Below are 115,343 nucleotides of genomic sequence, written 5' to 3'. Positions count from 1 at the left end.
GTGTATGTGATGGCTCGCGACCGCGTCGGAAACGAAAGTGAACCGAAGCTCTCTACTGTGTACAGCATGGCGAACATGGCTGCGCCGCTGGGAGCGGAAGCGCTGGACGATGCGGGCAACTCCTCCACCAAGAGCGTGGCGCTGCAGATCGACCCCAACGGCAACCCCGACGGAACGGAATATCTGGTATATACCTCCAATTCCAGCTCCATGACGGATATGACCATCGCCAATGCGGATGTAAACGGCGGCTGGGCGAAGCTGGGCGCCGATAACCGCTTTATCATCACAGGCCTGACGCCCGGCAGATGGTATCACATGCAGGTCGTGGCGAGGAATAGCGATGGGATCGTCAGCCGCATGAGCGATGACGTTTCCAGCCTGATGCTGAGTCCTGCGGCTCCGCCTATGGACAGCTTCTGGTTTGAGGAACAGACCTCTCCCAACTCGCCGGTGATCCTGCATTGGCTGGAGCCCAGCAGCGAGGTAACAGGGATCCAGATCTATCGCGATGGTATGTTCCTGGCAGAGCTGCCCGCAGGCACGCTGTCCTATACCGATGAGAGAAACAGCTTTGCTGCCGACTCCATTTTCAAGTACAGCTATGCCTATGTGAATTCCGCAGGCGCCGGCTCTACTACGACGGCGATCAGCGAAGAATACTATAATGCCCATTATGGTTCCAGCTATGATGAGGCAAAGGTGGAGAAGATGGGCAATTTGATCACCTCCACCGGCTATGACCAGCTGTTCTCTGAAACCATGACGTATCCCTGCTATCCCGATGGCTGTAAGGAGCCTGTCTCCGCCAGCACGCCCGGCGGCACGGATAACAGCGGAACCATTACGGTGCAGATGAATTATAACGCCCTCCTGAGCGGTCGTTATCAGAAATATTTCCTGACATTGAAGGCATTTGAGAAGGAAGTGGACTCTGAAGGCGAGCCTGTTCTGGGCGAAGATGGGAAGCCTATCTACCATGAGGTAGGTATCGAAAAGTGGGATCCCACCGGAACAAACCGCAATGGCGACGGCACGCAGAAGTGGAAAGAGACCAAGGTCACCCAGGTAATGGGCGAAACCGCTGCCAGAGCGACCTGGACGAACCTGAGCACGCTGTATGAGTACAATATCTACGTCGAGGAGATCCGCTCCAATGGCGCAACGAGCGCCGACAACCTTGGCGGACAGAACGGTCAGGGTGTGGAGTATTCTCTTGGCAAGGAGTATGTGGTAAACCGCGAGGGCTACTATTACAGGTATGCCAAGGACACCACGGAGCCTCGCCTGAATACGGGCAGCGGAAGCTGGACAACGGAAGCCCTGTTGGAATACACCAAGAAAAATGATGTGGCTGGCTGGGACAGACCGGTGAACAACAACTACATCACCTTCAACAAGAGCCCCTCTGTGAAGCTGGCAACAGAAGCAGACCGCTACTACGATAACGATTCGGAGAAGGTCAGGACCTCCACTGACGGGAAGCAGTATCTGCTGGTAGACAACAGCATGAGCAGCAAGACCTTCCACATCAACGTGGCAGCCTGGGACCCGGATGGAGCACGGGAAGAAAGCAGCGTAAAGCCCGCCGTTAAGGGTACTATCTCCGGCGTACAGGGCGCAGCGCCAGAATTTGCCGCCGGGGAGAGTATGCCCAAGAGCGAGGAGCTTGCAACGCAGAGAGGAAATCTCTATCCCGTGACCTTTGACGGGGCAACGCTGAACACAGGCGTATACAATACACTGGAAATGCGGGCGTCTGACAGCGATACGACTACCACGCAGACTACAAACGACATTCGTTTGGTCATCAACCGCAACGTGCCCAGCTCTTCCATTGTAGGCAGTGCCTCCAAGCGGATAGAGAACAAGAGAGCCTACAGTATGGACGAACTGGTGCAGGTAAACGCTATGGTGTCTTCCGGCAACGGCAGCATCAGCCTGAGCAAGGTCGCACTGCTGGTCATGCCCAACGAGTATCAGACCGCGCTGGGCTCCAGCGACTACGATACCCTGTATCAGCAGCTGTGTGTGACCGGCGACGCCACCGTTGTGAACAAGGCGAAGGCATTGCTGGGCACTGCGGCGACATCACCGCTGTATGTGAACGGCAGCAAGCTGACTGAGGCAGGCATGAACCTGGCGATCGCCAGAGTAGCCCCGCCTGTCACGAAGTACATCACCATCACGGAAGAACAGTACAACAGTCTGCTGGCGACCGTTCCCGATAAGGTGATGAAGGACGTTGGCAGCAAGACCACCTACTGGCTGGAGCTGAATTACGCCCTGGCGAACAGCTACTGCACCTGGCTGCAAACAGGAGAGGGCGGCAAAGTGGTTCCCAATGTGGAGCTGAAGCCTACCGATAAGGAAAACACCTATATGATGAAGCTGGTCACCCGCTTCGGCGGCAACCCCACTTCTCAGACGGTGGACTTCGTCATCAAGGATGCGCCTTCTACGCAGATCCTGTCCAAGAAGAGCTTCGTTTGGAAGGATACCGCGAAGGAAGAATACGATTACTACCAAAAGGAAGGCTACACGGTACAGCAGATCATCGACAAGTATCACGACTGCTACGTACCGGGAGAAACCACAATGGAAGACCCGCTGGAGGGCTATACCAAGGAAACCAGCCCCGCCTTTACCACCAAGACAGTGAACGGGCAGACCGTGTACCTGGTGTATAAGCTGATAGACTCGGAGGGCAACGTGGGCAACGACTTCATTTCCGGCGAAGTGAGGACCAATCTGGGTGTTCACAAGCAATTCGACGAAGTGGGCGTTGTGCTGGTAACCGATGCAGGATTCGACCCGAATACGACAGCGCTTCCTGCCACCGCCATTGATTCCAAGGTGTACAAGAACGACAATGGGCGGGAGCCTATTGTGGAAAGCGGCGACCTGCGGTTCGGCGTGAACGGTCTGACCCCGGGCGTCACCTACTGGCTGTGGTCTTACTACAAGCTGCCGGGTGAGGAGAGAGTGTACAGCAGAGGTCATGTGGCACTGACCACGGAAGGAAACTTCCCGATGGCACAGTACGGCTTTACCAGAGGAACCTATTCCTACAAGGAAAAGGATTACCCGGACGGCAGATACATGTCCTTCAACATTGGTAAGCTGGGCAGCGTTGACGCCAGCGCGACCGTAAGGGTCACCCCGGTCTATTATGCGGCGGACGAGTACGGCACGATCCTGCGGAACGAGGCTGACGAGCCTATTGAGCTGACAGGCGACCAGCTGGAAGCGGCAAAGAGGACCCTGTTCTTCAGCGATGGCAGCCTGAAGCCCTATGAGACGATCACCTTCGGAACCTCCACCAGCAAGGACGTGAGCATGGTCCTGCTGGATAACGAGGATCAGCAGGGACACATGGTCGTCAGACTGATGCTGACGATCGAAAACTCCGACGCGGGCTACTGCTACCTTACCAACGGCGGCGACCATACCGATATCTTCATTCAGGACGATGAAAGCCCGGTCACAAGCTATATTCTGGGCGTCATCAATGAGGACGCAGATGGCGAACCCTTCATGGAAGAGATATCCTCTAACGGCGCTCTGGATCATTACGAGTACCAGTTCGCCGGCCTGCAGGTGGATTACACCCAGCTTACGAACCTGACCCTGTCCTATGAGAACAGAGGCACCGGCGATCTGGAGGATATCAAGGTCACCGTTTACGATGACAGAGAAGGAAAGACCGTCAGCTCCTACTTTGAGGCTGAGAGACCCAGCGAGACGAACCTGAAGCAGAGCCTGGGCGGGATCGGCACAGTGGATATCCACCCCGTCGCCAATTTGGAAGACGGTGTGTATGAAGGCTGGGTATTCCTGACCGCCGAACACGTGGAGCAGCCTGTCAAGGTCAAGGTTCGCCAGGTAGTTGGACAGAGCACCCTGAAGGGACGTATTTACATTACTCCCGAAATGATGTCGCTCAATGTGCGCACCGGCGTAGCGAAAATATCGATCTATGACGCAAGCACTACCTCACTGCAGCCGGACGGCACGTTTGACCGTCCTCCCGTGTACACCACGGAGAGCAATGAATATGGCGGCGAATTTGAGATACCCAATATCCTGAACAAGGGCAGCTACAGCGAAGGGATCTATTATGTAGTAGTGGAGAGAGACGGCTTCCTGACCTATAACGGACGGAAATACCGCCAGGCTCCCGGCCGCTACACGCTGAAGCTGGGAACGACCAGTGCAACGTACACCATGAACCTGCGCCTGATCGGCGGCGATGTGAACGGAGACCAGAAGGTCAACGATACCGACCTGAATATCCTCATCAGCTACTACAACAGATACTCGGGTATGCCGGATACCGACCCTGCGGAGGAAGCCATCATCAAGCGCTGCGACTTCAACCAGGACGGCGTGGTCAATGCGTTGGACCGCATGTTCCTGCTGGGCAATCTGGGCACGACAGATGCGGATTATCCGTATGAAAGCTTCCTGCCTATTCCGGCGGACGAATAAGGAAAGCACGAAACTGTTTCCCCAGGGGGAGCGTGCCCGCTCCCCCCAAAGGGGGAAGCCCCCTCGAAAGAGAAGGTTCCCCCTTTGGGGAACTGAAAAAAGAGACAAGCTTTAGTCTCGCTCAGCTCTTTCTGTGAAGCTTGCAGAAAGGAGCGGCGATTCCTGAAAAGGGATCGCCTTGAGCAGAAGGAAAAGAAGCCATTGCGTTTTGAGAAGAAGCTTCCGATCTTTTTCTCCTGCTCAGGGCAATCCCAACAGCCCTGACATCGAAAGAAAATACCTTACCAAAATAGAATTTCAGACCTACTTTAGGAACGATCGAAGAAGGAGAGTGGACCACATGAAAAAGAAAATGAAACGAGTGTTATCTTTCCTGCTGGCGGTGACCATGCTTCTGAGCAGCGCACCGTTTGCCTCTGCCCGAAAATTTGAGGACATAGGCGCGCAGGCGGGTATCCGATTGGCGCAGACGAAGTTCGACTCCGGAAACGGCATTCTGGAAATGACCGTATATGCGACCAGTGTGGGCAACACCAGTCTGCATTCCGGGCGGATTCTCTTTTCTGTAGACCCCAAGGTATTGACGCCTTACCTTGCCAGCGGCAAGGGACCCTTGGAGGTGTCCGGCGATAAGGGAAAAACCGGCGGCTACGGCGCAAAGGGCGAAAGCCCTATTGGCAGCTTTTCCGATGCGGTAGGTGGCAGCGTTACCCGACCCACCTCTCCGCTGCGGGTAGATGAAACACAGAGTAAATATGTGGTAGTTTCTCCCGAAACGGGAAGGGACGGGGAAGAACCCCGCACCTATTTAAGCTATGAATTTACGCTGAATACCAGTGCGGACAGCGGCAACGAAATTGAAGTAGGCACACTCTATTTTAAGGTAAGAAATAACGATATTGACAACCTGACCGAAAACAGCTTCCGTTTGGGAACGGCAGAGGATATTGGATACGATAGGGATTCCGTAAGCTACAACGAGGAAGAAGCCATCGTGTCCAGCACGGCTGCGTACACCATCGGCGCAATTGAATATATCACCACGCACAAGGTCGATAATGTGATCAAGCGGGAAGAAGTGGGGTATTACTATGATGTTTTGCCCGCCATTGACGCCAATGTAGGCGTTAACTACATATCTTCCTGGCAGATACGGAACAGAGATGCAGCCAACAACGATACTTCAAATGACCCGGATAAATGGAACATTGGTATTTATTACACCGGCTGGGACGTCCCTGCCATTACCCATCTGTATGTAGGGGCAGTGGGTCCCAAAGTGACGATCCCCACCGAGGGAAAAACGGTCACTACGGAGATCGATTATTCCAAGATAAAGGGCATTGACGTCAACGGCAATGTGAAAACCTTTAATGCCACCGACCTGTATTGGGAATTCTGCGATGCAGCCGGTAACCCCATCGAGGACGAAGCAGAGCTGTCCAAAGGCGTCAGCCTGGGAACAGAGCTGGTGGATAAAATCGGTGTAGACGGCAATCCAGTGAAAGGTGAAGATGACAAACCGATAAAAGAAGAGGTACATAACGGGCAGATCCTCGTCACGCCGGAGGCTTCTCAAAATTCCGGCGAAAAGCTGGACGTGTATCTGCGGGCGTCCAGAAACCTGGTATATATGGAGGATTATGAGCCGGATCCCGTAGGAGACAGGATCGGCTTCCGCGGTGTTCCCGTGATCCACGTTTCACTGATCAAGGAGCCTTCTTCCGCCACTTCCGTTGCTGTGCTGGACGGGGAGGGCAATAACAATGGAGACGTGAATGTGTCCGATCAGGAAAGCGGCAGCTTCCCGGAGAGCGGTCTGGATTTAACCGTAAATGTCAAGGATCAGTACGGCTTCCCCATTGGCAAGGGCACACTGCGTTTGTCCATGAGCGATGTGGAGGGCGGCACAAACAGCACTGCGTTCGTACTGACTCCTCAAGAAGGAGTTACCCAGGACGAGAACGGGTTGATCACCTGGAACGGCACTTCGCCCATCAAGGTAAATTTCAGCTTTGGTGAAGGAAAAAGCGCTGCCGACGTAGAGCGGGGCAAGGTCAAGATCCAGGCGACCTTCCACCCTGAGAACACCGAGGGTACGGATCTGGACAAGGCGGGCGACTACACAGCAAACCTGCTGAAGGACGATCCCAAGTTTGATCGGGTGGAACTGGTTCGTTACCACAACGATGAATACAGCACGTATTACGATAATACGGTTTCCACAGAAAAGGAGCAGTCGGAACAGGCTTCTCTGCCTCCGGCAGTCGATGGCAGAAAGTTCTATCAGAATGTCTACTATGAGGTAAAGCTGTACGACCAGTACAATCAGGAGATGGATCCTGTTACCGACAATAAGGCGTATACCTGGACTCTGGCGGACGCCGACGGAAAACCGCTTGACGCCGATACGGAGCTGATGGAGGAAAGCGAGTACCTGAGCAGCGGTATGCCTTACCGCAACCGTTTGACCTTTTTCAGCACCTGCTCTTCCACTGACCTGAAGGTTTCCGTGCGGGTACAGCCCACCGGCGAGGAAGCGCGGGAAGACACCAAACCGCTGAAGATCATCCGCAGCGCGTCCACCTTTGAAAATGTGCGCGTGAAGAGCGAGATTTTCCCGGACGACACGGAAACAAAGCCCTTCTATCTGCAGTTTGCAACGGTGGACCAGTTCGGCACTGATTACAAGATGATCGACGAAAACTTTGCCAAGCTGTCTGTCAAATGGCAGGAGGACCCTGCCCATGCGGCGGAAAACCAGGGCGATTACGAGGTAAAGGAAAACGGTCAGCTCATCGTTCACGATATCAATGCCGTGGTGTATGTGCAGGCGATCGCCACCTATGACGGTGAGGAAAAGAAGCCGTACGCCAAGGGGACGCTGCGGTTCGGCGGCGTTCGTGCCCTGCATAAAATTGATTTGAGCACGGAGAAAACCACTTATGCCGTGCCGAAGGTACAGGAGTCCGGCGAAAGCGGAATGCTGTCCATTCCTGTGACCGCCAGCTTCTATGACCAGTATGAGGACGCCTGGACCCTGCAGACAGGCGAGACGATCGAGTATAAACCCACCTACGGCACCTATGAAGGGATCGAGCTGCGCCCGGGCGCGCTGAATGAGACCCGTACCCAGCAGGATCTGGCACTGGTGCTGGAATCAAAGGCGGCGGCAAGAGAGATCACCCTCACCGCGGAAACCTCTAACAGCGCGGGCAGCCGCATTACCGGCAGCCGCACCATCAACCTGACTAAGGAAGCAATCAGCGTTGGCAAAGCCGAAGTGGTGAACGAGGCGGTGAGAAGCAACGGCACCACCGTGCTGGAGACCCGGTGTGTGGACCAGTACGGCGCGGTCATTCCCCCTGCCAATTTGAAGATCACATGGAAGGCAGATTCCTTTGACACCGTACCTGCCAACAGATCGGACTATACCTATGCTACCTTTATTCCGGCAACCGGCAGCGTGACCACGTATTCCGGCGCCGAGGAGATCATTGTAGAATTTGAAGCGTCCTATCTGAGCACAGACGAAAACGGGAAGCCGGTAACCTCTGCTCCGTGCAGCAGCGGTCTTGTTCACCTGCCTGTCGTAGATGCCGGGCTCGTGGCGGCGGTGACGGTTACCACCAACGACGATACAGATGTTGTGATTCCTGAAACAAAGGCGGACGGCTCCCTGAATTATGCCAGCGATCTGCAGTTCACGGCAAAGGTCACCGACAGCAGCGGGCTGGATATCGGTGATGATAACATTGTCTGGGATTTCCTGGGCGATCACACCGGTTTGAGCATAGACGCGAAGGGACGCGTTACGGTAGCGAGCAATACCGCCGTGGGCGCCTATACTGTTGTGGCAATTGAAAAAAACTCCGGCGTTTACGGTACGGCGAAGCTGACCACCCGGTATGAGAGCGCTCCCCACCTGGCAAGGGTAGGTCTAACCCCCATCTATGTCTTAGCGGGCGAACGGACGAACCTGACCCCTCTGGAATACGACCAGTACGGCAATTTCTATACCGTGCAGCCCGGAGAAACTGTAGAGAGGGAATACAAGCAGGTTCAGGACGGCGGCAGCACGATATGGAACTTTATTCCGAGCCTTTTGCAGGTGCGCCCCACTGCGGACCACGCGGGAAGCTATACCAAGATCAGCTCGAATGTGAAATCCAATCTGAGCGGCGAGGTTCCCCAGAATATCACGGATATCCATGCTATTGGCAGCGGCGTTGGCACGCCCTCCTATTTGCAGATCGATGGTCCCGACACCATTACGGTGAAGTCCGGCGTGGAGAATTTCCCCACCATATCCCCTGCCGGTACGGGAGATGACGATTATTATAAGGTTACCCTGCGGAACCAGTTTGGACAGGAAGTCTATCTGGACAGCTGCGTGAGGAACATCAAGTGGGATTTCTCCGCTCCCGGCATGAGCGGCATCGAACTGAGGACCAGCAACCCCGCAGGTGTTCCCAGCTCGCTGCGCAAGAATCAGTACGGCAAGGTGGTCCTGAACGAGCTGGTCCCTGAAGGGACGATCCGGCTGACCGTGACCTACACTGACAAGAGCGGGAATATTACCGACCTGGTAGGGATAAAGGACATCAAGGTGGTTCACGACACCGCCGAAAAGAACACGCTGGGTCGTGTGGAAATCGACAATGGCAGGCTGCGCCCGGGAGATACGGTGCAGCTGCGCGCCAGCCTGTTTGATAAATTTGACGATGAGATCGACCCGGAAAGCGCCAGACTGACCTGGGGCATTGTCGCTGCGCCGGAGGGTGTAAAAATTGATAACGGAAACCAGATCTCCGTCCAGCAGGACGTTACGGAGGGCAGTGTGACCGTGAGCCTTACCGCCGATTACAAGGGGTCTACCCTGTCGGTGGAAAAGGAGCTGCCCATCAGCGCGGAGGAGTCGGTTCTGACCAGGCTGGAAGTGAAGAACGTGCTGGGCGGCAACAGAATGTTCATTCCGCCCGTAGGCAGCGACGGCTTAAACGCAGAGCGCCTTTCCGTATACCGCGCCATCGGATACGACCAGTTCGGCGATTCTCTGGGGACCCCGGACGGCGTGGTCTGGTCCATGCAGAATGAGCCTACCGGTCTGACCTATACCCAGACCGGCGTAGTGCGTATCAATTCTGTGACCAATCCCAGCGATTCTACGACGATCCTGGCAAGCGCGCCCACGGCGGACGGCGGCTGGCTGCACGATTCCGCCACATTCTCCGTAGGCTATGAGCCGGACGTTCTTACCTCTCTGCGGGTACTGCAGAAGAAGGTCCGCACGGATCCTGCTACCGGCGGCGAGGCCTACCTGAAGGCGGAATACCTGAACCAGTACGGTCTGCCCATGCAGCCCACCGAGCCTGTAGTCTGGAGCGAGGGCGCCGGCGCCGGCAGTGGCTGGTACGGCGGCGGTACGGTCACGCTGAACTCTAACGGGTATGTGACCTATACGAAGGATACCCAGTGGTTCTATGTCAATGCCCAGGTTGGAAATGTGGCGTGCAGGAACCATCGGATCACAGTCAGCAGCGACGCGCCTTATGTAGACAAGCTCACCCTGACGGTGGAGCCGGCATCCAAGCTGATACTGCCCTTTAACGGGGACGAACCGCAGTCTGACACTTTTGAGATCCGCCCTTATGCCAGGGATCAGTATGGCGAGGAGTTCAAAAACTTTACCGGGCACAATGAGCTGATCTGGAGCGTGGTGGATTCCCCCGACAGCAACATCACCATTGAGAGGAAGACCAGCTCGGCAGATGACCCCAGCGCTGTGCTGCGTGTTTTCAGCACGACCCCCGCGGGCAACGTGACGGTGAAGGCTTCTACCGGGTATACGGATATCACCACAGGGCAGCAGATCGTTTCTGCCATAGGTGTGGCAAAGGTAGAGCGGGAAGAACCCAACCTGATCGGCATTCGCATGAAGACCCCCAATTCCCTGGCGGCTACCGCAAGACCCGTCCAGCTGGAGTATGAATATTTTGACCAGTACCATGACGCTATCACCGTAGACGGCGCAACCGCTACCTGGGAGCTGCTGTCCGCTGTGGAAGAGGACCCCACTGCCAGCGTTGCCACCCTGTCCGCTGACGGTTTATTCGTCATGGGCGATACCACCAAGAGTATCCGCGTCCGCATTACCCCTGTAGGTGACGCGGTACAGGATGTTGCGCCGATCGAAGAGACCATCACCATCGGTCGGGACGCTCCCAAGGCGACCCGTGTGGAGATCGTCAAGTACAACGGCGAAGTTCCTGTTCATGTACCCCAGTATGACAGCTCCGACGCAAAGGTGGAGTATACTGCCCATGTGTACGATCAGTATGGGAAAGAAATGGAAGGCAGGCTGTTCAACTGGAGCTTTGAGAAGACCGTAAGCGGTATCAGCGTGGTTGGCGATACCATCTCAGTGGACGGCAAGACCATGAGCCACGGTACGGTCAGCGTTTCCAGCCAGGCAGCCATTATCCCGGAGAATGAGCGGGAGAACCTGGTCCTGACCGCGGTGGACCGAAGCAGCGGCGCCAAAGGCTCTACCCAGTTCAGCATTCTGGCGGATCAGGCGGAAAGCTCCCTGAAGGACGTGACCACCAAGGAACGCTTCCTGCCCATGGCTCCCGCCGGCAAGGACGATACCTATTTGGACCTGCACCCGGTCTATCTGGACCAGTACGGCAGGGAAATGAATTATACGCCCAGCGAGATAACGTGGGAAGTGACCGGCGTGAAGCCCGCGGATCAGGCGACCGCAAGCTTTGACCATTCCGAATCCGGCGTCCCCAACCGTCTGATCTATTCCAAGACGGCGATGGAGGTGGAAATTCGGATCAAGGTCGATGGAAAGTCCTATGGTCCGATTCCCCTGTACCAGGCAGGCGAAAGAAAACTGACTACCATTCAGGTCACCGGCACCAGCAATACCATCAATGCCGGTTCCAGCCCCACGCTTTTTACCGCCCGCCCCTATGACCAGTATGGCGACCTGATGAGCACGCAGGTGCTGGACGGTCTGGTGTGGAGCCTGGTGGGCGCGCCCGAGGGCGTTACCCTGACCCAGGGCACCGGCAGCCAGAACGCCAACCTTACTGCCAGCCTTTATGCGGCAAAGGCAAAGGACGTTGTGGTCAAGGCAAGAGATTACAAAACCGGGATCGTAGGCAAGACGTTTGTAAATATTACCAGAAACGGCACTGCCTTTGAGACGGATTATACACTGAAGGTATACAACACAAAGTTCCCCTCCTACAACACGGCAGGATATCAGCTGGAAGCTGTGGTGTACGATCGGTACGGCGTGGAAGTCACTACTTATAAAGACGCGAACGGAAGAGAGCATGAGCTTACTCCCGCCGACTTTACCTGGACAAAGGACAGCGGTACAAGCGCGCAGCTGCGCCCCGGTCCCAACGGGACCACCAGGATCTACTTCGCGCGTGGAGAAAACAGCGTCGGCGTTACGGTAAGCACCAGCGTTTTCCAGGGAATGCCCACGCTGACAGCTCACGATATACTGGAAATAAACGGGGAACCCTCCGTGCTGCAAAAGGTCGTCGTCAAGCGCGCCCTGGGCAATGGTCCTGTGGCGATCCCCAGCCGGATAGACGGCAAGGATCGGCAGGTCTCCGTAGGCTATGAGGCATACGGCATCGACCAGTACAAGCTGGATATCCATGACGGCACGCCGCTGACCAATGTGAAGTGGCTGGTCTCCGGCGAGTCCTCCATGGGTCTGGAAATCAACGAGTACGGCGTTCTCACTGTGAGCAGCTCTGCCAGACAGGGCAAAGTAATCATCACGGCGGTGGACGAGGAAACCGGCGTTTTCGGCACGGCAGAGCTGATGCTGACCAAGGAGGAGTCCGTCTTCTCCGCCATCGGCGTGCGCCAGAAGAAGCTGCTGCCCCGCCAGAATATTCAGCTGGAAGCGATCTATTATGACCAGTACGGCAAGGAGACCTTCCCCCGCGGCTATGAGGTGTGGAACAAGATCACCGCTACGCCGGAAGGGACCGACGTCAACGTTTCCCTCAGCGGCTATGTGACCTTCGGCGGCACGGGAGATACCACCTCGCTGACCGTAGAGGTAGGCGCCGCCGGGATCAAGTCCGGCGATGTGCTGATCCCTGTTTCCGCTGACGATAAAATGCCGAACCAGGTAGAAGTAAGCCTGGCGGAGGGCTATCTGCCCATTCGGATCAACGGCAGACAGGAACGCAAGGTGACCTTCGGGGCAAAGGTATTTGACCAGTATACCCAGGAGTACACCGAACAGGAACTGAAAGACGGCAATATTGAAATCGTCTGGAGCGTGCAGAACGCCCCGGTCGGGACTACATGGGACTCCAAAACCGGGCAGATCACCATTCCGCCGGACGCTGAGGCGATCCCCGATGTGCGGGCGACTGCCACCTGCTATGTGAACGGCAAGCCTACGGATATTTCCGGGTACAGGGATTTCTCCGTGGTAAGGGAAACGCCCCGGCTGACCGCTGTGGAGATCGTGGAAAGCGGATTCCCTGCCGACGAGGACCCCGGTGAGCTGACGCTGCGCTATCTGGATCAGTTCGGCGACGAGATGGAGTGCCCTGCCACCGCAGTGGCGACATGGAGCACCACTACTGCCGGCGTCCAGCTGAAGAAGCACAGCACGGACCAGAACGCGGAAATCACCTTCGGCACGGTGACGGAAGCCCATGTGGACGTTGAGGTGAAGCCTGACGCCAAGGCCGATCTTCTGACCGCTTCGGCGGACCTGAACCACGGGACAAAGAGATACCTGTCCAAGATCGTAGTCACACCTCACCCCGGCGGCGGGATCAAGGTGCCGGATATGGAGAACAGCGACGCTCCCGCCAGCAAGGCATTTACCGCTCAGGGCTATGACCAGTACGGCGCCAAGTTCGACACCCACCTGGTTTGGACGCTCAGCGACAAGGAAAACGCCATCAACATTTCTCAGACAGGTGTGTTGACGGTGAGAAGCGGTGCGCCCAATATCCAGATGACGGTATTTGCCACCGACAGCGATACCGGCGTGTACGGTACCTGCACGGTGGATATCGTGCGCGATCCTTCCGAATTTACCTATCTGGAAGTCAAGCAGAAGGCGCTGCCCGGCGACAAGCAGACTATGGTTCTGGAGCCGGTTTGGCTGGATCAGTATAAAAAGGAAATGTCCGCCCAGGGCTCTGTGACATGGCAGATGCTGCGGCAGGACGGCTATCTCACAAAGCTGGTACAGGACGGCGCATACAATGCCCGTCTGGATCCTCTTGACCCCACCACCACGTGGGTCGTGGTGGAAGCCAGCTGCCGCGGCGTGTCCACCGGGGAGGTGCTGCTGCAGCGGACAGGCGATGTGTATGTGGATAAGGTGGAGGTCACCCGGAACGGCACAGGCGCTGTGATGGTTCCTGCCAAAGACAGCGGTGAGAAGGCGACAACCTCCTATCAGGCGCACATCTACAACCAGTACGGCGATGAAATGACCGACCGAAGCGTCACCTGGGAAGTGGAAAGCTCTACAGGCGGTATTTCCATCGACCAGAACGGCGTGCTCAGTGTCAGTTCTGCCGCGTTCAGTGAGAATGTCCGGGTCACCGCCAGAGAGACGGAGTCCGGCAAGTCCGGCACAGTCACGCTGATTATCAAGCGGGCGTCGCCGGTATTTACCAGCGCGGCCATTAAGAACGATTACATTCCCAGAGCGCAGAACCCCTTCACTCTGACCGCTGTGGCACTGGATCAGTACGGTCAGGAAATGGCGGGCTACGACGCTGTGGAATGGACGCTGCCTGACGGCACCACCGCCGATACTTACTTTACAAATACCACCTCCGGTCAGCTGCACTTCGATACCGCGCTGGAAGCGGTGAAGGTGCAGGCAAAGGTCACCGTAGGCACAAACAGCAGCACCCCGGTCAAGAGCATTCCACTCAGTGACGACGCCCCCGAGCTGCGGGAGATCAAAGTGACCCGCACCGACGGCTATGGGATACTGTATATTCCGTATGGGAACCAGTCGTCCGCCCAGGCGGAGTATACCGCTATGGGTATCGACCAGTACCTCCAGCCCGTCGGGGACCTGAAGGTCAACTGGGAGCTGCGCGGCGCGCCGGAAGGCGTTACCTTCCCCGACGCGGACGGCGCCACCACTAACCAGATGTCCGTGGCGGTGAACACCGCCCCCGGCAATGTGCAGGTTGTGGCGACAGAGATTTCTGAAAATGAGAATAAGGAAAACCTGGTAAGCGGCAGATTGATCCAAACTCTGGACCGCAGCCCCAGTGAACTTAAAACCATCACTGTGCGGGAGAACTCCCTGCCTTACGGCACGAAGGTCGCTCAGCTGCACGCGGATTACTATGACCAGTACGGCACCGCCATTGATTATCAGGGCGTCAGCGACTGGTATATCCCCACCACCGATCCGGAGTCTCAGCTCGGCAAGGTAAGCATCACGCCCCATGGCGGTCTGCTGACGCTGAACGACGACCTGAACGCGGTGTATGTCCGTGTGTCCGCTTCCGGCACCATGTCCAGGACCCAGCCCATTCTCATCAGCGGAGACCCCCGCACCACTACGGTGAAGGTCACCAAGGACCCGGACGGCAGAGTAGTTTCCGTTCCGGCGTATGACGATGAGATCGCGCAGAAGAATACCTATCAGTTCACTGCCACCTCCTATGACCAGTACGGCGTGGAAACAACGGGCAAGTTCGGCTGGTATCTGGACAATGCCCCCGAGGGCGTTACCATCAATCAAAACGGTCTGCTTACTGTGACCAGCGCCACCCCGGAAAGGATCAAGGTGCATGTGATCGCCGTTGATCTGCTTTCCGGCGTAGAGGGTGAATACATCGTAGACTTTGTCCACGGTATTTCCCAGGAAAGCAGAGCCAACATCAAGGAAGACCTGATCGAGGGCGGCAAGACGACCCAGCTGACGGCACAGCTGCTGGATCAGTTCGGCGAGCCCATGAGCTATACTGCCCGTCCCGTTTGGGGCTGTGAAGCTGGCGGCGTCATTGACGCGGGCGGCAGGATCACTCCCAATGATGGCGCGAAGACCGTGACCGTCACGCTGTCCATTGGCAGCAGGTCCACGAAGAAGGTGTTGACCGTAGGCGGGAAGGCAGTTATGGACCGTATCGAGGTGTCCGGCAGCGACACTGTGCTGCTGCAGCCCGATATCGCTCCTTTGCCTGTTGCCTATACCGCTACTGTGTACGATCAGTACGGCAAGGTCATGGATACCCCCGTGATCACCTGGTCGCTGGAAGGCGCTCCCGATGGCGTGGAGATTTGGAAATCCGGCAGAATGGCGATCGGTAGAAACGTAGAAGCCACTAAGAATGTAAAGGTCGTGGCAACCTGCGAGGCTACGGAAATTTCCGGCAGCACGCTGGTGGACCTGGTCTATTCGGACAGCATTTTGTCCGGCATCGGCGTACAGGAGACCAGCGTACCCGGTGGAAAGCACAGCTTTACATTGACCCCCGTATTCTACGACCAGTACGGCAGGGAAATGGAATATTCCGGCATGGCGCACTGGTCCCTGCTGGGCAGCCACCCCGAATCCAGCGTGACGCTGGACGATATGGGCGTGTTCACCTTCCTGAGAGATGACGTGAGCGAAATGACAGTGAGCGTCAGCGCGGAGGATGGGCGCATCGACTCCGGCGAGGTCATTTTGCCCGTTGGAGGAGAAGCCAGCAGGGCAACCACCGTTGAGGTCAACCGGAAGGGCTCTGACGGCGACGTGCTGATCCCCGGTATCGGCGACAATGCCTTTGCCGTGTTCCAGGCGCGCGTATTTGACCAGTATCATAAGGAAATGAGCGGCAGCTTCTTCTGGACGGTCACCGACACACCCGCAGGCGTGTCCATCAGCAGCGGCGGCGTTGTCACTGTTGACAGCAGCGCCCAGGAGGGGACCATCGAGATCGTGGCGGTGGATTCTATCAGCGGTATGTCCGGCGTTGCCTATTTGACCCTGCGCAAGGCGGAAAGCAAGCTGACCTTTGTCAACGTGCTGACCGATTCTGTGCCGGTAGATACCAGGACAGCCAAGCTGCGGGCAGAATATTTGGACCAGTACGGCGAGGAGATCCCCTATAGAGGAGCGACCCTGTGGTACCTGGTGGAAAGTTCCAGCGCGGATACCACGCTGGTGGGCGACGAGCTGCATATTGCCGACGCAGACGGCACTGCCGTGGTTTACGCGACGGCGGGCAGCGTGATCTCTCCCAACAAGACGATCACAGTGGGCAGCCTGAACAGCGACGCTATCGTGTCCCTGCAGGTAAACGGTCCCGCAACGATATATGTTCCCCGTCCCAACGAAGTGGATAAGACCGCCGAATACACTGTCAAGGGAATTACGGCAGGCGGCGAGGAAAAAGAAGGCATAGGCGCAGCGTATCAGGTTACAGGTCTGTCGGAAAACGGTATCTCCTTTGACGAGGACACCGGCGTGCTGACTGTGACCGATGACGCCGCCGCGCTTCAGGACCTGCCCCGCCAGGTGGAGATCACCGCGACGCATACCCCGGATTCCGGCGCTCCTGTCAGTACGGAGAAGACGGTGAACGTGGTCAGAGAGCTGCCTGTGCTGACCAGCATTTGGGTACAGCCCAAGGGCGAGGAGGACGCCACCATTGCGTCCGACGCCAAGAATTTGCAGCTGACTGCGGAATTCTACGACCAGTACGACCAGGAAATGTCCTATAACGGCGAGCTGAACTGGATCCTGGATCATTCGGAGCCTGCCGGCGTACAGCTGACCAAGGACGGCAAGGTGACCGTACAGAAGGACGTAACGCTGAGCTTTACGGTTCATGTGGAAGCCCTCTCCGGCACCAATACCATCGTTTCCAAGCCCAAGACCTTCCGTGTGGGTCAGGCGCAGAGCCTGTCCAAGGTCGTGGTGCGGGAAGCTACCGGCAGAAAAGACGGTTTTGAAGAAGAGGTTCCCTCTCATGAGAAGGGTGAGGAGCAGTTCAAGGCGGTACAGTTCGTGGCGACTGCCTATGACCAGTATGGCTTTGAAATGGAGCTGGACGCCCCCTTCATCTGGGAAATTGAAGACGCCATTTCCGGCATTTCCGTGAACCAGGGCGGCAGAGTGCTGATTTCCAGCTCCGCGCCCAAGGGAAAGACCGTGACTGTCAAGGCAAACAGCAACACGGGTATCGTAAACGGCACCGCATGGTTCGTGACCAAATACGCAAGCGATACCGCTTTTGCCAGCGCACGGGTAGACACCCGGGTCGTGCCCGCCTCTGAAGGTACGTTTACGTTACAGGCGTCTGCGCTGGACGAGCATGGGCAGGTGCTGGAGGTTTCCACCGATTCGGAGAGAAAGTATACCTTTATGTGGGACCTGCTGGATTACACTACCTCCACAGGCGTAACTCCCAGACTGGTGGCAGAAACCGGCTTCCTGTCCTGGACCTCTGCCGAAGGGGAGAGCCCGGCTTCCATGCAGCCCGGCGATACCATTCTGGTGCGCGTCAAGGTAAAGCCTGTGGGCGCTGACGACAGCGAATATAAGTATTCCCCCCAGACTGTGATCCGTCTGGGCGGGGAAGCGGCTGTCAGCCGGGTGGAGATCGTTCCCAATACCGGCAGCGACACGGATATCACGCTGAATGAAAACGTGATCTCCGTCACCGTGCCGGAGAATAAGGCAGGCGAGCAGAATAAGAAGGTTTCCATGCAGGTGGTCGCCTATGACCAGTATGGACGCAGCACCATGCCTTCCGGTAAGGCGTGGGCAGACGAATACCAGAAGAACTTTATCTGGAACTGCAGCGACAACAACTCGCAGACGGTTTCTCTGGACGCGTTTACTTCCGACGACCATCGGAACGCCACCGTGCAGGTCAGACCCGGCGCGCCCAGGAAGGATCATATCCGTATCGGTGTGCGGCTGTACGATACAGGCGTGACCAATGTGCCGCCTGCGTACATTGATCTGTCCGTGCGCCATCACGACAGCGAGCTGAAGCAGATTTCTGTCCGTGAAAGCTATCTGCGCCAGATCGTACACCCCGGTCTGGAAGTGACGCCTATCTTCTATGACCAGTACGGCGAGCGTATGCCGTCTCCCGATATCGGCGTAGGCACTTATACATGGGGCATGGTAAGCGCTGACCCCGAAGGCTCTGTCACCATCCGTGACAGCAGCCGCGGTGCCCTGACCCTGAACGGCGCGGAGGAAGAGGCCCATATCAGCGTGCGGTATCAGGACGGCAGCATTGACATCAGCAAGCCGGATCATAAAATTATTTTCGGCGACGATGAAAAGCCGTATAAGATAGATGTAGAACGCACAGGCGGGGACCCCGTCCTTGTGCCGGAGCCCTCCAACGGGCAGAACCAGACCACCATCGTGTCCTTTAAGGCCGCCGTACTGAACCAGTTCGATGAAGAGCTGGGCGATGTGGACGTGGTCTGGCAGATGAGACCTGCGCAGGTGCCCGGTGTTACGCTGAACGCGGCGGGCAAATCCGCTGCTCTGGTGATCACCAGTGAGGCGCTGGACGGGCAGGAGGTCGAGGTAACCGCTCTGGAGCGTATTTCCGGCATTGCCCATCAGGAAACTGTCCATTTGACCCGGAACCCCTCCATTATGAAGAAGGTGCGGGTCAAGGATACCTATGCCCCGCCGGAGAAGGACTTCCAGCTGAGCTACGAGGTGTTGGACCAGTACAATACCGTGTTTGATTATCAGCCCAAGAACCCTGCTGTCTGGACCTTAGTGGACGCCGGGACAGACGCCACGCTTACCACCGATGGCAAGCTCTCCATGAACAACTCCACGGAGGTCAAGGTCAAGGTGGAGGTGGACGGCGAGGTCTCCCCGGAGCAGGTCATCAAGCTGGGCGATGACGCGCATCTGGATCATTTGACCATTACCGGCGCAGAGAAGATCGAGGTCTGGGGCGATCTGGGTATCCTGGTGGAATCTCAGAACCCCTATACCGAGAAAGAATACATCTGCGAGGCGTTCGACCAGTATGACCGCCCCTGGACAGACGTGGGCGAACTGACCTGGGACACCTACAGCAACCGTATTAAGAAACCGCCCTTGAACATTGTGCCTAAGGAAGGCGCCGAGGACCGCGCCATTCTCACAGTTCCTAAGGACTCCAAGGAGGGCACCTTCGTTACGATCCACGTGGAAACCACCGCGGAGTGGGACGGGACCCCCCATGTCATTGCGGAAGAGCTGATCGCGGAGACAGTGTATGAAAAGTCCCGCGCTGTCAGAGTGGAGATCAACGAGACAGGCTTCCCTGCCGGCACGCAGGACGGGCAGCTGACCCTGACCTATTATGACCAGTACAACCAGGTCATCGACGCCCCAGCGAATGCCAGCGTTGTGTGGGGACCTGCCAGCAATGTGAACGCAGACGGTGTGTTCCATTTTGATGAGGACAACCACACCGTTACTGTCACCGCCGATGTGACCTACCCCGTTGTGGACAATCCCGAGAACCCGGAGGTGCATCTGCCGCAGGCTACCGCCCAGATCGAAGCGGGCGATGAAGCCAGACCGGATCACGTGAAGGTGACCCGTCTGAACGGCAAAGTGAGCGTGATTCAGATACCGGCGATCAGCCCCTATTATGAAGCCATGCGCGCGGTGCTGTATGACCAGTATAACCGCCCCTACACCGACCCTGTGTTCGGCACGGAGCAGTATTACTGGAGCATTGAGAACGACACCAAGGATACGGTGAGCATCAACTCCGAAAGCGGTATTGTCACCGTCACGTCCAGAGCGTCTGCGGGCGAAGTGATCGTCAAGGCAGTGGGACAGAACACTACGAAGTCCGGCGTCTTTAAGCTGGAGCTGGATAAGAAGCAGGCAGGCAACGTGGACGTGATACTGGATCATGTAAAGATCACCAGCCACGAAATGCCGCCGGACGACCGCTCCATGACCATGCAGATGGCCTATCTGAACGCGGACGACAAGGAAATTACCAAGCCGGACGGAGCAACCGTCAGCTGGACCATAGACGAAAGCAAGACCCAGCCTGCAACGGCAACTCCCGCCATTGTGGAGTCCACAGGCGTGCTGACCCGCGGCGGTGCGGATTCTGTTACGGTAACGGTCTCTGTGACCGATCCCAGCCAGAAGGACGACAGCGGAAACAGCAGGGTCTTCACCGACACCGTCACCCTCACCGTGGGCGATCCCGCTGCGTTCAGCAAGCTGACGCTGACCCTGCAGGATGCTGCCGGGCAGGAAGTGACCGCAGTCAACGTTCCCAAGAACGGCGAAGCTGCCGCCACTGTCAATGCCGTTGCGCAGCCTTTGGATCAGTACAACAGAGCCTGGACCGAGCCCGTGGCGCTGGTGTACTCCATTCGCCCGCCTGTTTCCGGCGTTTCCGTGGGACAGGACAGCGGCGTGGTATCCGTGGGTTCCCTGACCGACGCCGGCACGGTGACCGTGCAGGTCGCCAGCAAGGACAACTCGGTTGCTCCCGCTACCGCGTCCTTTGAAGCGTCCCGCGAAGACAGCGTTTTGACCTCTGCTGTGATCCTGCTGACCCAGCAGGAGGGAGACTATTATCTGCTGCCCAGAGAGGCGGCTACCACCGGCGTGACCTTAAACGCCAAATATTACGACCAGTACGGCAAGGAAATGACTGCTCCCGCTGCCGCCAGATGGAGCGTCACGGCGGAGAGCGGTTCTACCGCCGAGATCGGCGCGACCACCGGCATATTGAAGGTGAGCCCGGTAAACGGCACCGCAGAGGTCACACTGACCAGCGGCGTTGACGGCATTTCCGACACAAAGAAAGTAAAGGTAACTGCGGAAGCTTCCGTGGCAAGCGCCATTGAGGTGCGCCGGACAGACGGCACGGGCAATATTATCGTGCCTTCCGGCTCCGGTAAGTCCATCGCAGCTTTTGCGGCGACCGTGCTGGATCAGTTCGGCACGATCCTCACCGGCGAGCCTGTGAAGTGGCTGCTGCCCGACAGCTATCCCGGCATTACCGTGAGCGATACCACGGGCACAGTGCTTGTTACCAAGGAGGCCCCCTCCAAGGAAGGCGTTCGGATCATGGCGATGCACCAGAACGGTACGGCAGGTGAAACGACCTTCAATACCGTTCGCGGAGAATCTGTGCTGAGCAGGATCCAGATCGCCCCGATACAGTTTGAGTTTGCTCCCGGCGCGGAGGTCACCACCCAGCTGAGGGCTATCTGCTATGACCAGTACGATGAGGTCATGCCCGCTCCCGGCACGCTGCACTGGGCAAAGATCGACTCCGATCCCCAGAGCCCAGACCCGGAGGCTCCCATTGTAGAGGTCAGCGAAAGCGGTCTGCTGACGCCTCACGTGGATTATCTGAAGACTGTGGACGTGCAGGTAACGGTAAGAGATTTCGACACCAAGGCGGATATCAAGTCCTCCGAGGTCACCAGGCTGCATGTGGGCTCCGCGCCCAGGCTGGCGTCTCTGAAGGTCACGGCGGAAAAGGCGTATGTAGACGTACCTTCCGTTGTGAAGAATGTCAGCTCCAGCTCTGTGGAGATCAAGGACGGCGAGGAGACCCTCCGCCTGACCGTAGAGGCGAAGGACCAGTACGAGAATCCCTACACCTTCTCCGACGGCTATGACTGGGCGGTGAAGACCCCCATCGACGGCGTAACGGTAAAGGGCGACGATACAGCGGCCAATAAGGGCGTTGTCACGGTAACGTCCAAAGCGCCCCAGCAGGAGGATATCGAGATCGAGGTGACGGCAAAGGGCACCAATGTCACGGGGTCTGCGAGCTTTGACACCTACCGCACCGACCCGCAGAAAACATATCTGACCGTCAAGGAAGCCGGCAAGGTCCTGCCGCCTGAAAACGGCAAGCTGACCGCGGTGTACCGCGACCAGTACGGCGATATCTTTGAGGGTGAGCTGCCCACGGGCTGCGCATGGACCATGGTTTCGCTGAATCCTGAAAACTCGGCGACCCTGACTCCCGATGAAGGCAAGAATACCGCCACGCTGACCTATGATGGCGCGAATTCCATGACAGTATATGTGGAGGACAGCGAAAAGGAAATTTCTCCCAACGCCACCATGACCTTCGGCAGCAGCACGGAGAGATATCTGACCTCTCTGGTGCTGGAGAAGGTGCCCTCCGATAAGACTGTTTCCGTACCTGAGCCGGGCATGGCGGATAACCAGTACAGCCATACCATCAAGAAATATCTGGACCAGTACGGAGATGAGTTCCCCATTACGGGAACGCCGGAGATCCTCTGGAAGCTGAACGGCAGCTATCCCGGCGTCACCATTGACGAGTCCACAGGTGTAGTCACCGTGACCAGCGTTACGGCGGACGACCTGACCATCAGCGTGACTGCGACGGAGACAGCATCCGGCGCGTTCGGCACGGCAGAAGCCAGGACCAAACGCCATGAATCTACCTTTGAGACCATCGAAGTGCGCGAGGACGCCATTCCCGGCGGGAACCTGACGCCCACGCTGCACGCGAAATATCTGGATCAGTACGGTTCGGAAATGAACTATGAGGCGGCGTCTCCCAGATGGACGCTGAAGTCCTCCGTGCCGGAGAATACCGCCACCATTGATGAGATGACAGGACAGCTTACCCTGTCCGAAAACACCACCTATGTTACCGTAAATGTTAAGGACAACGGCACCGGGAAGGTTTCCGCGTACAAGACGCTGCCCATCGGCGGCGACAGCTACGTCAAGGAGATCGAGGTCACCAGGATCGACGGCACCGATGATATCATCGTACCGGCGCTGGGGACAGGCGCTTTGGGCAAGACCGCCGTGTTTGAAGCGAAATGCTACGATCAGGCGGGAGACCCCATTGTGCTGAGCCAGGACGATGTTGTCTGGACATTGAACGGCGCAGGCTCCGGCGTGTCCGTTGCGCCCGATAAGACCGATCCCTCCCGCGCGGTCGTCACCGTGGAACCCGGTGCGGAAAACGCCATCGGCATCAAGGTGACTGCCACCGCAAGGGAAAACGGTGTGTCCGGCTTTGATGTGCTGACTGTGCGCAGAGAAGCAAGACAGATCGCGTCCATTGCCATTAAGAATTCCTCTCTTCCCAAGAGCCAGACCAGCGTGACCCTGCTTGCCATCGCACAGGATCAGTACGGCGACGAGATGGAAGGAAGAGACTTTACCTGGAGCTTTGATCCCGATCATGTAGAACCCGAGGGCAGCAATGTTACCCTCAGCGGCAGCACGCTCACTTATGACGGCACGCTGAAGCAGGTGGAAGTCACCGTGACCGATACCGCCTCCGGGAAGACCGCCTCCAAGACCCTGGCGGTCAAGGACCTGGGCGAGCCCAAGCCCGCTGAGATCAATGTCAAGCGTATCTCCGGCAGCGCTGTCATGTCTGTTCCCACACTGGAGCAGAAGACCAACAGCCTGACGTTCAAGGCGACCGTCTATGACCAGTATGGTCAAATGATGGAAGACCAGACGCCTGATTGGAGCATGCAGGATCTGATGATCCCGGACAGCATCACTGTGGCGGACGGCGTTGTGACCATTAAGCCCAACGCCCCTGTGCAGAACGTGATCCGTGTACGTGCCGCCATTGGCGATGTGTATGGTGAAGCTTCCTTCGCTACCAGTAAGGAAAGAAGCGTGCTGACCTCCACAGGTCTGCAGCAGAAGAAGGTGCGCCCCGGCACGACCACCCAGCTGACCGCCCTGTATTATGACCAGTACGGTCAGGAAATGACCTATCTGGGTGCGACCAAGTGGACGAACCCCTACACAAGCTCTGATTTCGTTGACGATATTTCTCTGGACGCCGACACCGGCCTGCTGACTGTAAAAGAGATCGAGCCGGAGCGGCTGGACGGCAGAGAAGCTCTCATCAGGATCAGGATCACCGCGGGCGACGCCACCGGGACAGGCGACCTGACTATCGAAGAGCTGGGAGATCCCGCTCTGGACAATATCATCGTCGAACAGGTGGGCGGCGCGGCAGCCGTGATCGGACCCGCAGTGGCTTCCTATACCGCTGCCGGACAGGACCAGTACGGCAACAGCTTCCCCATTGACGAAACCTGGACGCTGGAGGGCGAGCCCAGTGACACTGCCATCAATCAGAACGGCGTTGTCACGGTAGGCGCTTCCGCTTCCGAAGGCACCTATCAGGTGGCAGCTACCGACCGGGATACCAGAAAGAGCGGCAGAGCCGATCTGAAGATCATCTACGGTATGCCTCATCTGCAGGATATCATTGTGTCCCCCTCGGCGCTGAATCCCACCAAAGATCAGATCACCCTGACCGCCACCGCGGTAGACCAGTACAACAGACCCATGCAGGGCATGGGCACACCGATCTTTAATGTGTTCACCTTTGTGGGCGGTACAGCCGACGAGGTGTACATGGAAGGCGATGTGCTGCACTACAGCCAGGCAGATACCGAGAGCGTTACGGTGGAAGTCGTCATCGGCGGCACTACCGTGTACAAGAAGCTCAGCAAGGGCGACCTCCCCAGAATTGACAGCATTACCCTGGCGGCGGCTCCCGAGACCCTTACCATCCCCTCCGGAAGCGGCGCGGCAGCTACGGCGGTCATCACGCCTGAGGTCCTGGACCAGTACGGCGAGGAAATGAGCGCGCCCTATCGTAATACCTATTGGGGCATGACCGGTGGCGACCACAATATGGTCCTGACCGAGAATGCTGACGGTACGGCAACGCTGACAGTCAATGCCGGCGCAGCTCCCGCTAATGTGAAGGTCACCCTGACCCAGGCAGACTCCATGATCAGCGGCAGTGCCCGCATCAAGGCAGAAGCGGACGAAACCGCAGTGCTGACCTCCGTCGATATTCAGCCAAAGGCCGTGAAGAACGGCAGCGGTCAGATCCATCTGGTGTACTATGACCAGTACGGCAAGGAAATGGCGAAGCCCGCCTCCGTTACTGGCGTGGAGTGGAAGCCGGTCGTCTCCGATACGGAAGAAGCCGCTCTGCTTCCTCACGGGGATACTGCCGATTTGTCTATTCCCGCTCCCGGCAGCTATGCCGATGTGCAGGCGGAGATCACAACGACGGACGGCACGCTGATCGCCACAGCCCGCATTACCAGTGAACCTGCGGAAAGCAGCCACGCCTATACCATTGAAGTGATTCGCGTGTCCGGCGACAGCGATGTGGTGACCGTTCTGCCTAACGCCCCTGTCACGGTAGCGTATAAAGCAGTGGTAAAAGACCAGTTCGGCGACGTGATCCCCAGCGACGATTTGATCTGGCGCCTGACAGGCACACCGACAGGCGTTACTATCGACGAGGACGACGGCACCGTTACCGTGGGTGCAAAGGCTACGCCCGGTGAAGTCCGCATTACCGCGATCGATACCGCTACTGGTGTAAGCGGCTATGCCAATCTGAAGCTGATCCATGCCGAAAGCTATGTGGAGGCGGTGGAGATCACCTCTGAAAAGGTCAAGGACAAGGCTGTCACTCAGTTGACCGCCAAGTATATCAACCAGTATGGCGACGCCATGGCGGCGCCCGCGACCACACTGTGGTCTTTCGCAGGCGACGCGCCTGTGGGCGTGGTCCTTACCAGCGACGGCAGACTGGATTTGACCAGCGGCTATGAAGGCAGCACGATAGATGTGCAGGTCAGCTGCAGCCCCATTTGCCAGGCGCAGAAGACCTTGACCGTGGTGCATGAGGGCGAACTCAACTATGACAACGTCCTTACCACAGTTACGGTCCACCACCTGGGCGAGGGTATTGTCACTCTGAACAGCAAGGGCGACACTACGACCCAGTTCGGCTATGTTGCCAGGGACCAGTACGGCAATGAAATGCTGCCCACTGGTGAAAGGGACAGTGAAAGCTGGAAGATGACCGCTGCTGTGGAGAAATACAGCGTGCCCGACAATACCAAGGGCGAGCTCCTTGCCCAGCAGGGAGCGGATCCGAAGGTCGTCGGCATAGGCGTAGACGTGACCATTTCCAGCAGGAGAGTAAGCAGTACCGGCAGCGCCGAATTCCGGCAGGAGGCGCCCAGACTGGATTCCGTTGTGGTGCTGAGCCGTAAGGTGCCCAGAAAGACCGTACAGCTTACTGCGGAATACAGAGATCAGTTCGGAAACCCCATTTCTGAGGTGTCGAATGTGAGCTGGTCGCTGGTCGGGCAGACTCAGACCGGGGAAGAATCCCAGCGCCAGACGGCGTATCTCACAGCGGACGGCATTCTGAATCCCGGTACGGCGTCCGATGTGACCGTAAAGGTCACGGCAGACGGCATATCCTCCGCAGATCAGCCCATCGTGGTGGACGATACGCTGGTACAAAAGGTTGACCGCGTAGAAGTGTACCAGATCTACGGCTCCACCAGCGTGGCGGTTCCCACCCTGACAGAAGCCGAGCCCGTCTTGATCTATGGCGCACGGATCCTGGACGAAAATAACAATATCATTCTGGACCGCTCCTGCGATTGGCAGGTCGAAGGCATTCCCGCCGGCGTGGAGGTCCAGAAGACGCAGAACACCCAGAGCGTTGTAAAGGTCAAGAGCAACGCTTCGGCGGGTGATATCACCATCGTTGCCACCGAGCCGGTCAGCGCCAAGTTCGATACCATCGGGCTGACCCTGACAAAGGCGGCTTCCACCGTTTCCACTGTGGAGATCAGGAACGACATGGTCGCTCCTCACGCTTCCACTCAGCTGGAGCTGGTCTGGAAGGATCAGTTCGGTCAGGAAATGAGCGTCGCCAGCGGTGTGGTCTCCACCTGGACTGTGACCGGTGAGAGAATGCGCTCTACCGCGGAGGACGCAGTGAAGCCCAGCTTTGCAAACGGCGGCAACAACGACAGCACCCTGTCTTCCGGCGACGCCGCTGAAATCGACGTCAACGCAGATATCCTGCTGAACGGCACCGCTTACAACGCGAAGAAGACCATTCGGGTAGGCGATGAGCCTGCCAAGGCCTCCTTCCTGTCAGTGACAGGTCCCGACAAGGTGAACCTGAGCACCACTGCGGAGACAGGCGCAAACTTCATCAGCACCCTGCGCGACCAGTACGGCGGAAAGATGGCGTTTACAGCCGGGACCTACAGCTGGAGCACCACCGCAGGCACGATCGCACAGAATGGCAACAGCGACGTTCGTGTCACATACGCTGCCAAGACCCCGGCACAGGAGGACACTGTCCAGGTCAAGCTGAATATTTCCTCCGATACGCAGCTGACCGGCAAAAAGCAGGTCACGCTGACGGCGGAAACTCCTGTGCTGACGAAGATCGAGATCACCTCTACCGCCCTGCCCAGGAAGGACGACGGTGAAGTTACCCTGACTCTGGGCGTGAAGTACCTGGATCAGTTCGGTCAGCTGATGCCCACTCCGGAAGACGCGCTGTGGACGATCGAGAACCAGAGCGGCACGAAGCCCGATGACGCGCCGGAGGGGTATGAGATTCAGACGGCGGAGTTTGTGGACGCCCATAACGGCGTGATGAAGGTTCCCACTGATGTGGATAGGGTGAACGTCAAGGTCACGGCGGGCGGGAAGAACGCGGCGAAGTCGCTGTCGCGCGACGATGAGTACACCGTAAAGCCCCAGACCGCTCAGGAGGTTCTGGTCACCAGGCTGAAGGGCACAGGCGCGATCTACATTCCCATTACCGGGCAGGACAGATACGGCTTTAACGCCACTGTTCTGGACGACCACGGCAACGTGATCGTTCTGGACGAAAGCGCCGCCGTCACATGGCAGACAGACCCCGCCATCAACGGCACCAATATGGAGAATTCGCCGGAAGACGTCAATGTGGGTATCCTGACGGTTTCCAACAACGCCGTTGCCAGGAACAACGTGAAGATCACCGCGGCCTATGGCGAAGCCTCGGGCTATACGGAAATCAATCTGGCGCGGAAGGCGTCCGAGCTTTCCGGCATTACGCTGGAGGCAGGAGATACCGATGAGGGGATCATCCAGCTGGTCGTGAAGTACATCGACCAGTACGGCGCGGAAATGGATAAGCCGGACGGCATTACGCCCAGATTTGAGATCGACACGGCAAAGACAGTGATGGATACCGCCGTTGTCACACCGGCAGCGCCCACGGTTTCCAGCAGCGGTCTGCTGACCTTCTGTGATGCCACACAGGTATCCGTAACGGCGGAAACCAGCGACGGACGCTTTACGGCGACCGGCACCTTTGACCGTTCCTCCGCGCTGCCCGACCTGACGCCCTCTGTCACTGTGACCAGAGTGCTGAAGGAAGGCGAGACGGAAGGACCCGTCACTGTGCCGACAGGAAAGAACCCTGTTACTCTGACCTTCCAGGCAGAGAGCAAGAACATAGATACTCCCAGCTTTACATGGAGTTTGGACGGCGCTTCCAGCGATGTGACCTGCACCGTGGACAGCACCACCAGAAGAGTGACTGTTTCCGTGCCCAAGACTGCCAAGGCAGCTGAAACGGTGACGATCACCGCTCTGGAAAACGGCACCAAGGTGTCCGGCACGAAGACCTTTACCATTCTGCGTCAGGAAAGCAAGCTGACGAGTGTTGTGGTAAAGCCTGCGCAGATCGCGCCAGACGCGGAATCCGTCACACTCAGCGCGGTCGGCGTGGATCAGTATGGAGACGAAATGGATCTGCCCGCCGGCTACAAGATCGCGGTGGATCTGGAAAACCTGACCACCCAGCCCGAGTTGACGGAAGAGCAGGCAGCGGCGCTCCATTACAACGAAAGCACGAAGACACTCAGCGTGATCCCCCTGGAGGTGCAGTCCATTACCTTCCCTGCCACTGTTACCTATACGGAAGGCGGCAGCGAGAAGGAGAATAAGCAGACTGTCACCATCACCAGAGGCGAAGCGTCACATCTGGCGAAGATCGTGCTGACAGGACCTGAGACCGGGAAGATCAGTTCTACCGACCCGACCAGCCTGACGCCCTTCAACGCCAAGGCGTATGACCAGTACGAAAACGTGATAGACCTGCCCGAGACCGCCAAGTGGGAGCTGTTCGGCGAACCCACCGGCGTAACGGTGACCAGCGCCCTGCAGGAGGACAAGAGCCAGATCGGAACGGTACAGATCCCTGCGGGCACGGCGGAAGGCTCCAACATCAAGCTGCGGGTACGCGATTACGCCACAAACGTAAGCGCTACCGTGACCTTCAAGCTGGTATATGATGCTTCCGAGGGTATCCGGCTTGCTTCCGTAGGTATTTTGGAATCTGCTGTCAGACGCGGTGTGGATACCACTTTGACGCCGATCCATTACGACCAGTTCCATCAGGAAATTTCCGGCTATGTGCCGCTGGGCAGCAGCTGGAAGATCGTTTCCCCCATCTCTGAGGCTGTTACCATTGAAGAGCACAGCGGTCTTTTGAAGATCACTGACGAGACACTGACCGGCGTGACCGTATCCTATACGGCGGACGGCAGCGAACCTGCTGTCAAGACCCTCTCCATCTCTGATGAAGCTCCCAGGGTGAACAGCATGAAGGTGAAGAGGAATACCGGCAGCGGCGCGGTGACGATCCCCGTAACGGGCAGCACCAATGTCGCCTATACCGCGGAGGTCCTCGATCAGTATAGCCGTCCCATCTCCGGCACGCCCGACCTGGTCTGGGGCGGAGAAAACGCTCCTGCCGGCGTGACCGTGTCCGGCACGGGTCTGCACGGCGTATTGACTGTGGATTCCACGGCTCTGGAGGCAAAGAATATCACCGTTACCGCCACTGACCGCGGCACAGGCATTTCCGCGAAGGCTGAGCCTTTGGATATCGTCAGGGAAGACAGCGTCTGCATGGGCATCAAGATCGATCCCACTACCGTGCCCAGCGACAGCACAGACTTCCAGTTAAAGGTAAACTATCTGGATCAGTACGGGAATAAGATCCCGCAGCCCGCAGGCGTTGCGCCGATCTGGTCCATGGTGACCGAAAATGTGCCTGACGTCCAGCTGACCGCAGGCGGCAAGCTGACCCTGAACGGTCACAGAGACCCCTTCACGGTCCGCGCGGCACTGTCCGATTCCGTAAAGGACGAGGCGGAGCTGACTGTCAGCAGCAAGACGCTCAGCGAAGAAGCATTGAAGACTGCCGAGCTTACCGCTCAAAGCCCCGTGGTCGTTCCCGCAACGGGTGAGAACGATCTGGAGGTGCCGGTAACGTACCGTCTGACCGGCGAGTTCGGCACGGATATGACCGCGGATACGGCGGTTACACTGGCTTGGACCGGCGCAGCGGACGGCGTTTTGACCGTACCCGCCGGGACCCCTGCCAGGACCTATGAGGTTTCCCTGACGGCGACCCGCAACGGGACAGAGACGGCAACCGGCTCTGTCAGCGTGTATGCGAACCATGACGCTTCCCAGGTGACAACGGTAGAGATCCTCACCACTACAGTCAACAGGACCGCGCCTCAGTTACAGGCAAAGGTTCTCGACCAGTACGGCGATGAGATCACCGGCGCGCCTGTTGTATGGACGCAGGAAGGGACGACCGAGGGCGTGACCGTATCTGAAAACGGCGTTGTGGTCATTGCCGACAGCGTAGAGAAGTTTACCGTAAGGGCGACCTCCGGCAGCAGCTACGATGTGCAGGAGATCACGGTTTCCGATGAGGAGCCTGTGGCGACCGATATCGTCATCACCCGTCTGGACGTGAAGGGCAGCGATACGATCACCGCTCCCGGCACGGCCCAGTACAGCGCGGAGGTCAGAGATCAGTTCGGCGGCAGGATCAATGTGTCCAACATGGTATGGGCGATCGATCCCTACGTGACAGGCGTAGATGTGGACAGAAACGGCAACGTCACGGTTTACGACACTGCCGAAACCGGTCCCGCTACCCTGAGCGTGTCCGCCGCAGGATTGACCGAAACGAAGACCCTGAATATCATCGGTAAGGAATATCAGGAGATCGCAAGCCTGCAGATCACTCCCTCCGCTGCGAAAGAGGGCGAGGAGACCGTGCAGCTCCATGCCGGCTTCCTGGATTCCTACGGCAGCTACATGGGCGACGCGGATAACGCCACCTACTGGATCGACGAGAACGATTGGCAGCCCGCAGAAGCAGCGCCTTCTGTGGATAACGATACCGACACCCTGACCCTGGGCGGCGCGACTTCCGTCAAGGTCAAGGGCTCGGCAGAGAAGAACGGGAAGTTCCCCGAGGGCGAGACCACCATTACGGTCGAGCCGGCAGATACGCCCGCCGAGGTCGATTGGATCCGCGTGGACGCTGTTTCCGGCGTGAACGAGGACCGCTCCATGGCTGTGCCCACGATGAAGGACGCAGACACGCCCGGCGAAGCCACCGCGAAGTTCAAGGCGACTGCCTTTGACCAGGACGACAATGAAATGAAGGACGTTACCGTTGTCTGGAGCGTCCAGAGCAGACCCAAGGGAATTTCCATCGACCAGAGCGGTGTGCTGACCCTCACCAGCGAGGCTGTCTCCGGCAGATACCTGATCGAGGCGAAGTCCACAAACGGCAAGGTCGGCAGGTACACGCTGAACGTCAAGCGCGAGATCACCGGCGATGACCTGACCTTTACCTTCCTGAAGGTGGAGGATAAGGTCCTGAAGGAGACACAGCTCTCCGGCGACCTTGCAATGAAGTTCCTGGATCAGTACGGCGACGAGACTGCCGCGCCTGCCTTTACCGGCGATGAGAACACATGGACGAAGGTCAGCGCTTATCCCGGCAACACGCTGAATGGCGTAGGCTTAGCGCCCAGCGACGATTACAAGACCGTGACCGTCACAATGAACGGCGCAAGGTCTGTGGTCCTCCGCGCGACCATCACGGTAAGCGGCAAGGAATACACCGCGGAGGGTGCTATCGGCTATCCCTCCACCAGTATTTCGGCGGAGGCCGGATTGACCTTCACAGTGACCAACAACAACGGCACGGAAGCGGATACCATCACCTATCAGCAGCAGGATCCCGACGCCAACGGCGCGCTGGAGGACGGCGATACCATTCGCGTGTACGCCAGAGGAGATTCTGAGAACAGCTTCAAGCTGGTGGGTCAGTTCCTGCATGAACGCCTGGCCAATCCCAAGGCGGAGCAGAGAGTGTCCCTGAAGATAAACGATATTCTCAGCTATCTGCCGGTAGAGGGCGGTGTGGCATATATCACCCGCCAGCGGTACGGTCTGGAAAGCGAGCCCTATCCCGTTACCATGGACGCTCCCTTCAACGCGGAAACGCAGACCTACGTGGACGATTACGTACAGATCACCACTGGCGCGGGCTCCTCAAGCAGCAATCCCATCGTTGTCACTCCCAATGCTCCATGGGACGGAGATACGGGCGTCAAGAACTTCTGCCCCGACGTCATTACCGTGACCAGTTCCACCGGAAATGTGCTGACTCTTGGCGCTACCGGCTCGGACTACTATGTCATGGGTGCAGGCGAAGAATTGATAAAAATCGACAAATCATATATTGACGGTTGCTGGATGGCGAGCTATAATAGTGGTCAGTGGAAGACGACGTACAAGATGTCGTTTGTCCTGCCCGATGTAGTCAATAAGAACGGCGAAGCCGTCATCAGCCAGCCTGCAACGGGCAAGCAGTACACCGCTTACTTCTGCATCAAGGAGGGGGATAAGAGCGGCGAGTCCGATACGGTCATCAGCCGTGTGGAAGAACCTACCACGCTGAATCTCACCGAAGGCATGATCCTGTCCGAAGCGGACCTGCTGAATATGGTGAAGGATTTAGACGAAAACGGCTATACCTTCTATCTTGGTGATTCCACCGAGCCGGAAGAAGACAAGATCGGTCGCATGAAGGAACTGCCCGAAGCTCCGTATGATGAGGACTTTGTCGGTTGGGTACTGGGTATGAAGGACGGAGACAGTTGGAAGCCCATCGCTGAGCTGCTGGATGCCTCTACGTCTCAGGAAGACCGGGACGCTTTGGTGAAAGAAGTCATGGGCACACAGGAGAACACCGGCAAATACGCCCTCCTTGCCTGCCCGGACTATGCTTCCCTCGGCTACACGCTCAACCTCGAAGCCTATCCTTACATCGCAGTCCCCATCAACCTGTACACGCAGGACGATAACCCGCTGCAGCTGACGGAGGGCAACAGCGACCTGTGGAAGCATGGAGCGGATACAGAATCGCTGGCGTACAAGGAGCTCGTGAGACGTGGAGATATCGCGGACGGAGCTACAGGAGATGATGTCACAAATGCAATAGCGAAGTACCGCACGGATACGATTTTCTACTATAACTACCAGAACTATGAAACCGATGTAAAGCCGTATACGGATCTGGCAGGCAATGTGTCGGGAGTAAAATTGCCTGAAACTACAGAGCCGCTGACCGGAGACGACTTGACAGCATGGCTGGCAGATGCAACGGTAGAAGTGAAGCAGTTGGAAGCAGCTGATGGAGCGCCGATCGTGATCCAGAGGTACGATGCGGAAGGAAATGCAACGGATACTGTGGATTATATCGAGCCGCATCATAGTGACAGCAGCGAAAAGTATTTTGTATTCGGAGAAAGCGTGACAAGGTTCAAAGAAGAGTATGTCATTCGGTACACTGTAGTAAAAGATGGAGAAACGTATGTAGCAGACCGAAAAGTGAAATTGACATACCAGCCGGGCGATCTGAATGCAGATACACAGACAACGGCAGATGATATCACTTATGTATTGCAGGTCATCGCGTTGAACCAGCTGCTGGTACCGCCCGAGGGAGCAAGCGAGGCAGTGCAGGCAGAATACACAGAACTGTCGCAATACATTGCAGACCCGAGCGGAGATTACCAGACGACGGCAGACGATATCACGAAGGTACTGGAGTATATCGCACTGAACCCGTTCACAGACAGAAGATGGTAAAAGGAACCATTAGAGGAAGGGCACTGACGGAGAAATCCGTGGAGCAAATATAAACACAAGAAACAGGAGGCAAGAAAGATGAGAGCAAGAAGACTAGTGTCATTGTTGCTTGCATTGTTGCTGATAGTGGGAATGGTCCCAATGGGAGCGTTGGCCGCGTCAGTAACAACAATTGACAAAGTAACAATAACATTAAAATCGACGGGGACGTTTGGGGCTCTGAAGAACCCGTTGACAGTTACGAATGAGTCGACAGGAGAGGATGAAACTATAACTGTAGACACCCTGGAGAAGTATGGGCAGTACACGACGGCTACAGCTTTGGGTACTTCTAACAGAGTATTCCCTGCCGCAGCGACTTTCCTTACCAGAATTGCCAACTATGAAGAAGTGCTTTCCACAAAGGCAGAGGAGAGCACGGTTGCAAAGGGAGAGCTCGTATACATCACTGTAAAGATGACCAGTGGTGAAGATATTGCTCCTATGACATGTATGGTAGAGTTCGATGGAGAGGCATTTGAGAAAGCAGGAGATATCATTCCGAACGCCTTGGCAAGGAACAGTGGAGCGACCAGCGGCACCGGCACGGTGGCTATTACGGCAGCGGATGCTGGAGCTTATGCAGGGAAGACGCTGGGCGGAACACTGCAGAATGGCATCAACTATTCTGCGTGGACAGAAGCTGGCGGAAAAGTCAAGTTCCTGTTTGGCTATTCTTATGCAGATAATAACCAGCAGAAGAGCGCAACGGGAACAGATTGGGATTATGTGATCCCCTTCCGTGCAAAGAAGACGGTCACGAGATCTGAATTTAAGGTTTCAACGTATACCACAGGCGGAACCAAGCTGGGCGGCGTTAGCGGAACAGGAAACGCTATTGCCGGTGGTATGCAGATCATGAAGAACGCTAATGCGAGTGGAAAGTGCCAGGATACTTATACCACTGCGGATAACGACGCAAATATCGAAGGTGTTTCCACTTTCGTCACCGTCACTTCCAACGATCCTGAAATCGACATCGTAGAGAAAACTCTGGATCCGGTGGCGGATCAAGAAGTTGTGGTAAGCATTTCCAAGAACGGCAAGTTCGCTTCTAACATTGCCGCAACTGATTTCAAAATCGTAGACAGCACAGGAAGCGCTGTACCCAGCGCACCTGCTGTTAAGATCAAGGGCACTGCGGCAGGAGCAAGCACCGCGACACTGCAGATCGCTGCTAACGACACCAACCTGGCTGCTAACACGAACTACAAGATCAAGGTAGATGCCAACAAGGTGCTGACCTCTGGCGGCGATCCCATGGATGAAAATCCGGCAACTAGCTACTTGACCTCCGCCAAGACCTTTAAGATCAAGCCCGCCATCACTGGCACGTCGACCATCTCTGGCACGGCAAAGTACGGCGAAACCCTGACCGCAACTCACAACACCAACGCTACTTCACCGAAATATCAGTGGTATCGTGGTACTACTAAAATTACAGGTGCTACCAACGCCACCTACAAGTTGACGCTGGCTGATGTTGACCAGACCATCAAGGTTGAGGTTACGGATACCGCTCTGTACGGTAAGGCAGAGTCCGCCGCTACTGCTGCGGTTGGAAAAATCACTCTGACCGCACCTGCTGCAGCAGGAATCACCAATGTTCCTGCGATTTTGCAGAATGCGACCGACAAGACCAAGACTGGAATTTACACCTTTGTTGCTGGTAACGGTATCATCAATAGCGATGTAGTTACCGTGTCTTACACCGCAACCTATGCCGATGTATCTACTGCTCAGGACGTTAATGATGTAAGCGTTGCGCTGGGTACTACATTGGCAGGCGCTGGCGCAAAGGGCTACACCTTTGCAGGCGCTACTGTGACCGGCGTAAAGGGCACAGTCAGCCCCGCTGGCTACGCTCTGCCCGCTACTACCACCGATGGCAAGACCATCACCTGGGGCAGCGGCAAGAACCATATCAGCACGCCCAGCGATACCTCCACAGGTACAATTACGCTGACTGCTGGCGAGAAGCTCACCGGCTTGACCGCTTCCGTTGGTACTGTGAGCATTACCGATGCTGACGCAGGTACCTTCACCTATACCGCTCCTGCCGGCGCTATCACTGGTCTGACAAATGTAACCTTCACCGCCAGCTCCGCAAGCGAGACGACGCTGACCGTTACGATTGCCGACAAGAACTATGACGGCACTAAGACCATCACCGACGACATGATTACCGTCACCGGCGGAGTTGCGGGTGCTGAGAAGGCAGATTTCGGTATTACCGCTTCCTATGCGGACGAAACAGCTGCTGACGGCAAGACCGCTACTATCACTGGCACTAAGACGGAAATCAAGGTTGGCGATACCACCTACAAGCTGCCTGCTACTACCACCGGCAACATCAAGCCCATCGACGCTGCTGTTTCCGTGAACACCGGCACTGGCAAGATCGCTTCCGACGCGACCATCGAGCAGGTCCTCACTGCGATCAAGGGCGCTGCCGTTACGGTGGCAGGCGTTGAGAAGACCCAGGGCACGGTAGGCGATTACTTCACCACCGATTCCAAGATTTCCGACGCCATCAAGGCAGCGTATCCCGCTGTGTACACCGCAGCCGATCCCGGCAAGCAGCCTTCTACGGAAACGCTGACTAACACCGATGCAGAGGTTCAGGCTGCCGATGAGCTGGTCAAGGGCACCAAGTTTATCCTGCCTGCTGACGCGACTGTGGGCGGCGCAGCCTTGACCGAGGGCGAGTCCAACGGTTTGAGGATCACCAAGGCTGCCGACACTGGTCTGTTCACCGTTGAAGTGACCGGCGACGTGACCGACGCTGTGGAAATCAAGTTCAACAGCGACGCCAATAAGCTGACGATTCCCGCTGGGAAGACCACTATCGATCCTGTGGAAGCTACCGAAGAGGGCTGGGACTTCAGCAGCCTGGCTGGTTCGAGCATTGAGATCGAGTTGGATCTGAGCACTGCCGATGTGACCACCGGCGTTCTGTTCACCAACGTGGCAAACGCTTCTTCCAAGAAGCTGGCTGTTACCGCTCCCATCAACCGCAAGGGCGTACCCGCTTCCAGCGGCGTAAGCTTCGATACCCTGGGCTTCGGCAAGGCGGAATATGACACCGCTGACCTGAACAGCGACAATAAGCTGGACGCACTGCCCAAGGTAACACCCAAGGTTGGTCTGGAGTTCCGTGGCTGGTCTACCGACGGCACCGAGGCTCACCTCGTGACCGCTGAGACCTACAAGCCCGATGCTGAGGGCGAAAACACCCTGACCGCTGTCTTCCGCGGCTACATGGTCGGTAACGAAAAGAGTGAGGTAAGACCCACCGCGAACATTACCCGTAAGGAACTGGCAAAGGTACTGGTGATTGCAGCCGGCGTCTATGACAAGGATGTGGATTACACCAAGGATCCTGCCAACCTGTTCCCGGATATGCCTCACGATGGCTGGTCCGACAACTACGTTGCCTGCGCGAAGAAGAACGGCATTATGAAGGGCAACGATCTGGGTAAGGGTACGCCTAACGCCCAGATTACCCGTGAAGAAGCCGCTGCGATGATCGCCCGTGTCTTTGGTGTGAAGACCTCCACCACCGACACCACCGATAAGGTCAACGACTTCGATAAGGTTTCCGGCTGGGCGAAGGAGTACGTTGCTGCCCTGTGCAACAACGGCACCATCAACGGCAAGCCCGATGGCTCTTTCAGCGGCAAGATGAACATTCAGCGCGCTGAGGCTGCCAAGATGACCAACATCTACCTGGGCCTGGACGACGCCAAGAAGGAAGCCATCAAGGGAGACAGCTCCATCAAGAATCCGTTCCCGGATCTGAAGGGCGACGCTATGTGGGCTTACTCCGACCTGATGTTCGCTTCCAAGAGTGTTCCTGCCACCTTCTACTCTGACAAGATCACTGTTCCCGAGGCGAAATAAGGAACAAAAATAATGGCGCCTGTAGATTGCAGGACTGCCTGAAGTAAGGAAAGGCTCGTGCGAAAGCACGAGCCTTTTCCGTTTTGGAAAGCAGGTTTCAGAAAAAAGAGGAAAACCCGGCGGCGGAAAAGCCGGATATCTCAAACGGGACACAGGGTCCCAGCCCCATAAGAAGGCAATACAAAAAGAAAAATCCCCGGCGGGAAGCCCGCCGGGGCGTTTTTTGCAAAACCATAGTTGCCGCAGCGCGGCACTTTATTGAATCGGGAGCCATTATGCCCCCGGTTTTGCAAGAAAACAACATCTCCAAAAGAAAGCTGTGGGAACATTCCATTCGGAAAAGCAATTTCAGAAACAAAGGCTTGCCCCCGAAGGCTTTTCCAAACGACCCACAAAGCAAAAGAACAGGAGCGGCAATTTTGATTTGATAAGGAAGCCGCCCCAGGCTGCCCGCAGCAGCCGAAGAAGGAATTATTTTCCCTTCTTCTTTGACTCAAGCACCCGGATCATTTCATCCAGATCAGACGAAGTAGTGCGGTTGTCAACGATCGCAGCCGCCATGCGGCTGGGTACGGCAACGCCCTCGGCCCTTGCCTGGATAGCGGCGATCTCGATCTGCATGATCGCGTAGTCCTCACGGGTAATTGCGGGGGCAAAGGTGCGCCCCAGCTTACGGGAATTCAGGTAGAGACCTGCCACCTCCACCGCGCCTTTGTCAAGCAGAGAGTTGACAAGAATGTGAATGGAATTGGGTTTCCAGGAACACTTCGCCTTAGAGGCTGCTTCCAGAATTTCAGAGCGTGCCATCGGAGCTTCGGCGTTCCAGAAAAGGTTCATCAGTTCCTTTTCCTTTTTGGATAATGTGAAACGTGTCGAATTTGCCATGTGATTCACCTCCTTTGCAAAACCTATAAAATATGGGAATTGAGATAGAGCTAGTATAATAACTTCTCCTAAAAAAGTCAATGTCTTTTATGGAGAAACATTTGAGCAAAATTGAATATCAATTCAATTTTTATTTTAGGAATTTGGTTAGGGAAAACACTTGACACCGCCGGAAAAATGCTTCATAGTTAGAAAAAGAGAAAGGGCGGCGCGGGAAATAAAAAACGGTTTTGCTGCCCATAAGGGAGGAAAATGATATGTTGCAGCAGGTGATGACCGAACCGGGAAAGATCGAGTTCCGCGAGGTGCCCACCCCGGAGCCGAAAGAAGGGGAGGTCCTCATTAAAATCATGGAGATCGGCGTATGCGGCTCGGATATCCATGTGTACCACGGCGAGCACCCTTTTACCAGCTACCCCGTGACCCAGGGGCACGAGGTTTCCGGCTTGGTGGAAAAGCTGGGCGCTGGCGTCAGCGAATTATCCGTTGGGCAGAAGGTGACCATTCAGCCCCAGGTGGTATGCGGGGAATGCTACCCCTGCCGCCACGGGAAGTATAATCTCTGCGAAAAGCTGAAGGTCATGGGCTTCCAGACCACCGGCGTAGCGTCCCAGTATTTCGCGGTGGACGCGGAAAAGGTGACGCCCCTGTCGGAAAGCATGAGCCTGGAGGAGGGCGCGATGATCGAGCCGCTGGCGGTGGCGGTCCACGCGGTTCGCCGGGCAGGCGATGTGACCGGGCAGGACATTTGCGTGCTGGGTGCGGGACCCATCGGCATTCTGGTGGCGCAGACCGCGAAAGGCATGGGCGCAAAGCGGGTGATGATCACCGATATCAGTGATATCCGGCTGAAAAAGGCGGCGGAATGCGGTGTGGATTTCTGCGTGAATACCAAAGAAAAGGATTTCGGCAAGGCGCTGACCGGGAATTTCGGACCTGACAAAGCCGACGTGATCTATGACTGCGCCGGAAACGATATCACCATGGGGCAGGCGATCCAGTACGCCAGAAAGGGCAGCACCATTATCCTGGTGGCGGTGTTTGCGGGCATGGCGAAGGTGGACCTGGCCGTGCTGAACGACCACGAGCTGGACCTGAACACGTCCATGATGTACCGCACGGAGGACTACCAGACCGCCATTGAGCTGGCAGACAGCGGCAAAGTGCAGCTGAAGCCCCTGATTTCCCAGCGGTTCCCCTTCCGCCAGTACCTGGACGCCTACCAGTATATCGACGCGAACCGGGAAACCACCATGAAGGTGCTGATCGACGTGCAAAAGTAAGACCTGGCAATTTTGCAGGCTGGGCGGCAGGAGGGGACGGAGGAAATGAAAAGCAGGCAGATACTCAGCAAAAACGCGGATTACCAGAAATTTGAAGTGCTGAAAACCAATCGGAACAGGCGCTACAAATATGGGGAATTTTTTGTGGAGGGCGTTCGGAACCTGAACGAAGCCGTGAAAAACGGCTGGGAGATATCCTCCTTTCTCTATGCCCCGGAGCGCCCGCTGTCCAACTGGGCGGCGGAAATGCTGGGAAAGGTGAAAACACAGGTGAACTTCCAGCTTTCCCCGGCGCTGATGGCGGAGCTCAGCGGGAAAGAGGATACCTCAGAATTGATGGCGGTGGTGAAAATGCGGGAGGACGATATCTCCCGGCTCACCGCCCCGCTGAAAGGGAGCGGAAAAACCCCGCTGTTCCTGCTGTTTGACCGCGCCTCCAACCGGGGCAATTTGGGGACGATCCTGCGCTCCTGCGACGCTTTGGGCGCGGACGGGCTCATTTTGACCGGGCACGGGGTGGACCTGTACGACCCCGAGGTGGTGGGCGCGTCCATGGGCTCCTTTTTCCATGTGCCTGCCGTGCGAGTGGCGGATAACGGCACGGTGTTCCGTTTCCTGACGGAGATGAAGGAGAAATATCCGGGTTTCCTCGCCATAGGAACCACCGCCCATAAGCAGCACGTGCTGTATGAGCAGGACCTGACCCGTCCGCTGCTGCTGATGGTGGGCAATGAGACAGACGGGCTGTGCCATGCCTTCAAGGAGGCCTGCGATATGCTGTGCACCATTCCCATGGCGGAAACATCCTCAGCGTCCTCGTTCAATGTCGCCTGTGCCGCCACGGTCATGCTGTATGAGGCAGCGCGGCAGCGGGCGGAGCAATAAAGTAATATAAAAGAGAAACGGAGAGATCATCATGAAATTAGGCGCGCAGCTTTTTACCCTGCGGGACTACACCCAGACCGCGAAAGACCTTGACTATTCCCTGGGCAGAGTGAAAGAAATGGGCTACCAGACGGTACAGATTTCCGCCATTGGACCGATCCCGGCGGAAAAAGTGCGGGAGCTTTGCGACAAGCACGGCTTGGAGATCGTGCTGACCCACACCGACCCCAACCGCATTTTGAACGATACGGAAGCAGTCATTCGGGAGCATGACGTGATGGGCTGCAAGTATATCGGGATCGGCATGATGCCGAAAAAATACTGCTCCCCGGAATGGCTGTGGCATTTTGCGGAGGACTACAGGGAGCCGGCAAAGAAAATTGCCGCCGCCGGGAAGCTGCTGATGTACCACAACCACAATATTGAATTTCAGAAATTTAATGGCAGGCTGGTGCTGAATACCCTGCTGGAAAGCTTTGCCCCGGAGGAGCTGGGCTTTACCCTGGACACCTATTGGGTGCAGATGGGCGGAGCGGACGTGTGCGAGTGGCTCACAAAGCTGAAAGGGCGCACCCCCTGCGTGCACCTGAAGGATATGGCTGTCCGCGGCTGGGACGCCGTCATGGCGCCCGTCATGGAAGGGAACCTGAACTTCCCGAAAATTCTCCGCACCATGGAAGAGCTGGGCGGCGTGGAGCACATTCTGGTGGAGCAGGATATCTGCGAGGGCAGCCCCTTTGACTGCCTGAAGACCAGCTACGATAACCTCCATAGGCTGGGCTATTGAGCGCGCCTGCGGCATATCGGCAAAAAATACCGGCAAAAAGGGTGAAAAGCCCTGTTTGGAAAAAATTTTTTGGGCAACCCGGGGAAAGCCCCGGGAGAGAGGAAATCTATCATGACAAATAACATTCCAAGGGCGGAATATCCCCGCCCGCAGCTGGTTCGGCAGGACTGGCTGAACCTCAACGGAACATGGGAATTTGAGATCGACCACGGCGTGACCGGGCGGGAAAGGAAATTGCAGGAAGCGGCGCATCTTTCCGGCAGCATCACCGTGCCCTTCTGCCCGGAGAGCGAGCTTTCCGGCGTGGGGTATAAGGACTTTATGGCGGCCGTGTGGTACAAGAAGGAGGTCGAGCTTCCTCAGTCCTTTGCCGGCAAGCGGGTGCTGTTCCATATGGGCGCCTGCGATTATGAAACGGAGGTCTTCGTCAACGGGAAGCCGGCGGGCGTCCATATCGGGGGCTACTGCTCCTTTGCCTTTGACGTGACGGAGCTTTTGGTGCCCGGCAAGAACGTGTTCACCGTTTTTGCCAGGGACGACACGCGCAGCGGGGAGCAGCCGCTGGGCAAGCAGAGCACGGACTTCTATTCCGCCGGGTGCTTCTACACCCGCACCACCGGCATCTGGCAGACCGTGTGGCTGGAGGCCGTCCCCCAGACCTACATTTCCCTCACCAGGTACCGCACCTCCCTGGACGGCACGGTGGGGCTGGAGATCCATGTGAAGGGCGGCGAAGGCAAGGAAGTAAAAGCCCAGGCGAGCTGGCAGGGAAGCCCTGTGGCAGCTTGTACCGGGACCGTTCGGGGCGAGATCGCGAACCTTACTTTGCACATCGACCAGCCCCACCTCTGGGACGCGGGGCAGCCCAACCTTTACGACCTGACCCTGACGGTGGGCGAGGACAGCGTGGAAAGCTATTTCGGCATTCGCGAGATCGTCTATGAGGATCACAAGCTCAAGCTGAACGGCAAGCCTGTGTTCCAGCGGCTGGTTCTGGATCAGGGCTTCTATCCCGATGGAATTTACACCGCCCCCACCGACGGCGAGTTAAAGGCGGATATCCAGCGCAGCCTGGACTGCGGCTTCAACGGCGCACGGCTCCATGAGAAAATTTTTGAGGAGCGCTTTCTCTATCACTGTGACGCCATGGGCTATCTGGTCTGGGGCGAGTTCCCCAACTGGGGGTTGGATATTTCCCGCGCCACCGCGTGGAAAGCGGCGGTCCCGGAATGGCTGGACGAGATGAACCGGGACTACAACCACCCCGCCATCGTAGGCTGGTGCCCCTTTAATGAGACCCAGGAGAACCAGGACCCCGTGCTCATCAAGGCTGTGTGCGATGTGACAAGAGCCGCCGACCCCACCCGCCCCATTGTGGATTGCAGTGGCTGGCACCACGTGAAGGGCGCTTATGACGTCTGCGACTGCCACGATTATGAACAGGACCCCGCCGCCTTTGCGAAAAGCATTCAAAAGCGGCAGGAGACCGACCCGGACATGACCTTTGTCAGCGAATACGGCGGCATCTGGTGGTGCACCGAAGCGGACAAGGAGGGCTGGGGCTATGGTCAGCGGGTGCGCACCAAGGAGGAATTTATGGCGCGCTACAAGGGGTTGACCGAAGCGCTGCTCCAGAACCCGGAGATATGCGCGTTCTGTTATACCCAGCTGACCGATGTGGAATTTGAATTGAACGGCATGTATACCTATGACCGTGTCCCCAAATTTGACATGGCTGAAATCGCGAAAATCAACCGCCAAAAAGCGGCTATCGAGGAATAAGACCGTATCGGAAGCAGAGAAAAAGCCGTCGCTGAAAAAATTCAGCGGCGGCTTTTGTGCAAAAAATGATTTTCGGCAGCATTTCCGGAAAATGCTGCGGGAAAAGGAAAAGTCAGGAATGGGGGTTGGAATTTTTCGCGGAAAAGAGTAAAATGAGGGAAAACGGAGCGTAAGGGGGCGGCGCCTGTGGAGCAGAACAAAGAACTGCCGAAAAAATATAAAAAAGAATTTTCCCATTCCTACACGCTGGGACCTTTTCCCACCTTTGAGCTGCTGCTGCACCGCCCGGAGCGGGCAAAGGCGGTCTATTATGACGACAGCTTCCGGGAGAAGGAAAAGCTTCAGGCGCTGTGCCGGAGCGCAAACGTGCCCTGCCTGTGTAGCAGGCGCGCGCTGGACAGGATTTCACAGAAGGAAATCTGCTATGCCGCCGGGGAGTTTGAAAAATATCCGGGCGCTCTGCGGGCAGGTGCGCCCCACGTGGCGCTGGTAGAGCCTGCCGACATGGGAAATCTGGGGACGATCCAGAGAACACTGCTAGGCTTTGGCATTCGGGACCTTGCGATCATCGGGCAGTCCGCCGCAGATGTGTGGAACCCAAAGGCGGTGCGGGCGTCCATGGGGGCGCTGTTCCAGCTGGAAATCGAGACATTCCCGGATTTCCCGGCATATCTTGCAAAATTCGGGGAGGGCAGGAGCATTTTCCCCTTTATGCTGGACGGCGGCACTGTGCTGACCCCGGAAAGCTGCCCGAAAGCGGAGCGTTACACCCTGGTGTTCGGCAACGAGGCAAGCGGGCTTCCCCCGGAATTTCAGACTTACGGGCAGAGCCTGTTCATCGCCCAGACCGACGCAGTGGATTCCCTGAATCTGGCGGTATCCGTGGCGGTGGGGGCATACCTGTTCACCCAGAGGAACGGGGGGATTTTATGAGCGGGAAGCTGGAAATTGCCGTGCTGGCAGACGTTCACGGCAACTATTTGGCGCTGAAAGCCTGTCTGGACTGTGCCCGCCGCCGGGGGATCCGGCATTTCCTGTTTTTAGGGGATTACATCACCGACCACGCCTACCCCCAGAGGGTGCTGGAGCAGCTTTATGAGATAAAAAGCCGCTATGACTGCCGGTTTATCCGGGGCAACCGGGAGGAATACATGATCGGCTACCGGGCAAACGGTGAAAAGCAGGGGGACGGCATGCCCTGGACGGACTGCTCCGCGCAGGGCGCGCTGCTTTCCTGCTATGAAAATTTGAAGCCGCAGGATATCGACTGGTTTGAAAACCTGCCGGTTTCCGGGCGCTGGCAGATAGAGGGCGCGCCGCCCCTTACCTACTGCCACGGCTCGCCTGCCCGGACAAAAGCCAGAATCGCCAACGACCCTGCGGAGCTGGAGCAGATGGCGTCCCTGTCAGAGGGATTTCTCATTGCCGGGCACACCCATCGGTTCCGGCGGTTCTGGGTTCAGGGAAAGCAGATCGTCTGCGCGGGCTCTGTGGGGATACCCACCGCGAACCGCAGCAGGAGAAGCGGACCGAAAGCGGGGGAATCTGCTAAAATCGCCCAAATGGTGCTCCTGCGCCCCGTGCAGGGGACATGGAGGGCGGAGCTTCTGTGCATTCCCTACGACTGGCAGGGGGCAATCGACAATCTGGAAACCTCCGGGCTGACCCGAAGGGCGCCGGTGTGGGCGGCGATGCTGCGCCATGCGGTGCTGACCGGGGAGGACCCCTTTGGGGCGGTTCCCGAACGGGCGGCGGAGCTGTACCGGGAGGAAGCGGGGAAGCAGGCCGGCTGGGCGCAGGTGCCGGAGAAATACTGGCGCAGGGCGGCAGGGGAATTCGGCATAGAGCTGTGGGAGTAATTTCCCTGAAAAATCAGGAGAATTTTTATAAAGGAGAGACTGTTATGTGGCTTTGGATTCTGGCGGCAGTGCTTCTGGTGCTGGTTGCCGCCCTGTTCGGCGCGGCGCGGTATCTGTTCCAAGTCTCCGTGGCGCGGGCGGAAAAGGAGGGCACGGGAGAGGAATACGAAAACGACAGCAATTCTATCTGGAACCCCTTTGCCCAGCGCATGAAAGCGGCGCAGCAGTGGATCCGGGACCATACGGCGGAGACCATGACCATCACCTCTCATGACGGTCTGCGCCTTGCCGCCCTGTACCTTCCGGCGGAAGTGGAAAAGCCCAGGGGCGTCGTGCTGGCGTTTCACGGCTACCGCTCCCTTGCCACGGTGGATTTCGCGCTGGAAGCGGAATTTTTCCACACTCTGGGCTACCGGGTGGTGCTGCCCTATCAGCGTTCCCACGGGCTCAGCCAGGGGAAATATATCACCTACGGCGTAAAGGAGCGGTTCGACTGCCGGGACTGGGCGGATTACCTTGCCAAGCGCTTTCCCGGAGAGGACATTTTCCTCATGGGCATTTCCATGGGGTCGGCAACAGTGATGATGGCGTCGGAGCTGAAGCTGCCCGGCTGTGTCCGCGGTATCGTAGCGGACTGCGGCTTTACCTCCCCGGCGGCGATCATGGCGCACGTTGCCCGGAAGGATTATAAGTTTCCTGCGTTCCCTCTTTTGAACGCCGTGGATTTGATCGCCCGCGTCAGGGCAGGGTTCAGCCTGCATGGGGCGGATTCCCGAAAGGCGCTGGCGAACACAAAGCTGCCGGTGCTGTTCCTCCATGGGGAAGCGGACGACTTTGTCCCCGTTTCCATGACGGAGGAGAATTTCGCCGCCTGCAGGGGAGAAAAGGAAAAGTACCTTGTGCCCGGCGCCGCCCATGCCCAGAGCTTTGCGGTGGATACGGCGGGGTGTGAGGAGAAGATACAGGCATTTTTGGAGAGCCACAGCATGAAGTGAATTTTCCCAAAGTGAATTTTTCAAAAAAGCGGGAAAGCCTGTTGCAAACGGAGAAAAACCGTGATAAAATGGGCAGTATTCGGCTGTAAGCGGCGGAAGCGGAGCCGGGTTTTGCTTCCGCTGCTTTTTACTCTTTTTCCCCGTTGCAGGAAAAAAGAAAGGGATAGAGACGGCATACGCGAAAGCAGTTTTTCGAAAAAATCGGTTTTAGAAAGGAAGCGTTTCATGGCACAGCGGATTCGTAATATGACGGAGGGCTCGCCTGTCCGCCTGCTGCTCTCCTTTGCCCTGCCCCTGATGGCAGGCAATGTGTTCCAGCAGCTGTATACTGTGGTGGACACGGCGGTGGTAGGGCAGGTGGTAGGCGTGCAGGCGCTTGCCGCCGTCGGCGCGGCGGACTGGCTGAACTGGATGGTGCTGGGCATCGTCCAGGGGATCACCCAGGGCTTTTCCATTCTGATGGCGCAGTATTTTGGGGCGGGGGACCACCGGGAGTTGTCCCGGTCGGTAGGCGCGTCCCTGACGCTGTGCGCGGTTTCCGCGGCGCTGATTTTGCTTGTGAGCCAGCTTTTGTCCGCGCCGGTGCTGCGGCTGCTGAACACCCCGGACGACATCATGCCGGACGCTTTGCTTTATCTGCGCATTATCTTTGCCGGAATACCCATCATTACAGCCTATAATTTCCTCGCCGCCATTCTGCGGGCGCTGGGCGACAGCAAAACGCCGCTGTATGCCATGATCGTGGCGGCGCTTATCAATGTGGGGCTGGATCTGCTGTTCGTCATGGGCTTCCATTGGGGCGTGGGCGGCGCGGCAGCCGCCACCGTGATCGCGCAGGTGTTCTCCGGCATATACTGTTTCCTGAACGTGCGGAAGGTCACGGTCATCAGGCTGGAAAGGAAGGACCTCCTTCCCACCCGGAAAATGACCGCGTCCCTTTTGAAGCTGGGCACGCCCGTCGCCACGCAAAACGCCATTATTTCCGTGGGCGGCATGGTGGTGCAGTCCGTCATCAATCGGTACGGAATGCTGTTCATCGCAGGTTTTACCGCCACCAACAAGCTCTATGGCATCTTGGAAATTGCCGCCACCTCTTACGGGTACGCGGTCACGTCCTACGTGGGGCAGAATTTGGGGGGAAAGCTGTTAAAGCGGATTAAGCAGGGAATGCGCTCCGCCGTGGTGATCGCGCTGGTCACCTCCGCGGTGATCGCCGCCTGTATGCTGCTGTTCGGCAGGTTTTTCCTGGGAATGTTTATCTCCGGCTCGCCGGAGGAGGTGGAAGTCTCCATGCAGATCGGCTACCACTATCTGGCAATCATGAGCGTCTGCCTGCCCATTCTCTATCTGCTGCACATTTACCGCTCCGCCCTGATGGGGCTGGGGGACACGGTGATCCCCATGGCTTCGGGCTTTATGGAAATGGCAATGCGTATCGGCGTGGCGCTGCTGCTGCCGCTGGTCCTGGGGCAGGAGGGTATTTTCTACGCGGAGGTCGGCGCATGGCTGGGGGCGGCGGTGCTGCTGGTGATCTCTTACTATATTCGCATTCATCGGCTTTCCGCCCGGAAGGACTGGGTGGGAAGCGAGTCAAAAAACTGAGGAAAGGGGAAGAAAGACAATGGCAGTGAAAACAAAGGAAAACGGGATCATCGAGGGCGTTATCTGGCGGCAGCTGCTGGGCTTCTTTTTCCCCATTTTGATCGGCACGTTTTTCCAGCAGCTTTACAATACGGTGGATACCGTCATTGTGGGGCAGTATGTGGGCAAGGAAGCGCTGGCCGCCGTGGGCACCACCGGCACGCTGATAAACCTCCTTGTCGGTTTTTTCGTGGGGCTTGCCTCCGGCGCCACGGTCATCATCTCCCAGTTTTACGGCGGCGGGGACGCGAAAAACGTATCCAAAGCTGTGCACACCTCCATGGCGCTGGCGCTGTCCGGCGGGGTGGTCCTCACGGTGGCGGGCTTGCTCACCTCTCAGCCGGCGCTGCGGCTTTTAGGCGTTCCTGCGGACATCATGGACGGGGCGACCACCTATATCAACGTCTACTATGCCGGCATTATTGCCTGCCTGATCTACAATGTGGGCACCGGCATTCTCCGGGCAATAGGCGACTCTAAAATGCCCCTTTACGTGCTGATGGCATGCTGTCTTGTGAACATCGTGCTGGACCTGCTGTTCGTGGTGGCGTTCCACTGGGATGTATTCGGCGTAGCGCTTGCCACGGTGCTGTCCCAGGTGGTCAGCGCCGTGCTGGTCATGCTGCGGCTGCTGCTGACGAGGGATTCCTACCGGGTGGAAATTAAGCGGATCCGCTTCCACCGGGACATTTTCAAAAGCGTGCTGCGCATCGGCTTGCCCTCCGGGGCGCAGTCGGTGCTGTATTCCATTTCCAATCTGCTGATCCAGGCGTCCATCAACTCCTTTGGCACAGACGCCATTGCCGCGTGGGCGGCTATCGGGAAAATCGACGGCTTTATCTGGATGGTTATGGGCGCGTTCGGCATTTCCATCACCACCTTCGCGGGGCAGAATTTCGGCGCGGGAAAGTATGACCGGGTGCGCCGGGGCACCAGGGTATGCCTTGGTATGGCGCTGGGCTCTACCATTGCCCTTTCCGCCGTGGTCTTTTTCTTCGGCGGCTCGCTGCTGAATTTCTTTACAACGGACAAAACGGTGGTTTCCATCGGGCAGGACTTTTTCTATGTGCTTGCCCCCTCGTACTTTACCTATGTGTTTATCGAAATTTTATCCGGCACGATCCGGGGCGCGGGGGAAGCGCTGCAGCCCATGCTCATCACCTGCTTCGGCGTGTGTGGGCTGCGCATTCTCTGGATTTTCCTCGCCGTGCCGCTAAATCACACCATGCAGATGGTCGCCTTGAATTACCCGGTCACGTGGGTGGTGACCTCCCTGGTGTTCCTCGTTTACTATCTGCGCATGAACTGGCTCAGGCGCTGTATCGCGCGGAAAAACCCGGCGGAAGCGGCGGCGGGGTAAGGGCTTTCTGAAAAAACTTACAAAAAGCATGAGAAACCGGGAACCGCTTTGTGGTTCCCGGTTGATTTTTTTCCAAATATCCAGTATGATAAAGAAAAGCTGTGCCCGGCGCAGCTGTTCGGAAAATCTATTACAAGAATCGGGAGGAATCGCTATGAATAACATACCAGAAGTAAAGGTCGGCGTGGTCGCCGTATCCCGGGACTGTTTCCCGGAGAGCCTGTCCGTCAACCGCCGGAAAGCGCTGATGGCTGCCTATGAAAAGAAGTACGGCGGGGAGGGCGTGTACGAGTGCCCCATCTGCATTGTGGAGTCTGAAATTCACATGGTGCAGGCGCTGGAGGACGTGAAAAAGGCGGGCTGCAACGCACTGGTGGTCTACCTGGGCAACTTCGGACCCGAAATTTCCGAGACCCTGCTGGCAAAGCATTTTGACGGACCCGCCATGTTCATCGCCGCCGCGGAGGAAAGCGGGGACGACCTGGTGGGCGGCAGAGGAGACGCCTACTGCGGAATGCTGAACGCCAGCTACAATTTGAAGCTTCGGGAGATCAAAGCCTATATCCCCGAAAACCCGGTGGGGGACGCGGAGGAGTGCGCCGACCGCATTCACGAGTTCCTTCCCATTGCCAGAGCCGTTGTGGGTCTGCGGGACCTGAAGATCATCAGCTTTGGTCCCCGCCCGCTGAATTTCCTCGCCTGCAATGCCCCCATCAAGCGGCTGTACGATCTGGGCGTGGAGATCGAGGAAAACTCCGAGCTGGACTTGTTTGAAGCTTTCCATCAGCATGACGGCGACCCCAGGATCGCCGAGGTGAAAGCCGACATGGAGCGGGAGCTGGGCGAGGGCAACCAGAAGCCGGAAATCCTCACAAAGCTGGCGCAGTATGAGATCACCCTGCTGGACTGGATCGAAGCCCACCGGGGCTATCGGAAGTACGTGACCCTGACCACCAAATGCTGGCCCGCGTTCCAGACCCAGTTCGGCTTTGTGCCCTGCTATGTGAATTCCCGGCTGACCGGGCGGGGGATACCCGTTTCCTGCGAGGTGGATATTTACGGCACGCTCAGCGAGTTTATCGGCGCCTGCGTTTCCGGGGATATCGTTACCCTGCTGGATATCAACAACACCGTGCCCAAGGATATGTTCGCAAGCGAAATCCAGGGCAAGTTCCCCTATGCCCAGTCCGACACCTTTATGGGCTTCCACTGCGGCAACACCTGCTCCAAGAAGATTTGCAAGCCCACCATGAAGTATCAGATGATTATGGCGCGCACCCTGCCTGAGGAGGTCACCCAGGGCACGCTGGAGGGGGACATTGTCCCCGGAGATATCACCTTCTTCCGGCTGCAAAGCACGGCGGACAGCATTCTGCGGGCATACGTGGCGGAGGGCGAGGTCCTGCCCGTTGCCACAAAGTCCTTTGGCGGCATCGGCGTGTTTGCCATTCCCGAAATGGGGCGCTTCTATCGCCATGTGCTGATCGAGAAGAACTATCCCCATCACGGCGCGGTGGCGTTTGGCCACCACGGCAAGGCGCTGTTCGAGGTATTTAAGTTCCTGGGCGTGGCGGATATCGGCTTCAACCAGCCCAAGGGAATGCTGTACCCCGGCGAGAATCCATTCTGCTGAGAAAAATAACAGTAAAACCGAACCCCCGAGGCTTCCCGCTTCGGGGGTTTTGTGTTTGGTCTGTTTTGAGCAGGTTCGTCCGGAGAAAGGGAAATGTTCCTGCCGAAAATCTTTGATTTTTGAGTTCCTTCTTGACTAAATATCAAACTGTAAGAAAAGGCTGACTAAACCTTGACATTTGGGAATCGCATATTATAATTTTAGAAAAGGAGTGTATGGAATATGGCAAATATCATTTATGCATGTGTGTGCCCTTCCTGTGCTGCCATTAAGGGAGTTATGGGTGATGAAAATGGAAATCTCACCAGTAATAACCCTTTTTGCTCTAAATGCGGTGTTCGGTTTATTAACACGAAAGTACCCGTTCTTGAGTATGCGCGAATGGAGAACGATAAACGCAATATTTGGGAAGCGGAAATTCGTGAAAAATATGCACCTAGTTACAAACAAAGATTAGAGCAGGAACAAACAACTGCTCTTGAAGAACCTTCTGTACAAGAACACCCTTTCAAAAATGCTTTGAAAAAGATTTTGTTACTTTTTCTCTATTTCTTTTTCCATGGGCTCGCCAGTTCAGATAACGAGGATGATGAAGAGCATTTTGTGACTCTTGATAGCTCTAATTATTGCGGTCATTCACATAGGAACAGGGCAGGTAATAGTAGCTCTATCAGATTTTCACATGGAGGAAGTGTGCATAAACATAATGGCAGCAGTTCGGGCAACTTTTCTTCTGGCGGTGGTTCGCGCGGCGGCGGAGCCGGAAGAAGGAAATAATTCGATTACTGAAGCACCCTGTCCGGGTGCTTTTCTTTTGCCTCTCTGACCCTCAGGCAGGGAGTCGCAAGAGAGGTGTTTCCCGCCACTTATCGCTTTCTCGGCAGTCCGTTTGCCTACATGTTTGCAGAAAGCCAGGCGATTTTAATCGCCTGGCTTTCTTGATACCATGCCGATACCGGGAAAAGGTTTTCCCATGGGTAAGGAAATTACCTCGTCTTCTTGTACTTTTCCGTTCGGCTGTCGGAAATGACGCCGGAAAAGCTCAAGCCGAAACCGAAATCGTAGGTGTTGCCGCATTCGTCGGTGTAGGGCGCCATGTCGAAGGGAACGTCCTCCTGCTGGGTCTCCACCGTGTCCATGTCTTTGGGGATCTGCACGGGCAGCAGACCGCTGGGCTGGGCGCCGCCTGTGAGAATGTCCAGCACCGCCTGCGCCTGTACGCCGAAATGCGCCACGATGCCGGCGGCTTCCCCCTCGAACTCCGCCATGACCATGGGCTTGTTCATTTCCGCAATGACGATCACCGGCTTATTTCCCATGCGGCGCTTGGTGTCCAGAATATTGTCCAGATCGCTTTCGTTGGCGGCGCGGACGGTTTTGTTTTTGTATCCCCGGTCGGTGAAATCCTCGTAGGGGTCCCCGCCGGCGATGCTGTGTTCCCGGGCAAGCTTTGCCGTGTAGGGGCGGAACTGCAGGCTGACAGGCAGATAGCCGTTGCCGCCCTGCTCCCGGTCGCTGACCTCATAGGGGTTCGTGATAGGCGTTTCGATGAACACCAGCCCCACGTCGGCTTCTTCCGGGCTGTCCACCACGGTAAAATATTTTTCCAGCAGCGTTCTGGGCACGGGGTCAAAATCCTTCGCCGGATCAATATTGCGGAAGAAAGCGGGAGTCGCGTCGATGTGGCGGCTGGGGACGTAAACCCTGACGCCACGCTTGAGAGGTAAAATATTTTCCTTATTTTTCAGCAGAATCACAGATTTCAGCTGGGCTTCATAGCCCTCTCTGCAAAATTCCTCACAGCCCACCAGGGCGGCGCTGTCCTCAGCTTCCAGGTAGGGGTTCTCAAACAGCCCGCAGCGGAAGGAATTTTTCAGCAGCCGCACGGCGGATTCTTCAAAGCGCCTGCGCATGGTTTCCTCACCGTATTTTTCGCAGCCCAGCCGGTATGCTTCCAGCACAGGAGCGGCTTCGGCGTTGCCGCCGAACTGATCTACGCCGTTCATCAGGATACGGAGGTGGCGCTCGGCTTCGCTCAGCTCTTCCACGCCCCAGCAGCGGCTGGCAAAGCCCTCCACGCCCTCGCCGTGGTCGGCGGTGATGCCCCAGTCGGTGCAGACCACGCCGTCATACCCGTACTTTTCCCGAAGCAGGTCGTGAATGATGTACTCGTTATAGGAATTTCCCACGTTTTCGCCGTTTTTGCTGTCCTGTCCCCAGGAGACGGAGTAGTAAGGCATGATCGCCGCCGCCTTTTCGGTAGGACCGTCCAGCTGGAAAGCGCCGTTCAGGAACGGGGTCAAATGCTCTTCAAAATTGCCGCCGGGATATACCGCGTACTTGCCCCAGGCGTAGTGGGCGTCTCTGCCGCCCTCACAGGTGCCGCCGCCGGGCCAGTGCTTCGCCATGGCGTTTACGCTGTCTTTGCCCCAGCCGGTTTCCGTGTTTTCGGTGGTCTGCATGCCGTCGCAGTATGCCCGCGCCATGTCGGCGGAGAGCTCCCGGTGCTCGCCGAAAGTGTCGCCGAACCGCATCCAGCGGGGCTCAGTGGCAAGGTCTATCTGGGGGGAAAGGGCGGTGGCAATGCCCATTGCCCGGTATTCCCTGGAAGCGATCTCCCCAAAGCGCCTGCACAGCTCCGGGGAGAAGGTGGCGGACATTGCCAAGCCCTCCGGCCATTTGGAAACGTCTCCCCCAGCGCCGCCCCGGTACTCCGCGCCGGAGGTCGCCGCGCCGTGGCGGGGGTCGCTGCTGGTATTCACCGGCAGACCAAGGGGAAGGCTTTCCGCCATCGCCTGCATTTCATTGTTCCAGCGGGCGGCAGTGTCGGCGTTTTCCAGCTTCATAGCCAGAATGTGCCGGATATGGTCCTTGCCCAGTAAATCTTTTTGCTGGTCGCTGAGCGCCCAAGGCTTTTCCCCGCTTTCCGGGAAGGGCTTTCCGTGGTAGGTGCCGGGGAAGGGTCCGCCGGGCATGGCGGGCACCATCTGGTGGGGAGAGTACAGCATCAGCCCGGCGATCTGCTCCACCGTCATGCGGGAAGCAAGGTCTTTCGCCCGCTGGTCCGCGGAAAGCCGCCAGTCCTCATAGGGCAGCAGCTCCCCGGTTTTTGCCAGGTCCTTAAAATAGCAGCCGTCCTGCTCCAGAATTTCCACCCCGGACTCCGGGCAGAACCCCAGCACAGGTCCGTTTTTGTTTTCCACGGTCAGGAACCTGCCGTCCCTGGACTTCTTTTTTTCCATAGAAATGCACCCTTTCAGCCGATTTTTTTCTTTTCCTATTGTATCAGACCCCGGCGGGAGATGTCAAGCTGCCTAAAAATCAAAACAATAAAAAGAAAAAATGGGTGAATTAGATAAAAAGCAAGGCGCTTCTACTGAGAGAGAAGACCTTGCCGGATTATAAAATGAAAAATTACAGGTTCATGGTTGGGTTTTCTGTTCTGCCCAGCAGGTAATCGATGGAAACATGGAAATAGTCCGCGAATTTGATCAGAGTTTGATAATCCGCTTCCCGTAATTCGTTTTCATACCGGCTGATGGTGTTTTGGCTCATATTCAAATCCATTGCCATTTTGATCTGCGTGACGCCCCGCTCTTTGCGGAGCTGCTGTAATCTGAAAATTTGCAATCCCCCCCTTGACAGTATTATCCCAAAACGGTATAATGCAAATATCCCATTTTGGTATATTCAGGAGGAATGAAAAGATGACCGAAAGTGAGCTGCGAAAGGAATTTTTAGCAAAGTGGAAAAAAGAAAACCCGCAAAAGAGCGGTTTTTTTCTGATAGCAATTGTAGCGGATATTGTGCTGGCAATGATTGTGCTTGTCATACTGTTCCAGCAGCCTGTCGGGATAAGTAATAAAAAAATAGCGTCGCTGCTCATCATTGTAGCGGTTTCCGTGGGGCTTGGCATTATTCGTTCCGTTGTTGCCGGAAGCCGAACCGCGGAATGGAAACAGTATTTGGAAAAGAACCGGAACCGCCTGAAATAAGGAAAAACGCAAAACAGCCTTTCCACAGCAATTGCCGCGGAAAGGCTGTTCGTTTTGTTTTTTCAGAAATTACAGCGTAATCGTCACATCGTTCAGCTCGGAGTCTACCGTGAGCAAAACACCCTGCTCTGTGGTCTCTGCCTGCGCGCCGGAAACGCTTTTCACGCCGGAAATGCCGTGGAGCAGCATACGGAGGTTTTCCGCCTTTCCGGCGAAGTGGAAGCGGAGAGCGCCGTCTTCCCTTGCCCCGGTGACGCGGAGCAGGTCGGCTCCGTCCTTGTCCCTGATATTGGCGGAAGCGGAAGTCTTCAGCTGGTACACATGGAGGGTCAAGTCTTTGCCGTAGTCATATTCCACGTTTTGGTCGTCCGCGCCCATGGGGAGAATGGTGTTTTCCCGCACCATCAGGGGCAGGCTCATGAAATCGTGCACCTCGTGGAGCCAGCGCCCGCCCTCGACCACGCGACCGTCCAGCAGCCCCGTCCATGTCCCGGCAGGCAGGTAGTAGTTCACATCGCCCTCCTTGGTAAACACCGGGGCGACCAGCAGGCTGCCGCCCAGCATATACTGGCGGTCCAGATCGGCGCAGGGAATGTCTTCCGGGAATTCCAGCACCATGGCGCGCATGGCGGGAACGCCGGTTTCGTGGGTCTCCACCGCGGCGGAGTACAGATAGGGCATGAGGGTGCATTTGAGGTTGGTGAATTTCCGCAGCACGTCCACGGCTTCCTCGTCAAAGAGCCAGGGCACCCGGTAGGAGTTGGAGCCGTGGAGCCGGGAATGGGTGGACAGCAGCCCGAACGCCGACCAGCGCTTGTACACGTCCGCCGGGGCGGTGCCCTCAAAGCCGCTGATGTCGTGGCTCCAGAAGCCGAAGCCGGACAAACACAGGGACAGCCCGGCGCGGAGGGATTCGCTCATGGAAAGGTAGTTGGAGGAGCAGTCCCCACCCCAGTGGACCGGGAATTTCTGCCCACCCACCGTGGCGCTGCGGGCAAAGAGACAGGCATTATTTTTGCCCTTGTACTCCTCTAAAAGCTCGAAAACGCATTTGTTGTACAGGTAGGTGTAATAGTTGTGCATCAGCTCGGGGTCGCTGCCATCGAAGTAAACCACATCGGTGGGAATCCGCTCGCCGAAATCGGTCTTGAAGCAGTCCACGCCCATGTCCAGCAGCGCCCGCAGCTTGCCCTGGTACCAGTCCCATGCGGCGGGGTTGGTGAAGTCCACCAGACCCATGCCAGCCTGCCACAGGTCCCACTGCCACACGTCGCCGTTAGGGCGCTTCAGGAGGTAGCCTTTTTCCATGGCTTCCCTGAAAAGCGGGGACTTCTGCCCGATGTAGGAATTGATCCACACGCATATCTTCAGCTTCTTTTCGTTTTTCATGCGGGAGAGCATTCCGGGCACGTCGTCGAACGTGGCGCTGTCCCAGGTGAAATTGCACCATTCGTTTTCCTTCATCCAGTAGCAGTCAAAGTGGAACACATGGAGGGGGATATTCCGCTGGGTCATGCCGTCCACAAAGCTGGTGACTGTCTTTTCGTCATAGCTGGTGGTAAAGGAGGTGGTCAGCCACAGCCCGAAGCTCCATGCCGGGGGCAGGGCAGGACGCCCGGAAAGGGCGGTGTAGTTTTGCAGCACGGTTTTGCCGTCCCCGCCGCCGATGACCATAAAGTCGATCTTTTCGCCGGGCACGGAGAACTGCACCCGGGTCACCACCTCCGAGCATATCTCATAGGAAACCCTGTCGCTGGAATTTACCAGCACGCCGTAGCCCTTGTTGGTCAGATAGAAGGGAATATTTTTGTAGGAGATTTCGGAGCAGGTGCCGCCGTCCTCGTTCCACATATCCACCACCTGACCGTTTTTCACGAAAGGCGTGAAGCGCTCCCCCAGCCCGTACACCTTCTCGCCGATGTCCAGATCCAGCTGGCACCGCATGAAAGAACCCGACCGGGTTTTCATGGTGCTGAGCATGGCGTGCCCGAAGCGGTCGCCGATCTGGGTCAGCTTCTTTCCTTTATAAAAGTAAGTAAAGGAAGCAGGGTTTTTCGTGACGCGCAGCTCGGTGCTGCCGCTTTTCACAGAAATGCCGCCATCGAACTCCGTCACGTCCAGCGGGACCTTAATGTCGTTCAGCTCAAACTGCGGCTCCTTTCTGGCGCTGCCCATAAAATGGTACGCCTGTGTGCGGATAATATCCGGCTGGGGAGAGGAAAGGAACATCTCCAGCACAGGTCCGCCCATGGCGCGCTCGTCCTGGGGATATGGCACGGCATACAGGTATACCCTGTCCCGCTCGATTTTGATTTCCCGAATCTGTACGCAGTCGGCAGCCTCCACGCCGGGGAGGTTCAGCCAATAGCCCCTGGTAAATTTCATAAAATGCCCCTTTCTTGCTCCTGTTGAGAGATGGTTTGCTTTCTTCCAGTATTGTACTTTGTTCTTTTTCAAAAGTCCAGAGGAAATGGAAAAGAAACGTCCGCCCGGAAAAGCAAGGGAAACAAAAGAGCGTGGAGAGGGACTTCAACACTGAATTTTAGCAAAATTCCATAAAAATCAAAAATCTTGTTGACAAATGCTGACGCAAATAATATACTTTACCTAGACAAGTAAAAATGTAAAAAGCAAAAATAGAAAAACAAAAGGCAAAAAACAGAAAAGAAAAAGCATTTGACACGGCTTTCAGGCTCCATGGAATGCGGCGCCATTGCTTGAGAGGAGAGGGTACCTGTGCAGAAATAGGGGCAGGCTTGAGGGATACGCATAAAAAGGATTAACAACACGTAAAAAATGAAAAGGACGGCTATTTATGAAAAAAATAATGTGCTATGTTTTAGTTTTATGTATGCTTTTTGGAATGAGCATAACAGTATCCGCAGATTCACTGGAGGAAATGCAAATTTCTGAATTAACGAAAAATTATCTTACAATTAGTTCTTCTGCCAGATATGAGAGAGGAGATGTAGATCTTATTTGTGATACAGTTTCCAGCCTTTCTCAAGAACGAGTAAACAGTTTGAAAGAAAAGGTTGCTCAAAAGGTTCGTAAAGATTCAGCCGCAAATTCCATTGGAATTGACGCTGATATTGGCAGATATTTTAGTGAGAAAGCGTTATATTTTAAGTATTTGAGAGAAGAAAACGATTCATATGTTACAGATTTCAAGACAATTTACGGAAAACCAGAAATTACTATAGACGGCGATACAGCAGAAGTAAAAATATTCCAAACTATCGGAATGCAGTATCCTGATTTGGATGAGGAATCTGCTATATCTACTAATTATGTCATAAGCTTGGTAAGAACTGAGTATGGTTGGAAGATTTCGAACATAAGTTCAGATGATTTGTTTGACAATACACACAACATGGATTTCAAGGCAGAGGAAGAAATTCAAAAGCGGCAAAAACTTCAGACACAGCCGGCTTCGATAGTCGCAGAAACAACATGCCCGAGTATAGAAGAATTAAGGGCTGCAGCTGCTGCAAATGGAGCGAAAGTGTATTCTTACAACCGCACCAACGCAGCCTATTATTCCAAACAATATACTACTTCTACACGAGATGTTTATGCAGCTACGGAATACTACAATAAGAATTTTCCCAATTTTGCCGGACCAGGTGACGGCGGCGATTGCATGAACTTTGCTTCTCAATGCATGTTTGCAGGGTTTGGAGGCAGCGATGAGCCAAATATTAGAGCCTATGACCCCCCAATGGATCGAGTAGGTAATTCGTATGATGGGCAATGGTATTTTGACCCTGCAGGGTCTCGCAGTGGTAGTTGGACAGGAACAATGACTTTTCAAGATTATGTAGAAAAATCAAAAAACAAATTATAAAAATGAAACAAATCTGTTCTGCAATTCATATTATACCACATCTCCGGTAGATCAGATATATGATTACAAGAACAGATTGGTGGGTGCACTTGTTTTCGTCTTAGATAAGGACGGCGACGTAGGTCACGCGATGGTTATTGGGAAAGTGACAGGTCCATCTGATTCGCAGATTTATGTGTCGGCACATACGCACGACAAAAAGCTGGTTCCCTTGGCAGAGTGTGATAGTAACCATGCTTTTCGTATTGTTGTGCCAGAAGCATTTTACTTATATTCTACCCCTCCTGCAGTAAGAGTAACCTGTAACTGGAAGGATAACGTTCCGGCAGGCACCACAGTTACTTTCTCGGGTAATGCGGAACGTCGTTCCGGCGGAACCTGCTATCGCATGGCAATAGAGGTGATACCTCCTGATAAATCGACGTCATCTTGGAGCAATGGGGTCATGTCTACGAACTCTATTTCCCACGCGTTTACATTAAATCAAAAAGGATTGTATACCATCAAGATTTACGCGAAAGAAACATATAATACCAGCGGAAATGTAAGCAGTACCATGACCTTGCGAACGTATTGAAAGGAGTAAATTTTATGAAAAAGAATTTTGGAAAAAGGCACCTGCGCAAATTTGCAGCCCTGCTGCTGGCGGTGCTCGTGTGCGCGGGAATCGCGGCGCAGCCTGTTTTTGCCGCCCAACGCGGGGACGGCGTCATTTATCATCAGGACGAGCCGGAATGGGCGGTGGAGAGCATCAACTGGTTCATTCGCCACCCGGGATATCTTGACATCAAAGCGCCGAGCAGCGCGGCTGACCCCGGTCCCGGCTTTGCCGAGAGAACCATGTCGCGGCGGTGGCTTTGCCAGTTGATTTATTCCATGGAACGCAGGGATCAACAGAATTTGGGCGGGAAAGAGCCGGGAAACGGAGAACCCAGACTGCCGGACGGCAGTCAGCTTCCAGATGGCTCTTTGTGGATTTCTAAAGCAGTAATCTGTTTTGGAACGAAAGAAGGCAATGTTCCACAGAATGACAAAAGCGTTTTGACCCGGGAGCAGATGGTCACTATCGTGCACCGCTATATGCAGTACCGAAATAAGATATATCAGGACGGCACGGCGAAAGGGCTTTCCGGCGCGGCACTTCCTGCAAAGTACAAAGACAGGAACCGTGTGTCCGCTTTCGCCCGGGAAGCTATGGAGTGGGCGGTAGGAAACGGCATTGTCGGCGGGAAAACGGCAGCCACGCTGAACCCCAGGGACACCGCTACCGAAGCGGAAACCATCGTTGTGCTGTACCGTGCCCTGCGGCAGCAGGGCTATGAAACGCCCGGCGCGTGACGGTTGACGCAGATAAAATGTGAGTTTGACTTTTAACGAGGGAATAGAAATGACAAAAAAGACAGGGGATATTCTGTTTTTCCTCATCATAGCTTTGGTGGCAGCGGCTTTTTGCTGCATGGCGACCCCCTATAGTGTTCCCGTGCGATATGCGCCCGGTCCAACAAAAGAAATTGTCGGCACGGTTTCCTACTTCGCTCTGCGTTCTGTAGCAAACCTGTTCTCCATTACCGCCGGGGGGAACGCCCTTGCCTGGCTGGTCGCGCTGGTCGTTTCCAAATGGAGAGGGAGCGATCCCTCCCCCTGGACAGTTTTCTTCGGCGGGGTTTCTTTCCTCAGTTCCCTTTTCTGCCTGGTCGACCTGATTGCGGATTCCTTCATGCCATGGCTTGCTATCGGCGTTTCCGTTCTTTTGGCAGTTGCATTCCTTTTACAGTTTATCAGAACGTACCGCTTGCCCCACGATTTCAAAATCATTTTTCCGATTTTGTGGAGCGTTGTTGTCGAACTGCTCCTGCTGTTTCGCATTTTCCTTTCTTCGTCCTATTTCCCCGGCTTCTTTTCATTTGTTTCCAATTTCTTTTTCTAGGGAAGCTTCCGTTTCCTTTTGCAGCCCTGCCCGGTAACGGTATCGCCCGCGTGGAAAGTAGGATCATTTGACTTTTTTGGGATATCTTTTTATAATTGGAACAGACGAGAAACGGAGGAACGCCGGAAACCGCCCGGCAAAACGAGGGAGGGAGCTTGCCGTGAAAAAACAGGACGCTGGAAAAGGAATATGCTATCTGCTCACTTACGCGCTTTTTGCCCTGCTGGCGCTGTGGGCGCTGCCCGCGCTGCTGGGCTGGGTGGGCGGACTGGCGGCTCGAAATTACCGGCTTGCGCCCCTCATTGCGGCGAACGTCCTGTATTGGGCGGTGTTGGCGTTTCTCCTGCTGTTCCGCACCCACCAAAGCGCCCGGCTGGGGCGCAAGGGCGTTTTTCTCAGCGCCGCCCTGTTCCTGCTTTCCCTGTGCCTGACTGTGTTCGCCCTTTGGCAGGACCGGGGCTGGGAGGGCATGATCCTTTTAACGGTGGAGCAGCTTTATGATTCCGTGCTCCTTCTGCGGGCGCGGAAACGCCGATCCCGTTCGGAAACAGATGGGGAAAAGCAAACCTTCCCTGAATCATAGGGAAGCGGCAAAACAGCGCCTGCCTTTTGGCAGGCGCTTATTTTCAACTTGTGTGCCGAGCGGAGAAAACCACCAGATATTGTGCCGAAAGGAACGGGAAAAACACTGGGAAAGAAAAAACGAAAAAATTTGAAAAAATTTTGAAATTTTCCTTGCAAAACACGAACAGGCATGATATTATAATCAAGTGTGACTGCACAAGACGTTTCTCCGAAAGCGTCATGCTGGTACGGAGAAGCGCCAGATATGCGATGAAGCGGGAGGTTGCGGCTCTTCTGAGCCGGTTTTTCCGTGGAGTATGTCCGATTTCAAACCGGGCGAAGGAATTTGAAAGATGGGAACCACCGGGCTTTCCCGGCAGGCCGGGTCTATGTCTTTCAAAGGATGTTATGGGGTTTCCCACTCCCGGAATCCGTATGCGGATTTCGGTTTTTTGATGCCCAGGGTAGAAACACCCGGGGCAGTGTTAAAAAACATTTGGAGAGAAAAACTCATGCCCGCCAACCAATTTATAAGGAGGCGACTAACGTGGCAGTCAAGGAAAAAATCAGGATCAGGATCAAGGGGTACGATCATCAGCTGGTGGACCAGTCCGCCGAAAAGATCGTTGCTACCGCAAAGCGCACAGGCGCTCGGGTGTCAGGCCCGGTGCCGCTGCCCACTGAGAAGCAGATCATCACCATTCTGCGCGCTGTTCATAAGTATAAGGACAGCCGGGAACAGTTTGAGATGCGCACCCACAAGAGACTGATCGACATTCTCAGACCCTCGAATAAGACCGTTGAGGCTTTGATGGGTCTGGAGCTCCCTGCCGGCGTGGAAGTAGAGATCAAGCTGTAAGCTTCTACCAACCGAGACAGAGGGTCATGTTGAGGGAACTCAACCAATAACCTAACAGGAGGAACAAACATGAAAAAAGGAATCATCGGCAAGAAGGTCGGCATGACGCAGATCTTCGACGAGAAGGGGAAAGTGATCCCCGTCACCGTCATTGAAGCCGGTCCCTGCGTGGTAACGCAGAAGAAGACCGTGGAAAACGACGGCTATGAGGCGGTCCAGGTTGGCTTCGGCGACCAGAAGCCCCAGCGTCTGACCAAGCCCCTGAAGGGTCACTTCGACAAGGGCGGCGTCGCCCCCAAGAAAACCCTCCGCGAGCTGCGGCTGGACGACATCAGCGGGCTGAACGTGGGCGACCTGATCAAGGCGGACGTCTTTGAAGCAGGCGAGCACGTGGACGTGACCGGCGTGAGCAAAGGCAAGGGATATGCGGGCGTTATCAAGCGCTGGAACTTCCATCGCCTGAAAGAGACCCACGGTACCGGTCCTGTTGCCCGCCACGGCGGCTCCAGCGGTCCTATTTCGGACCCCTCCCGCGTGTTTAAGGGAGTGAAGATGGCAGGTCATCTGGGCGCGGAGACCGTTACCGTGCAGAACCTGGTCATCGCCAAGGTAGACGCAGAGAACAATCTGATTGCCGTCAAGGGCGCTGTGCCCGGACCGAACGGCGGCATCGTCACCATTCGCAACAGCGTGAAAGCATAAGGGAAGGAGGAATCAGAATGCCTACAGTAGCAGTTTTGAACATGCAGGGCAAGGAAGTCGGCAAGCAGGAGCTGTCTGAAGCGGTGTTCGGCGTAAAGCCCAACGTTTCCGTGATGAACGACATGGTAAAGAATTACCTTGCCAATCAGCGCCAGGGCACTCAGTCCGCCCTGACCCGTGCAGAGGTTTCCGGCGGCGGCAAGAAGCCGTGGAGACAGAAGGGCACCGGCCGCGCCCGCCAGGGCAGCACCAGAGCCCCCCAGTGGACCCACGGCGGTATCGTGTTTGCCCCGAAGCCCAGAGATTACAGCTATACCGTAAATAAGAAGGTCAAGCGCCTGGCAATGAAGTCCGCTCTTTCTTCCAAGGTGAACGACAACGAGATGATCGTGCTGGACGAGATCACCACCGACGCTTACAAGACTAGGACCATCGCCGAAATGCTTAAAGCGATCGGCAGCGAGAAAAAAGCCCTGATCGTTCTCAGCACCGTGGACGAAAAGGTGATCGCTTCCGCCCGGAACATTCCCGGCGTCAAGACCGCGCAGGTCAACACCCTGAATGTATACGACATCCTGAACGCCGACAAGTTTATTGTCGTCAAGGATGCGGTGGCTAAAATCGAGGAGGTGTATGCATAATGGCAGCACAGGATATCATCATCCGCCCCGTCATTACGGAAAAGACCATGGACGGAAACTCCCTGAAGAAGTACACCTTCGAGGTCAGCAAGGATTCCACCAAGATCGACATCAAGAGAGCTGTGGAAGAGCTTTTCGGCGTGAAGGTCAGCAAGGTGAACACCCTCCATGTGAGAGGTCAGCTGCGCCGCCAGGGCAGGAACGAAGGCTATACCAGAAGCTGGAAGAAAGCCGTCGTTACCCTGACTGAGGACAGCAAGACAATAGAATTCTTCGAGAGCATGGTGTAAGTTCTGACCGACAGATCCGCGGCTTTCAGGCTTATTTGCACCTGAAATCCATCAGATCTTTCCGATCAGGAAAGCTTGGAAAAAGAATCAAGCACAGCATTTGAAAAGTGCTGAAATCAGCATGAATGGGAGAGCGCCAAGCTCCCGCAAAGCCGAAATAGGAGAGTGAAAACCAAATGGCAATCAAGAATTACAAGCCGACCACTGCGGCAAGGCGCAATATGTCCGTTACGGATTATCAGAGCCTGTCAAAGAACGGCCCCGAAAAGAGCCTGCTGGCTCCTTTGGACAAGAATGCCGGCCGCAACAGCTACGGCAGGATCACCGTCCGCCACCGCGGCGGCGGCAACCGCAAGAAGTACCGTATCATCGACTTCAAGCGGCAGAAGCACGATGTGGAAGCCACTGTGCTGAGCATCGAATACGATCCCAACCGTTCCGCCTTCATCGCCCTCGTCCAGTATGAGGACGGCGAAAAGAGATATATCCTTGCAGCCAACGGCATGAAGGTGGGAGACAAGGTAGTTTCCGGCGAAACCGCCGATATCAAGCCCGGCAACGCCCTTCCCCTGAAGAGCATTCCCGTGGGCACCTTCATTCACAACGTGGAGCTGTATCCCGGCAAGGGCGCCCAGCTGGCAAGAGCCGCCGGTATCATGGCGCAGCTGATGGCAAAAGAGAACGGCATGGCTCTGCTGAGACTGCCCTCCGGCGAGCTTCGCAACGTGCCGGAGAACTGCATGGCTTCCATCGGTCAGGTTTCGAACATCGACCACGAAAATGTGAAGATCGGCAAGGCTGGCAGAAAGCGCCACATGGGTTGGAGACCTACCGTCCGCGGTTCCGTTATGAACCCCAACGACCACCCCCATGGCGGCGGCGAGGGCAAGAGCCCTGTGGGTCGTCCCGGACCTGTTACCCCCTGGGGCAAGCCCGCTCTGGGTTACAAGACCCGCAAGACGCACAACCGCAGCGATAAGTTTATCGTAAGGCGCAGAAACGGCAAGTAAGCACACGGGCAGGGGGACCCGGAGAAACCGTGGAGTCCCCCGTACCAACAACGAAAGGATAGTGAATTTCAAGCTATGAGCAGAAGTCTGAAAAAAGGACCTTTTGTACAGCCCGTGCTGCTGAAAAGGATCCAGGCTATGAACGAGGCCGGCGAAAAGAAAATCGTCAAGACTTGGAGCAGAGCCTCCATGATCTTCCCGGATTTTGTCGGTCATACCATTGCAGTCCATGACGGTCGCAAGCATGTGCCGGTGTACATCACCGAGGACATGGTCGGTCACAAGCTGGGCGAGTTCGCCCCCACCCGCACCTTTAAGGGTCATGCCGGTGCGAAAACGACCAAGTAAAAGAAAGGAGAAGATAGATTATGGAAGCGAAAGCAACACTGAACTATACCCGTATCTCTCCTCGCAAGGTCGGAATCGTGCTGGATTTGATCCGGAACAAGCCGGTGGACCTTGCCGCCGCTATTTTGCAGCATACGCCCAAGGCTGCCTGTGAGGACCTGGAGAAGCTCCTCAAGTCCGCAGTGGCAAATGCTGAGAACAATTTCAACATGGATAGAAACAGCCTTTACGTTTCCCAGTGCTATGTGACCCCCGGACCGATCCTGAAGCGGATCCGTCCCAGCGCACACGGCAGAGCGTTCCGGGTGTTGAAGAGAACTTCCCACATCACCATTGTGGTGAAGGAAAAAGAGTAAGCGGTAAGGAGGCAAATTATGGGTCAGAAAGTGAATCCCCACGGTCTTCGCGTGGGCGTAATTAAAGACTGGGATTCCCGTTGGTTCGCGAAGGACAATGAGTTCGGCGACACGCTCGTACAGGACTACAACCTCCGCAAGATGCTGAAGAAGCAGCTGTATTCCGCGGGCATTCCGAAAATTGAAATCGAGCGGGACGCATCCAAGGTGCGTATCCACATTCATTGTGCCAAGCCCGGTCTGGTCATCGGCAAGGGCGGCACGGAGATCGAAAAGCTTCGCCAGCAGTGCGAAAAAATGCTGGGCAAGCCCGTTGTCATCAACATCATCGAGGTCCGCCAGCCCGACCTGAACGCTCAGCTGGTCGCTGAGAACATCGCCTCCCAGCTGGAGCGCCGTATCGCGTTCCGCCGTGCGATGAAGGGCTGCATCGGGCGCAGCATGCGCCTGGGCGCGAAGGGGATCAAGACAAAGGTGTCCGGCCGCTTGAACGGCGCCGATATCGCCCGCAGCGAAGAGTACCATGACGGCACGATCCCGCTGCAGACCCTGCGCGCTGACATTGACTACGGCTTCACCGTGGCAAGGACCATCTACGGCGCTATCGGCGTCAAGGTGTGGCTCTACAAGGGTGAAGTGCTGAATGACAACCGCAGCGGGAACCGCGAGGAGCGCGGCAACCGTGATAACCGCGACAACCGCGGCAGGCGCGATGACCGCAGGGACAGACGTCCTGCGGGAAACAGGGAAGGAGGGCACAGATAAATGTTACTCCCCAAGCGTGTGAAGTACCGCAGGGTACAGAGAGGCCGCCTGAAGGGCAAGGCTCTTCGCGGCAATAAGGTCACCTACGGTGATTACGGTCTCCAGGCTCTGGAGCCCGCATGGATCACCTCAAACCAGATCGAAGCCGCCCGTGTCGCCATGACTCGTTACTGCAAGCGTTTCGGTAAGGTTTGGATCAAGATTTTCCCCGACAAGCCTGTCACTCAGAAGCCGGCTGAAACCCGAATGGGTTCTGGTAAAGGCTCTCCCGAGTATTGGGTAGCCGTGGTCAAGCCCGGCCGTGTCATGTTCGAGCTGGGCGGTGTGCCGGAAGCAACGGCAAAGGAGGCCCTCCGCCTCGCTGCCAACAAGCTTCCCATCAAGTGCAAAGTCATCAAGAAAGAAACGGAGGCGTAAGTCATGAAAGCTTCAGAAATCAGAGAATTGACAGCTGAAGAGCTGAACAGCAAGCTCGGTGAGCTCAAGGCGGAGCTTTTTAACCTTCGTTTCCAGCTCGCTATCAATCAGCTCGATAACCCCATGCGTATCTCAGCGGTAAAAAAGGATATTGCCCGTGTCAAAACGGTGATCCGTGAAAATGAGATGAACGCCGAGAACGCTTAAGGGAAGGGAGGAACGAAAAGTGAGCGAAGAGAGAAACATGAGAAAAACAGCTGTCGGACGCGTAGTCAGCAACAAGATGGATAAGACCATTGTCATTGCCATTCAGGACAGTGTGAAGCACCCGCTTTACGGCAAGGTCATCAAGCGTACAGTGAAGCGCAAGGTCCACGATGAGAACAACGAGTGCAACGTGGGAGATCGCGTACGCGTCATGGAGACCCGTCCCCTTTCCAAGGATAAGAGATGGCGTCTGGTCGAAATCATCGAGAAAGCCAAGTAATTTCATTTTGATTCATCTGGCTTTAGAGCAAAGGAGGAACGCACTGTGATTCAACAGCAGACTTACCTCAAAGTTGCCGACAACACCGGCGCGAAGGAGCTTATGTGCATTCGTGTTCTGGGCGGTACCGGCAGGAGGTATGCCAATATTGGCGACGTCGTAGTGGCTTCTGTCAAAAAGGCAGCGCCCGGCGGCGTGGTAAAGAAGGGCGACGTTGTGAAGGCGGTCATCGTGAGATCGGCTTCCGGCGTGCGCAGAGACGATGGCACTTACATTCGTTTCGACGAGAACGCTGCCGTCATTATCCGTGACGACAAGAACCCCAGGGGCACTCGTATTTTTGGGCCCGTTGCCCGTGAGCTGCGCGACAAGGAATATCTGAAGATCCTGTCCCTGGCTCCCGAAGTGCTTTGATGGAGGTGGACGTCAATGAATAAAAAATTGCATGTAAAGACCGGCGATACCGTTGTGATCTTGAGCGGTAAGGACCGCGGCAAGAAGGGCAAGATCATGCAGGTCAGCCCCAAGGAGGGCAAGGTCATCATTGAGAATGCCAACTTCGTGCAGAAGCACGTGAAACCCCGCAGAATGGGCGAGCCCGGCGGTATTATCAAGGCTGAATCCGCCATCTATGCCTGCAAGGTGCAGGTGGTCTGCCCCCGCTGCGGAAAGCCCACCCGTGTCGGACACAAGGTTCTGCAGGACGGCACAAAAGAGCGCATTTGCAAGAAATGCGGCGAATCGCTGTAAGGGAGGGAAAACACAAATGGCAAGAATGAAAGATTTCTACAAAGCAGAAGTCGCCCCTGCCCTGATGAAGAAGTTCAGCTATAAGAGCGTGATGGAAATTCCGAAGCTGGACAAGATCGTCGTCAACGTGGGCGCGGGCGAAGCGAAAGACAACGCCAAAGCCATCGACGCTATCAGCAGCGATCTGGCTGCCATTACCGGTCAGAAGCCCCTGGTATGTAAGGCAAAGAAATCCGTGGCAAACTTCAAGCTGCGTGAGGGTATGCCCATCGGCGTGAAGGTAACGCTCCGCGGCGAGCGGATGTACGAATTCCTCGACAGGCTTTTCAATGTGGCGCTGCCCCGTGTCCGTGACTTCCGCGGGATCAATCCCAATTCCTTTGACGGAAGAGGAAATTACAACATGGGTATTCGTGAGCAGCTGATCTTCCCCGAGATCGACTACGATAAGGTCGATAAGGTCCGGGGTATGGATATCTGCTTCGTCACCACAGCGAAAACCGACGAAGAGGCTCGTGAGTTTCTGTCTCTCATGGGCGCTCCGTTCATGAGATAAGGAGGATTCATCGTGGCCAAAACATCTATGAAAATCAAGCAGCAGAGACCTCAGAAGTATTCCACCAGAGAATACAACCGCTGCAAGATCTGCGGCAGACCCCACGCCTACCTTCGTAAGTTTGGCATTTGCCGTATCTGCTTCCGCGAGCTTGCCTACAAGGGCGAGATCCCCGGCGTGAAGAAGGCAAGCTGGTAAAAAAGCTGTAAACAGCTTTCTGGAAGTTGCTTCGCAACTTCACTGAATAAAGGCAGCCTTCCTGAAGTTGCTGCGCAACTTCATCAAAGAAAAGCGGCTTTTTAGAAGTTGCTTCGCGGCTTTATCAAAGAAGGGCAGTTTCACGGGATTTGTGGAGCTGGAAAAAAGCGAAAACGGTTTTCCGAAAGGAAAAGTTTTCAGGACAGGACATGATACTGATACCAAAAGGAGGTTATTAAGTCATGCAGGTTACAGATACAATTGCCGATTTGCTGACCCGCATCCGCAACGCGCAGTCTGCAAAGCATGATACCGTTGAGGTTCCCGCCTCCAACATGAAAAAGGCTATCTGCCAGATTCTTGTTGACGAGGGCTACGTGAAGAGCTTCACGGTCACGGAAGACGGAAAGCAGGGTATTATCACCATTACCCTGAAGTATGGCGAGGGGAAGACCCCGGTCATCAAGGGGCTGAAGAGAGTTTCCAAGCCCGGTCTGCGCATTTATTCCAACGCGCAGGAGCTGCCCCGCGTCATGAAGGGGCTGGGAGTGGCGATCATTTCCACCTCTAAGGGCGTTATGACCGATAAGGCGGCAAGACAGCAAAACGTCGGCGGCGAAGTGCTGGCGTTCATTTGGTAAAAGAAGGGGGTGCGACGGAATGTCGAGAATTGGAAGAAAACCCATAAATATTCCCGCTGGCGTTGATGTGAAGATCAACGGCAGTGAAGTGACGGTCAAAGGACCCAAGGGAACTCTGACCCAGACTTTTCACCCGAAGATGACCGTGGCTGTGGAGGGCAATGAGATACTCGTTACCCGTCCCGACGACGAAAAGGAGTCCCGGTCGCTTCATGGTCTGACCCGCACGCTGATCCACAACATGGTGGTCGGTGTGACCGAGGGCTTCCAGAAGACGCTGGACGTGCAGGGTGTAGGATATCGTGTGCAGAAGCAGGGCAAGGACCTGGTCATGAACCTGGGCTATTCCCATCAGGTGACGGTGTCCGATACCGAGGATATCAAGATCGAAGCTCCCAATCCCAACACGATCGTGATCTCCGGCATCGACAAGCAGAAGGTCGGTCAGTTTGCAGCAGAAGTCCGCGAGAAGCGTCCGCCTGAGCCCTATAAGGGCAAGGGTATCCGCTATGCCGGCGAGTATGTCCGCCATAAGGAAGGCAAAGCCGGTAAGGGTGCCAAAGGCTAAGAGAAGGAGTGAGAAGAAATGGTCAATAAACCTGATACGAACAAAGCACGTCTTCGCCGCCATAAAAGAGTGCGCGGCAAGATTTCAGGTACGGCAGCCTGCCCTCGCCTGAATGTGTTCCGCTCCTCCGCTAATATCTATGCTCAGATCATCGACGATACCACGGGCAATACCCTGTGCGCAGCGTCCACTCTGGACAAGAGCTTCAGCGGAAACGGCGGCAACAAGGAAGCTGCCCGCGAAGTCGGCAAGATGATTGCTCAGCGGGCTGCGGAAAAAGGAATCACCGACGTGGTCTTCGACCGCGGAGGCTATATCTTCCACGGCCGCGTCAAAGAGCTGGCCGAAGGCGCCCGTGAGGGCGGTCTCAACTTCTAAGAAGGAGGAATAAATTTTGGCTAGAGAGTTTGACGCATCCGGAATTGAGATGCAGGAGCGGGTTGTTTCCATCAACCGCGTATCCAAAACCGTCAAAGGCGGTCGCATCATGAAGTTCTCTGCTCTGGTAGTTGTAGGCGATGGAAACGGCACTGTCGGTTTTGGTATCGGCAAGGCTGCGGAAGTCCCGGACGCTATCCGCAAGGGCATTGAGGACGCAAAGAAGAATCTGACCACCATTTCTCTGCGGGGTTCCACCATTCCCCATGAGATCATCGGTGAGTTTGGCGCAGGCAAGGTCATTTTGAAGCCCGCCGCCCCCGGTACCGGCGTTATCGCCGGCGGTCCGGTCCGCGCGGTGGTGGAAAGCGCTGGTATCAAGGATATCCGCGCAAAGGCTCTGCGCTCCAAGAATCCCTGCAACGTTGTGCGCGCTACCATGATGGGTCTGACCCAGCTGCGTACCGCGGAACAGGTTGCGGCGCTTCGCGGCAAGACTGCGAAAGAAATTCTGTAAGGGAGGGTGCATTTGTGACGATTACATTGAAAAAAAGCCTTATCGGCTGTAAGAAGGATCAGATCGCAACCGCCCGTTCCCTTGGGCTGAAGAAGGTCGGCGACAAAGCCGAGCAGCCCGATAATGCCCCCACACAGGGCAAGATCAAAAAGATCAGACATCTGGTCGAGGTAAGCGAATAAGCGCAAGGAGGTGCATGAGAATGAAGCTCAATCAGCTGACAGCTGCGCCCGGCTCTACCCAGGAGCGCAAGCGCATTGGCAGAGGCAGCGGCTCCGGCAACGGCAAAACAGCCGGTAAGGGTCATAAGGGTCAGAAAGCCAGAGCGGGTCACGGCATGAGACCTGGCTTTGAAGGCGGTCAGATGCCTTTGCAGAGAAGAATCCCGAAACGGGGCTTTAACAACATCTTTGCCAAGGAGATCGTTTCTATCAATGTGGGAAGTCTGAACAAGTTTGAAGACGGGGCTGTGGTAGATACAGCCGCATTGGTCGAGGCAGGTATCGTGAAAAAGAGCTGCGACGGCGTGAAGATTCTGAGTAGCGGCAAACTGGAGAAGAAGCTGACTGTAAAGGTCGCCGCTTTTTCCGAAGCTGCAAAAGCAAAGATCGAGGCTGCGGGCGGAAAGGCCGAGGTGATCTGAGTTGTTTAACACCATCAAAAACGCATGGAGGATCCCCGACCTGCGGAAAAAGATCCTGTACACGCTGATGATCATCATCGTGTTCCGTCTGGGTTCCGTGATCCCTGTGCCGTTTCTCGATGCTTCCGGGCTGGCAAACCTGATGAGCCAGGCTTCGGAAAATACGGCGCTGGGTTATATCAATATGCTGACAGGCGGTGCGTTCTCTTACGCGTCCCTGTTCGCTATGGGTATCACCCCCTATATCAACAGTTCCATTATTATGCAGCTGTTGGAGGTTGCGATCCCGCCGCTGGAGCGGCTCGCCAAAGAAGGCGAGGAGGGGCGCAAGAAGATCGCCGCCATTACCCGGTATGTCACTGTGCTGCTGGGTCTGATTCAGGGCACTGCGTACTATTTCTATCTCCGTAATTCCGGCATTGTAAAGTTCACCTCCGGGTTCTCCGGCGTATTCGTGGCGATCGTCATCGTATTGACCTTTACCGCCGGTACGGCGCTGATCATGTGGATGGGTGAGCAGATCAATGAGAAGGGCATCGGCAACGGCATTTCCATGATCCTGCTGGCAGGTATCGTGGCACGTCTGCCCGTCACCTTCGGCACTGTGTGGCAGTATTTCCAGCTGGGTCTGGACAGCCCCTCTACCAATGGGCGGTTCCTGATCCTTGCCCCGCTGTTCATCGTGCTGTTCCTGGGCGTGATCTGGGTCATCGTTTTCATGAACGAGGCAGAGCGCCGGATCCCGGTGCAGTATGCAAAGAAGGTCGTCGGGCGCAAAATGTACGGCGGACAAAGCTCCTTCCTGCCCATCAAGGTGGCAATGAGCGGCGTTATGCCCGTGATCTTCGCAAGCTCCATTTTGTTCATCCCCCAGTTTATCCACTTCTTTGTGAAGCCTGAGGAAGGCACTTTCTGGGCAGGCTTCTTCAATGCGTTTGAGCAGACCGGGTGGGTGTATATCGTTCTCTATTTCCTGATGATTATTCTGTTCGCGTATTTCTACATGTCCGTGCAGTATAATCCGCTGGAGATGGCGAACAACCTCCGCCAGAGCAACGGCACGATCCCGGGCATCCGCCCCGGCAAGCCTACGGCGGACTTCATCGCAAAGATCCTTTCCAAGGTGACCCTGATTGGCGCCCTGTTCCTTGCCTTTGTGGCGCTGGTGCCGATCATCTACACCAAGGTGACCAACATGGCGGGGCTGTCCCTGGGCGGCACGTCGGTCATCATTATCGTAGGTGTAGCTCTGGAAACCGTGAAGCAGCTGGAATCTCAGATGATGATGCGTCATTATAAGGGCTTCCTCGACTGAGAAGGAGGAACGAGATGAAACTGATTTTGTTAGGTGCGCCCGGCGCGGGAAAGGGCACACAGGCAGAGATCATCTGCCGCGAAAAAAATATTCCCACGATCTCCACGGGGAACATTCTCCGTGAGGCGCTGAAGAACGGCACGGAGATGGGTCTGAAGGCCAAGTCCTATATGGAAAGCGGTCAGTTGGTGCCCGATGATATCCTCATCGGCATCATCAAGGACCGCATTCAGGAAGACGATTGCAAAAACGGCTTTATTCTGGACGGCTTCCCCAGGACCATTCCCCAGGCCGAGGCGCTGGACGCCATGGGCGCAGGTATCGACGCGGTGCTGGATATTGAAGTTGCCGACGAAGATATCGTGACCAGAATGTCTGGACGCCGTGTCTGCGAAACTTGCGGCTCTTCCTACCACGTGCTGTATAAGCAGCCTAAGGTGGAGGGAAAGTGCGACGCTTGCGGCGGCACCCTCATTCAGCGCAAGGACGACCATCCCGATACAGTAAAAGAGCGTCTGGCAGTGTATCATAACCAGACCGAGCCCCTCAAGGAGTTTTACAGCAAGCAGGGCAAGCTGCTTGTTGTCCACGGTCAGGAAAAGGTGGAGGATACCACCCGCCTGACTTTGGAGGCTCTGGAGGACCTCACATGATCGTGCTGAAAACCAGCCGGGAAATTTCCATTATCCGGGAAGCCGGCAAGATTTCGCAAAAAGCACTGCAGCTAGCCGGAGAAGCCGTCGAACCAGGGGTCTCAACCTGGGAGATCGACCGGATCGCCCGAGAATATATCGAGAAGTCAGGCGCGATACCCAGCTCCCTGAATTACGACGGATTCCCTGCCAGCACTTGTATTTCTGTAAATGAGGTAGTTGTCCACGGCATACCTTCCAAAAGCCAGATTTTGAAAAAGGGCGACATCGTGGATATCGATCTGACCGTATGCTACGAGGGTTTCAATGCGGATAACGCATGGACCTTCCCCTGCGGGGAGATCAGCCCGGAAGCGCAGGCGCTTTTGGAAACCACCGAGCAGGCCCTGTATCGAGGGATCGAACAGGCAAAGCCCGGAAACCGCATCGGCGATATCGGTCATGCGGTGCAGGAGTATGCCGAGGCTCGCAATTACTCGGTGGTACGAGAATTTGTCGGCCACGGAGTAGGTGCGAACATGCACGAAGACCCAAGCGTACCCAATTACGGCACTCCCGGCAGGGGAGTGCGACTGTTGCCGGGCATGGTGATAGCCATCGAGCCCATGATCAACGCAGGCGGCTGTGCGGTTCAAATACTGCCGGACGGCTGGACAACGGTGACAAAGGACGGAAGCCTTTCCGCTCACTTTGAACATACCGTTGCCGTCACTCCCAACGGACCGGTCATTCTGACCCGGTTGGACTGAGGAGAGCGCCATGGAGATAAAACGTGGTCAGGTGGTAAGATCCATTGCCGGTCATGATAAAGGCGGGTTTCTGACAGTGCTGGAGGTCACCCCTCCCTGCGCGCTTGTGTGCGACGGGAAACGCAGACCGCTGGAGCGCCCCAAACGGAAGAAGCTGTTCCATCTGGCGCCTACGGCGACCGTCCTGTCAGAGGAAGCCCTGAAAACCAATCGGCAGATACGTACCGCCCTTCGTCCCTTTCGGGAGAAGACGGGGGAGCAATCAGAAAGGTATGGTGATTGAGAGTGTCAAAACAGGACGTAATTGAAGTGCAAGGCGTTGTCAAGGAAGCGCTGCCCAACGCGACCTTTCAGGTCGAGCTGCAAAACGGGCACATGGTCCTCGCCCACATTTCCGGCAAGCTGCGTATGAATTTTATCCGCATTCTTCCCGGGGACAAGGTCACATTGGAGATGTCTCCCTATGATCTGACCAAGGGCAGGATCACCTGGCGCTCCAAGTAAACAGACCTGCGGCGGACAGCCGCAGGAAAGACAGTATGATCCAGGTTCGGAGAGCTTCGGCTGGGCAGGCTGGGATTTTGGAATAAGTACAGCCGCAGCGGCTTGAGGCGTCGAGGACGGAACTGATCGACCGCACAGAGTGCAGTCGGATTAAAAGTAGGAGGTACACTGTTATGAAGGTAAGACCTTCTGTCAAGAAAATGTGCGAAAAGTGCAAAATCATCAGACGCAAGGGCAAGGTCATGGTAATCTGTGACAATCCCAAGCATAAGCAGCGCCAGGGCTAAGCCCCGCGCAAGAAGCATTGGAGGTATCAGAATGGCTCGTATTTCAGGCATTGACTTGCCCAGAGACAAGCGGATCGAAATTGCGCTGACCCATATCTTTGGCATCGGGCGCAAGACCGCCAGCAATATCTGCGCCGCTACAGGCGTGAATCCCGATATCCGGGTTCGTGACCTTTCCGAAGACGATACGGCAAAGCTGAGAGACTATATCGACAAGAACTGCCACGTGGAAGGCGATCTCCGCCGCGACCTGGCGTTCGACATCAAGCGTCTCATCGAGATCGGCTGCTACCGCGGCGTCCGTCACCGCAAGGGGCTGCCGGTAAGAGGTCAGCGTACAAAGACAAACGCCAGAACCCGCAAAGGTCCCAGAAAGACCATGGCGAACAAGAAGAAGTAAGGAGGGATTGATTCCATGGCAGCACAGAAGGGTACAAAGGGTACGGTGCGCCGCCGCCGCGAGCGTAAGAATATCGAGCGTGGCGCAGCCCATATCCAGTCCACTTTCAACAATACCATTGTTACGATTACCGATACACAGGGCAATGCGATTTCCTGGGCAAGCTCCGGCGAGCTGGGCTTCCGCGGTTCCAGAAAGTCCACCCCCTTTGCAGCGCAGACAGCGGCGGAAACCGCTGCCAAGCTGGCAATGGAGCATGGGATGAAGTCCGTTGAGGTTTACGTGAAGGGTCCGGGGGCAGGTCGTGAAGCCGCTATCCGCGCTTTGCAGGCAGCCGGTCTGGAAGTAAGCATGATCAAAGACGTAACGCCCATTCCCCATAACGGATGCCGTCCTCCCAAGAGAAGACGCGTGTAAAATACCGAATCAGGAGGTTACTCAAAAATGGCAAGATATACAGAAGCTGTGTGCAAGCTGTGCCGCCGCGAGGGTCAGAAGCTGTTCCTCAAGGGCGAACGCTGCTACACGGATAAGTGTGCGATCACACGCAGAGCATATGCCCCCGGTCAGCATGGTCAGGGACGCAAAAAGACTTCCGAATACGGTATGCAGCTGCGCGCAAAGCAGATGACCCGCCGGTTCTACGGCGTGCTGGAGAACCAGTTCCGTCATTACTACGAAATGGGAACAAAAATGCCCGGCAAGGCAGGCGACAACCTGCTGATTTTGCTGGAATCCCGTTTGGACAACGTGGTGTACCGCTGCGGCTGGGCAAGCTCCCGTGCGGAAGCCCGCCAGCTGGTGGTGCACGGTCACTACACCGTCAACGGCAAGAAGGTAGACATTCCTTCTTATCTGGTAAAGCCCGGCGATATCGTCGCCGTGAAGGACAGCAGCCGTCAGACCGACAAGATGAAGGCTGTGATCGAAGCAAATTCTTCCCGCCCTATCCCGAAGTGGCTGGATGTGGATGCCGCCAATGCACAGGCAAAGGTTGCCGAAATGCCCACCCGTGAGGACATCGACCTTGAAGTGGACGAAACCCTCATCGTCGAATTGTACTCCAAGTAATGCGCTCTCTTTTCAGCAGGCAATTTGGCAAACTTTAGTGATGCAAGGGAGGTCCGTGGATGATTGAGATTGAAAGACCCAAAATTACGATAGAGGAAATTTCCGAAAACGGCACCTATGGCAGATTTGTGGTAGAGCCTCTGGAAAGAGGCTTCGGCACTACGCTTGGCAACAGCCTCCGCAGAGTGCTGCTCTCCAGCCTGCCGGGCGTGGCTGTCAAGTCCATTAAAATTGACGGCGTGCTGCACGAATTTTCCACCATCCCAGGCGTGAAGGAAGATGTCACTGAGATCGTCTTGAATATCAAGGGGCTTGTGGCAAAGCTCCACAGTGACGAGGCGAAAACAGTGGAGATTTCCGCGGAAGGACCCTGTGAGGTCACGGCAGCGGCGATCAAGACGGACAGCGAGGTAGAGATCCTGAATCCCGATCTGCACATCGCCACCCTGGGCGAAGGGGCAAAGCTCTATATGGAGCTGACCCTGGATAGGGGAAGGGGTTATATCTCGAATGAACGCAATAAGCAGAATATGCCGGAAGGCGTGATCGGCGAAATTGCGGTCGATTCTATTTACACACCTGTGCTGAAGGTGAACTTCAACGTCGAAAGCACCCGTGTAGGTCAGAGCATCGACTATGATAAGCTGACGCTGGATGTTTGGACCAACGGGGTAATCAACGCGCAGGAAGCCGTGTCCCTTGCGGCAAAGGTCCTCACCGACCACCTGAATCTGTTCGTGGATCTGTCCGATAAGGGCAAGAGCACGGAGATCATGGTGGAAAAGGACGAGGGCGGCAAGGAAAAGGCTCTGGAAATGACCATCGAGGAACTGGATTTGTCTGTCCGTTCGTTCAACTGCCTGAAACGGGCAGGGATCAATACGGTGGAGGACCTGATCAGCAAGTCCGAGGAGGACATGATGAAGGTCCGCAATCTGGGGCGCAAGTCGCTGGAAGAAGTCGTATGGAAGCTGGCTTCCCTGGGCTTCGGCCTGCGCAAGGACGACGAATAAACCTACTTTATACGGATAGGAGTGAATACCATGCCGGGAACCAGAAAGCTGGGAAGAGATACCGCCCATAGAACGGCCATGCTCCGTGGGCTGGTGACCTTCTTCCTTGAGAACGGCAAAATCGAAACCACCGTGACCCGTGCCAAAGAGGTGCGTTCACTGGCGGAAAAAATGATCACCATTGCCAAGGAGGACAATCTGCAGAACAAGCGTCTGGTGATGAGCTTCATTACCAAGGAGAGCGTCACGCACAAGCTGTTCAGTGAGATCGCCCCCAAGTATGCCGACCGCAACGGCGGCTACACCAGGATCACCAAGCTCGGACCTCGCCGCGGCGACGCAGCCGAGATGGCAATTTTGGAGCTGCTGTAAGGCAGAAAGATGCAAAACGAAAGCCCCCTGTGCAAGGGGGCTTTTTTGAAATCATAAAAAACTGCGGAAAGGACGAGAAAAATGAATGAAGTGACTGTAACAAAGCTTCGGGAGGGCATTTGGATTTTTACGGAAAACGCTCCCGGCACAGCCGTGGACGCCTATCTGGTCTGCGGCTCCCAGCGAGCCGTTATGATCGACGCCCTGCAGGACGCCGGCGGGGTCTACGAAAAGGTAAGAGAACTTACCGGGCTCCCCATCGACCTGCTCCTGACCCACGGGCATTATGACCATGTGGGAGCTGTCAGGGAATTTGCGGAAGCGGGGTGCACGGTCTACATGGAGCTGTCCGACCTCCCGGTGCTTACCAGCTTTGGTCCCAGCGCTCTGCCAGCGGAAATGTTTACCGCCCTCAGGGACGGTCAGGTATTTGACTTGGGCGGTCGGGTGCTGGAAACGATCTTAGTACCCGGGCATACGCCGGGCAGCGCGGTTTTCCTGGACCGGGAGGATCATATAGCCTTTTCGGGAGACAGCTTTGGTTCAGGTCCCATCTGGCTCCAGCTGCCCCACAGCCTGCCCTTGTCCCGGTTCCAGGAAAATCTGGAGCGGGCTCTTGCAGAGCTGGAAAAAATCCCCGACCTGCTCCTTCTGCCCGGTCACAGGAACCAGTCCCCCCAGGAGCTGCGGCTCGCCTATCTCCATGACCTGCTCTACACGGTCAGGGCGGTGCGAAACGGCAGCCTGAGCGGGGAGCGCGAGATGATGGCGATGGGGGAAGAGGTGTTCCCCTATTCCACCGTATCCCACGGCGCTATGCTGGAGCTGTCCTATTCCCCGGAGCATATCGAGGGGTAAAGGGTAGGCTTATCCGATCCTGCTGAGATGAGGAAGGACGCAGCTTTGTATGAGACGGACCATCTGTCCTATGGATTCGGCGCAGTCATTTTGCAGCCATTCATCTATCATGCCTGTCAACCCATGGATATAGAACGCCATTTTATATTGGCGCTCCTGAGGAAGTATCCGAAAGCGGTCTAAGATGGGGTCGAAAACCGCTTCAAACATTCGGGAATAGACGGTTTCCAGCCGCAAAGAGCCGGATTTTTGCAACGCCGTGCGAAACAGCTGGCGGTGGTCCCTCACATAATTCAGGTAAGGGACCAGATACTTTGGCGTGATAAAAACCAGCTTATCCAAAGCACTGTCCTGAATTTCCGGCAGAAGCTCAACGGCGGAAGCCTGAAAGTATTCCAAAAAGCGGTCGTTGATGTATTGGACGCTTTCCTCCAGCAGATCGCTGATGGTCTCATAGTGCAGGTAGAAGGTGGAACGGTTCACCCCCGCCGCTTCGCAGATTTCCTTGACGGTGATAAATTCAAAATCCTTTTTCGCCAGCAGTGTGAGAAACGCCTCGTCCATACGGGCGGCCGTGTTGAAGTATTTGCTTTCCGATTTGTTCATAGGGTCTCCTCGCTTTTTGAAGTACCGGGCGGGCAGCTTTTCCCCCGCAGGGAGCGCAGCAGCATAAAGGCGGCGGTGACGATGACGGAAAGGCAGGCGGCGGAGCACTGACCTTGCCTGTCTCATTTCCCTTCGCTGATCTCCTTTGCCAGCTGCATGATCTCAAAGGCGTATTTCTGCTTGCCCTTTTCCAGCAGCTTTTTGAAAATGGGGAAATTAACGCCTGTCCCGGCAAAGCCCAGAATGCCTATCACGATACCCAGCGTCACCATGGCAACGGAGCCGCCGCCGATGACCTTCATGGCAAGGCACATGCCCGTGCCGGCGACCAGCGCGGAAAGAATGCCGAAGGTGTAGGCGAAAACGGTGGCGGGAAGCTTTGCCTTTGCGTCCAGCTTCTTTAGGGCGACGACCTTGGAGGCGTCCTTGGGCGCGTATTCATTGGCGAGCTGTTCTGCGTAAATTTTGTCTGTGTTCATGAGAGGACCTCCTTTGGTTTTGTGCCCTTATTGTACCGAACACGCCATGCAAAGAGAACAACAAAAAACGGCAAAACTGTCGAATTAAAGAAATCCCGCTGTCAAAAGGCAGCGGGATTTCTTTATTGGTCGCTTTTCTTTTCTTCCTGCTTTTTTGCTTTGCGCTGTGTCCCTTTGGACTCCCGGAGCTTTTCCTGCTGCCGCTGCAGCAGCTGCACCTGTGCCACCGCGGTAGTGGCTGCCTTACGCAGGCGGTGCATACGGTTCAGGGAGAAAATGAGCACCAGCAGCAGAATGACGATGACCACCGCCGCCCCGGAAAGGATCCACACATAGAGGGGGACAGACTGGAAAAATTTTTCCGGCGTGACCTTCAGAGCGGTCTCGATAAATTCTGCTGACCTGCCGGTCAGCTTTACGCCGTCCAGGATTTTTACCGGCTTCGTCACCAGTACGGAATCCCCTTCCTCGTTGTCGTCCACATAGCCCAGCTGGGCGGAGGCGTTATAGCCAACGCCCCACAGCGAGCCATCGGATTTCTGGAACAGAGTGTGCATTCCGCCACCGCTGACCGCGACTACCTTGTCAGCCATCTGTCTGGGCTCCTGAGAAGACTGGGTGTCCGTGCCCAGCTGCCCGGAGGTGCCCAATCCCCATGCCCACAGGGTGCCGTCGTCCCGCACGGCAAGGGTATGGTACAGCCCTAAAGAAACGGCGTGAACGTTTTCCATGACCTGCACGGGCGAGTAAATGCTGCTGTTGCCCTGCTGCGCCACGGCGTCGGAGCTGTCGGAATCCACCTGAACGGTGGTTTGGTTATACTTGTCGGCTTCTTCCTCCGCGTTATCTTCAAAGTCACCGATCTGTCCGGCGGCGTTGCTGCCCCACAGGAACAGGCTATTGTCCCGCAACGCCGCGGAAAAGGTTTCCCCGGCGGCAATGTCTGTCACTTCTCCCGTAGAAAGCTGCAAGGGTATTTCCGTGCCGGTATCGGAGGAAAAGCCCAGCTGTCCGTAATCTGAATTACCCCAGACCCACAGGCTGTTGTCTGTCCGCAGAGCCATGGAATGGAACATTCCGGCGGCAATTTTCTGAACCTGCCCCATGATCTGCACCGGGGCGTTCCGGGAAACGGCGTCTCCCGTACCGAGCTGCCCGGCGGAGTTATCGCCCCAGACCCATAAGGTGCCGTCCGTTTTGACCGCCAGCACATGATAGGAGCCACTGACCACGTACGCCACGTCCTCCATCACCTTGGCGGGGTTGTAGCTGTCGGTGGTGGTGCCCAGCCCAAGCTGTCCGTAGGTGTTGTCGCCCCAGGACCACAGCACGTTGTCCCCGTCGATGGCATAGGAGGAGGCTTCCCCGGCGGCGACTGTCCGAATATTGGATAATATCTTGCCCGGTTCCGCCTGGTCGCTGGTAGCGCCGGTGCCGATCTCGCCATGCTTGTTGAAGCCCCATGCCCACAGATCGCCGTTTTCCAGAATTGCCAGATTATGGGCGGAGCCTGCCGCGAAGGTGGCTTCCATCTGGGAAAATTCCGGCTCGGTTTCCAGGTCTTCCGGTTCCTGCAGCCGTTCCCCGGTAAAGGCGAGGGGGGTAAAGCTGTCCATGCCCGTGCCGTTGCCGAACTGCCCGTAGTAGTTGCTGCCCCAAACGTAAATATCACCTGTTTCCGCCATGGCGTAGGTGTGGTCGCAATGGGAGGAAACAGCGGAAACGTGTTCCAGTATCTGCGTCAGCTCTGTAGAGTCGATCCCCGTGGTATCGCCCACCTGCCCGTGGAAATTGTTGCCGCAGGTGAACAGTCCGCCGTCGTTGGAAAGGGCAACGATATGGGTGTGTCCCGCCTGAACGTCGGCAATATTTTCCGCCACCTTTTTGGGCGCGCTCACAGCGGAGGTGTTCCCGGTGGCAAGCTGCCCCTCGGCATTGTCCCCCCATGTGTACAGCTCGCCGTTCTCGGTGATGGCGCAGGAGAAATTTTCACTGAGCGAGGCTTTTTTCACGTGTTCCATCAGCTTTACAGGCGCAGGTACCGAAGCGTCGCCGCCTTCGCCCAGCCCCAGTTGATTATTGTCGTTCGCGCCCCAGACCCATAAGGCGCCGTCCTCGGTGATGGCGGCGCTGTGAAAGCAGCCTGCGGCGGCAGATTTTACGCCCTCCATGACCTGCACCGGGGCAGTGTGGCCCTGGGTATCTCCCACGCCCAGCTGCCCGGTGGAATTATCCCCCCATGCCCACAGGGTGCCGTCTGTTTTCAGGGCGAAGGAATGGGTGTAATTGGTGAAGATATCCTTTACATCGGTCATGAGCCGGGTGGGCTCGGCGGCGCTGCCGCTGTCCTCCAGACCCAGCTGGTTCAGGTCGTTTGACCCCCAGACCCACAAAGTACCGTCGGTTTTCAGCGCCAGGGACATGCTTTCCCCGGCTTCCGCTTTCACCACGTCCTTCATGATCTGCACCGGGAGGAAACGGGCTTTTTCATCGCCTGTGCCCAATTGGCTGAACTGGTTCGTTCCCCATGCCCACAGGGTGCCGTCCTCCTTGACGCCCAGAGAATGGTACCACCCGGTGGAAATCTGTTTCCATGCGCCTTCTGCTTTTACAGAAGCGCCGGGAAATAAGGACAGTACCAGCAGTGCGGTCAGTAAAAACGAGCAGATACGGGTTTTGAGTTTCATGGAATATATCTTCCTTTCTGACGGGAGGGAGGCTCCCTCGCCGGAAAATAGCCTGAACGAAAAGCCCTGCGGCATTTGCAGTATTTCAAGTTTAGCTCATTTTATCTGCAAATTCAATGGATTTCAGCAAATCATCACAGAATTTTCACAGAATCCTGCTTGAAACCGCTCAGGAGATATTTTATAATAAATAAGTAAATCTGCGTATTTTTACCGGGAGGGAATGTATATGACCCCTATAAGAAAAAGGATCCTTTCGCTGTGCATGGCAGCTCTGCTGGGCGCGGCGATGCCGACCTCCGCGCTGGCGGCAGAGTCCGCAAAAATACAGGGCGCCCCGCTGGCGGCAGGCTTTCTCCATTCTGCCATTGTGCAGAAGGACGGCACCCTGACGGTCGCCGGCTCCAATACCTATGGGCAGCTTGGCGTTTCCCTGGATCGGGAAGAGGAAATGTCTTCCGCGGCGTCCGGCGCTGAGGAAGATACGGAAGCGGAAGCAGCCCCCGCCGCCGGCGGGAGCAGCCCGGAATTTGTGGACGTGATGGGCGATGTGCAGGCGGTATATGCCGGGTATTTGAGCACCTTCGCCATCACCTCCGACGGTCTCCTGTATGGCTGGGGCTGGAACGAGGGAGGTCAGCTGGGGCTGGGAGATAAGGAAAACCGCACGGAGCCTACGGAAATACTCAGTGATGTGGTGTTTGCCGCCCCGGGGCGTTTCCATACGGCGGCGGTGACAAAGGACGGTTCCCTGTGGCTCTGGGGCTGGAACAGCCGGGGGCAGCTGGGCAACGGCAGCACGGAAAGCATGGAGGCTCCCCGGGAAACGCTGGATAACGTGCGCAGCGTGGCGGTAGGCATGGAGCACACCATGGCGGTCAAGCAGGACAACACCCTCTGGGCGGTAGGCGGGAATGCTTACGGTCAGCTGGCAAACGGCAATTCAGATGACCTGCAGACCTTCCAGCAGGTCATGGAAGACGTACAGGACGTGCAGTGCACCACCTTCGGCACGGTGATCCTGAAAACAGACGGCACGGTTTGGACCTGCGGCTTCAACGCCAACGGCGAGCTGGGCAACGGCGGGTATCAGAATATTGCCGAACCGGCGGAGATTTTATCCGGGATCAAAAAAATCGCCTGCGGGGAAGATTTTTCCGCGGCGATCGCCGATGACGGAACGCTGTATGCGTGGGGCGGAAATTCCTATGGACAGTACGGCGCCGAGCCGGCGGCTTCCCCTCTGGCAGTGGCGGAGGGTGTTGCGGACGTCAGCCTGGGCGGCGGGCATATGCTGTACCTGACGGAGGAGGGAACGGTCTATGCCCAGGGAAATAACGAGCAGGGACAGCTGGGAGACGGCTCTACCAACAACAGCAGCGCCCCTGTTGCTGTGGCGGAAAATGTGGAAGCCGCGCCGAAGGGGGCTTCCAAGGTACCGACAGCCGTGCTGGTAACTGTGCTGGTGGCCGCGGTGCTGGCAGTGTTTGCCTGGCTCATCGTCCGCACACTGAAGGGCAAGCCCCATCAGAAAAAGCAGCCGAAGCCCCAGCCAGAGCAAAAGGAGCCGGAGGAACCGAAATTTTCCGACCGGGAGCTGATCCGCATGACGAAGGACATGGCGAAGGAACAGAAAGCGGCAGCCACCCAGGAAACGAAAGCGCCCCTAGCGCCGGTCATGCCGCAAAAAAAGAAGCCTGTCATTGATGTGGAGGCGTTGGAGGACGCTATTACGAAAGAAGACGAGTGATCCAAAAGGGAAAGCAAGGGACGGCAGCGTGTTTGCTGCCGTCCTTTTTCATATTTTAGTTTTTGGGGGAATAGATATTGCAGGAAAACAGGGAAAAGGAGGAAGCTTGATGGAATTAAAATTGCCGGTTGCAGACCCGTCGCCCTATCCGCCCGTTAAGGTGCAGGGAAAAAGCCCCGTCTGCGCCAGAGCCATGCTGCAGAATCTGGGTGGCAGCTCGTCGGAAATGAGTACGGTTGCCCAGTATTTTTACAATTGCACCGTGCTGTCGTCCACCTATCCGAAAGCGGCGGAGTATTTCCACAGCATTGCCATTGTGGAAATGCACCACCTTTCCGTATTTGCCCAGCTTGCCTTCCAGTTGGGCGCCGATCCCCGGCTGTGGAGCTACCGGGACGGGCGGACGTCCTATTGGAGCCCGGGGGTCCTGACCTATTCCCATGACCCTGCCCTGCTGCTGAATCAGGCGGCTGTGCGGGAAAACCGCACGGTGACGGAATACCGCCGCCTGGCTGAGACCTTGCCCGACCGCGACATCTGCGCGGTTTTGAACCGATTGATCCTGGACGAGGAGCAGCACGTCAGTGTTTTTCGCCGCTTATTGCAGGAGCTGCCCAAATCGTAATCAGACAAAAATAGAATCCCGGCTTTGCCGGGATTCTATTTTTGTTCGGAAATTTTACAGAAGCTCTAACAGGCGGTACAGCAGCCGCTGGAACTGCGCGCCCACCCGGTCCGCCGTTTCCTGCACTTCTTCATGGGACAGGGCAGTCTGGCTGAGCCCGGCGGCAAGGTTGGTAATGCAGCTGATCCCGCAGACCTCCATGCCCATGTGCCGGGCGCAGATGGCTTCACAGGCGGTGCTCATGCCCACGGCGTCTGCGCCCAGCGCCTTGTACAGCCGCACTTCTGCCGGGGTCTCGTAATTGGGACCTGTGGTCTGCAAATACACGCCGCTTTTCAGCGGGACGCCTGTGTCCATGGCGGCGCATTGCGCCTTTTCCCGGAGGGCGGGGCTGTACACCGCCGACATATCCGGGAACCTTGCTCCCAGCTTCGGCTCGTTTTCTCCCAGCAGGGGGGAGGGGACAAAGGACGCGATATGGTCGGTGAGCAGCATGAAGTCCCCAGGGGAAAAGCCGTTGCCGATGCCCCCGGCGGCGTTGGTCAAAAGGAGCGTCCCCGCTCCCAGGGCGCGGAGCACCCGAATGGGCAGCACCACGTCCTCCATGGAATAGCCCTCGTAGAAATGCACCCGCCCCTGCATGACGGCAACGGCTTTCCCGGCGATCGTTCCAAACACGAATCTTCCCGCGTGCCCCTCCGCTGTGGAGACGGGAAAGCCGGGGATATCCCTGTATTCCACGGCGACCGGGCTTTCCACCCGGCGGGCGAAGTCCCCCAGCCCAGAGCCCAGCACCAGGGCGGTCTCCGGTGGCGTTTCCACCTTTTCCCGCAAAAATGCGGCACAGCGTTCTACTTTTTCCCATACAGCGCCCATACGTTCCTCCCAGAAAGCCTTTTTTGAAGCATATACCGATGGGCAAAAAATATTCCAACTATTTTTCCGGGGAGAATGCAGCCCTTTCGCCCCGGCGGGGAAACATTTTTTGCTTTTCTTCTATTTTAGGGAGAAGCAGGGGGGCTGTCAAGCTTCTTCGATGCGAAGCAGGCGGTTGTATTTTGCCACGCGCTCCGTGCGGCAGGGGGCGCCGGTTTTGATCTGCCCGGCGTTGACCGCCACCGCAAGGTCGGCAATGAAGGTGTCCTCCGTTTCGCCGGAGCGGTGGGAAATGATGGTTTTGTAGCCGTTCCGCTTGGCAAGGTCGATGGCGTCCAGGGTTTCGCTGAGGGTGCCGATCTGGTTGGGCTTGATGAGAATGGCGTTGGCGGCGCCCTCGTCTATGCCCTGCTGCAAGCGCTCGATATTGGTGACGAACAGGTCGTCCCCCACCAGCTGAACCCGGCTGCCCATGCGGGCGGTCAGCTCCGCCCAGCCGTCAAAATCCTCCTCGCCCAGCGGGTCCTCAATGGAGAAAATGGGGTACTTGTTTGCCAGGTCCTCCCAATAGGCAATGAGGGCTTCCGTTTCATATTCCACGCCGCGCTTGGGCAGGCGGTAGCGGTTGTCGGTGACCCACTCGCTTCCGGCGGCGTCCAGCGCCAGCTTGACCTTCCCGGAGTAGCCCGCTTTTTCCACGGCGTTCAAAATTTCCTCGATAGCGTCCTCATCGGAGGAAAGATTGGGCGCGAAGCCGCCCTCGTCCCCCACGGCGGTGGAAAGCCCCTTCTTCTTCAGATCCGCCCCCAGGGTATGGTAGATTTCCGCGCACCAGCGAAGCCCCTCCCGGAAGCTTTCCGCCGCCAGGGGCATGATCATAAATTCCTGAATGTCGATGTTGTTCCCCGCGTGGGCGCCGCCGTTCAGAATATTCATCATGGGTACGGGCAGCTGATAGGCGGCGGCGCCGCCCAGATAGCGGTACAGGGGCATTCGATAATGGGCGGCAATGGCGCGGGCGCAGGCGAGGGAGACCGCTAAAGTGGCGTTTGCCCCCAAATGCGCCTTGTTGGGGGTGCCGTCCAGCTTTCGCAGCACGCCGTCGATTTCCCGCACGGTCAGGCTGTGCACCTTTTCCAGCGCCGGGGCGATGATCTCATTGATGTTTTTCACCGCCTTCAGGGTGCCCTTGCCGCCGTAGCGCCGGTCGTCGCCGTCCCGCAGCTCCACCGCTTCAAATTTCCCGGTGGACGCGCCGGAGGGGGAAGCCGCCGTGCCCATGGCGCCGTCGGAAAGCTGCACCGTAGCGCTGACGGTAGGGTTGCCCCGGGAGTCCAGGATTTCGCAGCCTGTGACCTTTTGAATGGATACCATACTTTTTCCTGCCTTTCCAAATTTTGAGTGTTCACCCCCAGTATGCCCCGAAAGCCAGGTTTTACTCATTTTTCTGTAGATTTTAGGAAGCGAGTGTGGTAGACTGAAGCTACAGCGGCTGACGCTGCATGATTGTTGATTTTATGGCAAAAGGGGTTGTTTTCTGTGAATTTGGAACGGGTCTCGCCGGAGAGCGTGGGAATTTCTTCCCGGGCAATTACGGATATGCTGGACGAGCTGTACCGTCGCGGCATTGAAATGCACGGGTTCATGCTGCTGCGCCACGGGAAAGTCTGCGCGGAGGGAAGCTGGAGCCCTTACCGCCCGGAGGTACAGCACAGCATGTTTTCCTTCAGCAAAAGCCTGACCTCCACCGCCATCGGCTTTGCCCGGCAGGAGGGGCTGCTTTCCCTGGACGAAAAGCTGGTGGACATTTTCCCGGAGAAGCTCCCGGAAGCCCCCGGCGAGAATTTGAAAAAAGCGGAGATACGCCACCTGCTGATGATGGGCTGCGGACATGAGACGGAGATCCAGTGGGACAGCGAAGACTGGATCTCCACCTTCCTGCACCACCCTTTCGTGTACGAGCCGGGCACCCATTTCATGTACAACACCGCGGGAACGAATCTGCTTTCCGCTATTTTGACCAGGAAAACCGGGCAGACGCTGACCCAGTTCCTCCGCCCCCGGCTTTTTGAGCCGCTGGGCATGACGGACATTCCCTGCCACGCTTTGCAGGACGGCACGGAAATGGGAGGCGCCGGCTGCTCCATGACCATCGAGGACATGGCGCGGTTCGTGCAGTTCATCGCGAACCGCGGCAAGTGGGAAGGCAGGCAGCTGTTGGAGGAAAGCTGGTTCGAGGAAGCCACCCGGAAGCAGATTGAAAACGCCGGAGCGGGCTGGGACGGCGACCCGGACTGGCAGGTGGGCTACTGCTACCAGTTCTGGCGGTGCGTGCCGGAGGGCGTGTTCCGCGGGGACGGCGCTTTTGGGCAATACGGCGTGGTATTTACAAAGCAGGACGCCGTGCTGGTGATCCAGTCCGCCTCCATGCAGCTGCAGGCCGTGCTGACCGCCGTATGGAACAACCTGCTGCCCGCCATGCAGGACGCCCCGCTGCCGGAGGACCACCGGGCGTACCATGTGCTGCAGAACCGCTTGAAGCATTTGGAGCTGAACCCCATGCTCAGCGTGCGGAACCCCTGGGCGGAGCACTCCATGGACGGGACGGAGTATGTCCCCGACAAACCCACCCCCGCCATGACGGATCTGATCGGCGGCGCGGGGAAATTCGAGCCGGACGGCGGCAGGCTGCTGTCCCTGGGCTTCCGTTTCCAGGGAGACGACACGGCGCTGCTGTGCAGGCAGGACAACGGCGAGTACGAGCTGAAACTGGGCATGACCGGGCATTTTGAGCTTTCCGTGGTAAACGGCGTCCCCTATGGCGCAAACGGCTGCTGGAAAGCCGGGAACCAGCTGGAGGTAGAGTTCCGCAACACCCGGAAGGTCACGGGAAAGCGGATCACCTTCACCGTGACCGAGGGGAAGCTGACCGTAAATGCCCTTTCCACCCTGCCGGAGGGCGGTTTGAACGACGACCCCACCCCGGAGCTGACCTTTACGCTGTCGGACGGGAAGGTGGATACCAAGGCGAAAATGTACTGGGAAACGCAAGAGGAAAAATAGAAAATTCAGGAGGACGGTATGAACGGGAAAAAATTTGCAGCCCCGGTAAATGGGGCAGGCTACCATGTGACGGACCGCTTTTATGCCAGGCTGCGGGAGCTGGTGCGGGACAAGGTGATCCCCTATCAGTGGGAAGCGCTGAACGACCGGGTAAAAGACGCCGAGCCCAGCGGATGTATCCACAACATGAAAGCGGCGGCGGAGAAAAACGGGGAAAAGCACTACGGCTGTGTGTTCCAGGACAGCGACCTTTACAAGTGGATGGAGGCAGCCGCTTTTACCCTGATGTGGACGAAGGACGAAAAGCTGGAACAGGAGATGGAGGACACGGTCTCCCTTTTGGCGGCCGCCCAGCAGCCCGACGGCTATCTGGACACCTATTATATTCTGGGGGATATGGACCGCCGGTGGACGAACCTGAAGGACCACCACGAGCTGTACTGCGCGGGGCACATGATAGAAGCGGCAGTCGCCCATTTCCGCGCAACAGGCAGAACGACCTTTTTGGACGTGGCGGAAAAGCTTGCCGCCCATATCGGTTCCGTGTTGGGACCTGAGGAGGGAAAGCTCCACGGCTATCCCGGGCATGAGGAGATCGAGCTGGCGCTCTGCAAGCTGTACGAGGTCACGGGAAAGGAGCAGTATTTGCAGCTTGCCCGGTATTTCCTCTCGGAGCGCGGCAAACAGCCCCTGTACTTCGAGGAAGAGACCAAACGGGAGGGCAACGGCTTCTATTGGAAGGACAGCCTGATGAAATATGCCTACTATCAGGCACACAAGCCCCTGCTGGAGCAGGACGAGCCAATCGGGCACGCCGTGCGGGCAAATTATCTTTACGCCGGGGCGGCGGCAGCGGCGCGGTGCGCCGGGGACGAGGAGCTGTACGGGCATTTGCGCCACATCTGGCGGGAGATGACGGAAAAGCAGATGTACATTACCGGGCAGGTGGGTTCCAGCGAATACGGCGAAGCGTTCACCTTCCCCTACGACCTGCCCAACGACACCGCCTACGCGGAAACCTGCGCGGGGCTGGCGCTGGCGTTTTTTGCCAATCAGATGCTGAAGATCGAGCGCCGGGGCGAATATGCCGACGTAATGGAACGGGTGCTGTATAACGGCGCCATCAGCGGTATGGACCTGACCGGCACGGCGTTTTTCTACGTGAACCCGCTGGAGGTCCTGCCGGAAGCGTGCCGCCGGGACCAGCGGAAGGTCCATGTGCAGCCGGTGCGGCAGAAATGGTTCGGCTGCGCCTGCTGCCCGCCCAATCTTGCCCGGACGCTGGCGTCCATTACCGATTATGCCGTGAACCATACGGATTCCGAGCTGTTCCAGCACCTGTACCTTGCCGGGGAGTACGATTGCAGCCTGAACGGCGTCGATGTACATATCGCGCTGAACGGCAGCTACCCCTGGGACGGGGAGCTTTCCATCGCCCTTTCCCCGGAGCGCCCGGCGGAGTTCACCTATGCCCTGCGCATTCCCGGCTGGTGCGAGGGGGCGTACCATATCAAAGTGAACGGGGAAGCGGTGAGCGTCCAGCCGGAAAACGGCTATGCCCGCCTGACCCGGGTGTGGCAGCCCGGGGACGTGGTGGAGCTTTCCCTGCCCATGGAGGCAAAGCGGGTCTGGGCGAACCAGAACGTCCGGGAGGACGCGGGCAGGGTCGCCGTCCAGCGGGGTCCCATGGTGTTCTGTCTGGAGGAGGCGGACAACGGCAAAGACCTGCACCGCATTCTGCTGCCTAGGGACAGCAAATTCACCGAGGAGTTCCGTCCCGAGCTGCTGGGCGGTGTGATGACCCTGCGCTGCACGGCGAAGGTGGAAACGGGGGAAACTTCCGCCCTCTACACCTCCCGCCCGCCGGAGACCGCGGAGGAAAAGGAGCTGCTGTGGGTCCCCTACTATGCCTGGGCGAACCGGGGCGAAGGGGAAATGACCGTCTGGGTGAGGGACGGCAGGTAGGCGCTGGCAAATTGTGCAAAAGCCCGGTCGATTTCCGAAAGGTTACAAAATTGCAACCTCCAAAGGGGCTTTGTGCAAGCGTGAATCCTCCGAACCACGTCGCTTTTTTGGTAAAAGTGCTAAAAACTGCGCCGGAAAGCCCCTGACATTTTTCTTGACTTTTGCGGGTTTTTGCAATATAATTTAGCAAAAGCAAGAGATGGCGCTTAAAATTGCAGGATATCCGCATACGGCAACGCGGTATCCTCACGCGTTTTCTCTTGCAAAAGCTTTTTGGTACGGCGGTTAGGTGCCGCTGTTTTCAGGAAGCGTAGAAAAAGGCTCTAAATTGTAAAAGGAGATGCAGAAACATGAAGATCAAACGTATTTTGTCTCTGGCGCTTGTTGCTGCTCTGGTGCTCGCACTGGCTATGTCCGGCTGCGGCAACGCAGATAACAACAGCAGCACTGCGTCCACGGCAGGAAACGAAAGCTCTACCGCTCCCGTTTCCTCCGCACCTGCCAGCAGCGATACTGGCAATGCTGATGGCGAGGTTCTGGCAGCCGACCAGATCATCACCTATCAGCAGCCCGAAGTCCGTACCTGGGACACCACCCAGTGCGGCGACACCGGTTCCGGCACCATGCTGGCACACACCACCGAGGGTCTGTTCCGTTATAAGTATGACGACGCAGGCGCCGCTGTGATGGAGCCTGCCGGCTGCACCGAGTATGAGATCTCCGACGATGGTCTGACCTACACCTTCCATCTGCGCGAGAACAAGTGGAGCGACGGCGAGCCCGTTACCGCTGACGACTACGTATACGCTGTCAAGCGTCTGCTGGAGCCTGACCTGGCTGCTGCTTATGCCTTCTTTGCCACCGGCATCGTTGGCGCTGCGGACTACAATGCAGGCACCACCACTGATTTCTCCACTGTCGGCGTAAAGGCTGTGGACGACATGACTGTCGAATACACCCTGGCTGAAGTGGACGCTACCTTCCTGGAGAAGGTTGGCACCACCGTGTTCTTCCCCCTGCGCGAGGACATCGCTGAGCAGTATGGCGACGCCTACGGCGCAAACGCTGACGAGATCCTGAGCTGCGGTCCCTACATTGTGACCGAGTGGACCGATAAGGACACCGGCGTGATGGTGAAGAACGACCAGTATTGGGATGCTGAAAATGTTATCATCACCGAAGTTGACCTCCAGTACGTGGAGGAAGCCGCTACCCGCGACAAGCTGTTCAAGCAGGGCGACCTGGCTCAGATCGGCGGTTCTACCGACTATCTGGAGGAGTACCGCACCATGGCGAAAAACGGCGAGTGCCAGGAAGTCCATCGCGATGCTGACGGCGGCACCTTCTACCTGAACTTCAAGATGGAAGGCAGCGCCAGCGGCCTGATGGGCAACGCGAAGATCCGTACCGCTGTGGGCTATGCTGTGGATAACACCGCTTACTGCGAGACCATCATGAAGCGTCTGACTCCCGCTGATTCTTTCGTACCCCCGAACACCATGCTGGGTGACAAGACCTACCGCGAGCAGGTCGGCATTGATCCCTGGGCTGAGGGTCGCGCAAAGTACAGGAACAATCCTGAAGAGCTGCAGAAGCTGTTCAAGGAAGGTCTGGAAGAGCTGGGCAAGCCCACCGACGACCTGTCCCAGTACACCATCAAGTACCTGACCTACGGCGAGAGCTCCACTTCCCGCCAGGCTCAGGAGCTGTTCCAGCAGAACATCGAGCAGAACCTGGGCGTCAAGTGCGAGATTCAGGTCTGCGCCGACTGGGCTTCCTACGGCAAGGCTGTTGATGAAGGCGGCGAAGCTTGGGACCTGTCCATGAACGGCTGGTCTCCCGACTATCCCGATCCTATGACCTACATGGATATGTGGATCTCCACCGGCACCTCCAACCTGTCCGGTTACAAGAATCCCGAGTACGACGCTCTGATTGACAAGGCTCTGAAGACAGTTCAGCCTGCCGACCGTGTTGAGATCTATAAGGAAGCAGAGCAGATGCTGGCTGACGACATGGTTATCATGCCCTTCTACTTCAGCGACGTCAACGCCTTCATTCTGAACAACGTGAAGGGTATTCAGATCGGCTCTCTGGGCTTCTCCTGGAGTGTCATCGACGCATACGTGATCGAGGAGTAATTTCCTCGCTGCGGCGACGCTTTTGATTTGAAAAAATGGGAACGGGCTGCTGCCCGGACCCTGCTTAGGAAGCGTGCGGTCAGCTAAAATAAGCTGTCCGCACTTTTCCTTATTCTTCCCTGCAAGTTGAAAACAAAGAAAATTCATGGTGGGGAAGAAGAAGGAAGAGTACATTCTGCAAAGTTCATGCTTCTCTGAAACATATCATAGTAAATAATTCGATTGAAGGAGGTGGGGTCATGGTCAAGTTTATCATCAGGCGTTTCTGCTATATGGTGCTGACGCTGTTTTTGGTGTTTACCGCCACGTTCTTTATGCTGGCGTCCATTCCCGGAAACGCGCTCGATGCGAAAATCGTAAAGCTGCCCGAAACGGCGCGGCAGCGTATTTACCAAAAATATGGCTATGACAAACCAGTAGGGGAACGGTACATTGTTACATTGAATAATGCCCTGCACGGAGATTTCGGTGAGTCCATCGTCAAGGCCGGCGACACGGTCCAGAAAATTCTTGCCAAGCGCCTGCCAGCTACCGTGCGGCTGAACACCCAGCAGGTGCTGGTGGGTGTTACCCTGGGTATCATTCTGGGTATTATCGCGGCCATGAAACGGGCGAAGGCGCCGGATTTTATCATACTGATTTTCTGTATGTTCATGACGTCGGTGCCATCGCTGGTTATCGCGCTGATCCTGCAGCTCACCCTGTCCGGCGATACGGGGCTGCTCCATTTGCCTGTGCTGGGCTGGCCCAAGGGCAGTAAGCTGTGGCTGGGTGGCTGGGAGTATACCATTTTGCCCACCTTTGCCGGCGCGCTGTTCCAGGTGGCAGGGTATGCCCGTACCACGAAGATCGCCATGCTGGACTCCATGTATCAGGAGTGCACCACCACGGCGCGGGCTATCGGCATGTCCGAAACACAGGTCACGATCCACCACGTGGTGCGCAACTCCTTTATTCCCATCGTTACGTTCCTGCCCGGCACTATCGGCGGCATTCTTTCCGGCTCTCTGTTTATTGAGAATGTATTTGCCATTCCCGGCGTGGGCAGCTATTATGTGAGCTGTGTAACGGGACGGGATATTCCCATGATCATGGGTATGACGGTGTTCTACAGCACCGTTTCCATCGTGTGTATTTTTGTAGCAGACGTGCTGTACGGCATTGTTGACCCCCGTATCAAGATCACGGGCGGAAAAATGTAAGGGAGGGGGAGTTTACATGAGCACTGACACCATAAGCAAAAAGCCGGACGAGCGCTTTGAATTTGTGGACCAGGAGACCCTGTACGCCGACGAAGTTGTGCGGAAAAATATCGGCTTCTGGGCAGATGCTGTCCGCCGGTTCAAGCAGAACAAGGTTGCCATGTTCTTTCTGGTCATTCTGATCCTGCTGCTGGTCATGTCCATACTGGGTCCGATCATCGCGGGAAAAGACTATGTGACCATCAACGGCGATGTGCAGAACATGAGTCCCAGCGGGGAGTTTTGGTTCGGCACCGACTCCCTGGGTAGAGATATGTTCTCCCGCTGCTGGGTCGGCTTACGCACCTCCTTCATTATCGCCGTGGTCGCCGCGGTGGTACAGCTGGTGATCGGCTGCCTGTACGGCGCTATTATGGGCACTCTTGGCGGCGTAGTGGACGAGGTCATGATGCGGATCGTGGAGGTCATCAGCTGCGTCCCCAGCCTGATTTTGACCACCCTGCTGCTGGTCGTGTTCGGAAACGGCTACGGTCAGCTGCTGCTTGCCCTGAGTATCACCTCCTGGACGGGAACTGCCCGTCTGGTCAGAGGACAGGTATTAAAATTGCGCGAAAGTGAATATGTGCTGGCGTCCAAGGTTCTGGGCGGCTCCAATATGCACCGTATCATCAAACACCTGCTGCCCAATACCATCGGGCTGCTGATTTTGGAGCTGGCGCAGTCCATTCCCGGCGTTATCTTCTCTGAAACCAGCCTGTCCTTCCTGGGCATCGGTCTGATGCCCCCGAATTTCAGCTTGGGCACCATGCTGTCCCAGGGTCAGAGCGCCATGGCGTTCTATCCCTACCAGCTGATCTTCCCCTGCATTCTGCTTAGCTTGCTGGTGCTTTCGTTCAACGTGGTGGGCGACGCTCTCCGCGATGCGCTTGACCCGCAGCTGCGTAACTGAGGAGGGAAAACACAATGGCAGAAGAAAAAGTAACTCCCACCGTGGAGGAAGAAGAAGTCGGCGAGATCGGAAAGAACTGGAAAGCCAATCCGCATAAATGGACCGGCGACCCCAACCAGCCCCTGCTGGAGGTCAAGGACCTGCGGGTCTCCTACAACACCTATGCCGGTGAGGTCCAGTCCGTCCGCGGCGTCACCTTCGATGTGAAGCACGGCGAGATTCTGGCAGTGATCGGCGAATCCGGCTGCGGCAAAAGCGTGACTGCCCGTACCATCATGTCCCTGATCCGGGAACCGGGCGTCATCAAAGAGGGGAGCCAGATCACCTTCGACGGCAAGGACGTGCTGTCCATGTCCAAGAAAGAGCTTTCCCAGTACCGCGGCGGAGAATGCGGCATGATCTTCCAGGACGCCCTTGTCGCTTTGGACCCCACCATGCGCGTTGGCAAGCAGATCATGGAGAATCTGCGCATTCACAGTAAAATGAGCAAAAAAGAGGCGAAGGAGGAAGCGATCCGCCTGCTGGACGTGGTGGGTATTCCCAACGCCGAGACACGCTTTAAGCAGTACCCCTTTGAGTTCTCCGGCGGTATGCGCCAGCGCGCCATGATCGCTATGGCGGTGGCGTGCCAGCCCAAGCTGGTCATTGCGGACGAACCCACCACAGCTTTGGATGTGACCATTCAGGCTCAGATCATGGAGCTGCTGAAGCGCCTGAGAGATGAGGACGGCACCTCCATCATTCTGATCACCCACGATTTCGGCGTTGTCGCCGGGTTTGCGGATAAGATCGTGGTCATGTACGCCGGGCAGATCGTGGAGCGCGGCAATCGGCAGGAAATCTTCTACAATCCCCAGCACCCCTACACCTGGGCGCTGCTGGGCGCTGTTCCCCGGCTGGACTGGGAGAATAAGCAGATGCTCCGCACGATCCGCGGCACGCCCCCGGACCTGGTCGCTCCTCCCAAGGGCTGTCCCTTTGCCCGCCGGTGCGAGCTTTGCATGAACGTCTGCCTGGAGGAAATGCCCCCGGTGAAGGAATTCCCCGGAGACGACCCCAACAACCATGGACACAGCGCCATGTGCTGGCTCTATGCGGACGACGCCCCGGCGGAGGTTCGGGAAAAAGCCGAAGCTCTCCGGGTGAAAGGAGGCCACGAGAATGAGCAATGAAGTGGAAAAGACCACTGCGGCGGCTGAAAAGAAGCCGCTTTTGGAGGTCTCTCATCTGAAAAAATATTTCAAGGTCGGCGGGAAGCGTATCTTGAAGGCTGTGGACGACGTTTCCTTTCACATCATGCCCGGTGAAACGCTGGGCGTGGTGGGAGAGTCCGGCTGCGGCAAAACTACCTGCGGACGTACCTGTGTGGGCATGTATGAGCCCACCGGCGGCACCGTGCTGTACAACGGGCAGAACATTCACGAGATGAAGGGCGCGGAGAAAAAGGCTTTCACCAAAGAGGTGCAGGTCATTTTCCAGGACCCCTATGCTTCGCTGAACCCCCGCATGACAGTTGCTGAGATCATCGGCGAGGGCATGGACGTGCACGGGCTGTATACCGGCAAGCAGGAGCGGCAGGAGCGCATCGGCGAGCTGCTTCGTATGGTCGGTCTGAACCAGGAGCACGCTAACCGCTTTATCCACGAGTTTTCCGGCGGTCAGCGCCAGAGGATCGGCATTGCCAGAGCGCTGGCGGTAGAACCCAAGTTTATTCTGTGCGATGAGCCGCTGTCCGCTTTGGACGTGTCCATTCAGGCGCAGATCGCGAACCTGCTCATTCGTTTCCAGAAGGAGCTTGGTCTGACCTATATGTTCATTGCCCATGACCTGGCGATGGTGAAGCATATTTCCGACCGTGTGGCTGTCATGTATCTGGGCTCGGTGGTGGAGCTTGCCTCCTCTGCGGAGATCTACAGCAACCCGCTGCACCCCTACACCGAAGCGCTGATGTCCGCCATTCCCATTGCGGACCCCAACATTGAGGACAGCCGCCAACGCATTATGCTGGAGGGCGAGGTGACCAGCCCCATCGACGTGCCCCCCGGATGCAAATTCCAGAGCCGCTGTCCCAGGGCGCAGGAATGCTGCCGCAAGGACGACCCAGAGCTGAAGGAAGTATCCCCCGGTCATTTTGTGGCGTGCCATTTTGCGGGTCAGAAATAAGGAGGGCTTTCCGGCATGGAGAGAACCGAGATGGAAAAAGGCAAAAAGGAACAGCGAAAATACACGGCTTCCAATGTGGGGCATGATTTGGTGCGCTGCCTGATCGCAGGCGTTCTGGTGTCCTCTATTGCGGCGGCGGTCGGCGCTTTGCTGGGTCTGCTGTTTTACGGCGACGACGTGTTCCTTCCCCCGCTGCAGGGGGTAGTCAGCGCGCTGATGCTGGTGGGCAGCCTCAGTATGCTGTGTTCCGCGTTTTTCTTCGCCAGATGGCGGAGAAAGGAAGGCTCCGGCATGAGCAAGTTCTGGAACAGTAAGTTCCGATGCTTCAGCTATCAGGCAGGTTTCCTGACCATCAGCGTGTTCGTGCTGGCGCTGGGGTGTATTCTGGACGTGGTTCTCCGTGCGCTGATGTAGCCCTTTCCCCAAAAAGAAAAAAGCCCGGCTTTCGCGGTTCATCGAAAGCCGGGCTTTTGTGCTGGCACTTTAACGCAGGACACCGGCGCGAAGCAGCAGGGTCAATAGCCGCTCGTTATGCGGGAGGGATTAAAGCTTAAGCAAAAGTAACTTCCAAAATGGAAAATGGCGTAGTGTACACCATCGAGGAAAACACCTTCGGCGGTAGCGGCGTGTCACTAACGGGTGTCGGTGATCGTTAAGTGCGCGATGGAACAGGGGCAGTAAAAATCCAGTTTCCCGTAAGCAGTCGGGCTTTCCGGCGCGACAATTGAACAGCGATTTACCCGCACACGGGAACCCCCAGTTTACTATTTATGGTAGGCTGGGATTTTTTCTGCTTTTTGGGGGCTTTCAATTTCAATCAGGCTATGATACAATGAAAATGTCAAAATTTGTGTAGGGTGATTTGGCTTCTGCAAATTTAGAATCAAAAGGAACGATTTTTTATGAAAATTTTTATTGGTAGTTCTACGGAGGCGCACGAAAAAGGGTTATTGTTGGAGATTGCAAAAATTGTTGAAGAATGTAAAATGATTCCTGTTAGATGGAATCAGGTTCCTTCTACTTTTGAAACTGGAAAGTTTACTCTCGAAAATTTAGAAGAAATGATATCTAGAGAGGGCATTGATGGATCCATATTTATTTATTCGAGCGATGATGCAGTTTGGTATAGGGGCAAAAAGTCTGGAAAGCCTAGAGATAACGTGATTTTTGAACATGGACTTTTTTCAGGAAAACTGGGCAGAACCAAATCGATTATTGTAAAAGACGGAAATGTTAAAATACCTACTGATCTACTGGGAGTGACCTATATTGATTTTAGTGAAGGGAAAAAAACACAAGGTGAAATTAACCTAAGAAAATGGCTGTTCGATTTACAGACAAACGATATTTCCAATGTACAAGAAATGCAAAATCAATTTGATCAACTTAACAGTTTCAAGAAAGAGCCTTCTACTAAAACTGATAACTACCTTGAAATACGTTCGTTTCCAAACTTAGAGGCAGCAAAACCATTTATTGTCCAGAAGGCTCACCGTGCTTCAGAAATCAAAATACTTGCAAATAAAGGGCTGGAATTTTTTGGAGCAGATAGCTCAATAATATCCTTAGCAGAAATGCTAAAATATAATAATTTGAAACGATTAAAAATACTTCTGCTCTCTCCAAATTCTTCATGGGTGAATCGTGGTCTCATGGCACTTAGAAAATATGAATCTATAGAGGACTTCAAAAGCGAATTAGATTCTACTCATGCAATAGTGGAAATGGGCATGAAAAAGTTTATTAGAGAATTAAAGTTGGAAAAAAGTGGAATCAAATATCAAAAAGGGGAACCGTATTTTAGATTTATCATGATTGACAACAGCGTTTTTGTATCAACATATGCAGAAAAGCCTACGGAACAAGTTCGAGATTTGCCTGTCTTTGAAATAGAAAAGGACTATGGTTCTTTATATGGTTCGCTAAAAAAGCATTTTAATGATTTGTGGGCAAATAATTCTGAGTATGGAAAAACTTTCAAGGAAAGTATTGATGTTGAAGTTTCTGCGGGAGGATTTGTCTTTTTTAGACAAAATTCTGATGTGTATATTGCGTTAGTTCAGAGAGATGATGGTAGTTGGGTTTTACCAAAAGGTCATAAAAAAGTTAGCGACAATTCTATCGAAGAAACTGCAATTCGGGAAGTAGCAGAAGAAACAGGGCTTTCTCCGATGAAACTCAGATGCTTGAAAAAGATAGATAGCTATGCTTATGATGAATCTGCCGTAGAATACGACGTAAATAAAATTAATCATTTTTATCTTATGGAATACATTTCTGATGAATACAGTGAATTACACACTGACTTTGAACATTTATCAGCCAAGTGGTGGAAAATTGACGAGGAATTACCGTTTATGTTTTACATTTATCAGAAGATATTGATAAATGATACAATAGAGCGAGAGTTTCATATTGATGCGAAAATAAATGATCGTTAACGTTGTTTGGCATGCATTTTCTAAAAAATAGCATACAATAAGCTCTCCTGCTGTTCTATTCTATGTATGGAAAACATCTTCCAATACGATTTTGACTACCTTTTGACGGCTCGATGGCTGAAAACGGCGGTATTTTATCACCGCAGGAAGACTAAAAAAGTCAGTATTTATACAGTTTTTATACAATTGTACACAACATAAAAGCCATACAAAAATAAAGCTGCTTTGCAGCCCTGTTTTTATCAAAATTCGTGTTGCATTTTTGTATTTTTTCTTGTTTTTGACCCATATTTTCCGCAAATCCAGCAACATGAATTTGTAGCAAAAAATAAAGAAAAAGCCAGTGTTCATGTGCGTTTCCGCAAAAACACTGGCTTTTCTGCTTGTGGTTCCCGTTCAAAATAGATGTCCTTTGCTCTTGCCTCAAAAATGTTGTTAGTGACCAAATCGGCGTAAAAACGTTTCTTGCCTGTCGGCTCGGTCAGTTCGCACCAGCGTCCCACCGGGATGCGCTCACCATTTATAAGCAGTTAGCCGATGGGAGCGAGACATTTTTGAGAGAGGAGCCGCAACGCGTAAAGTGACGCAGTGATTTTTGTAAAAAATCGCCGCAAACTCAAAGCGTTTGCGGCGACGTGGTGCAGGGAAGCAGGACGCATGACCGCTACGCGGTCACGCTTGGATTTTCCTTCGGAAAATCCTCTTATTGAAATGCAGGTTCAACTCCTGTACAAATTTATTAAAAAAAAGAATCGGTCAAAAGACCGATTATTTCTTTTTGTGGTTCTGCTACAAAAAAGATATTTTCGCTCTCTTTTGAAAAAACTATCCAGTGCCCATGCGGATTTTAGACTTTGCAGAACTGTGTGATATAAAAAAGATGTCCTTTTCCTTTGCTCGAAAAAAGTTGGTAGCGCAGTGGAGCCGTCGTGAGCGCGTTTACAAGCGAACAGGCGCAGCAAGCGTGACTTTTTTCGGAGAGGAGCGGCAATCCGAACGGTGAAGCCGAATTTTGCGCAAAAAAATGCGGCGAACCACAAGGATTCGCCGCGACGTGGTGCAGGTAACAGGAGTTGAACCTGCAAGGAGTTGCCCCCATATGGACCTGAACCATACGCGTCTGCCAATTCCGCCATACCTGCATATTATATTCCACATTTTTTCTCGGGTGGAACCCCCGAGGCGGGCAACTAAGCTGATCCGCAAACACTCTTTTTCGAGTGCTTGATTATTATAGCACCGCAGGGGCGGGTTGTCAATAGAAATTTTCGAGAAATGCAATTGCGCTTTGTGCTGCAGCCTGAGGAATACAAAAGTTAGAATCAGGCAAAAAGGCAGCCGCCCGCAAGCGGCTGCCCGTGATGGCAATGCCAACCTTTCAGATTTACGAAAAAAGTCTATCTCTGCCGGGGGTGAAACTCGCAGATATTTCTATCGGGAGCCTTGCAAATCCCCTTGCAGGAAAACATTTTGAAAAGGCGGCAGAAGATCATTTCCCAAGGTAATCGAGATTCTTCCGAATGAAGTCCACGCGCTGACGGACGCAGTCCGATGTGCGGTAGGGGTCTGAGGGGGTGTGGAACACATAGTCCGTCAGTCGGTCAAGATCAGTGGAAGCCACATGGAGCCGGGTATCGGAGGAGGCGTAATAGATGTACACCTTGCCGTCCGTATCGACAATGGCGCCGTTTGTAAAGACCACGTTGCTCACATCGCCTACACGTTCGCCGCCGTAGGGGGCGATCAGGAACCCGCCGGGTTCGGCGATCACCCTTGCCGGGTCGTCCAGAGCGGTGGCAAAGGCGTAGACCACATAGCGGAGACCCGCCGCGGTGTTCCGCACGCCGTGGGCGATGTGGAGCCAGCCCTTGTCCGTCTTGATGGGCACCGCGCCCGCGCCGTTCTTACTTTCCGTGATGGTGTGGTACCGGCGGATCGAAGTCATGCGCTCCTCGTCGATGACCGCATGGGTGATGTCGTCGCACAGACCAAAGCCGATCCCCCCGCCGCTGCCGGTTTCGATGAAATCGTCCATGGGACGGGTGTAAAAGGCGTATTTTCCGTTCACAAATTCCGGGTGCAGCACCACGTTGCGCTGCTGGGGGGAACGCTTTGTTACCAGGTTCGGCAGACGCTCCCATGTTTTCAGGTCCCTGGTGCGTACAATGCCTGCGGCGGCTACGGCGGCGGACAGGTCGGGGGAGGACGTGTCCTTGCTTTCCGAGCAGAACACGCCGTAGATCCAGCCGTCCTCATGCTGGGTCAGGCGCATATCGTAGACATTCGTTTCCTCCGGGCAGGTGTCGGGAAGAACTACCGGCTCGTCCCAGAAGCGGAAGCCCTCGGTGGGGCTGTCGCTCTGCGCCACGGCGAAGAAGCTTTTCCTGTCATAGCCCTCCACACGTGCCACCAGGGTATATTTGCCGTTCAGCAGGAGCGCCCCGCTGTTAAACACAGCGTTCACGCCCAGCCGCTGCATCATGTAGGGATTCGTTTCCGGGTTGGGGTCGTACTTCCAGAAGGGTGGGATATGCTCCCGGGTGAGCACAGGGTTTTCCCAGCGCTGGTAAATGCCGTTGTGGTGGCTTTCGTCCACCGTGTTTTTCCTGGCAATCAGCGCTTCATAGCGCTCGCTCAGTTCCTGGTAGGTCATTTCAGTCACTCCTATTGTGAAATTTTATTGATTATAACGCCGGGTTCCGGCGGATCACTTCCATACACATTCTGCCGTTGTGGTACGGGCACTTCCAGGGCTCTACAATGGGCTTTTCGATTGGCGTGCCGTCCTCTTTCACGGACCAGAACCACTCCGAGCCCTCCCGGGGGTCGATGATTTTTTCCTTGATATACTTCCACTGGGAGCGGGCGGCGTCCAGATAACGCTTCTCGCCCGTATGCTCATAGGCGTTCAAAAAGCCCAGAAGAGCCTCCGCCTGCACCCACCAGACCCGGGTGGTATCGACCTTTCCGTTTTCGCTTTCGTTGGAAAAGCCGTTGCCCTCGGTGTAAGCGACCTGCAAGGTGTGATCCGCCATGGCAAGGAGCATGGGACGGATCTTCTCCGTCAGCGCCGGGTCACCCAGCACGTCCAGCGTGTGGTCGGCAAGCCAGGAGGTTTCGATATCGTGCCCAAAGCTGTGCAGGTCTATCAGGGTATGGTAGGAAAGGTCAAAGAAAACCTCCTGCCTGCGCCTTTCGGGATCGTATATTTTCTCCGCCCAGGTGTTCATGATCCAGATGAGCCGCTCCCTTACCTCCGGGTCCTTTCCCGCTTCGTAAAGACCGGTGTAGCCCTCCAGAATGTGGAGCAGGGTATTCATGGTGCGCCCCGCCTCCACGCCGTTTTCGCTCAGCTTGTCGTTCCCGGCGGGTTTCCAGTCTGCGGTGAAGGCCTCAAGGTAGCCTTCTCCGTCAAAGCATTTTTCCTCCACCAGCCGGAACAGCTTCTCGGCAAGCTTTAGAGCCTCCTTATTCCCGCTTGCCCGGTAGTAGGCGGACAGCGCGTAAATGGCAAAGCCCTGATTGTAGGTGTGCTTGGTGCTGTCCGCCACCGTTTTGTCCGCGTTCATGGACCAGTACACGCCGCCGTTTTCCGTGTCCAGCATGGAAAGCAGCATTTGATAGGCATGCCCGGCCTCGTCCAGAAGCGCCGGGTCTTTGAGGGTCAGGTACGCTTCGGAGAAGAACCAGAGGATACGGCTGTTCAGAATACAGCCCCGCTCCGCTTCCGGCTTCCGGGCAAGGTCAAACTCCACCTGCCCGATGTAGCCGCCCTTTTCATCGTCCCGCAGACCCCGCCAGAAGGGAAGGACCCTGTCTGTCAGCTCCCTGCGGATTTCGGCTGCCATTTCTGTCATTTGCACTCATCCTTTCCTGTTTTTACGGCTGCACGAGGAAGACGTCCGGCTCTTTTGTAAATTGTTCAAAATCCTCATGCAGAGAATAGAGATAGACCCGTTCAAAGCCCTTGGAAAAGTCTTTGATGTCTTTGGGGCGGAACTGGTAGACCGCGTTGGGGTCGGCGTCCTCTCCCCGGAAGCCCGCTCTCCACACCATGCCGTAAAGCAGCCGGCGGGTGGTCCCGTTTCGCCGCACCGTCTCTAAGAGCCAGCGGGTATAGGGGGCTTTTGGGGGCAGACCCGCGCGGGTCATCACCTGCTCTCCGGCGATCCCCATTTCCGTCAGGGCTGCCGGTTTCCCATGGCTCTCCGCCAGGGTGACCAAGGTTTCCACGGAGCCGGCGAAGCGCTCTAAGGGCTGCACGTCCTCCGGCTCCTCACCGGGGGCGTGGTGATCGCCCATGTCCCAGTAATCGTCCAGCCCAAACAGGTCGATCACGTCGTCTCCGGGGTATCCCTCCAGCCAGCGCTTTGCCAGGACCGCATTGTATCCGGCGCCCGCGTCCTCGCAGTGCATTCGGCTGCGGTCGGGGGAAATGCAGTACAGGAGATTGTGCACGCCCCGGCCGCGCAGGTATTCCACCGTAAACCGATAGAGGGCGGCAAAGTCCTCCGGGGTATTGAGCCTGCCCCCGTTGCCGCTCCATGCCGAGCCGTCATTGGGGTTTTCCATGTTGTCGATCCCCCACCAGAACCAGTCCCCGTTGTGCTCATGGAAGGGTCGGAAGAGATAGGGAATGGGTTGACCGCTGCCGTCCAGCAGGGTGGAGTTAAATTCCACAAATGCCTCCAGGTAGCAGAGGAATCTCTCGTGGAGCCTGCCGCCGGGCAGCACGGCGCGGATCGCGCTTTCCTCCCAGCTGCGGTTGTCGCCGTATTCTCCCCCGGTCAGGGGATTGACAGAGTGCCAGCTGACCGTGACAATCGAGCCTGTTTCATAGGCTTTGCGGATAGCCTTTTTCATGAACGAAAAGTCGATATTGTCCAGATTCACCCCCGGCTCAAAATCTCCGCCGGTGCGGTCCTTTCCCCGGATCAGCCGGGCAAATTCCGGGTCCCTTTGCGCCGTGTAGGACACCTCCAGATGACCCAGATCAAAGCCGGCAACAGCCGGCTGCACCCCGGCGCTCCTGAGAAAATCCGTCTTCCCCAGATTTTCCTCCCGGTTGGCTTGGAAGGTCGCGCCCTCTACATAGGCGTCCTGCTGACCGAATAAAAACCTTGACCCCCGGTGCTGCAAAAGCTTCTCATAGAGCGCCCGTACCTGAGGCAGTGCCTCCGGGTCGGAGGGCGCAAAAGGCTTCGACATTCTGATCCCCCTCTCGCAAACGGTCGATTTGTCATTATCATACCAGCTTCCCCGCTGTTCTTCAATGATTTTTTAGATGAGCTTTCGATTTTTTTGAGGAAATGAAAGAAGCTGTGAAAAAGGCTGTGGACTTTCCCACAGCCATCATTTCCCGTAATTCTATTTTCCACAGGATCGGCGTGACCTGAACCATCAGCCGCTGCCGCGGTCCCGCCATACCTGCATACTGCGTTTCTTTTATGCGTTCTGAAAGCTCACTGCTTTGAAAGCAGCAGCTCGGCGGCGGAAAGACGGGTGATTCGGCGCTCCATGGCAAGCTGCTCTATGGCGTGGTGGGCTTCCGGCTCAGTCATGTGGTCCTGCTCGATCAAGTGCCACTTGGCGCGGTTGATGACCCGAAGCTCCCGGATCTTTTCCTCCACGGTAGTCTGGCTTTCCCGGCGGCGGCGAAGGCGCTCCCGCATGGCGCACAGCGCCCGGAGGGTCTGGGTGAGCACGGCTTCGCTGGTGGGCTTTGGCAGGGTGACGACCCCGCTGGTCACCACCCGGCAGTGAAGCTCCTCGAAAAATTCCTTTCCCGTCAGCAGCAGGGCGGCGCACTCGGTTTGGGCGCAGACGTCCTCCGCCAGCTCGATCCCCGGGTCGTCCGACAAGGGAGAATTTATCAGCACCAGGTCGAAGTCCTGTTCCAGCAGGAGACGCTTGGCGGCGCCAACGCTGCCCACCGTCACCACTGGCTCGTATTCCCCTGGGGAAAGCAGGGAGGAAAGGGTCTGATTCAGTTTTTTTGACGCGGAAACCAGCAGAACGCTGTAGGTGTTGGGCTGAAAGACCACCGGCAAACCTCCTTCCCTGAATCATTCGGGACCCTTTGTCAGTCCCGGAGCAGTTGGGCGATCAGCGTATAGGGATTCTGATCCGGGCCTTCCACCGGGAGCTGTTCCTCCCGACCCTCCCGGTACAGCAGCAGGGTCATGTGATTGGAGGGACGGGAGAAATCGGCATAATAGCCGTTTTGGGCGGCAATGGTCCGCACCACGGCGCGGAAAGTCACCATGCGGTCCGCCGCCGTCAGCGGGTCGGCAGGCTGGAGGAAAATCAGGTTCTGCCCCGGTCCCTCAGCGTGGAGGGAGCCTCTGGGTTGAATTCCCATCTGCTCCAATGTCAGGCAAATCGTCCGGCGCACATTTTCTCCCCGATCCTCCGGGGCGATGTCCAGATAGCCCGCGCAGTCGCAGGGTTCCTCTGTGGGCAGACCATATTCGTCCAGCCGGAACAGGGTAAATTCCATGAGGGCGCTGAAAAGAAGGTCGGATTTTTCCACTTTTGCCGCCTGCTTCAGCTGCCAGCGAGGGTCGTCCTCAAAGGGCGAGCCGTCCGGCAGGAGCAGGTCGCAGAACATATGGGCAACCCTGCCGTGCTGGGGGCGCCAGGGGAGCTGAATGAGGGTGGAGGGGTCGGGGCGGAGCAGGAACTTCCCCTCCGGCAGACCCTCCAAAACACTGCTTTCCAAGGGAAAGCCATTGTCAAAGGCTCCCGGCAGCTCGCCGGGCATGACCGCCATGTTTTTCTGCCGCCCCTGCTTGTCGCAGAACGCCAGACGGATAAACTTCACGTCTTCGCTTTCCACATACTGTATCACGTCGTTGGGAGTAAATTTCATAGTGGCGCTGATTCTCCTTTTTCAGTTTGCAACATACATCTGCCGGTAAGGGTTCCGGCTGTCCGGGGTCACCACGGTAAAGGGCGCGTCCATGATTTTTTTGGAGTCCCGACCGAAGCAGCGGCAGAAATCTTCCACATAGGGGCGGATCAATTCCAAATCTTCTTCGTCGGCGGGTCGGGCGGTGACCTGGGCGGGGAACAGAATGTCCCGGCAGTCGGACCGCAGAAATACCTTCCCGCCGTGCATTCCCGTGCAGGGGAAATTCCCCACAATGGGCTTGGAAGCGTCCAGACCCAGCACAAGAATGATCCCGCCTGCCTGGTATTCCCCCAAAAAGCTTCCGGCGCTGCCGCCGATGACCATGACGGGCAGCTTATCTTCATATTCCTTCATGTGAACGCCGCTGCGGTAGCCTGCGCAGCCCTCCACCAGAATGGTGCCGCCCCGCATGGCATAGCCTGCGGTGTCCCCCACGTTGCCGTGGATCACAATGCGCCCGGCGTTCATGGTGTCGCCCACGGCGTCCTGGGCGTTGCCCATCACCTCCAGGCTGCTGCCGTTGAGGTAGGCGCCCAGAGCGTTTCCGGGAATCCCGGTGATCTTGATGTCCAGCTGCTTCGTGCCCGCGCCGAGAAAGCGCTGACCCAGACAGTCCCGCAGCAGCACCTGCCCGGAGGACTGCTCCAAAAGGTCGCCCAGTTCCCGGAAGCTTTTCCCGGCTGCGGAAATCTCCTGAATTGTAACCCCAGGCGCAAAACATGCCGACTGTGATGATTGCTTTGCAATCATTATACCACACCTGCGGTGGGCGTTCGTGGGATTTTCCTGTTGCGAATCGAAACTGCTGTTCCCGACTACATCTTTTGCAGACATTATGTCACACCTGCGGTGGGCGTTCGTGGGATTTTCCTGTTGCGAATCGAAACTGCTGTTCCCGACTACATCTTTTGCAGACATTATACCACACCTCCCAGCTTTTGACCACGGTATTGTGCCCCAAAGGGAAGAAGCCCCGGCGATTTTTTTACAGCTTCAAAATCCAGCGTGCTCAGCGGGCGCTTTTCCCGGATCAGGACGGTGTAGATACCTGCCCGTTCCACATTCCCCAGCAGCAGGAAGCCCCGGAGCAGGTCGTCCTTGACAAACAGCCGCTTCAGGGTGTTTTTTCCCTGCTCCTCGTAAACCTCCGCCCCCTCCGGGCAGCTTCCCGCCGTCATCAGGTGCAGCCCGAAAAAGCCGATGGAATTCATGGGAACGTCCTCTGGAACCGTTTCGCTGCCTCCTGCCATGTTCCTGCCCGCGCACAGACCCTGCATGGCGGCGTGGGGCAGGATGAGGTACGGACCTACGCAGTCCCCCGCGGCATAGACATGGGGCAGGCTGGTCCTCATGGCGGAGTCTGTTATGATGCCGCGCTCCGCCTTTCCGCCCGCTTCTTTCAGCAGGGCTGTGTTGGACCGCACGCCCACCGCCAGCACCAGCACGTCAAAGTCTACCCTTTCCCCGCTGGAGAGCAGGGCGGAGCTTTCCGCAAATTCGTCTGCGGTAACGCCCAGCTTCAGGATAAGCCCATTCTTTTTCAGGTGGGCTTCCACCAGAGCGGCGCTGTCCGGCTGCAAAATGCTTTGCAGCACGTGCCCCGCCAGATCGCAGACGGTGATCTCCTTTACCCGGTCGCGGAGCCCCTCGGCGGCTTTCAGCCCGATCAACCCGCCGCCCAAAATCAGCACCCGGCTTTCCGGGGTGACCGCCCTTTCCAATGCCTGGGCGTCGGAAAGGGTGAAAAAAGAAAACTTGTTTTTTACTTTGTCCAGCCCTTTCATAGGCGGCACGAAAGGAGTGGAGCCGGTGCAGAGGCAAAGCTCGTCATAGGGGAGGGCTTTGCCGTCTGAAAGCAGCACCTGCTGCTTTTCCGGCAGCAGCTTTTCCGCCTTTCTCCCGTGCAGGGCGGCGACCCGGTTCCTTTCATAGAAATCCCCGCCCCGGTAGCTCATGCGGGAAAGGTCGGTCTTTCCCTCCAGATAATAGGAGATCAGCGGCCGCCCATAATTGGAGACAGGCTCTTCGGAAATCAGGGTGATCTTCCCGGCAGGGTCCAGGCTGCGAATGCCCTCAATGCAGTTTATGCCGGCGGTCCCGCCGCCGATGATGACGTAGTTTTTCATGCTTCTCCCTGCCTTTCCTCAAAGACGATGGCGTTGTTGGGGCAGCCCTGTACGCAGGCAGGCTCTCCCCGGGTGTTATTGAGGCAAAGCTCGCATTTCAGCGCGGCTCCGTCCTCCCCGGCGGTCACGGCGCCATAGGGGCAGACCAGCACGCAGGTCAGGCACCCCACGCATTTTTCCCGGTCAATCCGCACAGCGCCATCTTTTTTTATCAGCGCCCCGGAGATACAGCTTCTGACGCAGATGGGGTCCTCGCAGTGGCGGCAGCTTACCGCAAAGCTGATTTTATCGTCCTCTTCAATATGGATTCGGGGAAAGAGGGGCTTCCCCTTGAGAGCCTTCACCATGTCTTCCTCGCCGCTGTTGGCAAAGGCGCAGTTATATTCGCACAGATGGCACCCAAGGCACCACTTCTCGTTCACATAGATTCGTTTCATGCTCCTGCGTGGGAGATCCCCAGAATCTCCAGCTCCTTTTCAGTTAGTCCGATGCCGCGCAGCATCAGCCGGTTGCCCCGCAGGGCTTCGATGGAGTTGATGCCCATGCCGCCCATCAGCTCCTTGATCTCGTGGTTCCAGGCGGTCATCAGGTTGACAAGCCGCCGGGAGCCGATGTCCGGGTTCAGGCGCTTGACCAGCTCCGGGCGCTGGGTGGCAATGCCCCAGTTGCACTTGCCGGTCTGGCAGGTGCGGCAAAGGTGGCAGCCTAAAGCCAGCAGCGCCGCGGTGGCGATGTAGACGGCGTCCGCCCCCAGGGCAACGGCCTTTACCACATCGGCGGAGGAGCGGATACTGCCGCCCACCACCAAGCTCACGTTGCTGCGAATGCCCTCGTCCCGCAGGCGCTGGTCTACCGCCGCCAGGGCAAGCTCAATGGGAATGCCCACGCTGTCCCGGATACGGGTAGGCGCCGCGCCCGTGCCGCCCCGGAAGCCGTCGATGGCAATGATATCCGCGCCGCTGCGGGCAATGCCGCTGGCAATGGCGGCAATGTTATGTACCGCCGCCACCTTGACGATCACCGGCTTTTTGTGGTGGGTGGTCTGCTTCAGGGAAAAAACAAGCTGGCGCAGGTCCTCAATGGAGTAAATGTCGTGGTGGGGGGCGGGGGAGATGGCGTCCGAGCCTTCCGGGATCATGCGGGTACGGGAAATGTCCGCCCCCACCTTGGCGCCGGGCAGGTGCCCGCCGATTCCCGGCTTCGCGCCCTGACCCATCTTGATCTCAATGGCTGCGCCGGCGTTGAGGTAGTCCTCGTGCACGCCGAACCGCCCGCTTGCCACCTGCACGATAGTGTTGGGACCGTAGGCGTAGAAATCCTCGTGGAGACCGCCCTCGCCGGTGTTGTAGTAAATGCCCAGCTCTCTGGCTGCCCTTGCCAGGCTTTCATGGGCATTGTAGCTGATGGAGCCGTAGCTCATGGCGGAGAACATCACCGGCATGGAAAGCTCCAGCTGGGGGGAAAGCTCACAGTTTAAGGAGCCGTCGGGGTCCCGTTCCAGCCGGGAGGGCTTTTTCCCCAAAAACACCCTGGTTTCCATAGGCTCCCGCAGGGGGTCGATGGAGGGGTTGGTCACCTGGGAGGCGTTGATCAAAATCTTGTCCCAGTAAACGGGATATGGCTTGGGATTGCCCATGGAGGAAAGCAGCACGCCGCCGCTTCCAGCCTGCTTGTAGACCTCCTTGATGGTATCGCTGTCCCAGTTGGCGTTTTCCCGGAGGACGCAATCATTCTTTACGATCTTCAGCGCCCGGGTGGGGCACAGGGACACGCACCGCTGGCAGTCCACGCACTTTGTTTCATCGCTGAGCATTTTTTTCAGGTCGCCGTCATAGCGGTGGACCTCGTTTGCACACTGCCGTTCGCAGACCCGGCACTGGATACAGCGGTCCCCGTTTCGGACCACTTCAAATTCAGGGGCAAAATAAGAAATTCCCATCAGTAGGCTCCCTCCCTTACGCGGACGATGACCGGCTCCCCGCCGGAGGGCGCCCAGATATGCTCCGCAGCCGGCTCCATGGCGCAGATGGCGGCTTCCTCACTGGCAAGAAAGACCAGGTCGTCCTTTTCTCCCACCACCATGCTGCGGAGCTTCAGGCGGTCGTTTAATGCCATCAGCCCGCCGGAAAATCCCAGAATGATGGAGAAGGGACCTGTGATGAGCAGGCTGGAAAAGGCGGTGCGCAGATAGGAAAGCTGGCGGCGCTCCGCCTCAGGTCTGCGTTCGATGGTGCTCCAGAAGGGGGCGGCGATGACCGAAGCAGTTTCTTCCAGAGAAAGCCCCTGTTTCCTTTGGAGAAAATCGGCGATATAGGTGATGACCTCCGTGTCGGTCTGCAAGGTGCATTTATAACCGTACATTTCGATGAACCTGCGGTTCGCGTCATAGGAGGAGATTTCCCCGTTGTGGACGATGGTGCGGTCTAAAAGCGCAAAGGGGTGCGCCCCGCCCCACCAGCCGGGGGTGTTGGTGGGGTAACGCCCGTGGGCTGTCCAGCAGTAGGCTTCATATTCCTCCAGCCGGTAAAATTCCCCCACGTCCTCCGGGTAGCCTACCGCCTTGAAGACCCCCATATTCTTCCCGCTGGAAAAGACAAAGGCGCCGTCAAAGGTGGTGTTGATGTGCATGACCGCCCGGGCGATAAACTCGTTTTCGTCCAGCTGCATTCTTTGCAGCACTGAGCGCAGGGGAGCTACAAAATACCGCCAGATCAAAGGCTCGTCTGTGATGGCGGGCAGCTTCCTGGTGGGAATGTTCTCCGCCCGGACGATCTCCAGCACGGAGCGCAGGTACGTTTCGCATTCGCTGCGGACGCTGTCGTTGTCGTAAAAGATGTGCAGGGCAAAAAAGTCCCGGTATTCCGGGTAAATGCCGTAGCCGGCAAAGCCCCCGCCCAGCCCGTTGGAGCGCTCGTGCATGGGGCGCATGGAGCGGATAATGCCTTCGCCGGTCATTCTGCGCCCCTCCCGGGAGATCACCGCGGAGATGGCGCAGCCGGAGGGGATACGCACTGCGCCCTCCTTCCAATATGGAGCTGTCATAACATTCCAGTCCTTTCTTTCAGAGAAAAAGAAAAAACAAAGGCAGTTTCTTTCATTTGCCCGCAACAAACAAAAGAGAACGCCTTTGTTCCCGGTGCATATTATACAATATGAAGGAACGGCTTGTCAATACTTCATATTGGAAAAATTTTTTGAAAAAACTTTCAGAAAAATGAAATTATGCACTTGACAGCTTGCAAATATGGGTGTAAACTATTGGGCGTTGAGAGACAATGGCGTCTCGGAGGAAGCTCCGGCCATTGTCTCTCTTTTTTTATTTGTCAATCTTTGTTGAAGGAGCGGTCAATATGGAAAGTAAGCGAAATGTCCCCGACTATTTTGGAAGCATGGTCTTTGACGATCAGGTCATGCGGGCGCGGCTGTCCCCGGAAATTTACCATTCCCTGAAGCAGACGATCCGCAAGGGCGCCATGCTGGACCTGTCCGTGGCAAACGCGGTGGCAAGCGCCATGTGCGCCTGGGCGGTGGAAAACGGGGCGACCCATTTTACCCACTGGTTCCAGCCTTTGACGGGCATTACGGCGGAAAAGCACGACAGCTTTATCAACCCCGCGCCGGACGGACGGGTCATTATGGAATTTTCCGGCAAGGAGCTGATCCGGGGCGAGCCGGACGCTTCCTCCTTCCCCTCCGGCGGACTGCGGGCCACCTTTGAAGCCCGCGGCTATACCGCGTGGGACCCCACAAGCTTCGCTTTCATCAAGGGCAAGACCCTTTGCATTCCCACGGCGTTCTGTTCCTATGGCGGCGAAGCGCTGGACAAGAAAACGCCGCTGCTCCGCTCTATGGAAGTTTTGAACCGGCAGGCGCTGCGGATATTAAAGCTTTTCGGTCATCTCGACGTCACAAGGGTCACCACCAGCGTGGGACCGGAGCAGGAATATTTCCTGGTGGACCGGGAGATGTACCTGAAACGCAAGGATTTAATTTATACCGGGCGCACCCTGTTCGGCGCAAAGCCCCCCAAGGGGCAGGAGCTGGAGGATCATTATTTCGGCTCCATCAAGCCCAGGGTGCAGGCGTATATGGACGACCTGAACGAGGAATTGTGGAAGCTGGGGGTGCTGGCGAAGACCGAGCACAACGAGGTCGCCCCCGCCCAGCATGAGCTTGCCCCCATTTATTCCAGCACCAATGTGGCTACCGACCACAACCAGCTGACTATGGAGATCATGAAAAAGGTGGCAAGAAAGCACGGGCTTGTGTGCCTGCTCCATGAAAAGCCCTTTGCCGGGGTCAACGGCAGCGGCAAGCACAACAACTGGTCCATGGCAACGGATACGGGGGTAAACCTGCTTTCCCCCGGGGAGACCCCGTATGAAAACGCCCAGTTCCTGCTGTTTCTGGTGGCGGTCATCAAGGCGGTGGACGAATACCAGAGCCTGCTGCGGTTGAGCGTGGCAACGGCGGGGAACGACCATCGGCTGGGGGCAAACGAAGCCCCGCCCGCCGTGATCTCCATTTTCCTGGGCGACGAGCTTTCCGCCGTGCTGGAAGCCATTGAAACGGGTTCCCCCTATGCCGGGGCCCAGAAGCAGAAGATGGTGCTGGGTGTGGACGCCCTGCCCCGCATCACCCGGGACGCCACCGACCGCAACCGCACCTCGCCCTTTGCCTTTACCGGCAACAAGTTCGAGTTCCGCATGGTGGGTTCCAGCAACTCTATTGCCTGTGCCAATATCATGCTCAATGCCGCCGTGGCGGAGGAACTGCGGCAGTTTGCGGATACGCTGGAAAGCGCGGAGGATTTTGACAAGACCCTTCACACGCTTATCAAGGAAACTATCACCGCTCACAAGCGCATCATCTTCAACGGCAATGGCTATGACGAGAGCTGGATCGAGGAAGCTGTGGAAAAGAGAGGGCTTGAAAACCTGCCCACCACGCCGGACGCCATGGCTCGGCTGCTGGACAAAAAGAACATGGATATGCTGGTTTCCCAGGGCGTGTTCCGGGAAAGCGAGCTGCGCTCCCGCTATGAGATACAGCTGGAAAACTACACCCGCACGGTGAAGATAGAAGCTCTGACCATGGTGGATATGGTATGCAGGGAGATACTTCCTGCTGTGGAAAAAAGCGCTGCCCATCTGGCTGCCGCGGCGGCGGATAAGAAGAGCGCCGGGATCTCTGTCAGCGGATATGAGACAAGGCTGGGAGAAAAGCTCAGCGCTTTGATGGACGAAATCGACAGCGCCGCCGAAGGGCTGGAAGGCGCCATCGAAAAGCTGGATTCCGCCGGGGACGTGACCGCACAGGCGTGCTTTATCCGGGACGGGATACTGCCCGCCATGGAAAAGCTGCGCACGCCCTGCGATGCTGCCGAGACCATCGTGCCCAAAGAAGATTGGCCCTTCCCCACCTACGGGGACCTGCTGTTCGGGGTGTGAGCCGTCTGAAATATTTGACTGTTTGAGAGGGGTAATGAATGATGTCGGTGGAATTTTGGTTTTTGATCGGCGCCGCGCTGGTATTCTGGATGCAGGCAGGGTTCGCCATGGTGGAAACAGGCTTTACCCGTGCCAAGAACGCCGGAAATATCATCATGAAGAACCTGATGGATTTTTGTATCGGCACCGTGGTGTTTTCCCTGCTGGGTTACACCCTGATGATGGGCGAGGACGCGCTTTTCGGTCTGATCGGGCTGCCGAACATGGACCTGTTCACCCATTTCCGGGAGTTCATCGCGTCTCCCGCCGGGGGCTTTACGGACGCGTCCTATTTTGTCTTTAACCTGGTGTTCTGCGCCACCACCGCCACTATCGTTTCCGGCGCTATGGCGGAGCGCACCAAGTTTTCCGCCTACTGCATTTATTCCGGCGTGATCTCCCTGCTGGTCTATCCCATCGAGGCGCACTGGATCTGGGGCGGCGGCTGGCTCTCTCAGCTGGGCTTCCACGATTACGCCGGCTCCTGCGCCATTCATATGGTGGGCGGGATCGCCGCGCTGGTGGGCGCAGTTATCCTTGGACCCCGGATCGGCAAGTATGTAAGAGATAAGTCCGGCAAGGTGGTCAAGGTCAACGCCATTCCCGGTCATTCTATTCCGCTGGGCGCGCTGGGCGTGTTTATCCTCTGGCTGGGCTGGTACGGCTTTAACGGCGCGGCAGCCACAACGCCCTCCGAGCTGTCCTCTATTTTCCTGACCACCACCATCGCGCCTTCCGTGGCTACCTGCACCACCATGATCTA

Annotated in this window: 88 protein-coding genes and 1 tRNA gene (1 of these 89 running past the window's edge); 67 read left to right on the top strand and 22 right to left on the bottom strand. The window is 56.2% G+C overall.

Annotation, left to right across the window (positions count from 1 at the left end; translation table 11 throughout):
- From AB8996_RS02040 to AB8996_RS02030, 3 genes are all read left to right on the top strand, one after another.
- A protein-coding gene (locus tag AB8996_RS02040) for a dockerin type I domain-containing protein (RefSeq protein WP_369297308.1) crosses the window boundary here: on the top strand, positions 1-4,491 show its 3' portion. The gene continues 9,300 nt to the left of window position 1, outside the view; the window shows 4,491 of its 13,791 coding nt (coding positions 9,301-13,791); its start codon lies beyond the left edge, outside the window; it ends in the stop codon at positions 4,489-4,491.
- A gap of 352 nt (positions 4,492-4,843) precedes the next feature.
- Complete coding sequence (locus AB8996_RS02035; RefSeq protein WP_369297307.1) at positions 4,844-34,372, top strand: hypothetical protein; 29,529 nt, start codon at positions 4,844-4,846, stop codon at positions 34,370-34,372.
- A 483-nt stretch (positions 34,373-34,855) separates the two neighbouring features.
- The gene (locus AB8996_RS02030; RefSeq protein WP_369297306.1) at positions 34,856-38,314 is read left to right on the top strand and encodes an S-layer homology domain-containing protein; all 3,459 of its coding nucleotides are present in this window, start codon (positions 34,856-34,858) and stop codon (positions 38,312-38,314) included.
- Positions 38,315-38,454: 140 nt separating this feature from the next.
- On the opposite strand, the gene AB8996_RS02025 is transcribed toward AB8996_RS02030, so the two are convergent.
- Together AB8996_RS02025 and AB8996_RS02020 are read right to left on the bottom strand one after the other, a co-directional pair.
- A complete protein-coding gene (locus tag AB8996_RS02025) occupies positions 38,455-38,709 on the bottom strand; it encodes a hypothetical protein (protein ID WP_369297305.1) in 255 nt (84 codons plus the stop codon).
- Between the two features lie 76 nt (positions 38,710-38,785).
- Positions 38,786-39,199, bottom strand: a complete 414-nt coding sequence (locus AB8996_RS02020; RefSeq protein ID WP_369297304.1) for a BlaI/MecI/CopY family transcriptional regulator — start codon at positions 39,197-39,199, stop codon at positions 38,786-38,788.
- Between the two features lie 257 nt (positions 39,200-39,456).
- On the opposite strand from AB8996_RS02020, the gene AB8996_RS02015 reads away from it, so the two are divergent.
- From AB8996_RS02015 to AB8996_RS01965, 11 genes are all read left to right on the top strand, one after another.
- A complete protein-coding gene (locus AB8996_RS02015; RefSeq protein WP_369297303.1) occupies positions 39,457-40,482 on the top strand; it encodes a zinc-binding dehydrogenase in 1,026 nt (341 codons plus the stop codon).
- A gap of 45 nt (positions 40,483-40,527) precedes the next feature.
- Positions 40,528-41,367, top strand: coding sequence for a TrmH family RNA methyltransferase (locus AB8996_RS02010; RefSeq protein ID WP_369297302.1), 840 nt, complete (start codon positions 40,528-40,530; stop codon positions 41,365-41,367).
- Between the two features lie 31 nt (positions 41,368-41,398).
- Positions 41,399-42,154 carry a sugar phosphate isomerase/epimerase family protein gene (locus AB8996_RS02005; protein ID WP_369297301.1) on the top strand — a complete coding sequence of 252 codons (756 nt, stop codon included), beginning with the start codon at positions 41,399-41,401 and terminating at the stop codon, positions 42,152-42,154.
- 111 nt (positions 42,155-42,265) lie between these two features.
- Positions 42,266-43,936: a glycoside hydrolase family 2 protein gene (locus AB8996_RS02000; protein WP_369297300.1), complete on the top strand. Its 1,671-nt coding sequence runs from the start codon at positions 42,266-42,268 to the stop codon at positions 43,934-43,936.
- Between the two features lie 186 nt (positions 43,937-44,122).
- Entirely contained in the window at positions 44,123-44,869 is a 747-nt protein-coding gene (locus AB8996_RS01995) for a TrmH family RNA methyltransferase (protein WP_369297299.1), read from the top strand.
- A complete protein-coding gene (locus tag AB8996_RS01990; RefSeq protein WP_369297298.1) occupies positions 44,866-45,795 on the top strand; it encodes a metallophosphoesterase in 930 nt (309 codons plus the stop codon). The genes AB8996_RS01995 and AB8996_RS01990 overlap by 4 nt, the downstream gene beginning before the upstream one ends.
- Positions 45,796-45,839: 44 nt before the next feature.
- Positions 45,840-46,790: an alpha/beta hydrolase gene (locus tag AB8996_RS01985; protein ID WP_369297297.1), complete on the top strand. Its 951-nt coding sequence runs from the start codon at positions 45,840-45,842 to the stop codon at positions 46,788-46,790.
- A gap of 225 nt (positions 46,791-47,015) precedes the next feature.
- A complete protein-coding gene (locus tag AB8996_RS01980) occupies positions 47,016-48,392 on the top strand; it encodes an MATE family efflux transporter (RefSeq protein ID WP_369297296.1) in 1,377 nt (458 codons plus the stop codon).
- 19 nt (positions 48,393-48,411) lie between these two features.
- Positions 48,412-49,791 carry an MATE family efflux transporter gene (locus AB8996_RS01975; protein WP_369297295.1) on the top strand — a complete coding sequence of 460 codons (1,380 nt, stop codon included), beginning with the start codon at positions 48,412-48,414 and terminating at the stop codon, positions 49,789-49,791.
- A 154-nt stretch (positions 49,792-49,945) separates the two neighbouring features.
- Positions 49,946-51,424 (top strand): L-fucose/L-arabinose isomerase family protein, encoded by a 1,479-nt coding sequence (locus tag AB8996_RS01970; RefSeq protein WP_369297294.1) that lies wholly within the window; start codon positions 49,946-49,948, stop codon positions 51,422-51,424.
- A gap of 222 nt (positions 51,425-51,646) precedes the next feature.
- Positions 51,647-52,201, top strand: a complete 555-nt coding sequence (locus AB8996_RS01965; protein WP_369297293.1) for a hypothetical protein — start codon at positions 51,647-51,649, stop codon at positions 52,199-52,201.
- A 209-nt stretch (positions 52,202-52,410) separates the two neighbouring features.
- On the opposite strand, the gene AB8996_RS01960 is transcribed toward AB8996_RS01965, so the two are convergent.
- The gene (locus AB8996_RS01960; RefSeq protein ID WP_369297292.1) at positions 52,411-54,666 is read right to left on the bottom strand and encodes a glycoside hydrolase family 3 N-terminal domain-containing protein; all 2,256 of its coding nucleotides are present in this window, start codon (positions 54,664-54,666) and stop codon (positions 52,411-52,413) included.
- 172 nt (positions 54,667-54,838) lie between these two features.
- Complete coding sequence (locus tag AB8996_RS01955) at positions 54,839-55,054, bottom strand: helix-turn-helix domain-containing protein (RefSeq protein WP_369297291.1); 216 nt, start codon at positions 55,052-55,054, stop codon at positions 54,839-54,841.
- Positions 55,055-55,062: 8 nt separating this feature from the next.
- Between AB8996_RS01955 and AB8996_RS01950 the strand changes: the two genes are divergently transcribed.
- Complete coding sequence (locus tag AB8996_RS01950) at positions 55,063-55,419, top strand: hypothetical protein (protein WP_369297290.1); 357 nt, start codon at positions 55,063-55,065, stop codon at positions 55,417-55,419.
- A 69-nt stretch (positions 55,420-55,488) separates the two neighbouring features.
- On the opposite strand, the gene yicI is transcribed toward AB8996_RS01950, so the two are convergent.
- Positions 55,489-57,804: an alpha-xylosidase gene (gene yicI, locus AB8996_RS01945; RefSeq protein WP_369297289.1), complete on the bottom strand. Its 2,316-nt coding sequence runs from the start codon at positions 57,802-57,804 to the stop codon at positions 55,489-55,491.
- A gap of 430 nt (positions 57,805-58,234) precedes the next feature.
- Here yicI and AB8996_RS01940 point away from each other — a divergent pair, with 430 nt between their 5' ends.
- From AB8996_RS01940 to AB8996_RS01755, 38 genes are all read left to right on the top strand, one after another.
- Entirely contained in the window at positions 58,235-59,266 is a 1,032-nt protein-coding gene (locus AB8996_RS01940) for an amidase domain-containing protein (RefSeq protein ID WP_369297288.1), read from the top strand.
- 79 nt (positions 59,267-59,345) lie between these two features.
- On the top strand, positions 59,346-59,843 hold the full coding sequence (locus AB8996_RS01935; protein WP_369297287.1) for a hypothetical protein: 498 nt from the start codon (positions 59,346-59,348) through the stop codon (positions 59,841-59,843).
- A 14-nt stretch (positions 59,844-59,857) separates the two neighbouring features.
- Positions 59,858-60,604 (top strand): S-layer homology domain-containing protein, encoded by a 747-nt coding sequence (locus AB8996_RS01930; RefSeq protein WP_369297286.1) that lies wholly within the window; start codon positions 59,858-59,860, stop codon positions 60,602-60,604.
- Between the two features lie 49 nt (positions 60,605-60,653).
- Entirely contained in the window at positions 60,654-61,193 is a 540-nt protein-coding gene (locus AB8996_RS01925; RefSeq protein WP_369297285.1) for a hypothetical protein, read from the top strand.
- 160 nt (positions 61,194-61,353) lie between these two features.
- Entirely contained in the window at positions 61,354-61,776 is a 423-nt protein-coding gene (locus AB8996_RS01920; protein WP_369297284.1) for a hypothetical protein, read from the top strand.
- A gap of 528 nt (positions 61,777-62,304) precedes the next feature.
- Positions 62,305-62,616, top strand: a complete 312-nt coding sequence (rpsJ, locus tag AB8996_RS01915) for a 30S ribosomal protein S10 (RefSeq protein WP_066650219.1) — start codon at positions 62,305-62,307, stop codon at positions 62,614-62,616.
- A 69-nt stretch (positions 62,617-62,685) separates the two neighbouring features.
- Positions 62,686-63,318, top strand: a complete 633-nt coding sequence (gene rplC / locus AB8996_RS01910; RefSeq protein ID WP_369297283.1) for a 50S ribosomal protein L3 — start codon at positions 62,686-62,688, stop codon at positions 63,316-63,318.
- A 17-nt stretch (positions 63,319-63,335) separates the two neighbouring features.
- The gene (gene rplD, locus AB8996_RS01905) at positions 63,336-63,959 is read left to right on the top strand and encodes a 50S ribosomal protein L4 (RefSeq protein WP_369297282.1); all 624 of its coding nucleotides are present in this window, start codon (positions 63,336-63,338) and stop codon (positions 63,957-63,959) included.
- Positions 63,959-64,249, top strand: a complete 291-nt coding sequence (rplW, locus tag AB8996_RS01900) for a 50S ribosomal protein L23 (RefSeq protein ID WP_369297281.1) — start codon at positions 63,959-63,961, stop codon at positions 64,247-64,249. The genes rplD and rplW overlap by 1 nt, the downstream gene beginning before the upstream one ends.
- 176 nt (positions 64,250-64,425) lie before the next feature.
- Positions 64,426-65,259: a 50S ribosomal protein L2 gene (rplB, locus tag AB8996_RS01895; RefSeq protein WP_369297280.1), complete on the top strand. Its 834-nt coding sequence runs from the start codon at positions 64,426-64,428 to the stop codon at positions 65,257-65,259.
- A 75-nt stretch (positions 65,260-65,334) separates the two neighbouring features.
- Positions 65,335-65,607, top strand: a complete 273-nt coding sequence (rpsS, locus tag AB8996_RS01890; protein WP_322183941.1) for a 30S ribosomal protein S19 — start codon at positions 65,335-65,337, stop codon at positions 65,605-65,607.
- A 20-nt stretch (positions 65,608-65,627) separates the two neighbouring features.
- Complete coding sequence (gene rplV, locus AB8996_RS01885; protein WP_369297279.1) at positions 65,628-65,963, top strand: 50S ribosomal protein L22; 336 nt, start codon at positions 65,628-65,630, stop codon at positions 65,961-65,963.
- A gap of 18 nt (positions 65,964-65,981) precedes the next feature.
- The gene (rpsC, locus tag AB8996_RS01880) at positions 65,982-66,728 is read left to right on the top strand and encodes a 30S ribosomal protein S3 (protein ID WP_369297278.1); all 747 of its coding nucleotides are present in this window, start codon (positions 65,982-65,984) and stop codon (positions 66,726-66,728) included.
- A complete protein-coding gene (rplP, locus tag AB8996_RS01875) occupies positions 66,729-67,145 on the top strand; it encodes a 50S ribosomal protein L16 (protein ID WP_369297277.1) in 417 nt (138 codons plus the stop codon).
- A gap of 3 nt (positions 67,146-67,148) precedes the next feature.
- Positions 67,149-67,352: a 50S ribosomal protein L29 gene (rpmC, locus tag AB8996_RS01870; protein WP_369297276.1), complete on the top strand. Its 204-nt coding sequence runs from the start codon at positions 67,149-67,151 to the stop codon at positions 67,350-67,352.
- A 37-nt stretch (positions 67,353-67,389) separates the two neighbouring features.
- Positions 67,390-67,632 carry a 30S ribosomal protein S17 gene (gene rpsQ / locus AB8996_RS01865; protein WP_369297275.1) on the top strand — a complete coding sequence of 81 codons (243 nt, stop codon included), beginning with the start codon at positions 67,390-67,392 and terminating at the stop codon, positions 67,630-67,632.
- A 45-nt stretch (positions 67,633-67,677) separates the two neighbouring features.
- Positions 67,678-68,046, top strand: coding sequence for a 50S ribosomal protein L14 (gene rplN, locus AB8996_RS01860; RefSeq protein ID WP_369297274.1), 369 nt, complete (start codon positions 67,678-67,680; stop codon positions 68,044-68,046).
- A 15-nt stretch (positions 68,047-68,061) separates the two neighbouring features.
- Positions 68,062-68,382 (top strand): 50S ribosomal protein L24, encoded by a 321-nt coding sequence (rplX, locus tag AB8996_RS01855; protein WP_369297273.1) that lies wholly within the window; start codon positions 68,062-68,064, stop codon positions 68,380-68,382.
- A gap of 16 nt (positions 68,383-68,398) precedes the next feature.
- Positions 68,399-68,938, top strand: a complete 540-nt coding sequence (gene rplE, locus AB8996_RS01850; RefSeq protein ID WP_369297272.1) for a 50S ribosomal protein L5 — start codon at positions 68,399-68,401, stop codon at positions 68,936-68,938.
- Between the two features lie 12 nt (positions 68,939-68,950).
- Positions 68,951-69,136: a type Z 30S ribosomal protein S14 gene (locus AB8996_RS01845; RefSeq protein ID WP_369297271.1), complete on the top strand. Its 186-nt coding sequence runs from the start codon at positions 68,951-68,953 to the stop codon at positions 69,134-69,136.
- A gap of 242 nt (positions 69,137-69,378) precedes the next feature.
- Positions 69,379-69,777, top strand: a complete 399-nt coding sequence (rpsH, locus tag AB8996_RS01840) for a 30S ribosomal protein S8 (RefSeq protein WP_369297270.1) — start codon at positions 69,379-69,381, stop codon at positions 69,775-69,777.
- Between the two features lie 19 nt (positions 69,778-69,796).
- Complete coding sequence (gene rplF, locus AB8996_RS01835) at positions 69,797-70,345, top strand: 50S ribosomal protein L6 (protein ID WP_369297269.1); 549 nt, start codon at positions 69,797-69,799, stop codon at positions 70,343-70,345.
- An 18-nt stretch (positions 70,346-70,363) separates the two neighbouring features.
- Positions 70,364-70,723, top strand: coding sequence for a 50S ribosomal protein L18 (gene rplR, locus AB8996_RS01830; RefSeq protein ID WP_369297268.1), 360 nt, complete (start codon positions 70,364-70,366; stop codon positions 70,721-70,723).
- 49 nt (positions 70,724-70,772) lie between these two features.
- Complete coding sequence (gene rpsE / locus AB8996_RS01825) at positions 70,773-71,240, top strand: 30S ribosomal protein S5 (RefSeq protein ID WP_369297337.1); 468 nt, start codon at positions 70,773-70,775, stop codon at positions 71,238-71,240.
- 14 nt (positions 71,241-71,254) lie between these two features.
- Entirely contained in the window at positions 71,255-71,422 is a 168-nt protein-coding gene (gene rpmD / locus AB8996_RS01820) for a 50S ribosomal protein L30 (RefSeq protein WP_369297267.1), read from the top strand.
- Positions 71,423-71,442: 20 nt separating this feature from the next.
- A complete protein-coding gene (gene rplO / locus AB8996_RS01815) occupies positions 71,443-71,883 on the top strand; it encodes a 50S ribosomal protein L15 (RefSeq protein WP_369297266.1) in 441 nt (146 codons plus the stop codon).
- A 1-nt stretch (position 71,884) separates the two neighbouring features.
- On the top strand, positions 71,885-73,198 hold the full coding sequence (gene secY / locus AB8996_RS01810; RefSeq protein WP_369297265.1) for a preprotein translocase subunit SecY: 1,314 nt from the start codon (positions 71,885-71,887) through the stop codon (positions 73,196-73,198).
- Between the two features lie 14 nt (positions 73,199-73,212).
- Positions 73,213-73,851, top strand: a complete 639-nt coding sequence (locus AB8996_RS01805; protein WP_369297264.1) for an adenylate kinase — start codon at positions 73,213-73,215, stop codon at positions 73,849-73,851.
- A complete protein-coding gene (gene map, locus AB8996_RS01800) occupies positions 73,848-74,600 on the top strand; it encodes a type I methionyl aminopeptidase (RefSeq protein WP_369297263.1) in 753 nt (250 codons plus the stop codon). The genes AB8996_RS01805 and map overlap by 4 nt, the downstream gene beginning before the upstream one ends.
- 10 nt (positions 74,601-74,610) lie before the next feature.
- Positions 74,611-74,883 (top strand): hypothetical protein, encoded by a 273-nt coding sequence (locus tag AB8996_RS01795; protein ID WP_369297262.1) that lies wholly within the window; start codon positions 74,611-74,613, stop codon positions 74,881-74,883.
- 2 nt (positions 74,884-74,885) lie between these two features.
- Positions 74,886-75,104, top strand: a complete 219-nt coding sequence (gene infA, locus AB8996_RS01790; RefSeq protein ID WP_369297261.1) for a translation initiation factor IF-1 — start codon at positions 74,886-74,888, stop codon at positions 75,102-75,104.
- A 173-nt stretch (positions 75,105-75,277) separates the two neighbouring features.
- Positions 75,278-75,391, top strand: coding sequence for a 50S ribosomal protein L36 (gene rpmJ, locus AB8996_RS01785; RefSeq protein ID WP_369297260.1), 114 nt, complete (start codon positions 75,278-75,280; stop codon positions 75,389-75,391).
- 31 nt (positions 75,392-75,422) lie between these two features.
- A complete protein-coding gene (gene rpsM / locus AB8996_RS01780) occupies positions 75,423-75,791 on the top strand; it encodes a 30S ribosomal protein S13 (RefSeq protein WP_369297259.1) in 369 nt (122 codons plus the stop codon).
- Between the two features lie 15 nt (positions 75,792-75,806).
- The gene (gene rpsK, locus AB8996_RS01775; RefSeq protein ID WP_369297258.1) at positions 75,807-76,208 is read left to right on the top strand and encodes a 30S ribosomal protein S11; all 402 of its coding nucleotides are present in this window, start codon (positions 75,807-75,809) and stop codon (positions 76,206-76,208) included.
- A 27-nt stretch (positions 76,209-76,235) separates the two neighbouring features.
- Complete coding sequence (gene rpsD, locus AB8996_RS01770; protein ID WP_369297257.1) at positions 76,236-76,862, top strand: 30S ribosomal protein S4; 627 nt, start codon at positions 76,236-76,238, stop codon at positions 76,860-76,862.
- 59 nt (positions 76,863-76,921) lie between these two features.
- Entirely contained in the window at positions 76,922-77,875 is a 954-nt protein-coding gene (locus tag AB8996_RS01765) for a DNA-directed RNA polymerase subunit alpha (RefSeq protein WP_369297256.1), read from the top strand.
- Between the two features lie 30 nt (positions 77,876-77,905).
- Positions 77,906-78,247 carry a 50S ribosomal protein L17 gene (gene rplQ / locus AB8996_RS01760; protein ID WP_369297255.1) on the top strand — a complete coding sequence of 114 codons (342 nt, stop codon included), beginning with the start codon at positions 77,906-77,908 and terminating at the stop codon, positions 78,245-78,247.
- 81 nt (positions 78,248-78,328) lie between these two features.
- Positions 78,329-79,105, top strand: a complete 777-nt coding sequence (locus tag AB8996_RS01755) for an MBL fold metallo-hydrolase (RefSeq protein ID WP_369297254.1) — start codon at positions 78,329-78,331, stop codon at positions 79,103-79,105.
- Between the two features lie 9 nt (positions 79,106-79,114).
- On the opposite strand, the gene AB8996_RS01750 is transcribed toward AB8996_RS01755, so the two are convergent.
- The 3 genes from AB8996_RS01750 to AB8996_RS01740 all read right to left on the bottom strand — a co-directional run bounded on the left by AB8996_RS01750 (position 79,115) and on the right by AB8996_RS01740 (position 82,877).
- On the bottom strand, positions 79,115-79,711 hold the full coding sequence (locus AB8996_RS01750) for a TetR/AcrR family transcriptional regulator (RefSeq protein ID WP_369297253.1): 597 nt from the start codon (positions 79,709-79,711) through the stop codon (positions 79,115-79,117).
- A 122-nt stretch (positions 79,712-79,833) separates the two neighbouring features.
- The gene (locus AB8996_RS01745; RefSeq protein ID WP_369297252.1) at positions 79,834-80,190 is read right to left on the bottom strand and encodes a dihydropteridine reductase; all 357 of its coding nucleotides are present in this window, start codon (positions 80,188-80,190) and stop codon (positions 79,834-79,836) included.
- A gap of 122 nt (positions 80,191-80,312) precedes the next feature.
- Positions 80,313-82,877 (bottom strand): RCC1 domain-containing protein, encoded by a 2,565-nt coding sequence (locus tag AB8996_RS01740; RefSeq protein ID WP_369297251.1) that lies wholly within the window; start codon positions 82,875-82,877, stop codon positions 80,313-80,315.
- A 229-nt stretch (positions 82,878-83,106) separates the two neighbouring features.
- On the opposite strand from AB8996_RS01740, the gene AB8996_RS01735 reads away from it, so the two are divergent.
- Positions 83,107-84,627, top strand: a complete 1,521-nt coding sequence (locus AB8996_RS01735) for an RCC1 domain-containing protein (protein ID WP_369297250.1) — start codon at positions 83,107-83,109, stop codon at positions 84,625-84,627.
- 109 nt (positions 84,628-84,736) lie between these two features.
- Positions 84,737-85,252: a ferritin family protein gene (locus tag AB8996_RS01730; protein ID WP_369297249.1), complete on the top strand. Its 516-nt coding sequence runs from the start codon at positions 84,737-84,739 to the stop codon at positions 85,250-85,252.
- A 54-nt stretch (positions 85,253-85,306) separates the two neighbouring features.
- Here AB8996_RS01730 and AB8996_RS01725 read toward each other — a convergent pair whose 3' ends face one another.
- Together AB8996_RS01725 and eno are read right to left on the bottom strand one after the other, a co-directional pair.
- Complete coding sequence (locus AB8996_RS01725; protein ID WP_369297248.1) at positions 85,307-86,128, bottom strand: purine-nucleoside phosphorylase; 822 nt, start codon at positions 86,126-86,128, stop codon at positions 85,307-85,309.
- 147 nt (positions 86,129-86,275) lie between these two features.
- Positions 86,276-87,502, bottom strand: coding sequence for a phosphopyruvate hydratase (gene eno, locus AB8996_RS01720; protein ID WP_369297247.1), 1,227 nt, complete (start codon positions 87,500-87,502; stop codon positions 86,276-86,278).
- Between the two features lie 165 nt (positions 87,503-87,667).
- Here eno and AB8996_RS01715 point away from each other — a divergent pair, with 165 nt between their 5' ends.
- The 9 genes from AB8996_RS01715 (at position 87,668) to AB8996_RS01675 (ending at position 100,052) form a co-directional block, all read left to right on the top strand.
- Complete coding sequence (locus AB8996_RS01715; RefSeq protein ID WP_369297246.1) at positions 87,668-89,191, top strand: serine hydrolase domain-containing protein; 1,524 nt, start codon at positions 87,668-87,670, stop codon at positions 89,189-89,191.
- Between the two features lie 18 nt (positions 89,192-89,209).
- Positions 89,210-91,156 (top strand): glycoside hydrolase family 127 protein, encoded by a 1,947-nt coding sequence (locus AB8996_RS01710; RefSeq protein ID WP_369297245.1) that lies wholly within the window; start codon positions 89,210-89,212, stop codon positions 91,154-91,156.
- Between the two features lie 350 nt (positions 91,157-91,506).
- Positions 91,507-93,297 carry a peptide ABC transporter substrate-binding protein gene (locus AB8996_RS01705; RefSeq protein WP_369297244.1) on the top strand — a complete coding sequence of 597 codons (1,791 nt, stop codon included), beginning with the start codon at positions 91,507-91,509 and terminating at the stop codon, positions 93,295-93,297.
- Positions 93,298-93,536: 239 nt separating this feature from the next.
- Complete coding sequence (locus AB8996_RS01700) at positions 93,537-94,499, top strand: ABC transporter permease (RefSeq protein ID WP_369297243.1); 963 nt, start codon at positions 93,537-93,539, stop codon at positions 94,497-94,499.
- 16 nt (positions 94,500-94,515) lie between these two features.
- A complete protein-coding gene (locus AB8996_RS01695; protein WP_369297242.1) occupies positions 94,516-95,448 on the top strand; it encodes an ABC transporter permease in 933 nt (310 codons plus the stop codon).
- A gap of 14 nt (positions 95,449-95,462) precedes the next feature.
- Entirely contained in the window at positions 95,463-96,620 is a 1,158-nt protein-coding gene (locus AB8996_RS01690) for an ABC transporter ATP-binding protein (protein WP_369297241.1), read from the top strand.
- Positions 96,610-97,611: an ABC transporter ATP-binding protein gene (locus AB8996_RS01685; RefSeq protein WP_369297240.1), complete on the top strand. Its 1,002-nt coding sequence runs from the start codon at positions 96,610-96,612 to the stop codon at positions 97,609-97,611. Before AB8996_RS01690 ends, AB8996_RS01685 begins: the two co-directional genes overlap by 11 nt.
- A gap of 15 nt (positions 97,612-97,626) precedes the next feature.
- Positions 97,627-98,025 carry a hypothetical protein gene (locus AB8996_RS01680; RefSeq protein ID WP_369297239.1) on the top strand — a complete coding sequence of 133 codons (399 nt, stop codon included), beginning with the start codon at positions 97,627-97,629 and terminating at the stop codon, positions 98,023-98,025.
- Between the two features lie 488 nt (positions 98,026-98,513).
- Positions 98,514-100,052: a TIR domain-containing protein gene (locus tag AB8996_RS01675; RefSeq protein ID WP_369297238.1), complete on the top strand. Its 1,539-nt coding sequence runs from the start codon at positions 98,514-98,516 to the stop codon at positions 100,050-100,052.
- Positions 100,053-100,112: 60 nt separating this feature from the next.
- Here AB8996_RS01675 and AB8996_RS01670 read toward each other — a convergent pair whose 3' ends face one another.
- Positions 100,113-100,403, bottom strand: coding sequence for a hypothetical protein (locus AB8996_RS01670; RefSeq protein WP_369297237.1), 291 nt, complete (start codon positions 100,401-100,403; stop codon positions 100,113-100,115).
- Between the two features lie 704 nt (positions 100,404-101,107).
- Positions 101,108-101,194 (bottom strand) — tRNA-Leu (locus AB8996_RS01665).
- A 219-nt stretch (positions 101,195-101,413) separates the two neighbouring features.
- On the opposite strand from AB8996_RS01665, the gene AB8996_RS01660 reads away from it, so the two are divergent.
- The gene (locus AB8996_RS01660; RefSeq protein WP_369297236.1) at positions 101,414-101,557 is read left to right on the top strand and encodes a hypothetical protein; all 144 of its coding nucleotides are present in this window, start codon (positions 101,414-101,416) and stop codon (positions 101,555-101,557) included.
- Here the strand turns inward: AB8996_RS01660 and AB8996_RS01655 are convergent.
- The 10 genes from AB8996_RS01655 to AB8996_RS01610 form a co-directional block, all read right to left on the bottom strand.
- A complete protein-coding gene (locus tag AB8996_RS01655; RefSeq protein ID WP_369297235.1) occupies positions 101,542-102,705 on the bottom strand; it encodes a glycosidase in 1,164 nt (387 codons plus the stop codon). The genes AB8996_RS01660 and AB8996_RS01655 overlap by 16 nt on opposite strands.
- A gap of 31 nt (positions 102,706-102,736) precedes the next feature.
- On the bottom strand, positions 102,737-103,900 hold the full coding sequence (locus AB8996_RS01650) for an AGE family epimerase/isomerase (RefSeq protein ID WP_369297234.1): 1,164 nt from the start codon (positions 103,898-103,900) through the stop codon (positions 102,737-102,739).
- A gap of 31 nt (positions 103,901-103,931) precedes the next feature.
- A complete protein-coding gene (locus AB8996_RS01645; protein ID WP_369297233.1) occupies positions 103,932-105,260 on the bottom strand; it encodes a glycoside hydrolase family 26 protein in 1,329 nt (442 codons plus the stop codon).
- A gap of 254 nt (positions 105,261-105,514) precedes the next feature.
- The gene (locus AB8996_RS01640; RefSeq protein WP_369297232.1) at positions 105,515-106,096 is read right to left on the bottom strand and encodes an ANTAR domain-containing response regulator; all 582 of its coding nucleotides are present in this window, start codon (positions 106,094-106,096) and stop codon (positions 105,515-105,517) included.
- A 38-nt stretch (positions 106,097-106,134) separates the two neighbouring features.
- A complete protein-coding gene (locus AB8996_RS01635; protein WP_369297231.1) occupies positions 106,135-106,923 on the bottom strand; it encodes a glutamine synthetase beta-grasp domain-containing protein in 789 nt (262 codons plus the stop codon).
- 21 nt (positions 106,924-106,944) lie between these two features.
- Positions 106,945-107,715, bottom strand: a complete 771-nt coding sequence (locus tag AB8996_RS01630) for a glutamate synthase (RefSeq protein ID WP_369297230.1) — start codon at positions 107,713-107,715, stop codon at positions 106,945-106,947.
- A gap of 167 nt (positions 107,716-107,882) precedes the next feature.
- Positions 107,883-109,091, bottom strand: coding sequence for an NAD(P)/FAD-dependent oxidoreductase (locus AB8996_RS01625; protein WP_369297229.1), 1,209 nt, complete (start codon positions 109,089-109,091; stop codon positions 107,883-107,885).
- Complete coding sequence (locus tag AB8996_RS01620) at positions 109,088-109,528, bottom strand: 4Fe-4S dicluster domain-containing protein (RefSeq protein WP_369297228.1); 441 nt, start codon at positions 109,526-109,528, stop codon at positions 109,088-109,090. Before AB8996_RS01620 ends, AB8996_RS01625 begins: the two co-directional genes overlap by 4 nt.
- Positions 109,525-111,030, bottom strand: a complete 1,506-nt coding sequence (locus AB8996_RS01615; protein ID WP_369297227.1) for a glutamate synthase-related protein — start codon at positions 111,028-111,030, stop codon at positions 109,525-109,527. The genes AB8996_RS01620 and AB8996_RS01615 overlap by 4 nt, the downstream gene beginning before the upstream one ends.
- The gene (locus AB8996_RS01610) at positions 111,030-112,133 is read right to left on the bottom strand and encodes a glutamine amidotransferase family protein (protein ID WP_369297226.1); all 1,104 of its coding nucleotides are present in this window, start codon (positions 112,131-112,133) and stop codon (positions 111,030-111,032) included. Before AB8996_RS01610 ends, AB8996_RS01615 begins: the two co-directional genes overlap by 1 nt.
- Before the next feature lie 308 nt (positions 112,134-112,441).
- On the opposite strand from AB8996_RS01610, the gene AB8996_RS01605 reads away from it, so the two are divergent.
- Together AB8996_RS01605 and AB8996_RS01600 are read left to right on the top strand one after the other, a co-directional pair.
- Complete coding sequence (locus AB8996_RS01605) at positions 112,442-114,541, top strand: glutamine synthetase III (protein WP_369297225.1); 2,100 nt, start codon at positions 112,442-112,444, stop codon at positions 114,539-114,541.
- Between the two features lie 41 nt (positions 114,542-114,582).
- Positions 114,583-115,343 (top strand): ammonium transporter (locus AB8996_RS01600; RefSeq protein ID WP_369297224.1); only part of this gene is annotated, 761 nt, incomplete at its 3' end.

It is taken from the genome of uncultured Neglectibacter sp. (genome assembly GCA_937958185.1).
Taxonomy (GTDB): Bacteria; Bacillota; Clostridia; order Oscillospirales; family Acutalibacteraceae; genus Acutalibacter.
The sequence above is the reverse complement of the archived record's forward strand: the minus strand, read 5'-3'. Positions and strand labels throughout refer to the sequence as shown.

Excerpts from the sequence above, each read along its gene's own strand:
- AB8996_RS02035 (WP_369297307.1), top strand. The coding sequence starts at position 4,844 with ATGAAACGAGTGTTATCTTTCCTGCTGGCGGTGACCATGCTTCTGAGC.
- AB8996_RS02030 (WP_369297306.1), top strand. The coding sequence starts at position 34,856 with ATGACATGTATGGTAGAGTTCGATGGAGAGGCATTTGAGAAAGCAGGA.
- AB8996_RS02020 (WP_369297304.1), bottom strand. The coding sequence starts at position 39,199 with ATGGCAAATTCGACACGTTTCACATTATCCAAAAAGGAAAAGGAACTG.
- AB8996_RS02015 (WP_369297303.1), top strand. The coding sequence starts at position 39,457 with ATGTTGCAGCAGGTGATGACCGAACCGGGAAAGATCGAGTTCCGCGAG.
- AB8996_RS02010 (WP_369297302.1), top strand. The coding sequence starts at position 40,528 with ATGAAAAGCAGGCAGATACTCAGCAAAAACGCGGATTACCAGAAATTT.
- AB8996_RS02005 (WP_369297301.1), top strand. The coding sequence starts at position 41,399 with ATGAAATTAGGCGCGCAGCTTTTTACCCTGCGGGACTACACCCAGACC.
- AB8996_RS02000 (WP_369297300.1), top strand. The coding sequence starts at position 42,266 with ATGACAAATAACATTCCAAGGGCGGAATATCCCCGCCCGCAGCTGGTT.
- AB8996_RS01990 (WP_369297298.1), top strand. The coding sequence starts at position 44,866 with ATGAGCGGGAAGCTGGAAATTGCCGTGCTGGCAGACGTTCACGGCAAC.
- AB8996_RS01985 (WP_369297297.1), top strand. The coding sequence starts at position 45,840 with ATGTGGCTTTGGATTCTGGCGGCAGTGCTTCTGGTGCTGGTTGCCGCC.
- AB8996_RS01980 (WP_369297296.1), top strand. The coding sequence starts at position 47,016 with ATGGCACAGCGGATTCGTAATATGACGGAGGGCTCGCCTGTCCGCCTG.
- AB8996_RS01975 (WP_369297295.1), top strand. The coding sequence starts at position 48,412 with ATGGCAGTGAAAACAAAGGAAAACGGGATCATCGAGGGCGTTATCTGG.
- AB8996_RS01970 (WP_369297294.1), top strand. The coding sequence starts at position 49,946 with ATGAATAACATACCAGAAGTAAAGGTCGGCGTGGTCGCCGTATCCCGG.
- AB8996_RS01965 (WP_369297293.1), top strand. The coding sequence starts at position 51,647 with ATGGCAAATATCATTTATGCATGTGTGTGCCCTTCCTGTGCTGCCATT.
- AB8996_RS01960 (WP_369297292.1), bottom strand. The coding sequence starts at position 54,666 with ATGGAAAAAAAGAAGTCCAGGGACGGCAGGTTCCTGACCGTGGAAAAC.
- yicI (WP_369297289.1), bottom strand. The coding sequence starts at position 57,804 with ATGAAATTTACCAGGGGCTATTGGCTGAACCTCCCCGGCGTGGAGGCT.
- AB8996_RS01940 (WP_369297288.1), top strand. The coding sequence starts at position 58,235 with ATGAAAAAAATAATGTGCTATGTTTTAGTTTTATGTATGCTTTTTGGA.
- AB8996_RS01930 (WP_369297286.1), top strand. The coding sequence starts at position 59,858 with ATGAAAAAGAATTTTGGAAAAAGGCACCTGCGCAAATTTGCAGCCCTG.
- AB8996_RS01925 (WP_369297285.1), top strand. The coding sequence starts at position 60,654 with ATGACAAAAAAGACAGGGGATATTCTGTTTTTCCTCATCATAGCTTTG.
- rplC (WP_369297283.1), top strand. The coding sequence starts at position 62,686 with ATGAAAAAAGGAATCATCGGCAAGAAGGTCGGCATGACGCAGATCTTC.
- rplD (WP_369297282.1), top strand. The coding sequence starts at position 63,336 with ATGCCTACAGTAGCAGTTTTGAACATGCAGGGCAAGGAAGTCGGCAAG.
- rplW (WP_369297281.1), top strand. The coding sequence starts at position 63,959 with ATGGCAGCACAGGATATCATCATCCGCCCCGTCATTACGGAAAAGACC.
- rplB (WP_369297280.1), top strand. The coding sequence starts at position 64,426 with ATGGCAATCAAGAATTACAAGCCGACCACTGCGGCAAGGCGCAATATG.
- rpsS (WP_322183941.1), top strand. The coding sequence starts at position 65,335 with ATGAGCAGAAGTCTGAAAAAAGGACCTTTTGTACAGCCCGTGCTGCTG.
- rplV (WP_369297279.1), top strand. The coding sequence starts at position 65,628 with ATGGAAGCGAAAGCAACACTGAACTATACCCGTATCTCTCCTCGCAAG.
- rpsC (WP_369297278.1), top strand. The coding sequence starts at position 65,982 with ATGGGTCAGAAAGTGAATCCCCACGGTCTTCGCGTGGGCGTAATTAAA.
- rplP (WP_369297277.1), top strand. The coding sequence starts at position 66,729 with ATGTTACTCCCCAAGCGTGTGAAGTACCGCAGGGTACAGAGAGGCCGC.
- rpmC (WP_369297276.1), top strand. The coding sequence starts at position 67,149 with ATGAAAGCTTCAGAAATCAGAGAATTGACAGCTGAAGAGCTGAACAGC.
- rpsQ (WP_369297275.1), top strand. The coding sequence starts at position 67,390 with ATGAGAAAAACAGCTGTCGGACGCGTAGTCAGCAACAAGATGGATAAG.
- rplX (WP_369297273.1), top strand. The coding sequence starts at position 68,062 with ATGAATAAAAAATTGCATGTAAAGACCGGCGATACCGTTGTGATCTTG.
- rplE (WP_369297272.1), top strand. The coding sequence starts at position 68,399 with ATGGCAAGAATGAAAGATTTCTACAAAGCAGAAGTCGCCCCTGCCCTG.
- rpsH (WP_369297270.1), top strand. The coding sequence starts at position 69,379 with ATGCAGGTTACAGATACAATTGCCGATTTGCTGACCCGCATCCGCAAC.
- rplF (WP_369297269.1), top strand. The coding sequence starts at position 69,797 with ATGTCGAGAATTGGAAGAAAACCCATAAATATTCCCGCTGGCGTTGAT.
- rplR (WP_369297268.1), top strand. The coding sequence starts at position 70,364 with ATGGTCAATAAACCTGATACGAACAAAGCACGTCTTCGCCGCCATAAA.
- rpsE (WP_369297337.1), top strand. The coding sequence starts at position 70,773 with ATGCAGGAGCGGGTTGTTTCCATCAACCGCGTATCCAAAACCGTCAAA.
- rplO (WP_369297266.1), top strand. The coding sequence starts at position 71,443 with ATGAAGCTCAATCAGCTGACAGCTGCGCCCGGCTCTACCCAGGAGCGC.
- AB8996_RS01805 (WP_369297264.1), top strand. The coding sequence starts at position 73,213 with ATGAAACTGATTTTGTTAGGTGCGCCCGGCGCGGGAAAGGGCACACAG.
- map (WP_369297263.1), top strand. The coding sequence starts at position 73,848 with ATGATCGTGCTGAAAACCAGCCGGGAAATTTCCATTATCCGGGAAGCC.
- AB8996_RS01795 (WP_369297262.1), top strand. The coding sequence starts at position 74,611 with ATGGAGATAAAACGTGGTCAGGTGGTAAGATCCATTGCCGGTCATGAT.
- rpmJ (WP_369297260.1), top strand. The coding sequence starts at position 75,278 with ATGAAGGTAAGACCTTCTGTCAAGAAAATGTGCGAAAAGTGCAAAATC.
- rpsM (WP_369297259.1), top strand. The coding sequence starts at position 75,423 with ATGGCTCGTATTTCAGGCATTGACTTGCCCAGAGACAAGCGGATCGAA.
- rpsK (WP_369297258.1), top strand. The coding sequence starts at position 75,807 with ATGGCAGCACAGAAGGGTACAAAGGGTACGGTGCGCCGCCGCCGCGAG.
- rpsD (WP_369297257.1), top strand. The coding sequence starts at position 76,236 with ATGGCAAGATATACAGAAGCTGTGTGCAAGCTGTGCCGCCGCGAGGGT.
- AB8996_RS01765 (WP_369297256.1), top strand. The coding sequence starts at position 76,922 with ATGATTGAGATTGAAAGACCCAAAATTACGATAGAGGAAATTTCCGAA.
- rplQ (WP_369297255.1), top strand. The coding sequence starts at position 77,906 with ATGCCGGGAACCAGAAAGCTGGGAAGAGATACCGCCCATAGAACGGCC.
- AB8996_RS01755 (WP_369297254.1), top strand. The coding sequence starts at position 78,329 with ATGAATGAAGTGACTGTAACAAAGCTTCGGGAGGGCATTTGGATTTTT.
- AB8996_RS01750 (WP_369297253.1), bottom strand. The coding sequence starts at position 79,711 with ATGAACAAATCGGAAAGCAAATACTTCAACACGGCCGCCCGTATGGAC.
- AB8996_RS01745 (WP_369297252.1), bottom strand. The coding sequence starts at position 80,190 with ATGAACACAGACAAAATTTACGCAGAACAGCTCGCCAATGAATACGCG.
- AB8996_RS01740 (WP_369297251.1), bottom strand. The coding sequence starts at position 82,877 with ATGAAACTCAAAACCCGTATCTGCTCGTTTTTACTGACCGCACTGCTG.
- AB8996_RS01735 (WP_369297250.1), top strand. The coding sequence starts at position 83,107 with ATGACCCCTATAAGAAAAAGGATCCTTTCGCTGTGCATGGCAGCTCTG.
- AB8996_RS01730 (WP_369297249.1), top strand. The coding sequence starts at position 84,737 with ATGGAATTAAAATTGCCGGTTGCAGACCCGTCGCCCTATCCGCCCGTT.
- AB8996_RS01725 (WP_369297248.1), bottom strand. The coding sequence starts at position 86,128 with ATGGGCGCTGTATGGGAAAAAGTAGAACGCTGTGCCGCATTTTTGCGG.
- eno (WP_369297247.1), bottom strand. The coding sequence starts at position 87,502 with ATGGTATCCATTCAAAAGGTCACAGGCTGCGAAATCCTGGACTCCCGG.
- AB8996_RS01710 (WP_369297245.1), top strand. The coding sequence starts at position 89,210 with ATGAACGGGAAAAAATTTGCAGCCCCGGTAAATGGGGCAGGCTACCAT.
- AB8996_RS01705 (WP_369297244.1), top strand. The coding sequence starts at position 91,507 with ATGAAGATCAAACGTATTTTGTCTCTGGCGCTTGTTGCTGCTCTGGTG.
- AB8996_RS01700 (WP_369297243.1), top strand. The coding sequence starts at position 93,537 with ATGGTCAAGTTTATCATCAGGCGTTTCTGCTATATGGTGCTGACGCTG.
- AB8996_RS01695 (WP_369297242.1), top strand. The coding sequence starts at position 94,516 with ATGAGCACTGACACCATAAGCAAAAAGCCGGACGAGCGCTTTGAATTT.
- AB8996_RS01690 (WP_369297241.1), top strand. The coding sequence starts at position 95,463 with ATGGCAGAAGAAAAAGTAACTCCCACCGTGGAGGAAGAAGAAGTCGGC.
- AB8996_RS01685 (WP_369297240.1), top strand. The coding sequence starts at position 96,610 with ATGAGCAATGAAGTGGAAAAGACCACTGCGGCGGCTGAAAAGAAGCCG.
- AB8996_RS01680 (WP_369297239.1), top strand. The coding sequence starts at position 97,627 with ATGGAGAGAACCGAGATGGAAAAAGGCAAAAAGGAACAGCGAAAATAC.
- AB8996_RS01675 (WP_369297238.1), top strand. The coding sequence starts at position 98,514 with ATGAAAATTTTTATTGGTAGTTCTACGGAGGCGCACGAAAAAGGGTTA.
- AB8996_RS01670 (WP_369297237.1), bottom strand. The coding sequence starts at position 100,403 with ATGAACACTGGCTTTTTCTTTATTTTTTGCTACAAATTCATGTTGCTG.
- AB8996_RS01660 (WP_369297236.1), top strand. The coding sequence starts at position 101,414 with ATGGCAATGCCAACCTTTCAGATTTACGAAAAAAGTCTATCTCTGCCG.
- AB8996_RS01655 (WP_369297235.1), bottom strand. The coding sequence starts at position 102,705 with ATGACCTACCAGGAACTGAGCGAGCGCTATGAAGCGCTGATTGCCAGG.
- AB8996_RS01650 (WP_369297234.1), bottom strand. The coding sequence starts at position 103,900 with ATGGCAGCCGAAATCCGCAGGGAGCTGACAGACAGGGTCCTTCCCTTC.
- AB8996_RS01645 (WP_369297233.1), bottom strand. The coding sequence starts at position 105,260 with ATGTCGAAGCCTTTTGCGCCCTCCGACCCGGAGGCACTGCCTCAGGTA.
- AB8996_RS01635 (WP_369297231.1), bottom strand. The coding sequence starts at position 106,923 with ATGAAATTTACTCCCAACGACGTGATACAGTATGTGGAAAGCGAAGAC.
- AB8996_RS01630 (WP_369297230.1), bottom strand. The coding sequence starts at position 107,715 with ATGATTGCAAAGCAATCATCACAGTCGGCATGTTTTGCGCCTGGGGTT.
- AB8996_RS01625 (WP_369297229.1), bottom strand. The coding sequence starts at position 109,091 with ATGAAAAACTACGTCATCATCGGCGGCGGGACCGCCGGCATAAACTGC.
- AB8996_RS01620 (WP_369297228.1), bottom strand. The coding sequence starts at position 109,528 with ATGAAACGAATCTATGTGAACGAGAAGTGGTGCCTTGGGTGCCATCTG.
- AB8996_RS01615 (WP_369297227.1), bottom strand. The coding sequence starts at position 111,030 with ATGGGAATTTCTTATTTTGCCCCTGAATTTGAAGTGGTCCGAAACGGG.
- AB8996_RS01610 (WP_369297226.1), bottom strand. The coding sequence starts at position 112,133 with ATGACAGCTCCATATTGGAAGGAGGGCGCAGTGCGTATCCCCTCCGGC.
- AB8996_RS01605 (WP_369297225.1), top strand. The coding sequence starts at position 112,442 with ATGGAAAGTAAGCGAAATGTCCCCGACTATTTTGGAAGCATGGTCTTT.